This is a genomic window from Streptomyces sp. CB02261 (genome assembly GCF_001905665.1).
GTDB lineage: Bacteria > Actinomycetota > Actinomycetes > Streptomycetales > Streptomycetaceae > Streptomyces.
In genome coordinates this window covers 1-115343 of sequence record NZ_LIVX01000002.1, presented here as the reverse complement: position 1 = coordinate 115343, position 115343 = coordinate 1, and the positions used below count along the sequence as shown (strand labels likewise).

General features: G+C 72.0%; 100 protein-coding genes and 1 pseudogene (1 of these 101 running past the window's edge). 58 read left to right on the top strand and 43 right to left on the bottom strand.

Annotated features, from left to right (window positions below):
- From prmC to AMK29_RS05885, 15 genes are all read left to right on the top strand, one after another.
- On the top strand, window positions 1–563 hold the 3' portion of the coding sequence (gene prmC, locus AMK29_RS05955; protein ID WP_198942187.1) for a peptide chain release factor N(5)-glutamine methyltransferase. It extends 319 nt beyond the left edge of the window; the window shows 563 of its 882 coding nt (coding positions 320–882); its start codon lies beyond the left edge, outside the window; the stop codon is at window positions 561–563.
- 40 nt (window positions 564–603) lie between these two features.
- Window positions 604–1251, top strand: coding sequence for an L-threonylcarbamoyladenylate synthase (locus AMK29_RS05950; RefSeq protein WP_073808598.1), 648 nt, complete (start codon window positions 604–606; stop codon window positions 1249–1251).
- Window positions 1248–1895: an arsenate reductase/protein-tyrosine-phosphatase family protein gene (locus AMK29_RS05945; RefSeq protein WP_073808595.1), complete on the top strand. Its 648-nt coding sequence runs from the start codon at window positions 1248–1250 to the stop codon at window positions 1893–1895. Before AMK29_RS05950 ends, AMK29_RS05945 begins: the two co-directional genes overlap by 4 nt.
- A gap of 328 nt (window positions 1896–2223) precedes the next feature.
- The gene (gene glyA, locus AMK29_RS05940; protein WP_073808592.1) at window positions 2224–3471 is read left to right on the top strand and encodes a serine hydroxymethyltransferase; all 1248 of its coding nucleotides are present in this window, start codon (window positions 2224–2226) and stop codon (window positions 3469–3471) included.
- 118 nt (window positions 3472–3589) lie between these two features.
- Window positions 3590–4903, top strand: a complete 1314-nt coding sequence (locus tag AMK29_RS05935; RefSeq protein ID WP_073808590.1) for an MraY family glycosyltransferase — start codon at window positions 3590–3592, stop codon at window positions 4901–4903.
- 262 nt (window positions 4904–5165) lie between these two features.
- Window positions 5166–5579 (top strand): hypothetical protein, encoded by a 414-nt coding sequence (locus tag AMK29_RS05930; RefSeq protein WP_073808587.1) that lies wholly within the window; start codon window positions 5166–5168, stop codon window positions 5577–5579.
- Window positions 5580–5801: 222 nt separating this feature from the next.
- Window positions 5802–6611: a F0F1 ATP synthase subunit A gene (atpB, locus tag AMK29_RS05925; protein WP_073808583.1), complete on the top strand. Its 810-nt coding sequence runs from the start codon at window positions 5802–5804 to the stop codon at window positions 6609–6611.
- 90 nt (window positions 6612–6701) lie between these two features.
- Window positions 6702–6935: an ATP synthase F0 subunit C gene (gene atpE, locus AMK29_RS05920; protein WP_010474382.1), complete on the top strand. Its 234-nt coding sequence runs from the start codon at window positions 6702–6704 to the stop codon at window positions 6933–6935.
- A gap of 41 nt (window positions 6936–6976) precedes the next feature.
- The gene (locus tag AMK29_RS05915; protein WP_073808580.1) at window positions 6977–7522 is read left to right on the top strand and encodes a F0F1 ATP synthase subunit B; all 546 of its coding nucleotides are present in this window, start codon (window positions 6977–6979) and stop codon (window positions 7520–7522) included.
- Window positions 7519–8334, top strand: a complete 816-nt coding sequence (locus tag AMK29_RS05910) for a F0F1 ATP synthase subunit delta (RefSeq protein WP_073808577.1) — start codon at window positions 7519–7521, stop codon at window positions 8332–8334. The genes AMK29_RS05915 and AMK29_RS05910 overlap by 4 nt, the downstream gene beginning before the upstream one ends.
- 146 nt (window positions 8335–8480) lie before the next feature.
- Window positions 8481–10079: a F0F1 ATP synthase subunit alpha gene (gene atpA / locus AMK29_RS05905; RefSeq protein WP_073808574.1), complete on the top strand. Its 1599-nt coding sequence runs from the start codon at window positions 8481–8483 to the stop codon at window positions 10077–10079.
- A 20-nt stretch (window positions 10080–10099) separates the two neighbouring features.
- Entirely contained in the window at window positions 10100–11017 is a 918-nt protein-coding gene (locus AMK29_RS05900; protein WP_073808572.1) for a F0F1 ATP synthase subunit gamma, read from the top strand.
- Window positions 11017–12459: a F0F1 ATP synthase subunit beta gene (gene atpD / locus AMK29_RS05895; RefSeq protein ID WP_073808569.1), complete on the top strand. Its 1443-nt coding sequence runs from the start codon at window positions 11017–11019 to the stop codon at window positions 12457–12459. The genes AMK29_RS05900 and atpD overlap by 1 nt, the downstream gene beginning before the upstream one ends.
- Window positions 12460–12570: 111 nt before the next feature.
- Window positions 12571–12945, top strand: coding sequence for a F0F1 ATP synthase subunit epsilon (locus AMK29_RS05890; protein WP_073808567.1), 375 nt, complete (start codon window positions 12571–12573; stop codon window positions 12943–12945).
- A gap of 143 nt (window positions 12946–13088) precedes the next feature.
- Window positions 13089–13535 carry a DUF2550 domain-containing protein gene (locus AMK29_RS05885; protein ID WP_073810624.1) on the top strand — a complete coding sequence of 149 codons (447 nt, stop codon included), beginning with the start codon at window positions 13089–13091 and terminating at the stop codon, window positions 13533–13535.
- 61 nt (window positions 13536–13596) lie between these two features.
- Here AMK29_RS05885 and AMK29_RS05880 read toward each other — a convergent pair whose 3' ends face one another.
- From AMK29_RS05880 to AMK29_RS05870, 3 genes are all read right to left on the bottom strand, one after another.
- Window positions 13597–15444: a glycoside hydrolase family 18 chitinase gene (locus tag AMK29_RS05880; RefSeq protein ID WP_073808564.1), complete on the bottom strand. Its 1848-nt coding sequence runs from the start codon at window positions 15442–15444 to the stop codon at window positions 13597–13599.
- A 125-nt stretch (window positions 15445–15569) separates the two neighbouring features.
- A complete protein-coding gene (locus tag AMK29_RS05875; RefSeq protein WP_073808562.1) occupies window positions 15570–16214 on the bottom strand; it encodes a response regulator in 645 nt (214 codons plus the stop codon).
- Entirely contained in the window at window positions 16211–17437 is a 1227-nt protein-coding gene (locus AMK29_RS05870; protein ID WP_073810622.1) for a sensor histidine kinase, read from the bottom strand. The genes AMK29_RS05875 and AMK29_RS05870 overlap by 4 nt, the downstream gene beginning before the upstream one ends.
- 152 nt (window positions 17438–17589) lie before the next feature.
- On the opposite strand from AMK29_RS05870, the gene AMK29_RS05865 reads away from it, so the two are divergent.
- Window positions 17590–18234 carry a hypothetical protein gene (locus AMK29_RS05865; protein ID WP_073808559.1) on the top strand — a complete coding sequence of 215 codons (645 nt, stop codon included), beginning with the start codon at window positions 17590–17592 and terminating at the stop codon, window positions 18232–18234.
- On the opposite strand, the gene AMK29_RS05860 is transcribed toward AMK29_RS05865, so the two are convergent.
- From AMK29_RS05860 to AMK29_RS05850, 3 genes are read right to left on the bottom strand one after another with little or no spacing between them, the layout of a single operon-like run.
- Window positions 18154–18726 (bottom strand): cob(I)yrinic acid a,c-diamide adenosyltransferase, encoded by a 573-nt coding sequence (locus tag AMK29_RS05860; protein ID WP_073808556.1) that lies wholly within the window; start codon window positions 18724–18726, stop codon window positions 18154–18156. The genes AMK29_RS05865 and AMK29_RS05860 overlap by 81 nt on opposite strands.
- Before the next feature lie 13 nt (window positions 18727–18739).
- Window positions 18740–19489 (bottom strand): ABC transporter permease, encoded by a 750-nt coding sequence (locus AMK29_RS05855; protein WP_073808553.1) that lies wholly within the window; start codon window positions 19487–19489, stop codon window positions 18740–18742.
- 18 nt (window positions 19490–19507) lie between these two features.
- Window positions 19508–20281 carry an ABC transporter ATP-binding protein gene (locus AMK29_RS05850; RefSeq protein ID WP_073808550.1) on the bottom strand — a complete coding sequence of 258 codons (774 nt, stop codon included), beginning with the start codon at window positions 20279–20281 and terminating at the stop codon, window positions 19508–19510.
- Between the two features lie 105 nt (window positions 20282–20386).
- On the opposite strand from AMK29_RS05850, the gene AMK29_RS05845 reads away from it, so the two are divergent.
- The 4 genes from AMK29_RS05845 to AMK29_RS05830 all read left to right on the top strand — a co-directional run bounded on the left by AMK29_RS05845 (window position 20387) and on the right by AMK29_RS05830 (window position 25432).
- Window positions 20387–21025 (top strand): TetR/AcrR family transcriptional regulator, encoded by a 639-nt coding sequence (locus tag AMK29_RS05845; protein ID WP_073808547.1) that lies wholly within the window; start codon window positions 20387–20389, stop codon window positions 21023–21025.
- A gap of 206 nt (window positions 21026–21231) precedes the next feature.
- Window positions 21232–22080 carry a 3-hydroxyacyl-CoA dehydrogenase family protein gene (locus AMK29_RS05840; RefSeq protein WP_073808544.1) on the top strand — a complete coding sequence of 283 codons (849 nt, stop codon included), beginning with the start codon at window positions 21232–21234 and terminating at the stop codon, window positions 22078–22080.
- Between the two features lie 126 nt (window positions 22081–22206).
- Complete coding sequence (locus AMK29_RS05835; RefSeq protein WP_073808541.1) at window positions 22207–22530, top strand: STAS domain-containing protein; 324 nt, start codon at window positions 22207–22209, stop codon at window positions 22528–22530.
- 172 nt (window positions 22531–22702) lie between these two features.
- Entirely contained in the window at window positions 22703–25432 is a 2730-nt protein-coding gene (locus tag AMK29_RS05830) for an ATP-binding protein (RefSeq protein WP_073808539.1), read from the top strand.
- 79 nt (window positions 25433–25511) lie between these two features.
- Here AMK29_RS05830 and nucS read toward each other — a convergent pair whose 3' ends face one another.
- Window positions 25512–26183 (bottom strand): endonuclease NucS, encoded by a 672-nt coding sequence (nucS, locus tag AMK29_RS05825; protein ID WP_073808536.1) that lies wholly within the window; start codon window positions 26181–26183, stop codon window positions 25512–25514.
- A gap of 247 nt (window positions 26184–26430) precedes the next feature.
- On the opposite strand from nucS, the gene AMK29_RS05820 reads away from it, so the two are divergent.
- On the top strand, window positions 26431–26823 hold the full coding sequence (locus AMK29_RS05820; RefSeq protein WP_073808533.1) for an SCO5389 family protein: 393 nt from the start codon (window positions 26431–26433) through the stop codon (window positions 26821–26823).
- 110 nt (window positions 26824–26933) lie between these two features.
- Here the strand turns inward: AMK29_RS05820 and AMK29_RS05815 are convergent, their stop codons facing one another.
- Window positions 26934–27968: an LLM class flavin-dependent oxidoreductase gene (locus tag AMK29_RS05815; protein WP_073808530.1), complete on the bottom strand. Its 1035-nt coding sequence runs from the start codon at window positions 27966–27968 to the stop codon at window positions 26934–26936.
- Between the two features lie 199 nt (window positions 27969–28167).
- On the opposite strand from AMK29_RS05815, the gene AMK29_RS05810 reads away from it, so the two are divergent.
- Window positions 28168–28494, top strand: a complete 327-nt coding sequence (locus tag AMK29_RS05810) for an ATP/GTP-binding protein (protein ID WP_073808528.1) — start codon at window positions 28168–28170, stop codon at window positions 28492–28494.
- A gap of 12 nt (window positions 28495–28506) precedes the next feature.
- Here the strand turns inward: AMK29_RS05810 and AMK29_RS05805 are convergent, their stop codons facing one another.
- The 7 genes from AMK29_RS05805 to mce form a co-directional block, all read right to left on the bottom strand.
- Window positions 28507–29343 (bottom strand): ABC transporter permease, encoded by an 837-nt coding sequence (locus tag AMK29_RS05805; RefSeq protein ID WP_073808525.1) that lies wholly within the window; start codon window positions 29341–29343, stop codon window positions 28507–28509.
- Window positions 29340–30494 carry an ABC transporter ATP-binding protein gene (locus tag AMK29_RS05800; protein ID WP_073808522.1) on the bottom strand — a complete coding sequence of 385 codons (1155 nt, stop codon included), beginning with the start codon at window positions 30492–30494 and terminating at the stop codon, window positions 29340–29342. The genes AMK29_RS05805 and AMK29_RS05800 overlap by 4 nt, the downstream gene beginning before the upstream one ends.
- Window positions 30495–30708: 214 nt before the next feature.
- Window positions 30709–31488: an ABC transporter permease gene (locus AMK29_RS05795; protein ID WP_073808519.1), complete on the bottom strand. Its 780-nt coding sequence runs from the start codon at window positions 31486–31488 to the stop codon at window positions 30709–30711.
- A 3-nt stretch (window positions 31489–31491) separates the two neighbouring features.
- Complete coding sequence (locus tag AMK29_RS05790; protein WP_073808516.1) at window positions 31492–32460, bottom strand: ABC transporter ATP-binding protein; 969 nt, start codon at window positions 32458–32460, stop codon at window positions 31492–31494.
- 88 nt (window positions 32461–32548) lie between these two features.
- Window positions 32549–33484, bottom strand: a complete 936-nt coding sequence (locus AMK29_RS05785; protein WP_073808513.1) for a cellulose-binding protein — start codon at window positions 33482–33484, stop codon at window positions 32549–32551.
- Window positions 33485–33598: 114 nt separating this feature from the next.
- Window positions 33599–38044, bottom strand: a complete 4446-nt coding sequence (gene scy, locus AMK29_RS05780; protein ID WP_073808510.1) for a polarized growth protein Scy — start codon at window positions 38042–38044, stop codon at window positions 33599–33601.
- 184 nt (window positions 38045–38228) lie between these two features.
- Window positions 38229–38681 (bottom strand): methylmalonyl-CoA epimerase, encoded by a 453-nt coding sequence (mce, locus tag AMK29_RS05775; protein ID WP_073808507.1) that lies wholly within the window; start codon window positions 38679–38681, stop codon window positions 38229–38231.
- A gap of 137 nt (window positions 38682–38818) precedes the next feature.
- On the opposite strand from mce, the gene AMK29_RS05770 reads away from it, so the two are divergent.
- Together AMK29_RS05770 and meaB are read left to right on the top strand one after the other, a co-directional pair.
- Window positions 38819–40027, top strand: a complete 1209-nt coding sequence (locus AMK29_RS05770; protein ID WP_073808504.1) for an acetyl-CoA C-acetyltransferase — start codon at window positions 38819–38821, stop codon at window positions 40025–40027.
- A gap of 29 nt (window positions 40028–40056) precedes the next feature.
- Complete coding sequence (gene meaB, locus AMK29_RS05765) at window positions 40057–41013, top strand: methylmalonyl Co-A mutase-associated GTPase MeaB (RefSeq protein ID WP_073808502.1); 957 nt, start codon at window positions 40057–40059, stop codon at window positions 41011–41013.
- A gap of 63 nt (window positions 41014–41076) precedes the next feature.
- Here meaB and AMK29_RS05760 read toward each other — a convergent pair whose 3' ends face one another.
- The 4 genes from AMK29_RS05760 to AMK29_RS05745 form a co-directional block, all read right to left on the bottom strand.
- On the bottom strand, window positions 41077–41553 hold the full coding sequence (locus AMK29_RS05760; RefSeq protein ID WP_073808499.1) for a MarR family winged helix-turn-helix transcriptional regulator: 477 nt from the start codon (window positions 41551–41553) through the stop codon (window positions 41077–41079).
- An 83-nt stretch (window positions 41554–41636) separates the two neighbouring features.
- Window positions 41637–42422: an AIM24 family protein gene (locus tag AMK29_RS05755; protein WP_073808496.1), complete on the bottom strand. Its 786-nt coding sequence runs from the start codon at window positions 42420–42422 to the stop codon at window positions 41637–41639.
- Complete coding sequence (locus AMK29_RS05750) at window positions 42419–43069, bottom strand: AIM24 family protein (RefSeq protein ID WP_030553572.1); 651 nt, start codon at window positions 43067–43069, stop codon at window positions 42419–42421. The genes AMK29_RS05755 and AMK29_RS05750 overlap by 4 nt, the downstream gene beginning before the upstream one ends.
- The gene (locus tag AMK29_RS05745; protein ID WP_073808493.1) at window positions 43069–43707 is read right to left on the bottom strand and encodes an AIM24 family protein; all 639 of its coding nucleotides are present in this window, start codon (window positions 43705–43707) and stop codon (window positions 43069–43071) included. The genes AMK29_RS05750 and AMK29_RS05745 overlap by 1 nt, the downstream gene beginning before the upstream one ends.
- A 107-nt stretch (window positions 43708–43814) precedes the next feature.
- On the opposite strand from AMK29_RS05745, the gene AMK29_RS05740 reads away from it, so the two are divergent.
- From AMK29_RS05740 to AMK29_RS05720, 5 genes and pseudogenes are all read left to right on the top strand, one after another.
- Window positions 43815–44168, top strand: a complete 354-nt coding sequence (locus AMK29_RS05740) for a DUF3817 domain-containing protein (protein WP_073808487.1) — start codon at window positions 43815–43817, stop codon at window positions 44166–44168.
- On the top strand, window positions 44165–44458 hold the full coding sequence (locus AMK29_RS05735) for an MTH1187 family thiamine-binding protein (RefSeq protein WP_073808485.1): 294 nt from the start codon (window positions 44165–44167) through the stop codon (window positions 44456–44458). The genes AMK29_RS05740 and AMK29_RS05735 overlap by 4 nt, the downstream gene beginning before the upstream one ends.
- An 89-nt stretch (window positions 44459–44547) precedes the next feature.
- Window positions 44548–44629, top strand: a pseudogene (locus AMK29_RS37875) (TetR/AcrR family transcriptional regulator); the annotation flags it as partial.
- Between the two features lie 185 nt (window positions 44630–44814).
- Window positions 44815–46629 carry a glycosyltransferase family 2 protein gene (locus AMK29_RS05725; RefSeq protein ID WP_073808479.1) on the top strand — a complete coding sequence of 605 codons (1815 nt, stop codon included), beginning with the start codon at window positions 44815–44817 and terminating at the stop codon, window positions 46627–46629.
- Between the two features lie 3 nt (window positions 46630–46632).
- A complete protein-coding gene (locus tag AMK29_RS05720; RefSeq protein ID WP_073808476.1) occupies window positions 46633–48594 on the top strand; it encodes a kelch motif-containing protein in 1962 nt (653 codons plus the stop codon).
- 33 nt (window positions 48595–48627) lie between these two features.
- Here AMK29_RS05720 and AMK29_RS05715 read toward each other — a convergent pair whose 3' ends face one another.
- Window positions 48628–49641, bottom strand: coding sequence for a glycoside hydrolase family 6 protein (locus tag AMK29_RS05715; RefSeq protein ID WP_073808473.1), 1014 nt, complete (start codon window positions 49639–49641; stop codon window positions 48628–48630).
- Window positions 49642–49798: 157 nt separating this feature from the next.
- Here AMK29_RS05715 and AMK29_RS05710 point away from each other — a divergent pair, with 157 nt between their 5' ends.
- From AMK29_RS05710 to AMK29_RS05700, 3 genes are all read left to right on the top strand, one after another.
- The gene (locus AMK29_RS05710; protein WP_073808470.1) at window positions 49799–50308 is read left to right on the top strand and encodes a MarR family winged helix-turn-helix transcriptional regulator; all 510 of its coding nucleotides are present in this window, start codon (window positions 49799–49801) and stop codon (window positions 50306–50308) included.
- Between the two features lie 43 nt (window positions 50309–50351).
- The gene (locus AMK29_RS05705; RefSeq protein ID WP_073808467.1) at window positions 50352–50684 is read left to right on the top strand and encodes a DUF3817 domain-containing protein; all 333 of its coding nucleotides are present in this window, start codon (window positions 50352–50354) and stop codon (window positions 50682–50684) included.
- 71 nt (window positions 50685–50755) lie between these two features.
- The gene (locus AMK29_RS05700; RefSeq protein ID WP_073808465.1) at window positions 50756–52456 is read left to right on the top strand and encodes an acyl-CoA mutase large subunit family protein; all 1701 of its coding nucleotides are present in this window, start codon (window positions 50756–50758) and stop codon (window positions 52454–52456) included.
- Between the two features lie 72 nt (window positions 52457–52528).
- Here the strand turns inward: AMK29_RS05700 and AMK29_RS05695 are convergent, their stop codons facing one another.
- Complete coding sequence (locus tag AMK29_RS05695; RefSeq protein ID WP_073808462.1) at window positions 52529–53152, bottom strand: TetR/AcrR family transcriptional regulator; 624 nt, start codon at window positions 53150–53152, stop codon at window positions 52529–52531.
- A 297-nt stretch (window positions 53153–53449) separates the two neighbouring features.
- On the opposite strand from AMK29_RS05695, the gene AMK29_RS05690 reads away from it, so the two are divergent.
- From AMK29_RS05690 to AMK29_RS05670, 4 genes are all read left to right on the top strand, one after another.
- Window positions 53450–54421: a tetratricopeptide repeat protein gene (locus tag AMK29_RS05690; RefSeq protein WP_198942185.1), complete on the top strand. Its 972-nt coding sequence runs from the start codon at window positions 53450–53452 to the stop codon at window positions 54419–54421.
- 602 nt (window positions 54422–55023) lie between these two features.
- Window positions 55024–55692 carry a DUF6230 family protein gene (locus tag AMK29_RS05680; protein ID WP_073808459.1) on the top strand — a complete coding sequence of 223 codons (669 nt, stop codon included), beginning with the start codon at window positions 55024–55026 and terminating at the stop codon, window positions 55690–55692.
- 105 nt (window positions 55693–55797) lie between these two features.
- The gene (locus AMK29_RS05675; RefSeq protein WP_073808457.1) at window positions 55798–56346 is read left to right on the top strand and encodes a DUF6114 domain-containing protein; all 549 of its coding nucleotides are present in this window, start codon (window positions 55798–55800) and stop codon (window positions 56344–56346) included.
- On the top strand, window positions 56336–57652 hold the full coding sequence (locus AMK29_RS05670) for a hypothetical protein (protein WP_073808454.1): 1317 nt from the start codon (window positions 56336–56338) through the stop codon (window positions 57650–57652). The genes AMK29_RS05675 and AMK29_RS05670 overlap by 11 nt, the downstream gene beginning before the upstream one ends.
- Before the next feature lie 100 nt (window positions 57653–57752).
- On the opposite strand, the gene pyk is transcribed toward AMK29_RS05670, so the two are convergent.
- The 3 genes from pyk to pta all read right to left on the bottom strand — a co-directional run bounded on the left by pyk (window position 57753) and on the right by pta (window position 62621).
- On the bottom strand, window positions 57753–59183 hold the full coding sequence (pyk, locus tag AMK29_RS05665) for a pyruvate kinase (protein ID WP_073808451.1): 1431 nt from the start codon (window positions 59181–59183) through the stop codon (window positions 57753–57755).
- Between the two features lie 82 nt (window positions 59184–59265).
- Entirely contained in the window at window positions 59266–60531 is a 1266-nt protein-coding gene (locus AMK29_RS05660) for an acetate kinase (RefSeq protein WP_073808448.1), read from the bottom strand.
- Complete coding sequence (pta, locus tag AMK29_RS05655; protein ID WP_073808445.1) at window positions 60528–62621, bottom strand: phosphate acetyltransferase; 2094 nt, start codon at window positions 62619–62621, stop codon at window positions 60528–60530. Before pta ends, AMK29_RS05660 begins: the two co-directional genes overlap by 4 nt.
- 294 nt (window positions 62622–62915) lie before the next feature.
- On the opposite strand from pta, the gene AMK29_RS05650 reads away from it, so the two are divergent.
- Together AMK29_RS05650 and AMK29_RS05645 are read left to right on the top strand one after the other, a co-directional pair.
- Window positions 62916–63941 (top strand): ATP-dependent 6-phosphofructokinase, encoded by a 1026-nt coding sequence (locus AMK29_RS05650; RefSeq protein ID WP_073808442.1) that lies wholly within the window; start codon window positions 62916–62918, stop codon window positions 63939–63941.
- Window positions 63942–64334: 393 nt separating this feature from the next.
- A complete protein-coding gene (locus AMK29_RS05645; RefSeq protein ID WP_073808439.1) occupies window positions 64335–65630 on the top strand; it encodes a helix-turn-helix domain-containing protein in 1296 nt (431 codons plus the stop codon).
- Window positions 65631–65700: 70 nt separating this feature from the next.
- Here AMK29_RS05645 and AMK29_RS05640 read toward each other — a convergent pair whose 3' ends face one another.
- The 4 genes from AMK29_RS05640 to AMK29_RS05625 form a co-directional block, all read right to left on the bottom strand.
- Complete coding sequence (locus AMK29_RS05640) at window positions 65701–66450, bottom strand: tyrosine-protein phosphatase (RefSeq protein WP_073808437.1); 750 nt, start codon at window positions 66448–66450, stop codon at window positions 65701–65703.
- Window positions 66451–66475: 25 nt separating this feature from the next.
- Window positions 66476–67084, bottom strand: a complete 609-nt coding sequence (locus AMK29_RS05635) for an XRE family transcriptional regulator (protein WP_241845223.1) — start codon at window positions 67082–67084, stop codon at window positions 66476–66478.
- A 178-nt stretch (window positions 67085–67262) separates the two neighbouring features.
- Window positions 67263–67958 (bottom strand): response regulator, encoded by a 696-nt coding sequence (locus tag AMK29_RS05630; RefSeq protein WP_073808434.1) that lies wholly within the window; start codon window positions 67956–67958, stop codon window positions 67263–67265.
- The gene (locus tag AMK29_RS05625; protein ID WP_079196767.1) at window positions 67955–69694 is read right to left on the bottom strand and encodes a sensor histidine kinase; all 1740 of its coding nucleotides are present in this window, start codon (window positions 69692–69694) and stop codon (window positions 67955–67957) included. The genes AMK29_RS05630 and AMK29_RS05625 overlap by 4 nt, the downstream gene beginning before the upstream one ends.
- A 265-nt stretch (window positions 69695–69959) precedes the next feature.
- Between AMK29_RS05625 and AMK29_RS05620 the strand changes: the two genes are divergently transcribed.
- Window positions 69960–71315, top strand: coding sequence for a cation:dicarboxylate symporter family transporter (locus AMK29_RS05620; protein ID WP_107422554.1), 1356 nt, complete (start codon window positions 69960–69962; stop codon window positions 71313–71315).
- A 303-nt stretch (window positions 71316–71618) separates the two neighbouring features.
- On the opposite strand, the gene AMK29_RS05615 is transcribed toward AMK29_RS05620, so the two are convergent.
- Window positions 71619–72527 (bottom strand): aldo/keto reductase, encoded by a 909-nt coding sequence (locus tag AMK29_RS05615; protein ID WP_274535629.1) that lies wholly within the window; start codon window positions 72525–72527, stop codon window positions 71619–71621.
- Window positions 72524–73420 (bottom strand): NAD-dependent epimerase/dehydratase family protein, encoded by an 897-nt coding sequence (locus tag AMK29_RS05610; protein WP_073808432.1) that lies wholly within the window; start codon window positions 73418–73420, stop codon window positions 72524–72526. The genes AMK29_RS05615 and AMK29_RS05610 overlap by 4 nt, the downstream gene beginning before the upstream one ends.
- A 67-nt stretch (window positions 73421–73487) precedes the next feature.
- Between AMK29_RS05610 and AMK29_RS05605 the strand changes: the two genes are divergently transcribed.
- The 4 genes from AMK29_RS05605 to AMK29_RS05590 all read left to right on the top strand — a co-directional run bounded on the left by AMK29_RS05605 (window position 73488) and on the right by AMK29_RS05590 (window position 77202).
- On the top strand, window positions 73488–74009 hold the full coding sequence (locus tag AMK29_RS05605) for an Lrp/AsnC family transcriptional regulator (protein ID WP_073808429.1): 522 nt from the start codon (window positions 73488–73490) through the stop codon (window positions 74007–74009).
- A 42-nt stretch (window positions 74010–74051) separates the two neighbouring features.
- Entirely contained in the window at window positions 74052–74462 is a 411-nt protein-coding gene (locus AMK29_RS05600; RefSeq protein WP_073808426.1) for a MerR family transcriptional regulator, read from the top strand.
- 5 nt (window positions 74463–74467) lie between these two features.
- The gene (locus AMK29_RS05595) at window positions 74468–74806 is read left to right on the top strand and encodes a thioredoxin family protein (protein WP_073810612.1); all 339 of its coding nucleotides are present in this window, start codon (window positions 74468–74470) and stop codon (window positions 74804–74806) included.
- Between the two features lie 146 nt (window positions 74807–74952).
- Window positions 74953–77202: a HelD family protein gene (locus tag AMK29_RS05590; RefSeq protein WP_073808423.1), complete on the top strand. Its 2250-nt coding sequence runs from the start codon at window positions 74953–74955 to the stop codon at window positions 77200–77202.
- Window positions 77203–77298: 96 nt separating this feature from the next.
- Here the strand turns inward: AMK29_RS05590 and glgB are convergent, their stop codons facing one another.
- The 5 genes from glgB to AMK29_RS05565 all read right to left on the bottom strand — a co-directional run bounded on the left by glgB (window position 77299) and on the right by AMK29_RS05565 (window position 86264).
- Window positions 77299–79602 (bottom strand): 1,4-alpha-glucan branching enzyme, encoded by a 2304-nt coding sequence (gene glgB, locus AMK29_RS05585; RefSeq protein ID WP_443334059.1) that lies wholly within the window; start codon window positions 79600–79602, stop codon window positions 77299–77301.
- Window positions 79603–79761: 159 nt separating this feature from the next.
- Window positions 79762–81111, bottom strand: coding sequence for a maltokinase N-terminal cap-like domain-containing protein (locus AMK29_RS05580; protein WP_073808418.1), 1350 nt, complete (start codon window positions 81109–81111; stop codon window positions 79762–79764).
- A gap of 235 nt (window positions 81112–81346) precedes the next feature.
- Entirely contained in the window at window positions 81347–83041 is a 1695-nt protein-coding gene (treS, locus tag AMK29_RS05575; RefSeq protein ID WP_073808415.1) for a maltose alpha-D-glucosyltransferase, read from the bottom strand.
- Complete coding sequence (locus AMK29_RS05570) at window positions 83038–85023, bottom strand: alpha-1,4-glucan--maltose-1-phosphate maltosyltransferase (protein WP_241845175.1); 1986 nt, start codon at window positions 85021–85023, stop codon at window positions 83038–83040. The genes treS and AMK29_RS05570 overlap by 4 nt, the downstream gene beginning before the upstream one ends.
- A 299-nt stretch (window positions 85024–85322) precedes the next feature.
- Window positions 85323–86264 carry an SDR family oxidoreductase gene (locus tag AMK29_RS05565; protein ID WP_079196766.1) on the bottom strand — a complete coding sequence of 314 codons (942 nt, stop codon included), beginning with the start codon at window positions 86262–86264 and terminating at the stop codon, window positions 85323–85325.
- A 117-nt stretch (window positions 86265–86381) separates the two neighbouring features.
- Here AMK29_RS05565 and AMK29_RS05560 point away from each other — a divergent pair, with 117 nt between their 5' ends.
- The 4 genes from AMK29_RS05560 to glgP all read left to right on the top strand — a co-directional run bounded on the left by AMK29_RS05560 (window position 86382) and on the right by glgP (window position 92674).
- On the top strand, window positions 86382–87368 hold the full coding sequence (locus AMK29_RS05560) for an AraC family transcriptional regulator (protein WP_073808406.1): 987 nt from the start codon (window positions 86382–86384) through the stop codon (window positions 87366–87368).
- Between the two features lie 220 nt (window positions 87369–87588).
- Entirely contained in the window at window positions 87589–88695 is a 1107-nt protein-coding gene (locus tag AMK29_RS05555; protein ID WP_073808405.1) for a monodechloroaminopyrrolnitrin synthase PrnB family protein, read from the top strand.
- Between the two features lie 22 nt (window positions 88696–88717).
- On the top strand, window positions 88718–89965 hold the full coding sequence (locus AMK29_RS05550; protein ID WP_073808404.1) for an FAD-dependent monooxygenase: 1248 nt from the start codon (window positions 88718–88720) through the stop codon (window positions 89963–89965).
- Between the two features lie 144 nt (window positions 89966–90109).
- Entirely contained in the window at window positions 90110–92674 is a 2565-nt protein-coding gene (glgP, locus tag AMK29_RS05545) for an alpha-glucan family phosphorylase (RefSeq protein WP_073808403.1), read from the top strand.
- Window positions 92675–92737: 63 nt separating this feature from the next.
- Here the strand turns inward: glgP and AMK29_RS05540 are convergent, their stop codons facing one another.
- From AMK29_RS05540 to AMK29_RS05520, 5 genes are all read right to left on the bottom strand, one after another.
- Window positions 92738–94300: a sensor histidine kinase gene (locus AMK29_RS05540; protein ID WP_073808401.1), complete on the bottom strand. Its 1563-nt coding sequence runs from the start codon at window positions 94298–94300 to the stop codon at window positions 92738–92740.
- Window positions 94293–94949 carry a response regulator gene (locus tag AMK29_RS05535; RefSeq protein WP_073808398.1) on the bottom strand — a complete coding sequence of 219 codons (657 nt, stop codon included), beginning with the start codon at window positions 94947–94949 and terminating at the stop codon, window positions 94293–94295. The genes AMK29_RS05540 and AMK29_RS05535 overlap by 8 nt, the downstream gene beginning before the upstream one ends.
- Before the next feature lie 89 nt (window positions 94950–95038).
- On the bottom strand, window positions 95039–97069 hold the full coding sequence (locus AMK29_RS05530) for a M4 family metallopeptidase (RefSeq protein WP_073808396.1): 2031 nt from the start codon (window positions 97067–97069) through the stop codon (window positions 95039–95041).
- A 611-nt stretch (window positions 97070–97680) separates the two neighbouring features.
- Window positions 97681–99525 carry an ABC transporter ATP-binding protein gene (locus tag AMK29_RS05525; protein WP_073808393.1) on the bottom strand — a complete coding sequence of 615 codons (1845 nt, stop codon included), beginning with the start codon at window positions 99523–99525 and terminating at the stop codon, window positions 97681–97683.
- Window positions 99522–101327, bottom strand: coding sequence for an ABC transporter ATP-binding protein (locus tag AMK29_RS05520; protein ID WP_073808390.1), 1806 nt, complete (start codon window positions 101325–101327; stop codon window positions 99522–99524). The genes AMK29_RS05525 and AMK29_RS05520 overlap by 4 nt, the downstream gene beginning before the upstream one ends.
- A gap of 155 nt (window positions 101328–101482) precedes the next feature.
- Here AMK29_RS05520 and AMK29_RS05515 point away from each other — a divergent pair, with 155 nt between their 5' ends.
- The 4 genes from AMK29_RS05515 to AMK29_RS05500 are packed head-to-tail and all read left to right on the top strand — an operon-like array spanning window position 101483 to window position 105104.
- The gene (locus AMK29_RS05515) at window positions 101483–102385 is read left to right on the top strand and encodes an ABC transporter ATP-binding protein (RefSeq protein WP_073808387.1); all 903 of its coding nucleotides are present in this window, start codon (window positions 101483–101485) and stop codon (window positions 102383–102385) included.
- Window positions 102382–103125, top strand: a complete 744-nt coding sequence (locus AMK29_RS05510; RefSeq protein ID WP_073808383.1) for an ABC transporter permease — start codon at window positions 102382–102384, stop codon at window positions 103123–103125. The genes AMK29_RS05515 and AMK29_RS05510 overlap by 4 nt, the downstream gene beginning before the upstream one ends.
- Before the next feature lie 37 nt (window positions 103126–103162).
- Window positions 103163–104464, top strand: a complete 1302-nt coding sequence (locus AMK29_RS05505; RefSeq protein ID WP_443334058.1) for a sensor histidine kinase — start codon at window positions 103163–103165, stop codon at window positions 104462–104464.
- A complete protein-coding gene (locus tag AMK29_RS05500; RefSeq protein ID WP_073808377.1) occupies window positions 104457–105104 on the top strand; it encodes a response regulator in 648 nt (215 codons plus the stop codon). Before AMK29_RS05505 ends, AMK29_RS05500 begins: the two co-directional genes overlap by 8 nt.
- Window positions 105105–105119: 15 nt before the next feature.
- On the opposite strand, the gene glgX is transcribed toward AMK29_RS05500, so the two are convergent.
- Window positions 105120–107321 carry a glycogen debranching protein GlgX gene (gene glgX, locus AMK29_RS05495; RefSeq protein ID WP_198942184.1) on the bottom strand — a complete coding sequence of 734 codons (2202 nt, stop codon included), beginning with the start codon at window positions 107319–107321 and terminating at the stop codon, window positions 105120–105122.
- A 162-nt stretch (window positions 107322–107483) separates the two neighbouring features.
- Between glgX and AMK29_RS05490 the strand changes: the two genes are divergently transcribed.
- The 7 genes from AMK29_RS05490 (at window position 107484) to AMK29_RS05460 (ending at window position 114246) form a co-directional block, all read left to right on the top strand.
- Complete coding sequence (locus tag AMK29_RS05490; protein WP_073808371.1) at window positions 107484–108701, top strand: L,D-transpeptidase; 1218 nt, start codon at window positions 107484–107486, stop codon at window positions 108699–108701.
- 185 nt (window positions 108702–108886) lie between these two features.
- Window positions 108887–110152 (top strand): L,D-transpeptidase, encoded by a 1266-nt coding sequence (locus AMK29_RS05485; protein ID WP_079196765.1) that lies wholly within the window; start codon window positions 108887–108889, stop codon window positions 110150–110152.
- 81 nt (window positions 110153–110233) lie between these two features.
- On the top strand, window positions 110234–111001 hold the full coding sequence (locus tag AMK29_RS05480; RefSeq protein ID WP_073808365.1) for an enoyl-CoA hydratase/isomerase family protein: 768 nt from the start codon (window positions 110234–110236) through the stop codon (window positions 110999–111001).
- A gap of 72 nt (window positions 111002–111073) precedes the next feature.
- Window positions 111074–111577, top strand: coding sequence for an ATP-binding protein (locus tag AMK29_RS05475; protein ID WP_073808362.1), 504 nt, complete (start codon window positions 111074–111076; stop codon window positions 111575–111577).
- A gap of 427 nt (window positions 111578–112004) precedes the next feature.
- Window positions 112005–112772, top strand: coding sequence for a polysaccharide deacetylase family protein (locus AMK29_RS05470; protein ID WP_073808360.1), 768 nt, complete (start codon window positions 112005–112007; stop codon window positions 112770–112772).
- A complete protein-coding gene (locus AMK29_RS05465) occupies window positions 112769–113944 on the top strand; it encodes a YncE family protein (protein WP_073808357.1) in 1176 nt (391 codons plus the stop codon). Before AMK29_RS05470 ends, AMK29_RS05465 begins: the two co-directional genes overlap by 4 nt.
- A gap of 86 nt (window positions 113945–114030) precedes the next feature.
- Entirely contained in the window at window positions 114031–114246 is a 216-nt protein-coding gene (locus AMK29_RS05460; protein WP_073808354.1) for an EF-hand domain-containing protein, read from the top strand.
- Window positions 114247–114389: 143 nt separating this feature from the next.
- Here AMK29_RS05460 and AMK29_RS05455 read toward each other — a convergent pair whose 3' ends face one another.
- On the bottom strand, window positions 114390–114701 hold the full coding sequence (locus tag AMK29_RS05455) for an SCO5918 family protein (RefSeq protein WP_073808352.1): 312 nt from the start codon (window positions 114699–114701) through the stop codon (window positions 114390–114392).
- A 50-nt stretch (window positions 114702–114751) separates the two neighbouring features.
- The gene (locus tag AMK29_RS05450) at window positions 114752–115159 is read right to left on the bottom strand and encodes a CBS domain-containing protein (protein ID WP_073808349.1); all 408 of its coding nucleotides are present in this window, start codon (window positions 115157–115159) and stop codon (window positions 114752–114754) included.
- Between the last annotated feature and the right edge of the window lie 184 nt (window positions 115160–115343).

Sequence of the window (115343 nt, the reverse complement as noted above, 5' to 3'; positions counted from 1 at the left end):
AGTCGGTCGTCGGCTGGGCGATAGACGCCGTGCGCGCGATGGACGTCGTCGAGCCGCTCATCGTCGACCTCTGCACCGGCTCCGGCGCCATCGCGCTCGCCATGGCGCAGGAGGTGCCCCGCTCGCGCGTCCACGCCGTGGAGCTCTCCGACGACGCCCTCGTCTGGACCCGGAAGAACGCCGAGGGCTCGCGCGTCAGCGTCCACCAGGGCAACGCGCTGACCGCGCTCCCCGAGCTGGACGGCCAGGTCGACCTGGTCATCTCCAACCCGCCGTACATCCCGCTCACCGAGTGGGAGTACGTGGCGCCCGAGGCCCGCGACCACGACCCGGAGATGGCCCTCTTCTCCGGCGAGGACGGCCTCGACACCATCCGCGGCATCGAGCGCACCGCCCACCGGCTCCTCCGGCCCGGTGGCCTGGTCGTCATCGAGCACGCGGACACCCAGGGCGGGCAGGTGCCGTGGATCTTCAACGAAGAGGCCGGCTGGGTCGACGCGGCCGACCACCCCGACCTGAACAACCGGCCGCGCTTCGCGACCGCCCGCAAGGCAACGCCATGACTGGCATGACGAACCACGTGTACGAGGAGGCCGGGAACTGATGGCACGGCGATACGACTGCAACGAGGCGACCGACCGAGTGACCGGTCTGCGCGAAGCCGCGTCCGCCGTCCGTCGGGGCGAGCTGGTCGTGCTGCCCACCGACACCGTGTACGGGATCGGGGCGGACGCCTTCAGCGGCGAGGCCGTGGCCGACCTGCTCGCCGCCAAGGGCCGTGGCCGCAACATGCCCACGCCCGTGCTCATCGGCTCCCCGAACACCCTCCACGGCCTGGTCACGGACTTCTCCGAGCAGGCCTGGGAGCTCGTCGACGCGTTCTGGCCCGGCGCCCTCACCCTCGTCGCCCGGCACCAGCCGTCCCTCCAGTGGGACCTGGGCGACACCCGGGGCACCGTCGCCATCCGCATGCCGCTGCACCCGGTCGCGATCGAGCTGCTCACCGAGGTCGGCCCGATGGCCGTCTCCTCGGCCAACCTCACGGGCCACCCGTCCCCCGAGGACTGCGACGCGGCCCAGCAGATGCTCGGCGACTCCGTCTCCGTCTACCTCGACGGCGGGCCGACCCCCGGCATCGTCCCCTCGTCCATCGTCGACGTCACCGGCGAGATCCCGGTGCTGCTGCGCCAGGGCGCGCTGTCGCCCGAGGAGCTCCGGAAGGTCGTACCCGACCTCGAGGTGGCCAGTTGACCGCCCTTGAGGGGCGTGGCATAGCGGGGTTCGACGACAGCAACACCTTCCGCATCCTCCACGTCAGCACCGGCAACGTCTGCCGCTCGCCGATCACCGAGCGGCTGACCCGCCATGCCCTGAGCGACCGCCTGGGCGACCCTCTCGGCGGCGGCCTGATCGTGGAGAGCGCGGGCACCTGGGGCCACGAGGGCGCCCCGATGGAGGCCAACGCGGAACTGGTCCTCGCCGACTTCGGCGCGGACTACAGCGGCTTCGTGGGGCGCGAGCTCCTCGACGAGCACGTCATCCGTGCGGACCTGGTCCTGACGGCGACCCGTGACCACCGGGCGCAGGTCATCTCGATGGGCCACTCGGCGGGCCTGCGCACCTTCACCCTGAAGGAGTTCACCCGCCTGGTCCGCGCGATCGACCCGGCCACGCTCCCGGACCCCCGCGACGAGGGCATGGTCGAACGCGCCCGCGCCCTGGTCCGCGCGGCGGCCGCCCTCCGCGGCTGGCTGCTGGCCCCCTCGGTGGACGCGGACGAGGTCAACGACCCGTACGGCGCCCCCATCACCTTCTTCCGCTCGATCGGCGACGAGATCAACCAGGCGCTGGACCCGGTGGTCACGGCGCTCACGGGGGTACGGGCGCGGGACTGACGTCCCGGTCACGTCCGGGGAGTCCGGCCCCCGGGCGCGGCACTGACGTCCCCGGCCACGTCCGGCGGACGGAGTCCGACGCAGCGTCGCGATGCCCGGGAGGCCCCTGGGGGCCGAGCGGTGCGAGGGGCGCATCGGGGGTGGGGCTCAACCAGGCGCTGGACCCGGTGGTCACGGCGCTGACGGGGGTACGGGCGCGGGACTGACGGCTCGGCCACGTCCGGCGAGTCCGGCCCGCGGGTGCGGCACTGACGTCCCCGGCCACGTCCGGCGAGGCGGCCTGCGGCTTCGGCGGGCGGGGTGGGGGGTGTGTGCCTACATTGGTGACATGTCGGTCACCGCTCCACCCGCCGAGGAACTCGACGTCCTGCGCCGGCAGGACCCGGAGGTCGCCGACGTGCTGCTCGGCGAGGTGCGACGGCAGGCCGACAGCCTGCAGTTGATCGCCGCGGAGAACTTCACCTCGCCCGCCGTCCTCGCCGCCCTCGGCTCCCCGCTCGCCAACAAGTACGCCGAGGGCTACCCCGGCGCCCGTCACCACGGAGGCTGCGCGTACGCCGACGCCGCCGAGCGGATCGCCGTGGAGCGGGCCACCGCGCTCTTCGGCGCCGACCACGCGAACGTCCAGGCCCACTCGGGCTCCTCGGCCGTCCTGGCGGCGTACGCGGCCCTTCTCAGGCCCGGTGACACGGTGCTCGCCATGGGCCTGAACCACGGCGGCCACCTCACGCACGGGTCGCCCGCGAACTTCTCCGGCCGCTGGTTCGACTTCGTCCCGTACGGCGTGGACGCCGAGACCGGTCTCGTCGACCACGAGCAGGTCGCCGCGCTCGCCCGCCACCACCGCCCCAAGGCGATCGTCTGCGGTTCGATCTCCTACCCGCGCCACCTCGACTACGCGATCTTCCGCGAGATCGCCGACGAGGTCGGCGCGTATCTCATCGCCGACGCCGCCCACCCCATCGGTCTGGTCGCCGGGGGAGCGGCCCCCAGCCCCGTGCCGTACGCCGACGTGGTCTGCGCGACCACCCACAAGGTGCTGCGGGGTCCGCGCGGCGGGATGATCCTCTGCGGCGACGACCTGGCGGGGCGGGTCGACCGGGCGGTGTTCCCGTTCACCCAGGGCGGCGCCCAGATGCACACGATCGCGGCCAAGGCGGTGGCCTTCGGTGAGGCGTCCACCCCGGCGTTCACCGCGTACGCCCATCAGGTGGTCGAGAACGCCAGGGTCCTGGCGGCCGCGCTCGCCGCCGAGGGTTTCGCGCCGACCACCGGCGGCACCGACACCCACCTGATCACCGCCGACCCCGCGCCCCTCGGCATCGACGGCCGCACCGCGCGCGCCCGGCTCGCCGCCGCCGGCATCGTGCTCGACACCTGCGCCCTGCCCCACGGGGATGCCCGCGGCATCCGGCTCGGCACGGCGGCCGTCACCACGCAGGGGATGGGCCCCCAGGAGATGGCCCGGATCGCCTCGCTGTTCACCGCCGCGCTGCGGGACGACGCCGGGGAGACCGCCCGGGTGCGGGCGGAGGTACGGGCGCTGACCGGGCGATTTCCCCCGTATGGACGCTGAGGAAAGATCGCGGAAAGCCCGAACGCAACCGTTCGGACCCCCCGCGTGTCTCCAAGCACATGGACGGCACGGCTAGGGTGTGGGGCTGAGATGGCCAGCGATTCCTGTGGGGCAGCCCGTGCGTGATTACCTGCTGACGCTCTGTGTCACGGCCGCGGTGACCTATCTGCTCACCGGTCCGGTGCGGAAGTTCGCCATCGCGACCGGGGCGATGCCGGAGATCCGCGCCCGCGACGTACACCGAGAACCGACTCCGCGGCTCGGTGGCATCGCCATGTTCTTCGGGCTGTGCGCGGGGCTCCTCGTCGCCGACCACCTGCAGAACCTGAACAGCGTCTTCGAGCTCTCCAACGAGCCGCGCGCCCTGCTCTCGGGTGCCGCCCTGATCTGGCTGATCGGTGTCCTGGACGACAAGTTCGAGCTGGACGCGCTGATCAAGCTCGGCGCGCAGATGATCTCGGCGGGCGTGATGGTCGCGCAGGGTCTGACGATCCTGTGGCTGCCGATCCCGGGTGTGGGCGTGGTCTCGCTGACCCCCTGGCAGGGCACGCTCCTGACCGTCGCCCTGGTCGTCCTCACCATCAACGCGGTCAACTTCGTCGACGGTCTCGACGGCCTCGCCGCCGGCATGGTCTGCATCGCCGCCGCCGCCTTCTTCCTGTACGCGTACCGCCTCTGGTACGGCTACACGATCGAGGCCGCCGCCCCCGCGACGCTCTTCACCGTCATCCTCATGGGCATGTGCCTGGGCTTCCTGCCGCACAACATGCACCCGGCGCGGATCTTCATGGGCGACTCCGGCTCGATGCTGATCGGCCTGATCCTGGCGGCCTCCGCCATCTCGATCACCGGCCAGGTCGACCCGGACGCGCTGAAGATCTTCGAGGGTTCGACCCGTGAGGCCACGCACGCCGCCCTGCCGGTCTTCATCCCGCTGCTGCTGCCGCTGACCATCATCGCGATCCCGATGGCGGACCTGGTCCTCGCGATCGTGCGCCGTACGTGGAAGGGCCAGTCGCCGTTCGCGGCCGACCGCGGGCACCTGCACCACCGGCTCCTGGAGATCGGCCACTCGCACAGCCGCGCGGTGCTGATCATGTACTTCTGGTCGGCGCTGATCGCCTTCGGCACGCTGGCGTACTCGGTCCACTCGGCGTCGATGTGGATCGTCCTCTGTGTCGTCGGGCTGAGCGCGATCGGTCTGGTCCTGCTCCTGCTGCCGCGCTTCACGCCGCGGGCCCCCCGCTGGGCGCAGTCCGTGGTGCCGCCCCGCTACCGCCGCCGCAAGCCGGCGCCCGTGGTGGAGCCGCTCCCGGAGGCGGTCGCGGTCGGGGAGGAGCGCGTTCCGGTGCCGGCGGGGCTCCACGGCGCCACGGCCATCGGCAACCGCGCGCGCTTCACCGACCGGCGTAAGGCCGGAACGCCAAGTTGACGAATGCCGCAACGGCGGCCATTACCAGACAGAGTGCTCGCCTGTCGCGCACACACGCGCGGTGTAACTCTCATGTGTGACAGTTGGCACACCTTCTGGGTAAAGACCTATTCAAATAGTTTGTGATACGGTTCACGAGACCCGGCGCCAGAGCCGAAAGACCGTAGTGCGACGGTCCGTTGGCCCCGAGACCCACCTCGGACCGGGCTTACGCTCGTCCCTGACGACACCATCGCCCCCTTCAGCAAGCGGAGACACCGCCATGCCGTCCAACGACGCACGCATCCTGTTGCCCACCGCCATCCCCACTGTTGCCGTCGGCGTCATCGCCACGGTCGTCAGCGGGGTGGTCGCGGGTGGCAAGGGTGCGATCGGCGCGGTCGTCGGCACCCTGGTCGTCGTCCTCTTCATGGGTATCGGGCTGGTGGTTCTGCAGCGGACGGCGAAGAAGCTCCCGCAGCTGTTCCAGGCCATGGGGCTCATGCTCTACACGGCCCAGCTGCTGCTGCTCTTCATCTTCCTGGCCTTGCTCAAGGACACGACGCTGTTCGACTTCAAGGCCTTCGCGTTCACGCTTCTCGCGACGACCGTGGTGTGGGTCGCCGCACAGGCCAGGGCCTACATGAAGGCCAAGATCATGTACGTCGAGCCCGAGAAGTCGGGGTCGAAGTCGTGAAGGGTAGGGCCGGGATAAAGCCGCTTTCGGCTTCCTGCTATCGTCCGGTGCCAACTGCGGCACTGCGGGCGCGGGCATCCGAGACGCCTGTCCCAGCGCGAGGCTCGATGCCAAACCGCCGCCCTCTTATCCGTAAGACCAGTCCAGTGCCGACCCGCGGCTGCGTGCCGCGCCGACACATCGAGGTTGCCGTACCTATGCGCCACGCTGAAGGAGCCCGCGGTGAGTGCTGACCAGACGCTTGCCTTCGACCCGGATTGCCACATCTTCACCGGATGCGGCTTCCCGGCGCCGGGCCTGCACACGTTCATGTACGAGCCGATCGCCACGTGGGGAAGCTTCGAGTTCACGAAGCCCATGCTGCTCGCGATCCTGGGCTCGCTCGTGGTCGTCGGGTTCTTCTGGGCCGCCTTCAACAAGCCCAAGCTGATCCCCGGCAAGATGCAGATGGTCGGCGAGGCCGGTTACGACTTCGTGCGCCGCGGCATCGTCTACGAGATCATCGGCAAGAAGGACGGCGAGAAGTACGTCCCGCTGATGGTGTCGCTGTTCTTCTTCGTATGGATCATGAACCTCTGGTCCATCATCCCGCTCGCCCAGTTCCCGGTCACCTCGCTGATCGCCTTCCCGGCGGCCCTCGCGCTGATCGTCTACGTGCTGTGGATCTCGCTGACCTTCAAGAAGCACGGCTTCGTCGGCGGCTGGAAGAACATCGTCGGCTACGACAAGTCGCTCGGCCCGATCCTTCCCCTGGTCGTCGTCCTGGAGTTCTTCTCCAACCTGCTCATCCGGCCCTTCACGCACGCGGTCCGACTGTTCGCGAACATGTTCGCCGGTCACCTGCTCATCGTGATGTTCTCGCTGGCCACCTGGTACCTCATGAACGGCCTCGGCTTCGTCTACGCCGGCGCCTCGTTCGTCATGGTCCTCATCATGACGGCCTTCGAGCTCTTCATCCAGGCCGTCCAGGCGTACGTCTTCGTGCTCCTGGCCTGCAGCTACGTCCAGGGCGCGCTCTCCGAGCACCACTGAGTCCTGCCCGGCAGCAGCACCACTCACCCAACCCACAGTCGTCCGGTGGCCAACCCCCACCGGGTCCTTGAAAGAGAAGGAAGAACCGGCATGTCCGCTCTCGAGACTCTCGCCGCCGTCAACGGAAACGTCGCCTCGATCGGCTACGGCCTCGCGGCCATCGGCCCCGGCGTCGGCGTCGGCATCATCTTCGGTAACGGCACCCAGGCCCTCGCCCGTCAGCCCGAGGCTGCCGGCCTGATCCGTACCAACCAGATCATGGGTTTCGCCTTCTGTGAGGCGCTCGCCCTCATCGGCATCGTCATGGGCTTCGTCTACAAGTAAGCCGGACCGACTGCCCGATTCTTTTTACGGAAGGCACTGATGTGAACGCTCTGCTTCTTGCGGCAGCGGAGGAGCCCCAGCCTCCTCTGATCCCGCATCTCGACGAGCTCGTCATCGGCCTGATCGCCTTCGTCATCGTCTTCGGCTTCCTCGCCAAGAAGCTCCTCCCGAACATCAACAAGGTTCTGGAGCAGCGTCGCGAGGCCATCGAGGGTGGCATCGAGAAGGCCGAGTCGGCCCAGATCGAGGCTCAGAGTGTGCTGGAGCAGTACAAGGCCCAGCTCGCCGAGGCCCGCCACGAGGCCGCGCGTCTTCGCCAGGAGGCGACGGAGCAGGGCACCGCGATCATCCAGGAGATGAAGGCGGAGGGCCAGCGCCAGCGCGAGGAGATCATCGCGGCCGGCCACACGCAGATCGAGGCCGACCGCAAGGCCGCCTCTGCGTCGCTGCGTCAGGACGTGGGCAAGCTCGCCACCGACCTGGCCGGCAAGCTGGTCGGCGAGTCCCTCGAGGACACCGCCCGCCAGAGCCGCACGATCGACCGCTTCCTCGACGAGCTCGAGGAGAAGGCCGAGGCTGTCCGATGAACGGAGCGAGCCGCGAGGCACTGTCCGCCGCCCGTGAGTCCCTCGACGCGCTGACCGACAACACCACGGTCGACGCGACGAAGCTCGCGGACGAGCTGGCCGCCGTCACCGTGCTGCTCGACCGCGAGGTGTCGCTGCGCCGGGTCCTGACCGACCCCGCGCAGTCGGGTGAGGCCAAGGCCGAGCTCGCGCAGCGACTCCTGAGCGGTCAGGTGGGCGGCGTGACCGTCGACCTGGTGTCCGGCATGGTGCGTTCCCGCTGGTCGCGCTCGCGTGACCTGGTCGACGCGGCCGAGGAACTGGCGAACACCGCCGACCTCACCGCGGCGCAGAAGGCGGGCGCCCTCGACGGCGTCGAGGACGAGCTGTTCCGGTTCGGCCGGATCGTGTCCTCCAGCCCCGAGCTCCGCTCGGCGCTGACGGACAAGGCCGCCACGGCCACCGCCAAGGGCGAGCTGCTCCGCAGCCTGCTCGGCGGCAAGGCCCACGCGACCACCGAGCGCCTGGTCGTCCGTCTGGTGACCCAGCCCCGGGGACGTAGCCTGGAAGCGGGACTCGAGTCCCTGTCCAAGCTCGCCGCGGCGCGCCGGAACCGGATGGTCGCCGTCGTCACCTCGGCGGTGCCGCTGTCGGACCAGCAGAAGCAGCGCCTCGGTGCCGTCCTGGCCAAGCTGTACGGCCGCGAGATGCACCTGAACCTGGACGTGGACCCGGCGGTCCTCGGCGGGATCACCGTGCAGGTCGGCGACGAGGTCATCAACGGGTCCATCGCGGAGCGCCTCGACGAGGCGACCCGTCGACTGGCCGGCTGACGCAGCCGCACAGCACAAGGCATCACAGCAACACAGCATCACCAGCGGCCCGGTTGGGCCGTGCAGAGATTGCAGAAGATTCCTGGGGGTCGGCCCCCAGACCCCTTAAGAAACTTCGGGCCCAACAAGGAGAGCAGGGAACCCAGATGGCGGAGCTCACGATCCGGCCGGAGGAGATCCGGGACGCACTGGAGAACTTCGTCCAGTCGTACCAGCCGGACGCGGCCTCGCGCGAGGAGGTCGGCACGGTCAGCCTGGCCGGTGACGGTATCGCGAAGGTCGAGGGTCTTCCCTCGGCCATGGCGAACGAGCTGCTGAAGTTCGAGGACGGGACCCTCGGTCTCGCCCTGAACCTCGAAGAGCGCGAGATCGGTGCGATCGTCCTCGGCGAGTTCAGCGGCATCGAGGAGGGACAGTCGGTGCAGCGCACCGGCGAGGTCCTCTCCGTCGGTGTCGGTGAGGGATACCTGGGTCGCGTCGTCGACCCGCTCGGCAACCCGATCGACGGTCTCGGCGAGATCGCGACCGAGGGCCGCCGCGCCCTCGAGCTGCAGGCCCCGGGCGTCATGGCCCGTAAGTCGGTGCACGAGCCGATGGAGACCGGTTACAAGGCCGTCGACGCCATGACCCCCGTGGGTCGTGGACAGCGCCAGCTGATCATCGGCGACCGTCAGACCGGCAAGACCGCGCTGTGCGTCGACACGATCATCAACCAGCGCGACAACTGGCGCTCGGGCGACGTGAACAAGCAGGTCCGCTGCATCTACGTCGCCATCGGCCAGAAGGGCTCGACCATCGCGTCCGTTCGCGGCGCCCTGGAAGAGGCCGGCGCGCTCGAGTACACGACGATCGTCGCCGCCCCGGCGTCCGACCCGGCCGGCTTCAAGTACCTGGCGCCGTACACCGGTTCCGCCATCGGTCAGCACTGGATGTACCAGGGCAAGCACGTCCTGATCGTCTTCGACGACCTGTCGAAGCAGGCCGACGCCTACCGCGCCGTGTCCCTGCTGCTGCGCCGCCCGCCGGGCCGTGAGGCCTACCCGGGTGACGTCTTCTACCTGCACTCGCGTCTCCTCGAGCGCTGCGCGAAGCTCTCGGACGAGCTCGGTGCCGGTTCGATGACGGGTCTGCCGATCGTCGAGACCAAGGCGAACGACGTGTCGGCGTTCATCCCGACCAACGTCATCTCCATCACCGACGGCCAGTGCTTCCTGGAGTCCGACCTGTTCAACGCCGGCCAGCGTCCGGCTCTGAACGTCGGTATCTCGGTCTCGCGTGTCGGTGGCTCCGCCCAGCACAAGGCGATGAAGCAGATCTCCGGTCGCCTCCGTGTGGACCTCGCCCAGTTCCGTGAGCTGGAGGCCTTCGCCGCCTTCGGTTCGGACCTGGACGCGGCCTCCAAGGCGCAGCTGGAGCGTGGACAGCGCATGGTCGAGCTGCTCAAGCAGGCTCAGTACCAGCCGATGCCCACCGAGAACCAGGTCGTCTCCGTCTGGGCCGGCACCACCGGCAAGATGGACGACGTCCCGGTCGCCGACATCCGCCGCTTCGAGGCCGAGCTCCTGGCGTACCTCCGCCAGAACCACTCGGGCCTCATGACCTCCATCCGTGAGGGCGGCAAGATGTCGGACGACACGCTGCAGTCCGTCGCCGACGCGATCGCGGAGTTCAAGAAGCAGTTCGAGACCTCTGACGGCAAGCTGCTGGGCGAGGACGCTCCTGCCGCCGTCAACGTCTCGAAGTGACGACGGAAGGGACCTGACTCATGGGAGCGCAGCTCCGGGTCTACAAGCGTCGCATCAAATCCGTCACCGCGACGAAGAAGATCACCAAGGCGATGGAGATGATCGCCGCCTCGCGTGTCGTCAAGGCGCAGCGCAAGGTGCAGGCGTCGACTCCGTACGCGACCGAGCTGACGCGCGCGGTCACGGCGGTGGCCACGGGTGCGAACGACAAGCACCCGCTGACCACCGAGGCGGAGAACCCCGTCCGCGCCGCGGTCCTGCTCCTCTCGAGCGACCGCGGTCTGGCCGGCGCGTTCAACTCCAACGCCATCAAGGCGGCGGAAAAGCTGACGGCGAAGCTGGAAGGCGAGGGCCGTGAGGTCGCCGTCTACGTCGTCGGCCGTCGTGGTATCGCGCACTACAACTTCCGTGAGCGGAAGCTGGCCGGTACGTGGACCGGGTTCACGGACCAGCCGTCGTACGGCGACGCCAAGACGATCGCGGCTCCGCTGATCGAGGCGATCGAGAAGGACACGGCGGAGGGTGGTGTGGACGAGCTCCACATCGTCTACACCGAGTTCGTCTCGATGATGACGCAGACGGCGGTCGAGGCCCGGCTGCTGCCCCTCAGCCTCGACGAGGTGGCGAAGGAGGCCGGCGGAACGGACACGCTCCGCCCGCTGTACGACTTCGAGCCGTCGGCGGAGGACGTCCTCGACGCCCTGCTGCCCCGGTACGTCGAGAGCCGGATCTACAACGCGCTGCTCCAGTCGGCTGCCTCCAAGCACGCTGCCACGCGCCGCGCGATGAAGTCGGCGACCGACAACGCGGGAGACTTGATCAACAACCTCTCCCGACTTGCCAACGCGGCCCGCCAGGCCGAAATCACCCAGGAAATCAGCGAGATCGTCGGTGGCACCGCAGCCCTGGCCGACGCGACCGCGGGGAGTGACAAGTAATGACGACCACTGTTGAGACGGCCGCCGCCACGGGCCGCGTCGCCCGGGTCATCGGCCCGGTCGTCGACGTGGAGTTCCCCGTCGACGCGATGCCGGAGATCTACAACGCGCTGAACGTCCAGGTTCCGGACCCGGCCGAGGAGGGCGCGACCAAGACGCTGACCCTCGAGGTCGCCCAGCACCTCGGTGACGGCGTGGTCCGCACCATCTCCATGCAGCCCACCGACGGTCTGGTCCGCCAGGCCCCGGTGACGAACACGGGCACGGGCATCACCGTCCCCGTCGGCGACGTCACCAAGGGCCGCGTGTTCAACACGCTGGGTCAGGTGCTGAACGCGGACGAGTCCACCGTGGCCGACGCGCCGCGCTGGACGATCCACCGCAAGGCCCCGGCCTTCGACCAGCTCGAGTCCAAGACCGAGATGTTCGAGACCGGCCTGAAGGTCGTCGACCTTCTCACCCCGTACGTCAAGGGTGGAAAGATCGGTCTGTTCGGTGGTGCCGGTGTCGGCAAGACCGTTCTGATCCAGGAAATGATCGTCCGTGTGGCCAAGCTGCACGACGGTGTCTCCGTCTTCGCGGGCGTCGGCGAGCGCACCCGTGAGGGCAACGACCTCATGGTCGAGATGGAGGAGGCCGGCGTTCTCGACAAGACCGCGCTGGTCTTCGGCCAGATGGACGAGCCCCCGGGCACCCGTCTGCGCGTGGCCCTCGCCGGTCTGACCATGGCGGAGTACTTCCGCGATGTGCAGAAGCAGGACGTGCTGTTCTTCATCGACAACATCTTCCGCTTCACCCAGGCCGGTTCCGAGGTGTCGACCCTGCTCGGCCGTATGCCCTCCGCGGTGGGTTACCAGCCGAACCTGGCCGACGAGATGGGTCTCCTCCAGGAGCGCATCACCTCGACCCGTGGTCACTCGATCACCTCGATGCAGGCGATCTACGTCCCCGCGGACGACCTGACCGACCCGGCTCCGGCCACCACCTTCGCCCACCTCGACGCGACGACGGTTCTGTCCCGTCCGATCTCCGAGAAGGGCATCTACCCGGCCGTGGACCCGCTGGACTCCACGTCCCGGATCCTGGACCCGCGCTACATCGCGCAGGACCACTACGACGCCGCCACGCGCGTCAAGGGAATCCTGCAGAAGTACAAGGACCTCCAGGACATCATCGCGATTCTCGGTATCGACGAGCTGAGCGAGGAGGACAAGCTCGTTGTCCACCGCGCCCGCCGTGTCGAGCGATTCCTGTCCCAGAACACCCACGCGGCGAAGCAGTTCACCGGTGTGGACGGTTCGGACGTTCCGCTCGACGAGTCGATCGCCGCGTTCAACGCGATCTGCGACGGTGAGTACGACCACTTCCCCGAGCAGGCGTTCTTCATGTGCGGTGGCATCGAGGACCTCAAGAACAACGCCAAGGAACTCGGCGTCTCCTGAGCCTCGTGCCCCCCGGGAGGGGCGGGACCTGTCCCGCCCCTCCCACCACGCCCACTAGAATTGACCCCAACACCCGGCACGACCGCCGGGTGGTGACCCGAGGAGCCACCCTTGGCTGCTGAGCTGCACGTCGAGCTGGTCGCCGCGGACCGGAGTGTCTGGTCCGGCGAGGCCACCCTGGTCATCGCGCGTACCACCTCCGGCGACATCGGCGTCATGCCCGGCCACCAGCCGCTGCTCGGTGTGCTGGAGTCGGGCCCGGTGACCATCCGTACGAGCGATGGCGGCACTGTCGTCGCCGCCGTCCACGGTGGATTCATCTCGTTCGCCGACGACAAGCTGTCTCTGCTCGCGGAGATCTGCGAGCTGGCGGACGAGATCGACGCCCAGCGCGCCGAGCGCGCGCTGGAGCGTGCGAAGTCGGATTCCGACGCCGCCGCCGAGCGGCGCGCCGATGTCCGGCTGCGCGCGGTAGCGGTCCGCTGACGGTCCGCGCCGAGTAGTGCCCTCAGCCGCGGCACGTTCCGGAATTTTCCGGAGCGTGCCGCGGCTGAGGCGATGCAGATGCAGGTCGTATTCGGTTGTGCCGGCGGTGCCGGTCACGGGACGCAGCGAGGAGGTCGGTGAAGATGTTCCTCGCTCTGCTCGTGTGCGGCCTGGTCGTCGCACTGGTGGTGATCGGGCTCTTCGTCTTCGGCTTGCGCCGCAGACTGATCCAGCGGGCCGGCGGCACCTTCGACTGTTCCCTGCACTGGAACGTCCCGGACGACCCGGACCCGAGCGGCAAGGGCTGGGTGTACGGCGTCGCCCGCTACAGCGGTGACGAGATCGCCTGGTTCCGTGTCTTCTCGTACGCGCCCCGCCCGCGCCGGGTCCTGGAGCGCGCGTCGATCGTGGCCCTGGAGCGCCGGATGCCGGAGGGCGAGGAGGAGCTCGCGCTGCTCTCCGACGCGGTGATCCAGCCCTGTATGTACGAGGGCGTGCGCCTGGAGCTCGCGATGAGCGAGGACGCGCGGACCGGTTTCATGGCCTGGCTGGAGGCGGCGCCTCCCGGGCAGAGGGTGAACGTCGCGTAGAAGTGGAGAAGCGGGGGACGGCGTGCTGCGCCGTCCCCCGCTTCCCGTTTTCCGGTAGGGGCTAGTTCAGGCCGGTGTTGATGGCGCCGACGAGCTCGCCGTTGCCGGTGTCACCGCTGAACTCCCAGAAGAAAGCGCCGCCCAGGCCCTGGTTCTTCGCCCAGCTCATCTTGGACGTGACCGTGGCCGGGGTGTCGTAGCTCCACCAGTTGGTGCCGCAGTGGGCGTACGCCGTGCCCGCGACGGTGCCGGTGGCCGGGCAGGAGGCCTTGAGGACCTTGTAGTCCTCGATGCCCTGCTCGTAGGTGCCGGCCGCCGGGCCGGTCGCCGTGCCGCCGGGGGCGGACTGGGTGACGCCGGTCCAGCCGCGTCCGTAGAAGCCGATGCCGAGCAGCAGCTTGTTGGCGGGGACGCCCTGCGCCTTGAACTTGGCGATCGCCTCGGCGGAGTTGAAGCCGGCCTGCGGGATGCCGGCGTACGAGGTGAGCGGGGAGTGCGGGGCCGTCGGGCCCTTCGCCGCCCAGGCGCCGAAGAAGTCGTACGTCATGACGTTGAACCAGTTCATGTACGGCGCGGCGCCCGCGTAGTCGGTGGCGTCGATCTTGCCGCCGGCGGAGGCGTCGGCCGTGACGGCCGCGGTGACCAGGTTGTTGGCGCCGAACTTGGCGCGCATGGCCTGCATCATGTTCTTGAAGGCGGCCGGGCCGCTGGTGTCGCAGGAGAGACCGCAGGCGTTGGGGTACTCCCAGTCCAGGTCGATGCCGTCGAAGACGTCGGCCCAGCGCGGGTCCTCGACCAGGTCGTAGCAGGACTGGGCGAAGGCGGTCGGGTTCTGCACGGCCTGGCCGAAGCCGCCGGACCAGGTCCAGCCGCCGAAGGACCAGAGGACCTTGATGTTGGGGTAGGCCTTCTTCAGCTTGCGCAGCTGGTTGAAGTTGCCGCGCAGCGGCTGGTCCCAGGTGTCGGCGACGCCGTCGACGGACTGGTCGGCGGTGTAGGCCTTGTCGTAGTCGGCGTAGGCGTCACCGATGGTGCACTTGCCGCCCGTGACGTTGCCGAAGGCGTAGTTGATGTGGGTGATCTTGGACGCGGAGCCCGAGGTCACGATGTTCTTCACGTGGTAGTTGCGGCCGTAGACGCCCCAGTTGGTGAAGTAGCCCATCTTCACGGCGTTGGGGTTCGGCTGGCCGCCACCGCCGCCGGTGGTGCGGACGGAGGTCGCGCCGGAGGCCGGGCCGGTCTGGTCGATGGTGTCGCGGGCGACGACCGTGTAGCTGTAGTCGGTGCCGGCGGTCAGGCCCGTGTTGGTGTACGTGAGGCCGGTGACGGTGGCGACGGTGGTGCCGTCGCGCTTGACGTCGTAGTTCTTGATGCCCTTGTCGTCGGTGGCCGCGGTCCAGGTGAGCTTCACCGAGGTGTCGGTGATGTTGGAGGCGGCGGGGGTACCGGGGGCCGAGGGGGCGTTGTCTCCGGGCTGGCTGGTGCCGTCGCAGGGGGCGCCGTTGATCTTACAGCCGGTGGGTGCTCCGGAGCCGGTGCCGTTGTAGCCGAAGGAGACGGAGGCGCCGGGAGCGAGGGTCCCGTTCCAGCCGACGTTCTTGGCGGTCCAGTGGGTGCCGGAGCTGGTGACGGACGCGTCCCAGGCGGAGGTGACGGAGGTGCCGGTGGGGTAGTCCCACTCGACGGTCCAGGCGCTGATGGTGGTGGTGCCGGTGTTCTTGATGGTCCAGTTGGCACCGAATCCGGTGCCCCAGTCCTGGGTCTTGGTGTACGTGGCCGTGGCCGAGGTGGCGGCTTCGGCGGGGGTGGCGAGGCCGACCATGGCGGCCAGGGGCAGGATCAGGGCGGTCAGACCGGCGGCGGCCCGGTGTCTGAACCCTGTTCTGCGCGTCGGTGCTTGAGTGCTCAACGGTGCTCCTCAAGTTGCGGACGGACATGGGGTGGGGGTGGTCCGTGAAGATGCGCGCGCCCCGCGAGCGTAGGAAGGTCTGGACCAATCGTCAAGAGGTCCAGACCAACGTCGGCGCCGTGTCCTCAGACACCCAACTCCCGCGCCAGCACCGCCGCTTGCACCCTGCTCCGCAGCTCCAGCTTCCCCAGCACCTTGCTGACGTGCGTCTTTACCGTCGCCTCCGCCATGTCGAGCCCTACCGCGATCTCCGCGTTCGACAACCCCCGGCCGAGCGCCGACAGCACCTCACGCTCCCGGGGTGTCAGCGCGGCCAGCACCGCGGGATCCGACGTCGGCGCGGGCCGGCTCGGCGCCGCGAACTCCGCGATCAGCCGCCGGGTCACCGCCGGGGCGATCAGCCCCTCCCCGCGCGCCACCGTCCGTACCGCCTCGATCAGCTCCCCGGCGTCCGCGTTCTTCAGCAGGAACCCGGCCGCGCCCGCCCGCAGCGCCCCGAAGACGTACTCGTCCAGATCGAACGTGGTCAGGACGAGCACGTCCGCGAGCCCCTCCTCGACCACGATCCCCGTCGCCGTCACCCCGTCCATCCGGGGCATCTGCACATCCATCAGGACCAGGTCCGGCCTCAGCTCGCGCGCCAGCTCCACCGCCCGCTCACCGTCCGCGGCCTCCCCGACCACCTCGATGTCCGGCGCGCTGCCCAGGATGAGGACGAGCCCCGCCCGTACCGCGCTCTGGTCCTCGGCGACCACCACCCGCACCGTCATGCCCGCTCCCCGTCGTTCCCGTCCATGGGCAGTTCCGCCCGTACCCGCCATCGCTTCCCACCCTCGCCGTCCGGCACCGGACCCGCCTCGAAGACCCCGTCGAGCAGGGCCACCCGCTCCCGCATCCCCACCAGGCCGGCCCCCGAACCCGGCGCTGTCGGCCCCGGGCGCTCCCCGAACGGACTCGACACCGCCACGGAGAGCGACTCCGGCCCGCGCGCGAGCGTGATCCGGACCTCGCCGGGGGCCGCGTGCTTGAGCGCGTTCGTCAGCGACTCCTGCACGATCCGGTAGGCGGCCAGCTCGACCGGCGCCGGCAGCCCGCCAGGCGTCTCCCGGGTGTCGTCCAGGGCGAAGGTCAGTCCGGCGGGGCCGCCGTTCGTCCCCGCCTGCGCGATCAGCGCGTCGAGGCCGGCCAGGGTGGGTGCGGCGGCGGGCTCGGTCTCGGCGCCGCTGTCCCGGAGCAGCCCGATGAGCCGTCGCATCTCCGTCAGGCCCGCCACGCTGTTCTCCCGGATCACGGTGAGCGCCTGCCGGGTGGTGGCCGGCTCGTCGAGCGAGAGCGCCGCCGTCGAGTGGATCGCGATCGCCGAGAGGTGGTTCGCCACCATGTCGTGCAGCTCGCGCGCCATCCGGGCCCGCTCCGCCACCACCGCCTGTGCCCGGTCCATCTCGGCGAGCAGCGCCGTCTGCTCCGCGCGCAGCCGGGCCGCCTCCGCGGCGTTCCGGTGATTGCGCACGATCGCGCCGGTCACGGCGGGCAGGAAGGAGATCATGCCGGTGAGCGCGCCCACGAGCAGCGCGACCGCGTTCTGCCACCACGCAAGGAAGACGCCCGTGGACGCGACGGTGATGAACCCCATGGTGTACGGGAGGCGCCGGGCCAGGGCGGGCGAGCCGTACACGACCGCCGCGTAGACCACGTCCGTGAACATCAGGACGGTGGCGAGATTGCCGTTGGTGAACTGGTCGCCGACGATCGCCAGGGTGGCCACGATCAGGGCGAAGCGGGGAGCGGTACGGCGCAGGGCCTCCATCGCGGACATCACGGTCAGCGGGATCAGCGTCGCCCAGCGCTGCCCGAAGACGTGGTCACCCGTCACGTACAGCCCGAACCACCACAGGAGCAGACCACCGGCCAGTCCGCAGGCGGCGATGAACAGGTCGTCGCGGTGCGGGCGGGGGAGGGTCGCGCGGGGGAGCGAGGGGCGGGGGAGTCTCACGTACTCATCCAACACGGCCGCCGGTGCTCCGACCTCCTCGTCCGGGCCGATCCACCCCTCCGTCGAAGGATGTAGGCGCACTTCGTCACCGACGACGACGAATGCCGCCGGAACCCACGGGACGCTGAAGGGGTACCGAAAGGGGAACCGTCGTGATCGTCACGCTGATCGTCATCTGCGAAATCGGTTTCTGGGTCCTGCTGGCCGCCGGACTCGCCGCCCGCTACCTCCTCAAAATGCCCCGGCTGGGCCTCGCGCTCCTGCTCTGCGAGCCCCTCCTGGAGGTCCTGCTCCTCGTCGTCACGGCGATCGACCTGAAGAACGGTGCCGAACCCAGCTGGAGGCACGGCATCGCCGCTCTCTACATCGGCTACACCGTCGGCCACGGCCACCGCACCGTGAAGTGGCTCGACGGCCACGCGGCGCACCGCTTCGGCGGCGCTCCGCCGCCTCCGAAGCCGCCGCAGTTCGGCATGGCGCGGGCCCGTCACGAGGGGGCGGTCTGGCTCGGCTCGGTGATCGCCGCGGCCGTCGCCTCGGGTCTGCTGCTCCTGGCGATCTGGTACGTCGGCGACGACGGGAACACCGACGGGCTGCGCAGCTGGATCTTCGTCGCCTGGCGTGCGGCGGGCATCCACGGCCTGATCGCGCTCAGCTACGCGATCTGGCCGAAGAAGGCCCCCCACGGCTTCTCACACGGTTTCTCGCACGGGACGTCAGCGGTCCCCGCCCGGGACCCAGAGGACGTCCCCGACCGCCTTGTTCGCAGTGCGCGCAAGGATGAAGAGCAGGTCTGACAGGCGGTTGAGGTACGTGGCGGTCAGGGCGTTCATCGTCTCGCCGTGCACCTCGAGCGCCGCCCAGGTGGAACGCTCCGCCCGCCTGACCACCGTGCACGCCTGGTGCAGCAGGGCCGCGCCGGGCGTGCCGCCCGGCAGGATGAAGGAGCGGAGCTTCTCCAGGTCCTCCAGGAAGCGGTCGCAGTCGGCCTCCAGCTTGTCGACGTACCCCTGCTCGACGCGGAGCGGCGGGTACTTCGGGTCCTCCACCACCGGGGTGCAGAGGTCGGCGCCCACGTCGAAGAGGTCGTTCTGCACCCGGACGAGGACCTTCACGACCTCCTCGTCGAGCTGCCCGAGGGCGATCGCCGTGCCGATGGCGGCGTTCGCCTCGTTGGCGTCGGCGTAGGCCGAGATCCGCAGATCCGTCTTGGCGGTCCGGCTCATGTCGCCGAGCGCCGTGGTGCCCTGGTCGCCGGTACGGGTGTAGATGCGCGTCAGATTGACCATGGGTCCAGCCTAGTTAGGCACCGGCGCTCCGGAACGTCCGTGTGCCCACCGTCACGGCGAGCGCCGCCACTCCGAGGGCGACGAGCACCCCGTACAGCAGGGTCGGTGTCGTGTAGTGGCCGACGTACGCCTCCCGGACCGCGTCCACCAGGTAGCGGAACGGGACGAGGTGCGAGAGCACGTCGAGCCAGCCCGGGGCGAGGGTCATCGGCAGCATCAGGCCCGAGAGGAGCATCGCCGGCATCGCGAGCGTGTTGATCGCGGGACCGAACTCCTGCGGGGTGCGCAGCTTCAGCGCCAGCGCGTACGAGAGCGAGGCGAGCGCCACCGACAGCAGGGCGACGAAGCCGAAGCCGATGAGGATTCCGGCGAGCGGCGCCCGCAGGCCCATCGGCAGGGCCACCAGGACGAGCAGGACCGCCTGGAAGACGAAGAGCGCGGCGTCCCGCAGGACCCGGCCGAGCAGCAGGGCGAGCCGGCTCACGGGGGTGACCCGCATCCGGTCGAACACGCCCCAGTTCTTCTCCATGATGATCGAGAACCCGGCGAACGAGGCTCCGAAGAGTCCGAGTTGGAGGAGCAGGCCGGGCACCAGGATCTGCCAGGAGTCGCCCTCCCGGCCCAGCGGGAGGCCGGTGAGCAGCGGCCCGAAGAAGAACAGGTAGAGCAGCGGCATCAGGGTGCCGAAGAAGATCTGGAACGGGGAGCGCAGGGTCTGGCGGGTGTAGCGCCCGAAGAGGAGCGCGGTGTCGCGGAGAAGCATCGGTCGTCCTGGAGGGGTCTAGACGGCTACGGGGGCGGTGTCGACGGGCGCGGGGCCGCGGCCGGTCACGGCGAGGAAGGCGTCCTGGAGGGTGGCCGCGCCGTGGGCGGCCTTGAGGGCGGCGGGGGTGTCCTCGGCCACGACGGTTCCCTCGTCCACGATCACGAGCCGGTCGGCGAGGGCGTCGGCCTCGTCCAGGTAGTGGGTGGTGAGGACCACGGTGGTGCCGTACTCGTCGCGCAGCCGCCGCACCAGGTCCCACAGGTCGGCGCGGCTGCCCGGGTCGAGTCCGGTCGTCGGCTCGTCGAGGAAGAGGACCTCGGGCCGGTGGGTGAGCCCCATCGCGAGGTCGAGCCGGCGGCGCTGGCCGCCGGAGAGCGCCGGGGTGGCGCGGTCGAGGAGTTCGGTGAGCCCGAGGTCGGCCGCGAGCTCCTCGGCGCGGGCCTCCGCGCGGGCCCGGTCCATGCCGTAGAGCCGCCCCTGGGTGACGAGCTCGGAGCGGACGGTCTCCTGCGGGTCGAGGCCGCCGGACTGGGCGACGTACCCGATGCGGCGGCGCACGGCGGCGGGGTCCCGTACGAGGTCGTGGCCGGCGACGGTGGCGGCGCCGGCGGTGGGTGGGAGGAGGGTGGTGAGCATCCGGAGCGTGGTGGTCTTTCCGGCGCCGTTGGGGCCGAGGAGGCCGAGGATCTCGCCGGGCCGGACGGTCAGGTCGATCCCGCGGACGGCCTCCACGGGGCCGCTCTTGGTCGAGAAGGTCCGGGCGAGCCCGGCCGTGCTGATGATGGGCATGGCGACTACAGAAACAGAGTCACTGAAATTTTGCAACGTCCCCAAAATTTCAGATCAACCAAAAATGGGAACTCACCGAAGTTTCAGGGAGCCTAGGATGAGGGCATGGCCGAGGGACTCAGGGAACGCAAGAAGCGCGAGACGAAGCAGCGGATCTCCGACATCGCGACCGGGCTCTTCCTGGAACGGGGCTTCGCCCAGGTGACCGTCGCGGACGTGGCCGAGGCGGCGGACGTCTCCGTCAACACCGTCTACAACTACTTCCCCGCCAAGGAGGACCTCTTCCTCGACCGGATGGACGGCGTCACCCAGCGCCTCGCCCGGATGATCCGCGGCCGCGACCGGGGAGAGTCCGCCGCCCAGGCCGTCCTGCGCGCCCTCCGCCAGGACATCGGAGCCGTGTCACCCGCGTACGGACTCATGGACGGCTTCGACGCCTTCATGAACGTCATCGAGCACGCCCCCACCCTCAAGGCCCGGCTCTTCCACGTCCAGCAGCAGGTCCAGGACGCCGTCGTCGCCACCCTCCGCGAGGAGACCGGCGCCCCCGCCGACGACCCGCTGCCACTGCTCGTCGGCGGACAGCTCACCTGGATCGAGAACACCGTCGTCGGCTACATCACCCGTGAGATGACCGCCGGGGGCAAGGCGACGGCCGTCTCCCGCGAGGCGCTCGTGCTCCTCGACGAGATCGAGGAGCTGCTGAGCGAGAAGGTGCTCACCTACGGAGTGCGCGGCGGCTGAGGGCACGCGCGGTACGCGGCGCGGAGAGCCGTGCCGGTCCGTGTCGTACGCGCGGCACACGCCAGGGGCGCCCGAACGGGGTGCTGTGAGTGTGACGTCCGTCAAACAAGGCGTGACGCGCATTACTTCGCGGTCACATCACGCTCCCCGACCGCTAATCTCCGCCGGAGAGCCAGTAGTGAACAGGCGTTAAGGGGTGGAACATCGTGGCCAGGAAGCTCGCCGTCATCGGGGCCGGACTCATGGGGTCCGGCATCGCGCAGGTCTCGGCACAGGCGGGCTGGGACGTCGTCCTGCGTGACGTCACCGACGCCGCCCTCACCCGCGGCACCGACGGCATCAAGGCGTCGTACGAGCGGTTCGTCGCCAAGGGCAAGCTGGACGCCGCCGACGCCGAGGCCGCGCTCGGCCGCATCACCGCCACCACCGAGCTCGAAGCCGTCGCCGACGCGGACGTCGTCGTCGAGGCCGTCTTCGAGAACCTCGACGTCAAGCACGAGATCTTCCGCTCGCTCGACAAGGTCGCCAAGGACGGCGCCGTCCTCGCCTCCAACACCTCCGCGATCCCGATCACCAAGATCGCCGCGGTGACCGAGCGCCCCGAGGCCGTCGTCGGCACCCACTTCTTCTCCCCGGTCCCGATGATGCAGCTCTGCGAGCTCGTCCGCGGCTACAAGACCAGCGACGAGACCCTGGCCACCGCCCGCGAGTTCGCCGAGTCCGTCGGCAAGACCTGCATCGTCGTCAACCGCGACGTCGCCGGCTTCGTCACCACCCGGCTCATCGCCGCCCTCGTCGTCGAGGCCGCCAAGCTCCAGGAGTCGGGCGTCGCCACCGCCGAGGACATCGACATCGCCTGCAAGCTCGGCTTCGGCCACGCCATGGGCCCCCTCGCCACGGCCGACCTCACCGGCATCGACATCCTGGTGAACGCCGCGAACAACATCTACACCGAGTCCCAGGACGAGAAGTTCGCGCCGCCGGAGCTGATGCGCCGGATGGTGGACGCGGGTGACATCGGCCGCAAGAGCGGGCAGGGCTACTACAAGTACTGAGCCGGGTCCGCCATCCCGCCCTCACCCCATGGGGTGAAATTCGGTACCGGTTCGCTGACAAGGCGCAACGCTTCTGCCCGTGCGGCAGTCAGTTGTTGCAAGACGGAGCACTCTCGGGGAGCGCATATGCACATCAGGGGCGACCACGTCGAGCTGGTCGTCGGGGGCCGCCTCGACGTACGCAGCGCGGCGGACGCCCGTACGGTCCTGCACTCGGCCGTCGACGACGGAGTCGGCGACCTGGTGCTCGACCTGACCGGCCTGGACTCCTGGGACGCGACCGGCCTGGGCGTCATCATGGGCGTCCACCGCCGGGCCGGCCGCTGCGGCCGGCGCCTCGTCCTGCGCGGGGTGCCGCCCCAGATGCAGCGCCTGCTCGTCGCCACCCGGCTGCACCGCATCCTCGCCATCGAGGGTGGCCTCGCCCTGGAGTCCCTGCCCCGGGTGTGAAGCAGCTGTGTGAACCAGGCGTCACGCTCAATCCTCACAAGACCGTGACGTCTTGGTCTCGGGGGCACCCCACCTGTTCCCGGCCGCCTGACCACGGTCTAGGGTTCGGTCGCCTGCACAATGACGGACCCACCCCGCGGGCACCGGACACCGCTTCTTGGGGGCTTGGACCATGGACCCGATCAACCGGGGGCCGGAGGAGTACGGACACGAGTCCGAGGGCGACGACGCCCGCCAGGGACGCGGCGCGCCCACACCCGCGCCCACGCGCGCCCGCGTCGTCCGGATCGTCTCCGGCGACCTGCTCGTCACGGTCAACCCCGTCGACGGCAGCGAGGTCGAACCCTGCCCGCCCGGACAGGAACCCGCCGCCCCCCGCCCCCGGACCCCCGAGGAACGCGCCGAGGCCGCCCGCGCCGCCGCCCCGTCCGTCCCGCCGGGACCCACCGCCCCCGAGCTGCCCCTCCTCGAACGCCAGGAGGAGCGCGAGCGTCTCGTCGGCATCCTCGGCCGCGGGCGCTCCGCCCGCGTGACCGGCCCCGCCGGCTCCGGCCGCACCGCCCTCCTCGACGCGGTCGCCGCCGACTGCGCCGAGCTCGCCCCCGACGGCGTCGTCCGGCTCTCCGGCCACCACCGCACCCCGGCCGAACTCCTCCACGAGCTGTTCTCCGCCGTCCGGTACGCCCCCGACCACCGGCCGGGCCGCGAGAGCCTCCTCGCCCGGACCCGCGAGATCGGCGCCGTCGTCGTCGTCGACGACCTGGAGTTCGGCGGCGCCGCCCTCGACGAACTCCTCGCTGCCGCCCCCGAGTGCGCCTTCCTCCTCGCCGCCGGCCCCGAGGTCCCCGCCCCCTCGCCCGACGCCCACGTCGAGGAACTCCACCTCGCCGGCCTCGGCCGCGGCGCCGCCCTGAAGCTCCTGGAGAGCGCCGTCGGCCGCACCCTCACCGACGACGAGGCCAACTGGGCCGGCGACCTGTGGTTCGAGTCCGAGGGGCTGCCGCTGCGCTTCGTCCAGGCCGGGGCCCTGCTCCGCCAGCGCGACCGGCTGCGCGTCACCCCGGCCGAGTTCGACGCCTTCGGCGCTCTCGAGGAGGCCTTCGGGCCGACCGACCCCGACGCGGCCGCGGCCGTCGCGGCCGCCGCGTTCGACGGCATCGACGACCCCGACGTCGAACTGCGCGACATACCTCTGCCCAGCCTCGGCGAGGGCGCCGCCCCCGCCGTCCTGCTCGCCTCCCGGCTCAGCCGCTCCGCCCAGACCACGCTCCGCTTCGCCGTCGCCCTCGGCGGCGAGGTCCCGCACCAGGCCCACCTGCCGGCCCTCGTCGGCGACACCCACGCGGACGCCGCCCTCGGCGAACTCATGGCCTGCGGCCTGCTCTCGCCGGTCGGCCCCCGCTACCGGCTGGCCGCCGGCGTCCTCACCCAGCTCCTCGCCCAGGGGTACGAGACCGAGGCCGCCGCCCGCGCCCACACCGTCGCCCAGCACTACGCCTGGTGGACCGCCCACCCCTCCGTCACCCCGGAGCGGGCCGCCGCCGAGTCCGACGCGCTCCTCGCCGCCCTGACGGTCCTGGTCGCGGGAAGCGGATCGGCGACCGGAACGGGATCCCCCGGAGCCGGAGCCGGAACGGCCACCGGAGCCGCCACCGCCGCCGGACCCGACGCCGACGTCACCGCCGAGCACCGTGCCACCGCCGTCCTGCTCGCCCGCGCGGCCGCGCCCGCCTTCGCCGCCGGACTGCACTGGGGCGCCTGGGAGCGGGCCCTGCGCGCCGGCCAGGAGGCCGCCCGGCTCACCGGCGAGGTCGCCGAGGAGGCCTACTTCCACCACGAGCTCGGCGTCCTCGCCCTCTGCTCCGGCAACCTGGAGCGGGCCCGCGCCGAGCTTGAGGCCTCCATCGCCCTGCGCGGTGTGCTCGCCGACAAGCGCGGCACGGTCGCCGGCCGCCGGGCACTCGCCCTCGTCTCCGACCTCTCCGGGGAGCGCGGCGCCCCGGCCCGCGCCGAGGAGCCCGTCTCCCCGCCCCGCGGCACCCCCGCCCTGCGCGGCCCGGCCGCCCTCCCCGTACGGCAGGCGCCGGACCCCGGGACGGCACCGCTGCCGGGCGGGCCCCTGCGGAAGGCCCCGCTGCCGGGCAGCGCGGGGCGCGCCCCCGCAGCCGCCCCGGCCGGGGCGTTCCCCGGCTTCGCCGACGAGGGCCCGACGCTCGTCACCCGCCCCGAACCCGTCGACGGCGGCAGCCGGCCCGGCCTGCGCAGCGGCATCCTCGCCGGCGCCCGGCGCAACCTCTCCGCCGTCGGCGCGGGCGCGCTCCTCATCGCCGTCCTCGGCACCGTCGTGACCCTCGGCGCCACCTCCGGCAACGGCGAGGACCCGGCCACCAACCACGTCACCTCCGACAGCACGGCCACCGAGGGCTCCACCGACGACGGCTCCACCGACGACGAGCCGCCGGCCGAGGGCGAGGCGGGCGAGCCGAGCGAGAGCGGCGACCCCACCTCCTCGGACTCCCCGAGCCCGTCCGGCTCCGACAGCGGCTCGACGTCGGACCCGTCGGACTCGGCCACCTCCCCCACCTCCGGCAGCCCGTCGCCCTCCGACAGCCCCTCGACCACCGCGCCCCCGACGGAGACGACGCCCCCGCCGAGCACTCCCACGACCACGGGCCGGCCGCGCCCGACGCTCACGAGTCCGGCGCCCTCGACGACGACGCCCAAGCCGCCGGCCTCGTCGTCGGGCACCCCGTCGCCCTCGACGAGCAGCCCGACGACCTCGGCCCCGACCCCGAGCGGCTCCTCGTCGACGACGGCGGAAAACCCGAGCAACTCCGCCTCCGCCACCCTCGGCGGCCCGCCCGCCGCCGACGCCTCCACCGGCACCGGTACGCCGGCCTGACCGGCGTACGGGAACGACGACGGCCCCGGGTGCGTCCACCGCACCCGGGGCCGTCCCCGTACCGCCGTCCTCGTCGCCGTCAGAACAGCCGCAGCTTGTCGTCCTCGATGCCCCGCATCGCGTTGTAGTCCAGGACCACGCAGCCGATCCCGCGGTCCGTCGCCAGCACCCGCGCCTGCGGCTTGATCTCCTGCGCCGCGAAGACACCCCTCACCGGCGCCAGGTGCGGATCGCGGTTGAGGAGCTCCAGATAGCGGGTCAGCTGCTCGACGCCGTCGATCTCGCCGCGCCGCTTGATCTCCACCGCGACCGTCGCGCCGTCCGAGTCGCGGCACAGGATGTCCACCGGGCCGATCGCGGTCGGGTACTCGCGGCGGATCAGGGTGTATCCCTCGCCGAGAATCTCGATGCGGTCGGCGAGGAGCTCCTGGAGGTGCGCCTCGACCCCGTCCTTGATGAGACCGGGGTCCACACCCAGTTCGTGCGAGGAGTCGTGGAGGATCTCCTCCATCGTGATGATCAGTTTCTCGCCCGCTTTGTTGATCACCGTCCAGACGCCTGCCTCATCGTCGGCGCCCTCCTTCAGGGTGCACGGCGGGGACATCCAGTTGAGCGGTTTGTACGCCCGGTCGTCCGCGTGGATGGAGACGCTGCCGTCTGCCTTGACCAGGATCAGACGGGGTGCGGAGGGCAGGTGGGCCGTGAGCCGGCCCGCGTAGTCCACGGAGCAACGGGCAATGACGAGACGCATGGTCGGCAACGCTACAAGACGGGCGCTCTTCCGCGCGATTCGGGCACCGGCGGCGCGCCCCGGGGCATGATCCTGAGCCGAACACCCGTCGGTTATCAGCCGGTTGTGCTCCCCATCTTCTGGTGCGGCCCGGACTGCGCGCTTACCGTGGAAGCTGGAGGTCGTCGTCCGTGCACGCTGCGTGGCGATACGACGCCCTTCGCCCTGCCCGCAAGACCCCGTCCGCGGGGTCGCGAGAGGAGAACCCATGTCGCTCGACGTCTCACCGGCACTGTTGGAACAGGCCGAGCGAGGCGAGGTCGACGAAGCCGACTTCGTCGACTGCGTCCGGACCTCCCTGCCCTTCGCATGGGAGATGATCAGTTCTCTGGTGGCTCAGCTGAAGGTGGACGGCGGAGAGTTCGCCGACAACCAGACGCCGCCGCCGAATGAGCAGGCTCGTGGTCAGCTGCTGCGCGCGCTCGCCAGCGACGCCATTCGTGGTGCGCTGCAGCGGCATTTCGGGGTGCGTCTCGCCTTCCAGAACTGCCACCGCGTGGCGGTCTTCCCGCTGGACCCGTCGGTGGACGAGCGGCTCGCCCGCTTCACGTCCGTACGGGGACAGCTGCTGAACCAGTCGCCGGAACTGCGCGACTGCTGAGACATGGTGCCGCCGCTCCGCTTCGCGGGAGACGGGGCCGACGCGTGCCGACGCGCGTCGACCACCGGAGAAAGGCCGGAGCGGCGGCACGGTCCCGGCCACGAGGGGACTCACACCAGGAGCGGCAGGACCTCGGCGCCGAGCCGCCGTACGTTCTCCTCGGTCGCCGCGAGATCGCCCGAGCCCTCGGCGAGCAGGGCGAAGCGCGTGATGCCCGTACGCTCCGCCGTCGCCGCGAGCCGGTCCGCCGCGTGCCGGGGCGTGCCCACGGGATGCAGCCCGCACAGCAGCTCCGTGTACGCGACGGGGTCCCGCATCGACCGCTGCCGGCCGTCGACCGTCACATGCGCGTCGAGGCCCTGCTTCAGCCACCCTGGCATCGCCTTCACCAGCGCCTCCGCCGCGTCCGCCCCCCGGTCCGCGAGCTGGGCGACGCCGGCCGAGACATGGCAGGCCCCGATCCGGGCGATCTCGTCCGGATCCCGCCCGGCCTCCCGTGCGAACCGCGCCCAGGCGCCGACCATCTCCGCCTTGTCCGCGTCGCCGCAGTGCATCCCCAGCAGCATCGGCAGACCCCGCTCGGCGGCGAGCCGCACGCTCCGCGGCGAGGTGCAGGCCACCACCACCTCGGGGGACGCGGCCCCGCCGATCAGCTCGTCGGGGCGGGGCACCACCGGAACCTCACGGAAGGCGAACCGCTCTCCCCGGGCGTCGACACGCGGCTCGGTGAGCCAGCGCAGCAGCAGGTCGAGCGCTTCCGGGAAGCCGTTCTCGTACGCGTCGAGTCCCGCGCCGAACACCTCCAGGTCCACCCAGGGACCGCCCCGGCCCACCCCGAGGGTGAACCTGCCGCCCGAGGTGAGGTGCAGCAGCGCCGCCTGCTCGCCCAGCGCGACCGGGTGGACGGTCGGCAGCACGCTCACCGCCGTGCCCACCCGCAGTCGCCGGGTCCGGCCCAGGATCAGGGCGGCCAGCGTCACGGCCGACGGGCAGACCCCGTACGGGACGAAATGGTGCTCGGCGAGCCAGACCGAGTCGAGGCCCGCCTCCTCGGCGACCTCCGCGGTCCGCACCGCCCGGTGCAGTGCCTCACCCTGTCCCTGGCCCGGGAACTGGGCGGCCAGAACGAACGTACCCACGCGCATCGCCTTCTGCCTCCTTGCGGCCGACGCGTATCACCTCTCGCACTGGCACCAACGTCTGACACGTGCCAAAGGCAACGGCCGTTCATGAAGTTCTTGCGATTTTCGGCTAAGCCGTCCCGGACGGGGCCGGGGGCACCGTGTCGCGGCCCGTAGGCTGGAGAGAACGGTCCGTGTTCCCAGACCCCCGTGAGGTGTGCCCGTGTCCCCGCGCCACAACCGCTCCCGAGGCGGCGAGAAGCCCACACAGCAGGGTGACCCCGGCGACCGGTACGGCGGCGTGCAGCGCACCGAGACCTGGCAGGGCGAGGAGTGGTACGTCCGCCTCGTCGCCGGCGCGAGCGCGCCCGGCAAGCGCTACCGCTGCCCCGGCTGCGACCAGGAGATCCCCGGCGGCGCCCCGCACGTGGTCGCCTGGCCGGAGTACGGGGGAGTGGACGACCGACGCCACTGGCACAAGGCCTGCTGGAGCGCGAAGGACCGCCGCACCAGCAGGGTGCAGCGGTCCCGTAACGCGCCGAAGTACTGAGCCCTCCCGGGTCTACACGTCCCGGTTGTTCAGCAGCGCGAACGCTCCGGCGAGGGCGACCCCCGCGATGCCCGTCATGATCAGCAGCGGCTGCCAGCCCGCGGGGCCGTCACCGCCGAAGGGCGCATCCGTGGCGTACAGCGCGATCATCTGCGAGGGGATGGCGTAGGTGAGCAGCCACTCCTGCACGGACCTCAGCGCCTGGGAGAACATGAACAGGGCCGCCACCAGCGGCATCAGGAGCAGACCGATCATCACCGTGATCGCGCCCGCCGAGTGCCGGATCACGGTCCCGAGCGCCAGCGACAGCAGCCCGAGCATCGCCAGGTAGCCGCCCGCGCCGACCGTCGCCCGCAGCCACTCGGTCGTCGTCGGCTCCGTCGCGTCCACGATCGCGACCTGCGCCGCCGCCACGATCGCGGCGACCACGGTGGTCACCGTGAAGACGAGCAGGAAGAAGACGATCGCCTTCGCCGTGAGCACCCGGGCCCGGCTGGGGCAGGCCGTCAGGGTCGTACGGACCATGCCCGTGCCGTACTCGGAGGCGATCGTCAGCACCCCGAGCGTGATCACGCAGATCGAGGCCGGCAGCATCCCGAAGAAGCCGAAGCCGAGCGCCGACTCGTCGCCCAGCGGGGCCTCGGAGGCCGCGGCGATCGCCGCCACCCCCAGGCCGATGCCCAGCATCAGCAGGACCATCACCCCGAGCGTCCACAGCGTCGAACGCACCGAGCGGATCTTCGTCCACTCGGAGGCGAGGGCGTCACCGAGGTGCGCCCGGCGGACCGGGATGGGGGAGACGTAGGAGTGCGGCGCCGGGGCGTGGTGGTGCGGGGCGGGGGCGGTCATCGGGCGTCCTTGGTGGTGTCGCTCGGCTGAGGGGTGCCCGGCTGCGAGGCCGGAGGGGCGAAGGGGCCCGGCACGGGAGCCTGGCCGGGGGCCGCCCCGGCGTACGGGTTCTGTCCGGGCGGCGGCGGGGCGTACCAGCCCTGCTGCGGCACGTCCTGGACCACCGGCTGCGGCGGCAGCCCGTACCCCGGGTGGCCGGGCTGCAGCGGCGGCTGGAGGTGCGCGAGCCGGTCGTCGGTGGAGCGGTAGTCCACGGCGCCCTGCGTCAGCCGCATGTACGCCTCCTCCAGGGAGGCCTGGTGCGGGGACAGCTCCCAGAGCCGTACGTCCGCCTCGTGCGCCAGGTCGCTGATCCTCGGCAGGGGCAGGCCCGTCACGCGCAGCGCGCCGTCCGGCTCGGACAGCACCTGGCCGCCGGCCTCCATCAGCGCCGCCGTCAGCTTCTCCCGCTGCCCCGGCTCGGTCTGCGGGGTCCGCACCCGCGCGAAGTCGGCCGAGTTCGCCGAGATGAAGTCCGTGACGCTCATGTCCGCGAGCAGCTGACCCCGGCCGATCACGATCAGGTGGTCCGCCGTCAGGGCCATCTCGCTCATGAGGTGGCTGGAGACGAAGACCGTCCGGCCCTCGGTGGCCAGCTTCTTCATCAGGTTGCGGACCCAGAGGATGCCCTCGGGGTCCAGGCCGTTGACCGGCTCGTCGAAGAGCAGCACCTGCGGGTCGCCCAGGAGCGCCGCCGCGATGCCGAGCCGCTGGCCCATGCCGAGCGAGAAACCCTTGGAGCGCCGCTTGGCCACGTCCTGGAGGCCGACCACGCCCAGGACCTCGTCGACGCGCTGGGCCGGGATGCCGGCGAGCTGCGCGAGCGAGAGGAGATGGCTGCGCGCGCTCCGCCCGCCGTGCACGGCTTTGGCGTCGAGCAGGGCGCCGACCTGCCGGGGCGCGTTCGGCAGCTGCCGGAAGGGGTGGCCGCCGATCGTGACGTGTCCCGCCGTGGGCCGGTCGAGCCCGAGGATCATGCGCATCGTGGTCGACTTGCCGGACCCGTTGGGTCCCAGGAAGCCGGTGACGACACCGGGCCTCACCTGGAAGGAAAGGTTGTACACGGCCGTCTTGGCGCCATAGCGCTTCGTCAGGCCGACTGCCTCGATCATGGTCCAGCCCCATCGACAGGTCGGTCGCGTCCATCTCGGGGCGTGGCGGCCGTCGGCCGGAGCCCCCCGTATGAGCTAGGAGCTTATCGAGCCATTGACGGTTCCGGCGAAAGCCGAGAAGGCCCACGGGCGGTCTCCGGGGGAACCTCAGGGTTCTCCCCCAGGGGACCGGGGGAGAACCTCCGGGTCACGGGGACCCGGAGGGACCGACGGCTCAGGCGTCCCGCTTCTTCAGCACCAGATAGCCGCCGAGCAGCGCGGCCACCACCCAGAGCGCCATGATGCCGAGCCCGCCCCACGGGCCGTACGGAGCCTCCTCCGTGTTCATGGCGTCCGGCACCACCTGCATGATCGTCGCGCCGGCCTGGTCCGGGAAGTAGCGGGCCACCTCCTTGGCCTTGGGCACCGCCGCCAGGATCTGCGAGACCAGGAAGAAGAACGGCATCAGGATGCCGAGGGACAGCATCGACGAGCGCAGCATCGCCGCCACACCCATCGAGAAGAGCGCGATCAGACCCATGTAGAGCCCGCCGCCGATCACCGCCCGCAGCACGTTGTCGTCGCCGATGGACGCCCGGTGCTCACCCAGCAGCGCCTGCCCCAGGAAGAAGGAGAGGAAGCTCGTCGCGATCCCCACGAGGAACGCGAGTACGCCCGCCACCGTGATCTTCGAGAAGAGGAAGGTCGCGCGCTGCGGCACCGCCGCCAGCGAGGTGCGGATCATGCCGGAGGAGTACTCGGTCCCCACCACGAGGACACCGAAGACCACCATCGCCAGCTGGCCCAGGATCATCCCGGAGAAGCTGATCAGGGTCGGGTCGAAGGTGGCGCGCTCGGCCTCGCTCAGCTGGTCGAAGGTGGAGCTCATCAGCGCGGACAGCGCCGCGCTCATCGCGACCGTGACGAGGAGGGCACTCGCCAGCGTCCAGACGGTCGACGACACCGTCCGGATCTTGGTCCACTCGGACTGCAGGACCGCGGATGCCGCTGCCATCGTTCAGGCTCCCTTGGAGGTCGTGCCCCACTGGGGGCCGGGCGCCGGAGCGCCACCGTGTACATCGGTGCCGTGCGCGTGGTACTCCACCGCACCGGCCGTCATCTGCATGAAGGCCTCTTCGAGCGAGGCGCGCTGGGAGCTCAGCTCGTGCAGGACGAGACCGCTCTCCGCCGCCAGCTCGCCCAGCTTCTCGGTCGTCGCCCCGTCCACCTCGAGGGTGCCGTTGCCCGCCTCGACCGCCACGAACCCATTGGCGTGCAGCACGTCCCGAAGCCGCTCCTGCTGCGGCGAACGCAGCCGGACATAACTCCGGGAATTCTGCTGGATGAAATCCGCCATCGACGTGTCGGCCAGCAGCTTTCCCTGCCCGATCACGATCAGATGATCAGCCGTCAGCGCCATTTCACTCATGAGATGGCTGGAAACGAAGATCGTCCGGCCCTCGGCCGCCAACGCCTTCATCAGATTGCGGATCCAGTGAATTCCCTCGGGATCCAGACCGTTGACGGGCTCGTCGAACATCAGGATCTCGGGGTCACCGAGCAGCGCGGACGCGATGCCGAGCCGCTGCCCCATGCCGAGGGAGAAACCCTTCGACTTCTTCTTCGCTACCGGCGTCAGACCCACCAGGTCCAGCACCTCGCCCACCCGGCGCTCCGGGATGCGGTTCGACTGCGCGAGACACAGCAGGTTGTTGTACGCCGAACGGCCCCCGTGCATCGCCTTGGCGTCGAGCAGCGCCCCGATGTACTTCAGCGGCTCCGCCAGGTCCCGGTAGTGCTTGCCGTCGATCCGGACCGTCCCGCTGGTCGGGTTGTCCAGGTCCAGCATCATCCGCATCGTCGTCGACTTGCCCGCCCCGTTCGGCCCGAGGAAGCCGGTGACCACGCCAGGACGCACCTGGAAGGACAGCTGGTCGACCGCGGTCTTCGCCCCGTAACGCTTGGTCAGGCCTTCAAGCTCGATCATGCGTACCAACCTACGGGCGCGCCAAACCCCCCGCCACCGGAATGACGGGGGGTCCGGGCAACGCTACGCAGTTGTTACCGGCTACACATCAGCGGGTCTGCTGGGCCGGGACGCCGGCCGCGCGCTCGTCGTCGATCGGGGAGCCGGCCGCCGCCACCGCGGCACCGGTCAGCGTCGCCAGCATCTCGCGGACGTTGGTCAGCTGCGCGTTGATCGAGTCCCGGCGGTTCGTCAGGGCCGCCAGCTCGCGCTCCGATTCGCTGCGGATCCGGTCGGCCTTCGCGTTCGCGTCGGCCACGATGTCCTCGGCCTGGCGCTGCGCGGTCTCGACCGTCTGACGGGCCCGGCGCTCGGCGTCCGTACGGAGCTTCTCGGCCTCCAGGCGGAGCTGCTCGGCGCGGTGCTCGATCTCCGCCAGGCGCTTCTCGGCCTTCGCCTGACGCGACGCCAGGTCCCGCTCCGACTGCTCGCGGCGCTTCGCCAGGTTCGTCTCGAAGTCCGCGGCGGCCTGGGCGGCCTTGGCGCGGGTCTCCTCGAAGAGGGCGTCCGCCTCCTCGCGCTTCGACTGCGCGTCCTTCTGCGCCTCGGCACGCAGCGAGTTGGCCTCGCCCTGCGCCTTCTCGACGATCCGGACGCCCTCGTCCTCGGCCTTCGACTTGCGCTCGGCCGCGAACGACTCCGCGTCGTTGCGCACCTGCTGGGCGGCCGACTCGGCCAGCTCACGGTGCTGCTCGGCGGCGCGACGGGCCTCCTCACGCAGGTCCTTCGCCTCCTCCTCGGCCAGCCGGAGGATCTTCTCGACCCGGGCGCCGAGCCCCGCGTACGACGGCTCGGCGTCGGTGACCTGCGCCTGGGCGTTCTGCGTCTCGAGGTGGAGCTCCTCGATCCGCTTCTCCAGGGAGGTGATGCGGGACAGGGCACTGTCACGGTCGGACACGAGCTTGGTAATGCGGTCGTCCACCTGACCGCGGTCGTAACCGCGCCGCACGAGCTCGAAGCCGAAGGGGGAGGATGTGTCGCTCATGGGTTTCCTGTCGAATGAGACCGGTGAGGTGTTAGAAGGAATCCTAGGGGCCGAAGCGGCGTGTCATCGAGCGTATGCCCGTTTGATCTGGAGAATGTCCAGCCTTTTGAGTGGCTAGCCGTCCTGGGACTTGCCACTCGAACGAGTGGACCCTGCTGACGCGCCCGCCGCCGCGGTGGACTTCGACCCCGCAGACGGAGTCTCGAAAGACTCCAACGCCTCCAGGACGTCCTGGACACGGGAGATCTCGGCATTGATGTCCTTGCGGCGACGCACCAGCGTCTCCAGTTCCCGCTGGCCCTCCTCGATCGTCTGCTCGGCCTCCGCCTGCGCCTCGGCCCTGATCCGCTCGGCCTCCGCCTTGATGCCCTCGGCCTCGGCGACGAGCGAGGCCTTCTTCTGCTCGGCCTCCTTCAGGAGCGCCTCCGCCTTGCGGACCGCGGCGATCCGGACCTTGCTCGCCTCCGAACTGGCCTCGGAGACCAGCTCCTTCGCCTTCTCCTCGGCCTCGGCGCGCTGCTCCGTCGCGGCCTTCACCAGGTTGTCGACGCGCTCGCCCGCCGTCTTCATCTGCTCGGCGCTCTCGCGGCGGGCCCGCTCGTGAAGCTCCTCGATCTCGCCCTCGATCCGGCTCCGCAGCTCCTCGGCCCGGTCCCTTATGGCCGTCGCGTCACCGCGCGCCCCGACGAGGAGCTCGTCCGCGTCCGTACGGGCCTTCTCCACCAGCGAGTTGCCCTCGACGGTCGCCTCGGCGACGATCCGCTCGGCCTCCTTGCGGGCCGCGCCGACCATCGTGTCCGCCTGCGTCTCGGCCTCGGTGGTGGCGCGCAGCGCCTCCTCCTGTGCCTTGGCGATGAGCTGGTCCGCCTGCTCGGCCGCGTCCGAACGCTTCCGGGCCCCGGCCTCCCGCGCCTCGTCGAGCGTGCGGTCCGCCTCCTCGCGGGCCTCCGACCGCATCTGCTCGGCCGCCGCCTCGGCGTCCGTCCGCAGCCGCTCCGACTCCGCCCGGATCCGCTCGGCGTCCCGCTGCGCGGAACCCACGGTCGACTCCGCCTCGGCGCGCGCGTCCGCCGTGACCGCGTCGGCGAGTTCGCCCGCCTCACGGGTGACCCGCTCGGCCTCCGCGTTCGCCTCACGGGTGACCCGCTCCGCCTCCGCGTTCGCCTCACGCGTGAGCCGTTCGGCCTCGCTCGTGGCCTCGGCGATGAGGGCGTCGGCCTGTTCGGCGGCGTCGCTGCGCCGCTTGTCGGCCGCCTTGCGGGCCTCGTCGAGGACCTGCTCGCCGTCCGCGAGGGCAGCCGCCCGCAGCGCCTGGGCGTGCGCCTCCCCGTCGATCTTGACCTGTTCGGCCTCGGCGCGCAGGCGCTGGGCGTCCTGCTCGGTGGTCTCCATGAGCTCGACCGCCTCGGCGGTGAGCCGCTCGGCCTCGCTCGTGGCCTCGGCGATGAGCGCGTCGGCCTGCTCGGCGGCGTCGCTGCGCCGCTTGTCGGCGGCCTTGCGGGCCTCGTCGAGGACCTGCTCGCCGTCCGCCAGGGCAGCCGCCCGCAGCGCCTCCGCGTGCGCCTCGCCCTCGGCCTTGACCTGTTCGGCCTCGGCGCGCAGGCGCTGGGCGTCCTGCTCGGTGGTCTCCATGAGCTCGACCGCCTCGGCGGTGAGTCGCTCGGCCTCGCTCGTGGCCTCCGCGAGCAGCGCGTCGGCCTGCTCGGCGGCGTCGCTGCGCCGCTTGTCGGCGGCCTTGCGGGCCTCGTCGAGGACCTGCTCCGCCTCGGCGGCGATCCGCTCCGCCTCCGCACGCGCCTCGCCGACCACGGCCTCGGCACGCTCGGCGGCCTCCGAACGGATCCGGTTCGCGTCCTCCCGGGCGTCCGCCCGGGTACGGGCCGCGTCCTGCTCGGCCGCGGCGAGCGAATCCGTCACCTCGGTCCGTACCCGCTGCGCGTACTCGGCGGTGTCCGCCCGCAGCTTCTCCGACTCCGCGATCGCGTCCGTGACCGTCCGCTCGGCCAGAGCCTTCGCGGCCTCGGTCTCCTCCTGGGCGCGGGCCCGGACCCGGCCGGCGTCCTCGGTCGCCCGCTCCCGCTCCTCGTGCGCGTCGGCGCGGACCCGGTCCGCCTCCTCCTGCGCCTCGGTGCGCGTCCGCTCCGCCGCGTGCTCGGCGGCGCTGCGGAGCCCGGCGATCTCCTCCTCGGCCTGCTCGCGCAGACCCGCCACCGAGTCCCGTACCTCCTGCGCGGCTCGCGAGGCCGCGGAGACCATCTCGGTCGCCCGCGCGTCCGCCTCCTCGACCAGGCGCTGCGCCTCGACCTGCGCGTCCTCGACCCGCTTGCGGGCGGCGGCGAGCAGCTCCTCCGACTGCTCCCGGGCGTGCTCGCGCTCCCGGCCCGCCTCGGAACGGGCCGACTCCAGCGTCTCCTCGGCCTCCCGGCGGCGCCGTACGGCCTCCTCCTGCGCGGCGGCGAGGGCCTCGGCGGCCTCGGCCGCGACCCGCTCGGCCGCCGCGGCGGCCTCGGCCCGCACCCGGTCGGCGCTCTCCTGGGCCTCCGAGCGCAGCCGCTCCGCCTCCTCGGCGGCCTCCGTGCGGAGCCGTACCGCGGCGCTCTCCGCCTCCGTACGCGTGGTGGAGGCGTCCGACGCGGCCTCGGCGCGCAGCCGCTCGGCCTCCTGCTCGGCCTGCTCCTGGAAGGTGCGGATGCGCTCGGCGGCCTCGGTGCGCAGCCGCTCGGTCTCCTCGGCGGCCTCGCGGCGGATCCGCTCGCTCTCGGCCCGCGCGTCGGTGAGCTCCTCCCCGGCGGCCGCCACCTTCGCCTCGGCGTCGGTGTGCAGCCGGGTCAGCTCCTCGGCGGCCTCCGCGCGGCGCGCCTCCGCGGCCCGCTCGGCGTCCGCGCGCAGCCCGGCGGCGGCCTTCTCGGCCGCCTCCCTGACCGCCTCGGCCTGCTCCTCGGCTTCGGCGCGCAGCCGCTCGGCCTCCGCGCGGGTGCGCTCCAGGGTCTCCTCGGCCTGCGCCCGGAGCGTCTGGGCGCGCTCCATGGCCTCCGACTTGACCCGCTCGCTCTCGGCGCCGGCCTTGGTGCGCAGCCCGTCGGCGTCCGTACGGGCCTTGGTCAGCAGCTCCTCGGCGGTCCGCGCCGCCTCCTCGATCTGCTGGACGGCCTCCCGCCGGGCCTCGCCGCGGATCCGCTCGCCCTCGTCGATGGCCTCGGAACGCAGCTGCTCGGCCTCGCCGCGCAGCCGCCGCGCCTCCTCCTGGAGCTCGACCGTCTTGGCGCGGTACTCCTTGGTGTCGTCCTTCGCCGAACCGAGCAGCTCGTCGGCCTGCTCCTCGGCCTGGGCGCGCAGCCGGTCGGCCTCGGTCTCGGCCTCGCGGCGGACCCGCTCGGCCTCCTCGGAGGCCTTGCGGGTGGTCTCCCGGGCGTCCTCGGACGCCTTGGTGAGGATCTCCTCGGCGTTGCGCGCGGCCTTGGCGAGGGCGGCGGCGGAGTCCTCGGCGGCGGCCGTACGGGCCTTCTCCGAGGCCTCCTCGACGAGCTTCTCCGCCTCGGCGGTCGCCTCGCGCAGCTTCTCCTCGGCCTCCGCCTTGAGGGCCTCGGCGTCCTTGGTGGCCTCGCCGACGAGCCGGGCGATCTCCGTCTTCGCGGTGCGGGTGCGCTGCTCGTTGACCGACTCCGCGGAGGCGAGCTGCCTGGCCGCGCTCTCCTTGGCCTCGGCGAGGGTCTTCTCGGCCTCGGCACGGGCCAGCCGGAGCTTCTCCTCGGCCTCCTGCATGCGCTGCTCGGCGGCGCGGGAGAGCTCGGTGGCCTGCCGGCGGGCCTGGTCGGTCTCGGCGGTGGTGGTCGAGCGGAGCTGCTCGGCGTGGCTGGTGGCCTCCTGCGCCTGGCTGGAGGCGGCGCTCAGGAGCCGCTCGGCGTCCTTGCGGGCGCGCAGCAGAATCGCTTCGGCCTCGGCACGGGCGGACTCGGCCTCCGCGCCGACCCGGCGGCTGGTCTCCTCGGCGAGCCGGGTGGCCTCGGCGCGGGCGGCGGCGAGCGACTGCTCGGCCTCCGCGCGGGACTCCTCCATCAGCCGGCGGGCCTGGGACTCCGTACGGGCGCGGAGCTGCTCGGCCCAGGCGACGTTCTCGTTGACGTGCGCCTCGACGGTCTGCCGGCGCTCGTTGAGCTCCTGGTCCAGCTGCTGGCGCCGCTGGACGGCCTCGTTGTGCAGCTCGGCCTGGAGCCTGGCCTGGTGCTCGGCGTGCTCCTGGAGGATGCGCTGCGTCTGCGCCCGGGCCTCGCGCAGCTCGCGCTCGGCGTCCTGGCGCAGCTGCTCGGCCTGCGCCTGCGCGTTCCGCAGCAGCTGCTCGGCCTGGTAGCCGATGTCGGCGCTGTCGTAAGCGGGCCGGGACGCGATGGTGCGGCGCGCCTCGTGGAGCTTGGCGCGCAAGACCTCGACCTGGTATCCGAGGTCCTCGGCGTGCTGGACGGCCTTCTCGCGCTCGGTCTTCAGCCGGTCCATCTCGGCTTCGAACCGGGCGAGATGGTCGTCTTCAGCTCGGTGGCTCTCCTGGCGTTCGTAGCCCCGCACTGCGCGGTCCATCCGTCCCCTGGTCGCAACACTCCTACGAGCACGCCCTCACGGCCGAGGACGGACCCCCGGGGGATCGTGACAGATCGGACGACCCCGACATCCCGACTTCGGTGCCGCACGGAGCGGCCCCGACCGGCCCCGGCCCGGAGTCGCCCACTCTACCGGGCCAGGAATCCGGAGGTCAGTGCTCCGCTGAGGAGTGGTCAGCGGACGGCTCGGCCGAGGTGACCAGTTCCGTGAGCACGCCGTGACAGTCCTTGGGGTGCAGGAAGGTGATCCGGGAGCCCATGGAGCCGATCCGCGGCTCGTCGTAGAGCACCCGCACGCCCTTGGAACGGATGGCCTCGGCGTCCCCGTCCACGTCCGCCGTGCCGAAGGCGATGTGGTGCACGCCCTCACCGTTCTTGGCGAGCCACTTGCCCACCGCCGAGTCCTCCCGGGTCGGCTCCAGGAGCTGGAGGTACGAGGCTCCGCCGTCCGAGGTGTCGTTGATCTTCAGCATGGCCTCGCGGACGCCCTGCTCCTCGTTGACCTCGGAGTGGAAGACCTCGAAACCGTACGTCGCACGGTAGAACTCGACAGTCTTGTCCAGGTCGAAACAGGCGATCCCGATGTGGTCGATTCGCGTCAGCATGCCTCCAGTGCAACGCCGGGAGAGTGGTTACGCAACGTGCGCGCCGTCACACCGGCTGCCCGGTGACCGGGCGCGGCGCCCCTCAGTACATTGGCGGTAAACCCTCGTTCACTCCTCATCCCTAGGGGCCGTGCCTCATGTCTGGAACGACCGGTACCACCTCAGTGATCGTCGCGGGCGCCCGCACGCCCATGGGTCGCCTGCTCGGCTCGCTCAAGTCCTTCTCGGGCGCCGAGCTCGGCGGCTTCGCCATCAAGGCCGCCCTCGACCGGGCCGGCATCGGCGGCGACCAGGTCCAGTACGTGATCATGGGCCAGGTGCTCCAGGCGGGCGCCGGTCAGATCCCCGCCCGTCAGGCCGCCGTCAAGGCCGGCATCCCGATGAGCGTCCCCGCCCTCACCATCAACAAGGTGTGTCTCTCCGGCCTCGACGCCATCGCCCTCGCCGACCAGCTCATCCGCGCGGGCGAGTTCGACGTGGTCGTCGCCGGCGGCCAGGAGTCGATGACCAACGCCCCGCACCTGCTGCCGAAGTCCCGCGAGGGCTTCAAGTACGGCGCCATCGAGATGATCGACTCCATGGCGTACGACGGCCTCACCGACTCCTCCGAGGGCATCGCCATGGGCGAGTCCACCGAGAAGCACAACACCCGCCTGGGCATCAAGCGCCCCGAGCAGGACGAGATCGCCGCGCTCTCGCACCAGCGCGCCGCCGCCGCCCAGAAGAACGGCATCTTCGAGGCCGAGATCACCCCGATCGAGATCCCGCAGCGCAAGGGCGACCCGGTCGTCTTCGCCAAGGACGAGGGCATCCGCGCCGAGACCACCGCCGAGTCCCTCGGCAAGCTCCGCCCGGCCTTCGCCAAGGACGGCACCATCACCGCCGGCACCTCCTCGCAGATCTCCGACGGCGCCGCCGCCGTCGTCGTGATGAGCAAGGCCAAGGCCCAGGAGCTGGGTCTGGAGTGGATCGCCGAGATCGGCGCCCACGGCAACGTGGCCGGCCCCGACAACTCGCTCCAGTCGCAGCCGTCCAACGCGATCCGCCACGCCCTGAAGAAGGAGGGCCTGGGCGTCGAGGACCTCGACCTCATCGAGATCAACGAGGCCTTCGCCGCGGTCGCCGTGCAGTCAATGAAGGACCTCGGCGTCACCCCCGAGAAGGTGAACGTCAACGGCGGCGCCATCGCGCTGGGTCACCCGATCGGCATGTCCGGCGCCCGTGTGGTGCTGCACCTCGCCCTGGAGCTCAAGCGGCGCGGCGGCGGCATCGGCGCGGCGGCCCTGTGCGGCGGTGGCGGCCAGGGCGACGCGCTGATCGTGCGCGTCCCCGGCAACGGCAAGTAAGCACCCGGCTCAGGCAAGGAGCAGCGCAGATGGTGGACGTCCCCGAACTCGTCGCCCGGGCACGGGAGGGCCGGCCGCGGGCCGTGGCCCGGCTCATCTCCCTCGTCGAGGGGGCGTCCCCCCAGCTGCGCGAGGTGATGGCGGCCCTCGCGCCGCTCACCGGCAACGCGTACGTGGTGGGACTGACCGGCTCGCCCGGCGTCGGCAAGTCCACGTCGACCTCCGCGCTCGTCTCCGCCTACCGGCGGGCCGGCAAGCGGGTCGGCGTCCTGGCCGTCGACCCGTCCTCGCCGTTCAGCGGGGGAGCGCTCCTCGGCGACCGGGTCCGGATGTCGGAGCACGCCTCCGACCCGGGCGTCTACATCCGCTCCATGGCGACCCGCGGCCATCTGGGCGGGCTCGCCTGGTCCGCCCCGCAGGCCATCCGCGTCCTGGACGCGGCCGGCTGCGAGGTGATCCTCGTGGAGACCGTCGGCGTCGGGCAGTCCGAGGTCGAGATCGCCTCCCAGGCCGACACCTCGGTGGTGCTCCTCGCCCCGGGCATGGGCGACGGGATCCAGGCCGCGAAGGCGGGCATCCTGGAGATCGGCGACGTGTACGTGGTCAACAAGGCCGACCGGGACGGCGCGGACGCCACCGCCCGTGAGCTCAACCACATGCTGGGCCTCGGCGAGGCGCGGGGCCCGGGCGACTGGCGGCCGCCGATCGTCAAGACGGTCGCGGCCCGCGGGGAGGGCGTCGACGAGGTCGTGGAGGCCCTGGAGAAGCACCGCGCCTGGATGGAGGAGCACGGGGTCCTCGCGGAGCGCCGCCGCTCCCGGGCGGCGCGCGAGGTCGAGACCATCGCGGTCACGGCCCTGCGCGAGAAGATCGGCGACCTGCACGGGGACCGGCGCCTGGACGCGCTGGCGGAACGGATCGTGGCGGGCGGCCTCGACCCGTACGCGGCCTCCGACGAGCTGGTCGCGAGCCTCACCGGCAACTGACCGCGGCCACGCGAGAGGGCCTCCCCGGTGCGCCCGGGGAGGCCCTCTCACGTACGACTGCGGCTACGGCTTGCCGCGCCGTCCGCGCAGCTGCTCGGCGACCGGCTTGAGGGACTGGTGGAGGTCGCCGAGGGCCTCGCCGCCGATCTGGTCGATGAAGTGCCTGCGCACCGACTCGACGTGGTGCGGGGCGACCTTGCGCATGGTCTCCATGCCGCAGTCGGTGAGGACGGCGTACAGCCCGCGCCGGTCGGACTCGCAGTTCTCGCGGCGGACGAGCCCGGCGTTCTCCATCCGGGTGATCTGGTGCGAGAGCCGGCTCTTGGACTGGAGGGTGGCCGCGGCGAGATCGCTCATGCGCAGCCGCCGCTCCGCCGACTCCGAGAGGTTCACCAGGATCTCGTAGTCGTTCATCGTCAGACCGAAGGGCTGGAGATCCTTCTCCAGCTGGTACGTCAGCATCCTCTGGACGTCAAGGAAGGTGCGCCAGGCGCACTGCTCGCCATCGGTGAGCCACGGGGTGGCGGTCTCGGTCTCCATGTATGGATTCTACCTAAGAAGTTGAATGCTTGACGAAATCTGGGAGCGCGCGTTCGAGGGCGTCACACTCCGCAGACTACCGCTCACAGCCCGAAACGACGCTGGAGGTCCCCCAGCTGGCCGGGAAGGCGCGGGGCCGAGCCCTGGGCCGCTTGGCCGGAACCATGTCCTCCGTGGCCGCCCGGGACGCCCGCCTGTGCCGGCGGTCCGCCGATCGCGCGTTCCGCCATCAGCAGCTCCGTCGACTGGAGCAGCACCGTGCCCGCGCCCACGAACTCGAACTGGTGCTCCTCGCCCGAGGTGCCGCCGATGCCCGTCAGGGCCCGGACGCCGCCCATCACGCCCGTCATGTAGCCGTGGTCGTAGTGGTGGCACGGGGACGGGCAGTCCGCCCAGCCCACCAGCGCCTGCGGGTCCACCCGCATCGGCGGCTCCATGAAGACCACGGGGCCGTTCGACGCGGCCACGAACTTGCCCGTGCCGATCAGCGTCACGAAGCCCGGCACGATCGACTGCTTCAGGGCCAGCGTCGGCTGGTAGGCCAGCAGATTGCCCGAACGGATCGTCAGGTTGCCCTCGTCCAGGTCGAACGAGTTCACGTCGAAGGCCCGGTCCGCGAGCAGCATCTTCCCGCTGCCCTCCGCGACCACCCAGTCGCTCGCGTGCAGCGGCGAGTGGAAGGACGTCCGGACCAGCCGGTCGAGCCGCCCGTGCCCGATGCCGTTGAACTCGATCCGCCCGTAGTAGGCGATCATCTTGCCCTTCTGCAGGAACCACTGGGAGCCCTTGAGCTCCACGCAGAAGGTGTACGGGTTCACGTTGTCGTCCGACGGAAGCGTCGCCGGGTCGTGGATCACCGGGGTGCTCACAGCTTCTCCTCCGAGGCCTGGACGTACACCGCGCCGCTGCCGCTCAGCTCCAGCTGGAACGCCTCGCCCGAGCCGCGCCCCACCATGTCGCGCCAGCCGAGCGCGGTCGACAGCTTGTTCCGCACGTCGCCGTGATGGGCCACGTACGCCTGCGGGTCCACGTGCACCGGGCGGCCCGGCGTGATCGGCAGCTCGATGACCCCGCCGTGCGCCATGACGGCCACCGCGCCGTGCCCCTTCAGGGTGGTGGTGAAGAGGCCCTGGCCGGTGACCTGGCCGCGGACCATGCCCATGACCCCGCCCTGCGAGCCCATGAACATCGTGCCCTGCTCCAGGGTGCCGTCGAAGGCCAGCAGCCGGTCGGCCTCCACGTACAGGGTGTCGCCCGTCAGGCCGATCACCTGGATGTGGTGGCCGCCGTGCCCGAACATCACCGTGCCGTTGCCCTCGACGGTCATCAGCGGAGTCGCCTCGCCGGCCACCCGGCGGCCGATCATCGACATCAGGCCGCCCTGACCGCCCGCCATGTTCGGCGTGAAAGTGACGTCCCCGCGGTACGCGAGCATCGCGCCGCGCTGGCTGAACATCCGCTGCCCCGGGATGACGGTCGCCTCGACCATCTTCGAGTTGATCTCACGGAACGGCATCAGACGTCACCCCCGACGGTGTTCCGCTCACTCGGCTGGACGTACACGAGGCCGTCGCCCTCGAAGCGGATCTGGAAGGCCTCGCCGCCGCCCTCGCCCATGAAGGTGCGGAAGGTCACACCCGACTGGAAGTGCTGCTGGAGGTTCCCCTGGTGCGCGATGTACGCCCCGGGGTCGACCTGGAGCGGGTACTGCGGGGTCACCCGCAGCACGACCGCCGGGCCGTCGGACATGATCGCCGCCTGGCCCGTGCCCTCGACCGTGGTCGTGAACATGCCGTTGCCGGTGGCGCCGCCGCGCAGGCCGGTGAAGGTCGTGCCGGTGCGCAGCCCCGCGTCGGTGCAGAGCAGGTTGCTCGCCTCGACCCAGAGCTTGTCGCCGTGCAGGGACACGAGGTTGATCTCGGAGGCCCGGTCGGCGAACCAGCAGGTCCCCTGGCCGCGTACCTCCATCACCTCCATCTGCTCGCCGGTGAGCCGGCGGGTCACCATGCCGCGCAGGCCCTCACCGCCGCCACTCATCTTCTTGAACGCCATCTGGCCGTCATAGGCGACCATCGAGCCGTTCTTCGCCTTGACGGCGTCGCCGGTCATCGAGACGGCGAGCACCTTGCTGCCTTGGAGTCGGAACGTTGCCACGCGACGAAGGTACTGGGGACCCGGATAAAGAGACAGCAAAGTCGGCGTGCACAATGGACGGGCCCTTGTGCATCCGTTCACAAGATCGAACGAAGGTGACCCCCTCCGTGGACATCAAGACCGCTTCCTCGCTCCACCGGCTCCGGCTCGTCTCCGCGCCGGAGGCCGTCTCGTTCCTGCTCCTGCTGGTCTGCTCGGTACTCAAGCGGACGACGGACTTCAACGCGGTTCCGGTGATGGGCGCGGTCCACGGCGTGCTGTTCGTCCTCTACGTCCTGTTCTGGCTGGACGCCTGGAACCGCACCAGGTGGAGCCTCGGCACCGCCGCCCTGTACTTCGTCCTCTCGGTGCTGCCGTTCGGCGGCTTCTACGCCGAGCGGAAGCTGAAGCGCGAGGCCGAGGACGCGGTCATCGCCTCCCGCGCCCGCGCGGCGAGCGCCGAGGGTGCGGTGAAGGCGTGATCGTCGCGTTCTCGGTGACCCCGCTGGGCGTGGGGGAGGAGGTCGGCGAGTACGTCGCCGACGCCGTCCGGGTCGTCCGCGAGTCCGGCCTGCCGAACCGTACCGACGCCATGTTCACCTCCGTGGAAGGTGAGTGGGACGAGGTGATGGACGTGGTGAAGCGCGCCGTCGCCGCCGTGGAGGCCCGTGCGCCGCGCGTCTCGGTGGTCATGAAGGCCGACATCCGCCCCGGTGTGACGGACGGTCTGACCTCGAAGGTCGAGACGGTGGAGCGCCACCTCGGCGCCTGACCCCGCCCCCTGACGCCGCATCGTCGGCGAAGCCCCCGGTCCTGGTCACAGGCCGGGGGCTTCTTCGTGCCCGATGGTTGAGCGACGGAAACCAGGCGCCGGTCTTCTACCACCTCGGCTCCGTGGACGAACTGCTCGCCGCCGCCTGCCGGCGCGGCGCCGAGCAGCAGCTCGGGGCGCTGACGGCGGCCGTCGAGGAGCTGAACCCGGTGGCCCGGAAGGCCGTCACGTACGCGCTTCGGCGGCAGGGCAGGCGTACCCGGTAGAAACCCTCACTCGGACGACTCCGGTCGACACGCCGAACGATGTCCCTTTTCGTGGGGGTATCGACATGTTCGACGACAGCTGGAGGCACCGTGCGGCCGGAAGGCTACGACTACGCCACCTACAGCAGACTCGCCGGCCCGCTCACCGAACCGGACCCGGTGGCCTACACCGTGCGGTACCGGAGCCTCCTCTCCAAGGAGCCGCACCGCATACGGGCGGTCCTCCTCATGAGCCTCGCGCCGCTCCTCTCGGCGCTGCTCCTCGCGTACCTCGTCTGGCCCAGCCACTGGACCGTCCGCGAGGGAGGCGACCCCTGGCTCGTCCGCCTCGACACCGTGATGCTCGGGTCGATCGGGCTCATCTGCTTCTTCATGCTGGTGAACGTCACGTCGATCGCCCACGCCACCATGGTCGCCCGCGACCCCATACCCGTGTACGCCGAGCCGGGCACCCACGTCGCCTTCCTCACCACGTACGTCCCGGGCAAGGAACCGCTCTCCATGGTCCGCGCCACCCTCGAAGGCGCCACCAGGCTGCGGCACGAGGGAACGCTCGACGTCTGGCTCCTCGACGAGGGCGACTCGGACGAGGCCAAGGCGCTCTGCGCCGAACTGGGCGTACGTCACTTCACCCGCGCCGGCGTCCCCGAGTGGAACCGGACGAAGGGCGCGCACAAGGCGAGGACCAAGCACGGCAACTACAACGCCTGGCTCGCCATGCACGGTGACGACTACGACTTCTTCGCCTCCGTCGACACCGACCACGTCCCGCTCCCCGACTTCCTGGAGCGGATGCTCGGCTACCTCCGCGACCCCGACGTCGCCTTCGTCGTCGGACCGCAGGTCTACGGCAACTACACCGGCCTCGTCACCAAGGCAGCCGAGTCGCAGCAGTTCCTCTTCCACGCCCTCATCCAGCGCGCCGGCAACCGCTACCACGCGCCCATGTTCGTCGGCACGAACAACGTCGTCCGGATCTCCGCCCTCAAGCGGATCGGCGGCCTGTGCGACTCCGTCACCGAGGACATGGCCACCGGCTTCGAGCTGCACCGCAGGAGGAACCCGCAGACCGGCCGCTACTGGCGCTCCGTCTACACCCCCGACGTCCTGGCGGTCGGTGAGGGCCCCGCCTCCTGGACCGACTTCTTCACCCAGCAGCTGCGCTGGTCCCGGGGCACGTACGAGACGATCGTCACGCAGTACTGGAAGGCGCCCTTCCGCATGCCTCCGGGCCGCCTCCTCAACTACACCCTGATGCTCGTCTACTACCCGATGACGGCCGTCAACTGGCTCCTGGGCATCCTCAGCTGCGCCCTCTACCTGTGGTTCGGCGCCTCCGGCACCCAGGTCTCCACCTCGGTGTGGCTGATGATCTACAGCGACGCCGTCGCCCTCCAGATCGGCCTCTACCTCTGGAACCGGCGGCACAACGTCTCCCCCCACGAGCCCGAGGGCTCCGGCGGTCTCGCCGGCATGGCGATGTCCGCGCTCTCCGCCCCCATCTACCTCGCCTCCCTCGGCTCGGCGGTGCTCCGCACCAGCGGCCGCTTCGTCGTCACCCCCAAGGGCGGCGCCGCCAGCCCCGACCGCGTCCTCACCTTCCGGATCCACCTCGCCTGGGCCGTGGTCCTCGTCGCCTCGCTCGCCGCCTCCGTGCACCAGGGACACACCCACGCGGCGATGCGCACCTGGGCGGTCCTCGCCCTCCTCATCGCCCTCGCCCCTGTCTCCGTCTGGGCCTTCACCACCGTCAGGGAGCGGCGCGCCCTGCGCGTCCGTGAGCACGCCCTCGCCCGGGTCCGCGCCCGTGGTCTCGCCGACGCCCGGGAAGGAGTCGAACTCCGCGCCGCCGCCCTGCCGTCCACCCCCAGCGCGCCGGCCCCCACGACGACCGGAGGGAACTGAGCCATGGCCTACCGGCCGTCCCAGAAGTTCAGGAAGACGCTCCTCGGCAGCGGCGCGGTCCTCGTCCTCGCGGCGCTCAACGCCCCCGCCGCCGTCTCCTTCGCCGAGGCGAAGTACCACGCGTACAAGATCGCCCAGCCCGGCTACAAGCGGGCCTTCGGCTCCTGGGCACCGGTGGACGTCCCCGCCCCGTACAGCGTCAACGCCATCCACGCGGCCCTGCTGCACACCGGCAAGGTGCTGCTGATCGCGGGCTCGGGCAACAGCCAGAAGAACTTCGACGCCGGCACCTTCCAGACCGTCCTGTGGGACCCGGTGAAGAACACCTTCAAGAACATCCCCACCCCCGAGGACTTCTTCTGCGCCGGCCACACCCAGCTCCCCGACGGGCGGCTGCTCGTCGCCGGCGGCACCGCCCGGTACGAGGTCCTCAACGGCGAGGTCAAGAAGGCCGGCGGCGGCATGCGGGTCAAGAACGAGAGCCCCGACAAGGCGGTCACCCTGAAGAAGGGCACCGTCTTCCGCTCGCCGTCGGGGGTCGAGTACGTCTCCAAGGTCGACGTGACCGTCCCCAGGGCCAAGCGCGAGTTCGAGATCTCGTACTTCAAGAGCGGCCAGATGAAGCCGTGGCGGACGAAGGTCACCGCCGCCGAGGCCAGGGTCTTCGTCGAGGCGCGGAAGGAGGGACCGGAGGCCCTCACCACCGAGGCCGCGCAGTACGAGATCGTCGGCCTCAAGGGCGAGGAGGCCGACAACGTCTACGGCCTCGCGCAGAAGCTCACCACCGAGAAGCAGGACTTCCAGGGCATCAGGAGCGCCTACGAGTTCGACCCGAAGGCCGAGAAGTACATCCCGGTCGCCCCCATGAAGGACGCCCGCTGGTACCCGACCCTCGTCACCCTGGCGGACGGCAAGGTCCTCGCCGTCTCCGGTCTCAACGACGTCGGCGACGTCGTCCCCGGTGACAACGAGATCTACGACCCGGCCACCAGGACGTGGTCCAAGGGGCCCTTCCGCTACTTCCCCACCTACCCCTCCCTCTTCCTCGTGCAGGGCGGCAAGCTCCTCTACAGCGGCTCCAACGCCGGCTACGGCCCGGCGGAGAAGGGCCGCGAACCGGGCCTGTGGGACCTGAGGAAGAACTCCTTCACCAAGCTCGGCGGTCTCACCGACCCCGACCAGCTGGAGACGTCCGCCTCCCTGATGCTGCCCCCGGTCCAGCACCAGAAGGTGATGGTCCTCGGCGGCGGCGGGGTGGGCGAGTCGTCGAAGTCGACCGCCCGCACCGCCATCGTCGACCTCTCCGCGGAGAACCCCGTCTTCACCGACGGGCCCGCGCTCCCGCAGGGCACCCGCTACCTCAGCAGCGTCCTGCTGCCCGACGACACGGTCTTCACCACCGGCGGCTCCGAGGACTACCGCGGCCGCAGCGGCAGCGACATCCTCAAGGCGCAGTTCTACGACCCGAGGACCAACGCCTTCGTCGAGGCGGCCGAACCCACGGTGGGGCGCAACTACCACTCCGAGGCGCTGCTGCTCCCCGACGGCCGGGTCGCCACCTTCGGCTCCGACCCGCTCTTCGACGACAAGGACAACACCAGGCTCGGCACCTTCGAACAGCGCATCGAGGTCTTCACCCCGCCCTACCTCCACCGGGCGGGCGCCGACCGGCCCGTCCTCGGCGAGGGCTCGGCGGAACTCGACCAGAACGGGCGGGCCACCTTCAAGACCAAGGACGCCGGCCGGATCGCCAAGGCCCGGCTGATGCGGCCCAGCGCCGTCACCCACACCACCGACGTGGAGCAGCGTTCCGTCGCGCTCGGCCTGACGAAGAGCACGGACGGGATGACGGTCACCGTCGACGTCCCGCAGGACCGCACCCTCGTCCCGCCCGGCTGGTACATGCTCTTCGTCACCGACACGAACGGCATCCCGTCCGAGGCCCACTGGATCCGGGTGGAGTGACGCGCCGGCTCGGGGAGGGGGCTGGGGGGGCGTCTAGGACGTCGCCCTGCGCGCCAGGCCCAGGGCGTACTCCGGCCACCAGGTCCCCGCCTCCGGGCCGCCCCTGCACGTGCCGTCCGAGTCGCCGGGGCGCTTGATCCACAGATACGCGTCGACCAGCTCGTCCCCGGTCCTGTCCGTCGGCGGAACACCGAGGGACCGGCCCGGCGGATTGCACCAGGCCTCCTCCCGGTCACCCGGCAGCGGACCGGCGCCGTTGCGGCTGGTGTCCACGGTGAAGTGGGTGCCGCCCAGCAGCCCGGACAGCTGGGTGCCGAAGGCCCGCACGGTCTCGTTCCGCTGGAAGTTCGAGACGTTGAGCGCGAAGCCGTCGGCCCGGGCGACACCCGCCCGGCGCAGCGGCTCCACCAGCTTGCCCGGGTCGTCGATCCAGGCCGGGTTGCCCGCGTCCAGATAGACCCGGGTGCGCGGCTGCCGCTTGAGCCGCTCGATCGCGCCGGCGAGCAGCCCGTACCGCTCGTCGTGGTACTGGGCCGGGGTGCAGCCGTCCACGACGTGCGGCACCGCGTCGGGCTCCAGGACGACGATCGCGGAGGCCTCCCCGATCGCGGCGGCGAAGGAGTCGATCCAGTTCCGGTAGGCCTGAGCGTCGTGCGAGCCGCCGGCCGAGTACATCCCGCAGTCGCGGTGGGGGATGTTGTACGCGACGAAGACGGCCGTACGGTTGGCGGCTGCCGCGCCCCGGACCGCCCGCGTGATGTCCGGTACGGGATCCTCGCCGGCCGGCCATTCCGCGACCGGCCGGTCCGCGATCCGCTTCAGGACCCGGGCGTCCTCGGTCCTGCCCTGCGCCTCGTACCGGCGGACCTGACGGGCCGCGTCGCTCTCCGGGTCGACCCAGAACGGGGAGCCGCTCGCGGGGGCCGCGGACCCGCGCGTGGACGGCGGACCGACGGGGCCCGTCCGGGGCTCGTCCTGGCCGCAACCCGCAAGGAGCAGCGCGGAGACGAGGGTCAGGGCGACGGCGGTGACGGTGCGGCGGGACATCCGGCCCCCAGGCTCGGGTACGGAACAGGATTTTCCACAGGAATCCGGGCTATCGTGACATGACGGTCAGCGGCTTCCGGTCCGCGACACCGGGCCGCGGGCGACCGAAAGGCGAGACGGGGCTGACCGGCATATGACCAGTCGGTAAGGTCGTCGCGTGCCGAAGCCGCTCAGTCTCCCCTTCGACCCCATCGCCCGAGCCGACGAGCTCTGGCAGAAGCGCTGGGGCCCGGTCCCCTCCATGGCCGCGATCACCTCGATCATGCGCGCCCACCAGATCCTGCTGGCGGAGGTCGACGCCGTCGTCAAGCCGTACGGGCTGACGTTCGCGCGGTACGAGGCCCTGGTGCTGCTCACCTTCTCGAAGGCGGGCGAGCTGCCGATGTCGAAGATCGGCGAGCGGCTCATGGTCCACCCCACCTCGGTGACGAACACGGTGGACCGCCTCGTGAGGTCGGGTCTCGTCGCCAAGCGCCCCAACCCGAACGACGGCCGCGGCACCCTCGCGACCATCACGGAGAAGGGCCGCGAGGTCGTCGAGGCCGCGACCCGGGACCTGATGGAGATGGACTTCGGGCTGGGGGCGTACGACGCCGAAGAGTGCGGTGAGATCTTCGCGATGCTGCGCCCGCTCCGCGTGAGCGCGCGGGATTTCGACGAGAGCTGACCCGCGCGAAGATCGCCCGGAACGTGCCGTTACGCTCGACGGCATGAAATCCAGTGTGCTGACCCGTTACCGCGTCATGGCGTACGTGACCGCCGTCATGCTGCTCGTGCTGTGCACCTGCATGGTCTTCAAGTACGGGTTCGACATGGGCGAGGACGTGACCTTCGCGGTCTCCCAGGCCCACGGTGTCCTCTACATCATCTACCTCGTCTTCGCCTTCGACCTGGGCTCCAAGGCGAAGTGGCCGTTCGGGAAGCTCCTGTGGGTCCTGGTGAGCGGCACGATCCCGCTCGCCGCGTTCTTCGTCGAGCGCAAGATCGTCGCGGAGACCCTTCCGCTGGTCAGCGGCGCGCGGCCGGCTCCGGCCCAGGCGTAACCCCCACCCCCGCACACATGTGCGGGGGTTTGCCATCGACATTTACTAGGACGTCCTAGTAAATTTGAAGCATGGACGCTGACGCCATCGAGGAAGGCCGCCGTCGCTGGCAGGCCCGTTACGACAAGGCCCGCAAGCGGGACGCCGACTTCACCACGCTCTCCGGCGACGCCGTCGAGCCCGTCTACGGGCCCCGCCCCGGCGACACCTACGAGGGGTTCGAGCGCATCGGCTGGCCCGGCGAGTACCCCTTCACCCGGGGACTCCACGCCACCGGCTACCGGGGCCGGACCTGGACCATCCGCCAGTTCGCGGGCTTCGGCAACGCCGAGCAGACCAACGAGCGGTACAAGATGATCCTGGCCGCCGGCGGCGGCGGCCTCTCCGTCGCCTTCGACATGCCCACCCTCATGGGCCGCGACTCCGACGACCCCCGCTCCCTGGGCGAGGTCGGCCACTGCGGTGTCGCCATCGACTCCGCCGCCGACATGGAGGTCCTCTTCCAGGGCATCCCGCTCGGCGACGTCACCACCTCGATGACGATCTCCGGCCCCGCCGTCCCCGTCTTCTGCATGTACCTGGTCGCCGCCGAGCGCCAGGGCGTCGACCCGGCCGTGCTCAACGGCACCCTGCAGACCGACATCTTCAAGGAGTACATCGCCCAGAAGGAGTGGCTCTTCGAGCCCGAGCCGCACCTGCGTCTCATCGGCGACCTGATGGAGCACTGCGCGCAGGGCATCCCCGCGTACAAGCCGCTCTCCGTCTCCGGCTACCACATCCGCGAGGCCGGGGCGACGGCCGCGCAGGAACTCGCGTACACCCTCGCGGACGGCTTCGGCTACGTCGAGCTGGGCCTCAGTCGCGGCCTCGACGTCGACGTCTTCGCCCCCGGCCTCTCCTTCTTCTTCGACGCGCACCTCGACTTCTTCGAGGAGATCGCCAAGTTCCGCGCCGCCCGCCGCATCTGGGCCCGCTGGATGAAGGAGGTGTACGGCGCCACGACCGACAAGGCGCAGTGGCTCCGCTTCCACACCCAGACCGCCGGCGTCTCCCTCACCGCCCAGCAGCCGTACAACAACGTCGTGCGCACCGCGGTCGAGGCCCTCTCCGCCGTCCTCGGCGGCACGAACAGCCTCCACACCAACGCCCTCGACGAGACCCTCGCGCTCCCCAGCGAGCAGGCCGCCGAGATCGCCCTGCGCACCCAGCAGGTCCTGATGGAGGAGACCGGCGTCGCCAACGTCGCCGACCCGCTGGGCGGCTCCTGGTACGTCGAGCAGCTCACCGACCGCATCGAGGCCGACGCCGAGAAGATCTTCGACCAGATCAAGGAGCGCGGCCGCCGCGCCCACCCGGACGGGCAGCACCCGATCGGACCGATCACCTCCGGCATCCTGCGCGGCATCGAGGACGGCTGGTTCACCGGCGAGATCGCGGAGTCCGCCTTCCAGTACCAGCGCTCCCTGGAGAAGGGGGACAAGCGGGTCGTCGGCGTCAACGTCCACCACGGCTCCGTCACCGGCGACCTGGAGATCCTGCGGGTCAGCCACGAGGTCGAGCGGGACCAGGTCCGGATCCTCGGCGAGCGCAGGGCCCGCCGCGACGACGCCAAGGTCCGCGCCGCGCTCGACGCGATGCTCGCGGCCGCGAAGGACGGCTCGAACATGATCGCCCCGATGCTCGACGCCGTACGCGCCGAGGCCACGCTCGGCGAGATCTGCGACGCCCTCAGGGACGAGTGGGGCGTCTACACGGAGCCGCCGGGCTTCTGACCCACACCCCGGACAGCTCAGGGGCGGTACGGGACTCCCGTACCGCCCCTCATGCGTACTCCGCGGCCCGGGTCAGCCGGCCACCGCGCCCAGACCGCCCACCAGGAGTGCGGACAGGCGCGCCACCCACGGCTCGTCCACCGGCTCCGCGCTCACCAGCGCCCGGTGCACGACCGCCCCCGCGATCACGTCGAAGATCAGGTCGTCGGTGGCGTCCACCACGACCGGGTCGCGGTCCGCCGGAAGCTCACCGCGCCGCTGCGCCCGCATTCGGCCCTCCAGCACCAGCCGCTTCTGCCGGTCGACGATCGAGGCGCGTATCCGCTCGCGCAGCGGCTCGTCGCGGGTCGACTCCGCCACCACCGCCATCAGGGCCGTCTTCGTCTCGGGGCGTTCGAGGAGGGTGGCGAACTGCAGCACGACATGCTCGATGTCGGCCTGGAGGGAACCCAGGTCCGGCAGTTCGAGTTCGTCGAAGAGGACGGCGACGGCGTCCACCACCAGCTCGTTCTTGTTGGCCCAGCGGCGGTAGAGGGTCGTCTTCGCAACCCCGGCGCGTCCCGCGACGTCCCCCATCGTGAGCTTGGACCAGCCCAGCTCGACCAGGGCCGCGCGGGTCGCCTCCAGGATGGCCGTGTCGGCCTCGGGGGAGCGGGGACGCCCTGGACGGCTGCGGCGGTCGGTGCGGCTACACATGAACGTCGACCATACCCGCCGGTAGGTACGGCGCCAGAGGCCCGGCGTGTGAGGCAGTTCACCGAACGGATCCCGCCCGCGGTCTCCCCCCGGATCACCCCGGAGAGTTACGCTACGACCTGTAGCGAAAGGCATTGAGCGGCCTGAGCGACAACCATGCGCCGGGTGGGGACCCGGCGCGAACCGAAGACGAAGGACCGTGTCGCCCCACGTCTCGCACACCGGCGGGAGACGTGCGGACGGCACGGTTCAGCCATGGCTTACCGGTTACGCGCGCGGAAGGGGGAGGATGTACGCATGCAGCCCCGAAACATGTCCATGAGCGGCGTCGTCGATCTCGCCGCGGTGAAGGCGGCCGGAGAGGCCAAGGCGAAGGCGGAGCAGGTGCGCGCCGAAGCCGCCCGACAGGGTGGCTCCGCGGCGGTGGCGCCGTCCGCCCTGGTGATCGACGTCGACGAGGCGGGCTTCGAGCGCGATGTGCTCCAGCGCTCCGCCGAGGTCCCGGTCGTCCTCGACTTCTGGGCCGAGTGGTGCGAGCCCTGCAAGCAGCTCGGCCCGCTCCTGGAGCGGCTCGCCGTCGAGTACAACGGCCGCTTCCTGCTCGCGAAGATCGATGTCGACGCCAACCAGATGCTGATGCAGCAGTTCGGTATCCAGGGAATTCCGGCCGTTTTCGCGGTGGTCGCCGGTCAGGCGCTGCCGCTCTTCCAGGGCGCGGTGCCCGAGGCCCAGATCCGCGAGACGCTCGACCAGCTGATCCAGATCGGCGAGGAGCGCTTCGGCCTCACCGGCATCGTCGTCGACGCGGACGCCTCCGAGGGTGCCGCGGCCGACCGGCAGCCGCTGGCCGGCCCGTACGACGCCCTCCTCGAAGCGGCCCTGTCCGCACTCGACGCCGGTGACCTGGCCGGTGCGGTCCAGGCGTACAAGAACGTGCTCGCCGACGACCCGGCCCACCCGGAGGCCAAGCTCGGTCTGGCCCAGGCCGAACTGCTCGCCCGCGTGCAGGACCTGGACCCCGCCGCCGTCCGCAGGAACGCCGCGGAGAACCCGGCCGACGTGACCTCGCAGATCGCCGCCGCCGACCTCGATCTGGTGGGCGGTCATGTGCAGGACGCCTTCGGCCGCCTCGTGGAGACCGTGCGCCGCACGGCGGGCGAGGACCGGGACGCGGCGCGGCTGCGGCTCCTGGAGCTGTTCGAGGTGATCGGTGCCGACGACCCGAGGGTCACGGCGGCGCGCCAGGCGCTCGCCCGGGTGCTGTTCTGAGGCGTTTTCAGCCCTGCCCGGGGCGCCGGATCGCCTGACGATTTGGCAACACAGTGACAAAAGGCGGCCGCGCTTTACCAAATCTTGGTAATCGCGGCCGCTGTTACTTGCAGTAAATCGAACCTGGTCTTCTGTCCGCATTCATGCGGCGATCTCCGGACATTCCGGCGCAGTCGAACGTACCCTCTGTGCCCGTTCGGCCCCGTCCCGCCATGGCCCGGTTATCCACCCGTTACTAGCCAGTAACGAACCCCCTTGTGTCACGGCGCGGAATGGACCACGATCGGCGACGCTCGGTCCGAACCGCACCACCCCGGCAACCAACCGGGATCGCGGCGAGGGTCCCCACCGGGCGGACCGGTGTTCCGGCACCGGTCGTGGACAGGGGGGTTCCCGCTCTCACCGAGTGGGGCCTGTCCAATCAGGCCGCGTTCAAAGGCGCGGCCCATGGTTGTCGCTCGGGGGTGATCGCCGGTGATTCGGACGCGCATCGCGCCGCCTGATGCCTCGGCGCTCTCCTTCCCGAGGACGTAGCTCTTCTCCCATCCCAGGACGGGCCCAGGGCCCTTCCGGAGATGTACGTCCGAGAAGGAGGAATTCTCATGAAGTCCCAGGTGCGTGGCGGAACCAGATGGAAGCGGTTCGCCGTCGTCATGGTCCCGAGTGTGGCCGCGACGGCCGCGATCGGCGTCGGACTGGCCCAGGGCGCGCTCGCCGCGTCCTTCAGCATCTCCGGCCAGGAGTTCAAGGTTAAGGCGAAGAGCCTCGTCGGCGAGGACTTCGTCCAGTACGGCAGCGTCAACGGCGGTAAGGACCTCGAAGGCAACGCCTTCGCGGCTCCCGTCGCCGTCTCGGGCTTCTCGAAGGCCTGGATCACCAACATGTGCCAGTCGGTCGTGACGCCGAAGGTGCCGTTCGTCGGCGACGTCACGCTCCGGCTCACCGCCGGTACCGGCAAGGACAAGGTCTACGCCGAGGACATCTACCTCGATGTCTCCGACCTCAAGACCAACGCCGAGTTCAGGAACATCGACATCGGCGTCGCGGCCGGCGCGCTCAACACGGGCCCCGACGGCAAGCCGATCCCCGGCAAGCCGGGCATCCAGCCCAACACCAAGGCGAACCCGTACGGCTTCGGCCAGCGCGCCGAGAACGCCGTGCTGAACGACGTCGAGCAGAAGGCGTGGGCGACCACCGCCGCGACCTTCAAGCTCCCGAACCTGAGCCTGTCCCTTCACCGGGGCACGTCCCAGGAGTGCTTCAAGGACTGACCGGGTCCGGAGGGCGTGGGCCGTCCCGTACGGCCCCGCCCGCTCCGGTCGTCAGCACCACTTCTCCACCTTTCACAGCAACACCGCTTCCAGGGAGCTGTTTCCATGAGCGCCGAGACCCCCGCCTCCCGCGAAGTCCCCAAGGAGAACCGGTTCAAGGCCTGGCGGCAGACCCGGCCCTTCTGGGCGGGACTGTTCACCATCATCGGAGGCGTACCGATCGCCTACCTCCCGTACGGGGATTTTCGGCTCGGCAATGCCACGCTCGCCATGCAGACGACCGCCGGAGCCGGTGCGCTGATCATCGGCGTCCTGCTCATCACGCTCGGTCTCACGATGTGGTTCCAGCCCATCGTCCGCGTGTTCGCGGGCGTCGCGTCGATCATCCTGGCGCTCGTCTCCATCCCGGTGTCGAACTTCGGCGGTCTGGTCATCGGGTTCCTGTTCTCCCTCATCGGCGGTGCCATGTCCGCCTCGTGGGCCCCCGCGCCCCCGGTCGAGGAGACCGCCGACGCCGAGCACGACGGTGAGCCGGAGGGCTCCGACGAGACCGAGACCCTCGTGGCGACCGGTGTCCCGGAGCAGCGCGAGGGCGAACAGCACATGACCGCGACGACGATCGACGCCAAGGGCGGGAGGAACAGTGCGGGGTGACGAGACTCAGCCGGCGCTCGCGAAAGGTGGCCCGCGGCACGCGGCCCCGCGCAAGTCGCTGCTGAACAGGATCCAGGGCCCCGCGGGCAAGGCGATGGCGCTGGCCGCCATGCCGACCGCGGTGTTCGTGGGCATGGGCCTCACGCCCAAGATCGCCCTCGCCGACGACAAGGACCTCCCCTTCGCGCCCGGCCCCTGCGTGACCCGCTCGGACGAGCCGACGCCGGAGGCCACGGAGACGGCGAAGCCGACGGAGAGCGCGAAGCCCACCCCCTCGGCGACCGCGACGGCCACCCCGACCGCGACGGCCACCCCGACCTCGACCGCCACCCCGACCTCGACCGCCACCCCGAGCGCCACCGCGACACCGACGCCGACCGCGACGGAGACCGGGCAGGCGACGACCCAGCAGACGCAGGAGCGGGCGAAGGCCACCGCCGCGCCGACCGCGACGCCGACGGCCACGCCCACCCCCACGAAGTCGGTCGACCCGCTGGACCCGCTGGGCCTGGGCGACGCGCTCAAGGACCTGTTCGACGGCCCGGACCCGAAGCCGACGGCCACGCCCACGACGGCGGCCCCGACGACGCAGGCCCCGGCCCGGCCGGCGACGGCCGACGACCCGCCGGTCGCGACCACCGGGCCGAAGCCGACGGCCACCGCTCCGAAGGCGACCGCCGACCCGGCCGCCGAGAAGACGAAGGCCGCGATCGAGAAGGCCGCCGAGAAGGCGGGCGTCGAGGTCAAGGAGCTGCCGGAGAGCGCCAAGGGCCTCGACGCGAAGAAGGACGAGGACATACCCGACGGGGCCAAGCCCCGCTTCCCGTGCCCCGAACGCGACGCCGAGGCGCTCGCCGCGGCCGACCTGGAGCCCGGCATCCCGCTGCTCCCGGACGAGCCGTGGCGCCTGGAGAGCACCAAGCTCACGCTGAGCGGCCTGAAGTACCACGGCATCGTCGAGGTGAAGACCTACAGCGGCAAGATCAAGAAGGTCCTGAAGTTCACCGCGACCTCGATCGGCATCAGGGACCTGCACCAGCTGACGGTCCACTCCGAGGGCCGCACGGGCCACGTCCGCTCCGACAAGGGCACGACGTCGACCATCACCGAGGGCACGGTGACCATGTACACCGAGGAGCTGAAGGGCAACCTCATCGGGATCATCCCGATCACCTTCAGCCCGGAGGCCCCGCCCCCGCTGGACCTGCCCGAGGTCTTCTTCACCAACGTGAAGCTCAAGCAGGCCGGCCAGTTCGGCGGCACCCTCAGGGTCTCGGGCCTCCGCAACACGATCGAGCGCAGCTGACCCCCGTACCCTTCCGGGAGCCGCACGCGACGAAGCCCCCGTCCGCACCGGACGGGGGCTTCGTCATGCGTCGGGCGCCTGTGCGTGCGCCCCTCGCGTGTCAGACGCGCTCGCCGCCGCCGAGGTGGTGGACGCGGACCATGTTCGTGGTGCCGGGGACGCCGGGGGGCGAGCCGGCCGTGATGATCATGGTGTCGCCCTCGCCGTAGCGCTGGAGCTTCAGGAGTTCGGCGTCCACGATGTCGACCATCGCGTCCGTGGTCTCGACGAACGGGACGAGGTAGGACTCGACGCCCCAGCTCAGCGTGAGCTGGTTGCGGGTGTTCTCGTCGGTCGTGAAGGCGAGGATCGGCTGCTGCGTCCGGTAGCGGGACAGGCGGCGGGCCGTGTCGCCGGACTGGGTGAAGGCGACCAGCGCCTTGCCGCCGAGGAAGTCGGCGATCTCGCAGGCCGCGCGGGCGACGGAGCCGCCCTGGGTGCGCGGCTTCTTGCCCGGGACCAGGGGCTGGAGGCCCTTGGAGAGCAGCTCCTCCTCGGCCGCGGCGACGATCTTCGACATCGTCTTCACGGTCTCGATCGGGTAGGCGCCGACCGAGGACTCGGCGGACAGCATGACCGCGTCCGCGCCGTCCAGGATCGCGTTGGCGACGTCACTCGCCTCGGCGCGGGTCGGACGCGAGTTGGTGATCATCGACTCCATCATCTGGGTGGCGACGATGACGGGCTTGGCGTTGCGGCGACACATCTCGACGAGACGCTTCTGCACCATCGGGACCCGCTCGAGCGGGTACTCGACGGCGAGGTCGCCACGGGCCACCATGACCGCGTCGAAGGCCGCGACGACGGCCTCCATGTTCTCGACGGCCTGCGGCTTCTCGACCTTGGCGATGACGGGGACCCGGCGGCCCTCCTCGTCCATCACCTTGTGGACGTCCTTGACGTCGTCCGCGTCGCGCACGAAGGAGAGGGCGACCATGTCGCAGCCCATCCGCAGGGCGAAGCGGAGGTCGTCGACGTCCTTCTCCGACAGGGCGGGGACGTTCACCGCCGCGCCGGGCAGGTTGATGCCCTTGTGGTCGGAGATGACACCGCCCTCGACGACGATGGTCTTGACCCGGGGGCCCTCGACCTCGACGACCCGCAGCTCGACGTTGCCGTCGTTGATGAGGACCTGGTCGCCCTTGGAGACGTCGCCGGGCAGACCCTTGTAGGTGGTGCCGCAGATCGACTTGTCGCCGGGGACGTCCTCGGTGGTGATGGTGAACTCGTCACCGCGCACCAGCTCGACGGGGCCCTCGGCGAAGGTCTCGAGGCGGATCTTGGGACCCTGGAGGTCGGCGAGGACGCCGACGGCGCGCCCGGTGTCCGCCGAGACCTGCCGGACGCGGTCGTACCGCTCCTGGTGCTCGGCCTGGGATCCGTGGCTGAAGTTGAATCGGGCCACGTTCATGCCGGCCTCGATGAGAGCCTTCAGCTGCTCATACGAGTCGACGGCGGGGCCCAGCGTGCAGACGATTTTGGAACGGCGCATGAGGCGGATCCTATCGGTTTGTTTCACTGCGGAATATTCCGTCTGGCGGAAAGTACAAATGGGCGCGGGGCCGCTCAGGCGTTCACTCGTTCGAGCTCGCCGCGCTCTGAACGAGCGCGTAACTCTGGCGTGCGATCTCCAGCTCCTCGTCCGTCGGTACCACGGCCACCGCCACCCGCGCGTACTCCGGCGAGATCAGCCGTGCCTCGTCGGATCGTACGGAGTTGAGGCCCGTGTCCACGGCGAGACCCAGCTCCTCCAGACCCGCGATCGCAGCCTCCCGCACCGGGGCCGCGTTCTCGCCGACCCCCGCCGTGAACGCCACCGCGTCCACCCGGCCGAGCACCGCGTAGTACGCGCCGATGTACTTCTTCAGCCGGTGGACGTAGATGTCGAAGGCGAGCGCCGCCCGCGGGTCGCCCTCGTCGATCCGGCGCCGGATCTCCCGCATGTCGTTGTCGCCGCAGAGCCCGACCAGACCGGACCTCTTGTTCAGCAGGACGTCGATCTCGTCCTCCGACATCCCCGCCACCCGCTTCAGGTGGAAGGTGACCGCCGGGTCGATGTCGCCCGAACGGGTGCCCATGACCAGGCCCTCCAGGGGCGTCAGGCCCATCGAGGTGTCCACGCATCGGCCGCCGCGCACCGCCGAGGCGGAGGCGCCGTTCCCCAGGTGCAGCACGATCACGTTCACCTCCTCCGGCTCCCGGCCGAGCAGCCGCGCCGTCTCGCGCGAGACGTACGCGTGCGAGGTGCCGTGGAAGCCGTACCGCCGGATCCGGTACGCGTCGGCGGTCTCCACGTCGATCGCGTACCGCGCCGCCGACTCCGGCATCGTGGTGTGGAACGCCGTGTCGAAGACCGCGACCTGCGGCAGGTCGGGCCGGAGCGCCGTCGCCGTCCTGATGCCCGTGAGGTTCGCCGGGTTGTGCAGCGGCGCCACCGGCACGAGCCGCTCGATCTCCGCGAGCACCTCGTCGTCGATCACCGTCGGCTCGGTGAACCGCAGCCCGCCGTGCACCACCCGGTGGCCGATCGCCGCCAGCTCGGGGGAGTCCAGGCCGAGTCCGTCCGCCGCCAGCTCCGCGGCGACCGCCTTCAGGGCGGCCGCGTGGTCGGGGATCGGTCCGCTCGTCTCGCGCCGCACGCCCCCACCGCCCTGGAGCGGGGTGTGCACGAGCCGCGAGGTCTCCTCGCCGATGCGCTCCACGAGACCCTGCGCGAGACGGCTGTCGTCGCGCATGTCGAGCAGCTGGTACTTCACCGACGACGAACCGGAGTTCAACACCAGGACCCGCGAGGGAGCGGACGCCGGAGAGACGGCGGGAACGGGGGTGGGGGCGGTCATGCGGGGAACTCCTGACCCTCGGCGGGGACCTGGGACTGGATCGCCGTGATGGCGACCGTGTTGACGATGTCGCTGACGAGCGCGCCGCGCGAGAGGTCGTTCACCGGCTTGCGCAGACCCTGCAGCACCGGGCCGACGGCCACGGCGCCGGCCGAACGCTGCACCGCCTTGTAGGTGTTGTTGCCGGTGTTGAGGTCCGGGAAGATCAGCACCGTCGCCTGCCCCGCCACCTCCGACTCCGGCAGCTTCGTCGCCGCCACGGAGGGCTCCACGGCCGCGTCGTACTGGATCGGACCCTCGATCCGCAGCTCCGGGTGCGCGTCCCGGACCAGCTTCGTCGCCTCCCGCACCTTGTCGACGTCCGCGCCGGAGCCCGAGGTGCCGGTGGAGTACGACAGCATCGCGATCCGCGGCTCGACGCCGAAGCGGGCGGCGGTGGCCGCCGACTGGACCGCGATGTCCGCGAGCTGCTCCGCGTCGGGGTCCGGGTTGACCGCGCAGTCGCCGTACACGAGGACCTTGTCGGCGAGGCACATGAAGAAGACCGAGGAGACGATCGAGGCGTCCGGCTTCGTCTTGATGATCTCGAAGGCGGGACGGATCGTCGCGGCCGTCGAGTGCACGGAACCCGACACCATGCCGTCGGCCAGACCCTCCTGCACCATCAGGGTGCCGAAGTAGTTGACGTCCGAGACGACGTCGTACGCGAGCTCCACGGACACGCCCTTGTGGGCACGGAGCGCCGCGTACTTCTCCGCGAACGAGTCCCGCAGCTCCGAGGTCTGCGGGTCGATCAGCTGGGTGCCGGCCAGGTCCACGCTCAGGTCGGCGGCCTTCTTGCGGATGGTCTCGACGTCACCGAGCAGCGTCAGGTCGCAGACGTCACGGCGCAGCAGGACGTCGGCGGCGCGCAGCACCCGCTCCTCGGTGCCCTCCGGGAGCACCACCCGGCGCCGGTCGGCGCGCGCCTGCTCGATGAGCTCGTGCTCGAACATCATCGGGGTCACCCGGCCGCTGCGGGCGACCGAGACCCGCTTGAGGAGGTCGGCCGTGTCCACGTGCCGCTCGAACAGGCCGAGGGCCGTCTCCGCCTTGCGGGGGGTGGCGGCGTTCAGCTTGCCTTCGAGGGCGAAGAGTTCGGCGGCGGTCGGGAAGCTGTTGCCCGGCACGGAGAGGACGGGGGTGCCCGGCGCGAGGCGGGCCGCCAGGGTCAGGACCTCCTCGCCGGGCCGCTCGTCGAGGGTGAGCAGCACACCGGCGATCGGCGGCGTGCCGGCCGAGTGCGCGGCGAGCGCGCCGACGACCAGGTCGGCCCGGTCGCCGGGGGTGACGACCAGACAGCCGGGGGTCAGCGCGTGGAGGAAGTTCGGCAGCATCGCGCCGCCGAAGACGAAGTCGAGGGCGTCCCGCGCGAGGCCCGCGTCGTCACCGAGGACGACGGAGGCGCCGAGCGCGTGGCAGATCTGGGAGACGGTGGGCGCGGCCAGCGCCGGCTCGTCCGGCAGGACGTAACAGGGCACGGGCACCCGGGCGGTGAGCCGCTCGGCGATGGCCTCGCGGTCCTCGCTCGCCACCCGGTTGACGATCATGGCGAGGACGTCGCAGCCGAGTCCGTCGTACGCCCGGAAGGCGTTGCGGGCCTCGGCCCGTACGGACTCCGCCGGCTGGCCCTTGCCGCCGACGACCGGGATGACGGAGGCGCCGAACTCGTTGGCGAGCCGGGCGTTGAGCGAGAGCTCGTCGGGGAGCTGGGTGGCGGCGAAGTCGGTGCCGAGGACGAGGACGACCTCGTACTCACGGGCGACGGCGTGGAAGCGGTCGACGAGCCGCGAGACCAGCTCGTCGGTGCCCCGCTCGGCCTGGAGCGCGGCGGCCTCGTGGTAGTCCATGCCGTAGACCGTCGAGGCGTCCTGCGAGAGCCGGTAGCGGGCGCGCAGCAGGTCGAAGAGCCGGTCGGGACCGTCGTGCACCAGCGGCCGGAACACCCCCACGCGGTCCACCTGGCGGGTGAGGAGCTCCATGACTCCCAGCTCGACGACCTGGCGGCCGTCTCCGCGGTCGATCCCGGTCACGTACACGCTGCGCGTCACGCCGTGGTCTCCTGTCCAGTCCTGCGGAACTCGGGGCCCTGCCGCCGGCGGGTCCCCTGCCTGTCAATCCACTGCCCTCAGAAAGCCCCGATAGGGCGGCATCACCCCCTTGACAATACCCCCGCCAATGGTTACGTCGCCCGCCGGACGAAGGGCCCGGAACCCCGGGACGAAAGGCCTCCACGGGGCCCGGCGACGGGACGCGCGGAACGGCGGCGAGCACCCCCCTCATGCCCGGCGTGTGAGAATTGCGGTGGCTCATACGGACCGCGACCGAGCAGGAGACACAGCACGATGCGCATCGGAGTTCTCACCGCAGGCGGCGACTGCCCCGGCCTGAACGCAGTGATCCGGTCGGTCGTGCACCGGGCGCTCACCGGCCACGGCGACGAAGTCATCGGCTTCGAGGACGGGTTCAAGGGCCTCCTCGACGGCCACTACCGCCCCCTCGACCTCAACGCCGTCAGCGGCATCCTGGCCCGCGGCGGCACCATCCTCGGCTCGGCCCGCCTGGAGCGGAACCGGCTGGCGGAGGCCGCCGCGTCCGCCCCCGACCTGGCCCGCGAGTACGGCATCGACGTCCTCATCCCGATCGGCGGCGAAGGCACCCTCACCGCCGCCCGGATGCTCTCCGACGCCGGCATGCCCGTCGTCGGCGTCCCGAAGACGATCGACAACGACATCTCCTCCACGGACCGCACCTTCGGCTTCGACACCGCCGTCGGCGTCGCCACCGAGGCCATGGACCGGCTCAAGACCACCGCCGAGTCCCACCAGCGCGTGATGGTCGTCGAGGTGATGGGCCGCCACGCCGGCTGGATCGCCCTGGAGTCCGGCATGGCCGGCGGCGCGCACGGCATCTGCCTCCCCGAGCGGCCCTTCCAGGTCGACGACCTCGTCAAGATGGTCGAGGAGCGCTTCGCCCGCGGCAAGAAGTTCGCCGTCATCTGCGTCGCCGAGGGCGCCCACCCGGCCGAGGGCTCGATGGAGTACCAGAAGGGCGAGATCGACCAGTTCGGTCACGAGCGCTTCCAGGGCATCGGCAACCAGCTCGCCGTCGAGCTGGAGCGGCGCCTCGGCAAGGAGGCCCGCCCGGTCATCCTCGGCCACGTCCAGCGCGGCGGCACGCCGACCGCGTACGACCGGGTGCTCGCCACCCGCTTCGGCTGGCACGCGGTGGAGGCCGCGCACCGCGGAGACTTCGGGCGGATGACGGCGCTGCGCGGCACAAGCGTCGAGATGGTGCCGCTGGCCGAGGCCGTGACCCGGCTGAAGACGGTCCCGGCGGACCGCATCCGCGAGGCCGAGTCGGTCTTCTGACCCGCCCGCGACGGACCGCGTCGCCGGGCACCCCGCCCCGTGGGCCCGCGCCCGCCGGGACCCCCGTCCCCGCCGGGCGCACGTCCCCTGCCGGGGCCCCCGTCCCCGCTGGGACCCCGTCCCCGCAGGGGCCCCCGTCCCCGCTGGGACCCCGTCCCCGCCGGGACCCCCGTCCGGACCTCCGTCCCCGCCGGGCGCACGCTCCCGTCAGGACTCTGGCGCGACCGAGTGGCCCCGACCGTCCCCCCGTGGACGGTCGGGGCCACTCGGCCGTGCCCGGCATCACCCCCGGAAATGCCGGGTTCCACTCTTGAGCCGCGGCGCGAGATCAACAAGGCTTGGGGCCTGTCCCGGACATGTCCCATCCCTGTCCGGCGGAAGGGAGCGGCGCGCATGACACCGGGGGAGCACGCCCCAGAACCGCGGGGGGCGGGGACCCCCGCCGAGTTCCTCGCGCGTCTCCAGGCACTCAAGGACTGGTCCGGCCTGACCTACCGCGAGCTCACGGCACGCGCCGAGGAACACGGGGACGTCCTGCCCCGGTCCACCGTGGCCAACATGCTGGCCCGCCCCACCCTGCCCCGCGAGGAGCTGCTGCTCAGCTTCGTCCGCGCCTGCGGGGTCGCGCCGGCGGCGCTGGAGGACTGGCGGACGGTACGGAGGGACCTCGCTCGCCGGGGTCCGCACGCCCCGGCGATCGCCCCGGCGGCCCCGTCCGCGAGCCCGCAGGGCAGCCTCCCGGACGGGGCCGGGGGGCCGCTGGAGGATCCGGCCCCGTCGCGCCACATCCCGTCCGTGGATCCTGGGCCGTCGCGCCACATCCCGGATCCTGGGCCGTCGCGCCACACCACGGACGCGTCCGTGGATCCGGTGCCTTCGCGCCACACCCCGGAGGCGTCCGGGGATCCGGTGGAGGACTCCGCCCCGCGGCCCCGCCCTCGGGACCCGTCCGGGGATCCCCCGGAGGATGGGGCCCCGCCGCGCCATCTCCCGGGCCCGTCCGCCGGTCCGTCCGAGGATCCCGTCCCGCCGCCCTCCTGGCCGGGAGACCCCGGGCCCCCGGGCGGGCGGCCCGGGATGTCGTCGCGGATACGGCGGGCCCTCGTCGCGGCGGTGGCGGTCGCCGGGCTCGTCCTGGCCGGGGTCAGCGTCGTCGCCGTCCTCCGCGACGGCGGTACCGGGCCCGCCGGTCAGCCGCCCCGTACCCCCGCCGCACCGACCACACCCAGCGCCCCCGGTGCCGGGGACGTACGGATCCGGGTGGCCGGCACGGAGTTCTGCCTCGGGGAGCGGCGGGGCGTCCGCAGCGGCCAGGTCCACCAGCTGCCGTGCGCCGAGGCGGGCTTCCCGCGCTACTCCCTCGCGGCGGTGGCCGCCGGCCGGTGGAGGATCGTCTCGCACCACCCCGACTTCGGACCCGGCTGCTCCGGCATACCCTCCGGCGGCCGCGTACCGGACGCCGCGTACGAGGACTCCGAGTGCGGGGACCCGAGCCGGGTCGAGGTCTTCGCCCTGGAGCCGTACGGCTCTCCCGTGCGTGGCCACCGGATCGTCCCGGTGGGCTCCGCGACGCCCGGCAGCTGCGTCACCGTCGTCGGCGACCGCACGGCCGCCTGGGCACGGCTCGCCCAGGCGCCCTGCGCTCCGGACGCCACGGGCCAGCTGTTCACCTTCGAGCGCGCCCCCTAGGGGCGTCCCGCCGATAGGGGCCCGGGTCGCGGCGCGATCGACAAGACACCCCTGGGGGGCGTCCCACGGATCAGGTCGGGGTCGCGGTCTCCACCAGCCGGGCCCTGAGCGCCGTCACGGCGGCCGGGTCCAGGCCGACGTGGCCGGTGACGTACGCGTCCACCGACCCGTACCGCGCGCGCAGGTCCGCGAGGAACAGCCGGATGACGTCGGCGGGCGCCCGGCCGTAGCCGGGCCAGCGCAGTTCGCGGCCCGGGTGCGACGCCCGCCAGTCGGCGATCAGCCGCTCGGTGGCGAGTTCGGTGAGCGCGAAGTCCGCGTGGATCTCCTCGTCGGGGACGCCGACGAGCGCGAGCACGAGGGCCGCGAGCAGTCCCGTACGGTCCTTCCCCGACGCGCAGTGGAAGACGAGCGGTCCGTCGGCGGCGGCGATGAGTTCCAGGGCCGTACGGAGTTCCACCGCGCCGTCCTCGGCGACCTCGGCGAACCGGTCGGCGAGGTAGCGCCACGGGTCGAGGTCCGGGTCGATCTCCGCCTGGTCGTACGGGCGGTGCTCGATGGAGAGGTTGTGCCAGGCGACGCCCTCGGTCTCCGGCAGGCGGCCCTTGGCGGCGATCTCCCACGGGTAGCGCAGGTCGATCACCGTCGCCACGCGCAGCGCGCGGAAGCGGTCCAGATCGGCGGGGCCGGCGTCCGCCAGCTTGGCGAGGGAGTCGGAGCGGTAGAGGGTCTCCCACCGCACGGTCCCGCCGTCGGCGGTCCGATAGCCGCCCAGGTCACGGAAGTTGTGGAGTCGTTCGAACGGAATGTGTCGTCTCACGGGCGCCAATCTACGGCCCGGCGCCTCACTGTCCCACGGCCGCCCAGAAGTGGCCGGTGATCCCGTCCAGATACGCGCGCCCCTCGTCGCCGGTCGCGCCCGAGGCGCCCCAGCTGCTCGTCGCCACCATCCGGGCGTGGTACTCCGTGTGCAGCCGCTGCAGCGCGAACTCCACGGACCGCTTCGGCAGCGGCAGCATCTTCACCGCCGGCTTCACGTACGCCTGCCAGCGGGTCGTGGCGGCGTCGCGCAGCAGCTCGGCGAGGGCTTCGTCGCCGCCGGTCGCGGTGATCAGGGCGCGCGGGCCGAGCCCGAGGACCTCCGCGAGGGCGGCCGTCTGGCGTTCGGTCCCGCGCCAGCGGCCCCCGTCCTCCATCCGCTGGTACGCGTGGGCGGCGACGCCCACGAGCCGGGCCAGCTCCTCGACGGAGAGGCCGCGCGCCATCCGGTGTTCGCGCAGGGTCGTGGCGGCGGCGATCAGCTCGGAGGGGGAGCACCACAGGACGCCGGCGAGGGCGGTGAGCTCCTGGTCGTCGGGGGCGGCCCGGCCGCGTTCCCAGGCGACGACGGTGTCGGGGTCGACGAAGAGGCCGTACTGCGCGCGCAGGCCGTACGCGACATGGCCGGGGGCCATGCCGAGGGCCTCGCGCAGTCGGCGGGCCGCGAGGGCGTTGAAGGGTGGGGAGGGTTGGTGCACCCGGCACACGGTAGGTGCGGAGGGTGACGGCTGGCTACGGTTCGTTCGCCCAACGTGCGACGTCGTAGGAACGTGGGAACCAGCCGGTAACCCAGTGCGATGATCAAGGGAACGGTCAGTGACCGCGGGCCGGGCCGTCGAGCCAGCGGTACTGGAGCTCCGGCCGCCCGATCTGTCCGTACTGCGGGGCGCGTACGGCCCTGCCCTCGGTCACCAGGTGTTCGAGGTAGCGGCGGGCGGTGATCCGGGAGATCCCGACCGCCGTGCCCGCCTCGGCGGCGGTGAGCCCGGCCGGGGTGGACCGGAGGGTACGGGTGACCGCCTCCAGGGTGGGTGCGCTCAGGCCCTTCGGGAGGGTGGCGGGGTGCGGCGCCCGGAGCGTGGCCAGGGCCCGGTCCACCTCGTCCTGCCCCGAGGCCTCGCCGGCGGACGCCCGGAACTCGGCGTACCGGGCGAGGCGGTCCCGGAGGGTCGCGAAGGCGAAGGGCTTCAGGACGTACTGGACGACCCCCAGCGACACGCCCTCGCGGACGATCGCGAGGTCGCGGGCGGAGGTCACGGCGATCACGTCGGCGGAGTGCCCCGCGGCACGCAGCGCGCGCAGCAGCTGGAGGCCGTGGCCGTCGGGCAGGTACAGGTCGAGCAGGATCAGGTCGACCGGCGTCCGGTCGAGGACCCGCACGGCGGCGGCCCGGGAGTGGGCGACCCCGACGACGGTGAAGCCCTCGACCCGCGCCGCGTACAGGGCGTGGGCGTCGGCGGCGACGGGATCGTCCTCGACGACGAGCACCCGCAACGGCGTCGCGTTCACCCGGCCACCCCCGCCCCGGCCACGGCCCCGGAGGCCCCACCGCCCGGGGCCGTGGCCTCGTCTCCGGCGTCCGCGTCCACCGCGCCGGCGTTCGGCCCGGTGTCCGGGGTCGCGTCCGCGCCCGTACCCGCCCCCGGCTCCTGTGATCGTGTCGGCAGGGGGAGACGGACCGTGAACTGTGCGCCGCCCGCCTCCGCGTCCGTGACGGTGAGGGTGCCCGAGGCGCGGGTGACCGCCTGGCCGACCAGGGCCAGGCCGATGCCGCGGCCGGGGCCGCGGGTGGACCAGCCGCGGCCCAGGACCGCGTCCCGGTCGGCCGGGCGGACCCCGGGGCCGCTGTCGTCGACGCGGAGCAGCAGCTCGCCGTCGCCCGCGCGGGCCGCGACCGTGACGGTCACGCGCGCCTGCGGGCTGCCGCCGGCCGCCTCCACCGCGTTGTCGATGAGGTTGCCCAGGATCGTCACCAGGTCCCGGGCCGGCAGCGCGGCCGGCACGAGGCCGTCGTCGATGCGGCTGTCCTCGGTGAGGACCAGTTCCACGCCCCGCTCGTTGGCCTGCGCCGCCTTGCCGAGCAGCAGCGCCGCGAGGACCGGCTCACCGACCGCGTCCACGACCCGGTCGGTGAGCGCCTGGGCGAGCTCCAGTTCCGCCGTCGCGAACTCCACCGCCTCGGCCACCCGCCCCAGTTCGACGAGCGACACGACCGTGTGCAGGCGGTTCGCCGCCTCGTGGGCCTGCGAGCGGAGCGCCTCCGTGAAGCCCCGCTCGGAGTCCAACTCGCCCGAGAGCGACTGGAGTTCCGTACGGTCCCGCAGCGTGACGACCGTGCCGCGCCGCTCCCCGCCCACCACCGGACGGGTGTTGACCACGAGGACCCGGTCCGCCGTCAGATGCGTCTCGTCCACGCGCGGCTCCGAGGACAGCAGCGCGCCCGTCAGCGGCGCGGGCAGCCCGAGCTCGGCCGCCGGCCGGCCGACGACCCCCTCGTCGAGGCCCAGCAGCTCCCGCGCCCCGTCGTTGATGAGGGCGATCCTCCGCTGCCCGTCCAGCATCACGAGCCCCTCGCGGACCGCGTGCAGCGCGGCCTCGTGGTAGTCGTGCATCCGGCTCAGCTCGGTCGCGTTCATGCCGTGCGTGTGGCGGCGGAGGCGCGCGTTGACCACGTACGTCCCGGCCCCGCCGAGCGCGAGCGCCGCGCCCGCCATGCCGAGCAGCGCGGTGACCTGCTCCCGTACCTGCTCGCTGATCTTGTCGATCGTGATGCCCGCGCTGACCAGGGCGACGACCCTGCCGTCGTCGAAGACGGGCGCGACCGTCCGTACGGAGGGGCCGAGCACCCCCAGGTGGGTCTCGGAGTACGTGCGGCCCGCCGCGGCCTCCTCGATGTGACCGAGGTACGTCCGGCCGATCTGCACGGGCTCGGGGTGGGTCCAGCGGGTCCCGTCGGGGGCCATGATCACCACGAACGCGACGCCCGCGTGGCGGCGCAGGGACTCGGCGTACGGCTGGAGCACCGCCGTCGGGTCGGCGGAGCGGGCCGCCGCGACCACGGACGGGGAGCCGGCGACGGCCGCGGCGGTCGCGGTGGCCTGGCGCCGCGCGGTCTCCTCGGCCTGCGCCCGGTCCGTCACGTACGCGAAGACCGCGCACCCCGCCACGACGACGGCCACGAGCACGACCTGCATCGCGAAGAGCTGGCCGGCCAGGCTGCGGGGGTGGGGGAGGGGGAGACGCATGCGGGTAAGTGTGCACGGCGGAGTGTGCGCGGGCGCGTCGCGTTCCCGAATCGTTCCTTTCCGGCGCAAGGCCCCGCCGGGCCGTCACCGGGCGCCCGGCGGGCTTGCGGCCGGCGCCCGCCGGACGCGCGCCACGGCCCCGCCGGCCCCCGTCGTCATTTCGGTCGTGAACGAAACGTACGTAACCGTGACCCGGGTCACAGGCTGATGGATAGTCGCGGAGGTCCACCGGGACGTGGACATCCACCAGCACGAGGAGGACCCCGTGGCCGCACGTCGGGACCGCACCCACTATCTGTATCTGGCCGTCATCGGCGCCGTACTGCTCGGCATCGCGGTCGGCTTCCTGGCGCCCGGCGTCGCCGTCGAGCTCAAGCCGCTGGGCACCGGCTTCGTCAACCTGATCAAGATGATGATCTCGCCGATCATCTTCTGCACGATCGTGCTCGGCGTCGGCTCGGTCCGGAAGGCCGCGAAGGTCGGTGCCGTCGGCGGTCTGGCCCTCGGCTACTTCCTCGTCATGTCGACCGTGGCGCTCGCGATCGGCCTGGTCGTCGGCAACCTCCTGGAGCCCGGCTCCGGCCTCCACCTCACCAAGGAGCTGGCCGAGGCGGGCGCCAAGCAGGCCGAGGGCGCGAGCGAGTCCACGCCGGACTTCCTGCTCGGGATCATCCCGACGACCCTGGTCTCCGCCTTCACCGAGGGCGAGGTCCTCCAGACCCTCCTCGTCGCGCTGCTCGCCGGCTTCGCACTCCAGGCGATGGGCGCCGCCGGTGAGCCGGTGCTGCGCGGGATCGGCCACATCCAGCGGCTCGTCTTCCGCATCCTCGCGATGATCATGTGGGTCGCCCCGATCGGCGCGTTCGGCGCGATCGCGGCCGTCGTCGGCGCGACCGGAGTCGACGCCCTCAAGTCCCTCGCCGTCATCATGATCGGCTTCTACCTGACCTGCGCGATCTTCGTCTTCGTCGTGCTCGGCGCGATCCTGCGGCTGGTCGCCGGCATCAACATCTGGACTCTCCTCCGGTACCTGGGCCGCGAGTTCCTGCTGATCCTCTCGACGTCGTCCTCGGAGTCCGCGCTCCCCCGGCTGATCGCGAAGATGGAGCACCTGGGTGTCAGCAAGCCGGTCGTCGGCATCACCGTGCCGACCGGCTACTCCTTCAACCTCGACGGCACCGCGATCTACCTGACGATGGCCTCGCTGTTCGTCGCCGAGGCGATGGGCGACCCGCTCTCGGTCGGCGAGCAGATCTCGCTCCTCGTCTTCATGATCATCGCCTCGAAGGGGGCCGCCGGTGTCACCGGCGCCGGTCTCGCGACCCTCGCGGGCGGCCTCCAGTCGCACCGGCCCGAGCTGGTCGACGGGGTGGGTCTGATCGTCGGCATCGACCGTTTCATGAGCGAGGCCCGCGCCCTCACCAACTTCGCGGGCAACGCCGTCGCGACGGTGCTGGTCGGCACCTGGACGAAGGAGATCGACAAGGCGCGGGTCGCCGAGGTTCTCGCCGGCCGGGTCCCGTTCGACGAGAAGACCCTCGTCGACGACCACGCCCCGTCGTCCCCCGTCCCGGACCAGCGGGCCGAGGACGGCGAGGAGAAGGCCCGCGCGGGCGTCTGAGGAAGCTCGGACCCCGCACCACGAACCCCGAGTCCCGGGCCTTGAGCCGGATCCGGGCCTCGGGAGAAGGGCGGCCCCCCAGCGGGGCCGCCCTTCTCGCACGTACGGCCACGCCAGGCCACGCCTTCCGGCAGCCGGATGGCACCCCGCCGATCCGCCTCCCGGCAGCCGGATGGCAGCCCTAGCCGCACCGCCTCCCGGCAGCCCTAGCCGCACCGCCTCCCCACCGGATGGCACCACCAGCCGACCCGGCCGGGTCGCAACCCCGCCGATCCGCCCACCACCCTCACCCGGCGTCCACCCTCACGCGGCATCCAGCCCCGTCCCCGCCGCCCCCGCAAGCTCCACCAACTCCCGCTCCGTCAGCACGAGGTCGGCCGCCGCCGCCGAGTCGCGGGCGGACTCCGGGCGGCTCGCGCCCGGGATCGGCAGGACCGTCTCCGCGCGGGCGAGCAGCCAGGCGAGGGCCACCCGCTGGGGGCTGACCCCCCGGGCCCGCGCCACCCTGTGGAAGGCGCCGAGGCCGGGGTCCTCATCCTGGGCCGACCTCCCGTCCAGGGAGCTGCGCGAGATCCCGCCCAGCGGGCTCCACGGCAGGAAGGCGAGGCCCAGTTCGGCGCAGAGCCGCAGCTCGGGCTCGCTGTCCCGTACCGCGGGCGAGTAGCGGTTCTGTACGGAGACCAGCCGGTCGCCCAGGATCTCGCGGGCCAACAGGATCTGCGCGGTGTCCACGTTCGAGACCCCGGCGAGCCGGACCGTCCCCGCGTCCAGCAACTCCCGGATGGCGCCCAGCGATTCCGCGTAGGGGACGGCCGGGTCCGGCTTGTGCAGCTGGTACAGGCCGATCGGCCCGCCGCCGAGCCGGCGCGCCGAGGCCTCCGCGGCGCGCCGCAGGTGCTCGGGCCGGCCGTCGACCGTCCAGCCGCCGTCGTCCGTGCGGCCCCGGCCGCCCTTGGTCGCGACCAGGACGTCGTCGGTGCGGCCCCCGTACGCGGCCAGGGCCCTGCCGAGGAGCAGCTCGCCCTCGCCGGGTTCGCCGCCCGGCGGGTGGTAGGAGTCGGCGGTGTCGAGCAGGGTGACGCCCGCGTCGAGCGCCGCGTGCACGGTGGCGAGGGCCCGCGTCTCGTCCGGCCGGCCCTCGATCGAGAGCGGCATCGCGCCCAGGCCGACCGCCCCGACCCGTACGTCCCCCAGCCTCCGGTACCGCGTCACGGCGTGGTCTCCGGCGTCTCGGAGACGGCCCGCGAGAGCCACGTGGAGGAATGGGAGAAGGCGTAACCGAGTTCGGTGGCACGGGAATTGTCCATCGCGTACGCCCGGGAGAAGGAGAACGGCGAGACCTCGCCGTCCGCCACCTCCCGGAAGACGGCCCGGCCGCCCACCTGCCTCTCGATCTCCGCGCAGAGGTCGGCGGTGTGGAGCGGCCCGTGGGAATGCGCGTTCACCGGACCGGTGAACTCCGCCTCGACCGCCCACGCGAGGAACGCGGCTATCTCCTCCACGTACACATAGGTCGCCGGATGGTTCACCACCGGCACGGCGATCGGCTCGCCCGCCCGGATCCGCCGCACGTAGTGGGCGAGCCGGCCGGTGAAGTCGTCGTCGCCCCCGAGCACGTGGGCCACCCGCACCGAGGTCCACGCGAAGGGCGGCGCCGCCGCGAAGACGGCCTCCGCCTGCCGCTTCCCCTCCCCGTAGTGGGCGTCGCGGAACTCCGGGTCCTCCCAGGCGAGGCCCGTGTCGACGGTGACCGCGCGCAGGTCGAGGGCGTCCTCGGCGACGGGTACGGCCCGGTCCTCGTCGCCGTACACCTCGACCGTCGACGTCATCACGTACCGTCCGGTGCGCGGGCCGAAGACGCGCCGGGCGATCTCGGCCTGGCGCGGGGTGTAGCAGACCTGGTCCACCACGACGTCGAAGGAACGGCCGGCGAGAACCGTCTCCAGGGCGGCTTCGTCGTCCCGGTCGGCGACGAGGTGCTCGAATCCGGCGGGGGTGTCCGAAGAGCCCCGGTTGAGGATCGTGATCCGATGGCCGGATTCCCGAAGAATGGCGATCAGCCGCTTTCCGAAATAGCGGTTCCCGCCGATGACAAGTACGTCCATCAATTCCAACTCCCTTGTGTCACCGGTCAAGTGTTACGTTGATCCGTCGCCGCCTGAAGGGGAGAACATGGGAGTCCCGGCCGCCGTACCGAAGGAACCACGGCCTTCGCGTCCCGCCACCGTCGAAACCTCGGCGGCCGCCTTCGACGCCGTCGACCGGCGGATCCTGGACCTCCTGCAGAGCGACGGCCGGATCAAGCTCAGCGAGCTGGGCCGCCGCGTCCGGCTCAGCCCGGCGGCCGTCACCGAGCGGGTCCGCCGCCTGGAGGCGAGCGGCGCGGTGACCGGCTACGGCGCCCATGTCTCCCCGGCCCGGCTCGGCTACGGCATCCAGGCCTTCATCCGGGTGAACCCGCACGGCGGCTACACCCTGAAGCACCCCAGGACCCTGGAGCTCATCGCGCGACCCGAGGTCGTGGAGGTCCACCACGTGGTGGGGGAGGACTGTTGGATCCTCAAGGTCGCCGTCACCGACACCGTCCACCTCGAAGAGATCCTGGAACAGACCACGGCCCTCGGCCGGACCACGACCTCGATCGTCCTGTCGTCCCCGGTGACCCGGAAGCCCCTGCTGCCGCCGGCACCCTGACCCCTTGCCCTGACGTCGGCGTCAAGGCCTACGGTCGGGGACATGCGCATCGGAGAGCTGGCCGAGCGGGCCGGGACCACCACGCGGACTCTGCGGTACTACGAGTCCCGGGGTCTCCTGACCGCCCGGCGCACGGAGCAGGGGCACCGCACGTACGACGAGGGCGACCTGCGGCTCCTCCAGCAGATCAGGACCCTGCAGGACTTCGGGTTCGAGCTGGAGGAGACGCGGCCGTTCGTCGACTGCCTCCGCGCCGGGCACCCGGCGGGGGACTCCTGTCCCGCGTCGATCGCCGTCTACCGGCGGAAGGTGGCCGAGCTGGACGGGCTGATCGCCCAGCTCCAGGCGGTACGCGCCGAGGTCGGGGCCCAGCTGCTGCGGGCCGAGGCGGAACTCCCGCACGGCCCGGAGCCCCGGTGCGCACTCGACGGACGGACGGAGACGGAGGGGTGACGGAGATGACGACGTACACGGCAGGCGTCGGCGAGGTGACGGACGCGGACTTCGCGGCGGAGGTGCTGGGATCGGAGCTGCCGGTCCTGGTGCAGTTCACCGCGGAGTGGTGCGGACCGTGCCGGCAGCTGAAGCCGGTGCTGGCGGCCATCGCGGCGGAGGAGGCGGGGCGGCTGCGGATCGTCGAGATCGACGTGGACCGCAACCCGGAGACCACCCTGCGGTACGGGGTGCTCGCGACCCCGACGACGCTGGTGTTCCGGGCGGGGGAGCCGGTGAGGTCCCTCGTCGGCGCCCGCCCGAAGCGCCGCCTCCTGGCGGAGCTGGAGGACGTCCTCGCCTGACGTATGTCCCGCGTGGCATACGGAAATACCCCGACTAGAATTGACAGTCGGGGTATTTCATCGCGTATATTGATGGATTCCGTGTCTGGAAAAAGCACAGGCACAGAGAAGTTCAATAAACGCACTGTATCGCGCCGGGAGTCGAATTGTCAACCGAGGAATTTCGGAACGAGCAGCAATTCATCACCGATCTCTACACACGACTCGACGACCTGAGGGACCAGGCCGAGGCCGCCGTCGCGCGCGCCCTGCGCACCCCCGGGGTCGGCAGCAACCAGGGCCGGCTCGAACGGGACGTCCTGGTCGCCGAGCAGTCGGGGCTGCTCGCCGCGTTCGACGCCGGGGAGAGCGGGCTCTGTTTCGGGCGCCTCGTCTTCCAGGACGGGCGCGACCACCACATCGGCCGGCTCGGCATCCGCGAGGACGACCCGAACCGCACCCCCCTCGTCGTCGACTGGCGCGCCGAGGTCGCCCGCCCGTTCTACCTCGCCACCGGGTACGAGCCGATGGGCCTCTCCCGCCGCCGTCACATCAGCACCCGCGGCCGCACCGTGACCGCCCTCCACGACGAGGTGCTCGACCTCGCCGACACCACCCGCACCGGCCACGAGAGCCGCGACGCCGACGAGGTGCTGCTCGCCGCGCTCGACGCCGCCCGCACCGGGCGGATGCACGACATCGTGCAGACCATCCAGGCCGAGCAGGACGCCATCATCCGCTCCCCGCACCGCGGGGTCCTCGTCGTCGAGGGTGGCCCCGGCACCGGCAAGACGGCCGTCGCCCTGCACCGCGCCGCGTACCTCCTCTACGCGCACCGCGAGCAACTGGCCAAACGGGCCGTCCTCATCGTCGGTCCCAACCCGGCCTTCCTCGGCTACATCGGCAACGTCCTGCCCTCCCTCGGCGAGACCGGCGTCCTCCTCGCCACCCCCGCAGAACTCTTCCCCGGCGTCCGCGCCACCGGCACCGACACCCCCCGCGCCGCCGCCGTCAAGGGCTCCGCCGCCATGGCGGAGGCGCTCGCCGCGGCCGTACGGGACCGCCAGCAGGTCCCCGAGCGCGGCGAACCGCTGATCGTCCCGCACGAGGACGGCGACCTGGTCATCGACTGGGACATGGCCCTGGAGGCCCGCCACAAGGCCCGCGAGACCGCCCTCCCGCACAACCTGGCCCGCCCCTACTTCGTCTTCCGGATCCTGGACGCGCTCGCGGAGCAGCTCGCCGACCGGATCGGCGCCGACCCCTACGGCGGCCCCAACTTCCTCGGCCCCGACGACATCGCGCTGCTCGCCAAGGGCATCGCCGCCAACCCCGACGTCCACGCGGCGATCGACACCCTCTGGCCCGCGCTGAGCCCGCAGGACTTCCTCACCGGCTACCTGACCGAGCCCACCCACCTGCCCGACGCGGACGCCGCCGCGATCCGGCGCGAGCACGGCCCCTGGACCCCGGCCGACGTGCCGCTGCTCGACGAGGCCGCCGAACTCCTCGGCGAGGACGACTCGGCCGCCCGCGCCGCCGAGGAGGCAGAGCGGCAGAAGCAGATCCAGTACGCGCAGGGCGTCCTCGACGTCTCCTACGCCTCGCGCACCTACGAGTTCGAGGACAAGGAGGAACAGGACAAGGACGCCTCCGAGGTCCTCTCGGCGCACGACATCATCGACGCCGAACGCTTCGCCGAGCGCCACGAGGAGGCCGACCACCGTACCGCCGCCGAACGCGCCGCCGCCGACCGCACGTGGGCCTTCGGCCACATCATCGTCGACGAGGCCCAGGAACTCTCCGCGATGGCCTGGCGGCTCCTCATGCGCCGCAGCCCGAACCGCTCGATGACCCTGGTCGGCGACCCCGCCCAGACCGGCGACCCGGCGGGCGTCGGCGCCTGGGAGCGGATCCTCGCCCCGTACGTGGACGACCGCTGGGAACTGGTGCGACTTGGCGTCAACTACCGTACGCCCGCCGAGATCATGGCGGTCGCGGCCGAGGTGCGGCGGGCCGACGACCCCGGCTTCGAGCCGCCGAGCTCCGTGCGCTCCACCGGCGTGGAGCCCTGGGACAGGACGGTCGACGACCCGGTGAAGGAGGCCGCCGACGCCGTGGCGGCCGAGCTGCGCGCCGAGGGCAGGATCGCCGTGATCGCCCCGCCGGAGCTGCACCCCGGCCTGGTCGCGGCCCTCCCGGACGCCGCGTACGGCCCGGCGCCCGACCTCACCCGGCCGGTGGTCCTGCTCGACCCCCGGCAGGCGAAGGGCCTGGAGTTCGACACGGTCCTCGTCGTCGACCCGGAGGCCATCGTGGCCGGGGCCGCGCACGGCACCAACGACCTGTACGTGGCGCTGACCCGGGCGACCCAGCGGCTCGGGATCATCCGCACGGAGGCGCGCCCACGCCCGTGATCCCGGACGCCCCCGGCCCGGTACGGAGCGGGCGGGGGCGTCAGGGGCCGGACGGCGTGGGCGGGCCGCCCCGGCCTCACCCGGGCGGCCGTCCCGTCACGCCGGCCGCAGCCAGACCGTCGCCAGCGGCGGGAGCGTCATGCGGATGCTCGCCGTACGGCCGTGGTGCGGCACCGACTCCGTCTTCACCGGGTCGCGCCCCACCACGTCCCCGCCGCCGTACCGCGCCTCGTCCGTGTTCAGGACCTCCGTCCAGGCGACCACCGCCTCCGGCACCCCGAGCCGGTAGTCGTGCCGCACCACCGGGGAGAAGTTCGAGACGGCGAGCAGCGGCGAGCCGATCGCGTCGAAGCGCAGGAAGGCGAAGACGTTGTCCTCGGCGGCGTCCCCGACCACCCACTGGAAGCCCTCGGGGGCGGTGTCCCGCTCCCAGAGCGAGGGCGTCGCCGTGTACACCGTGTTCAGGTCGCGGACGAGGTCCCGCACCCCCCGGTGGTCCGGCTCCGCCCCGTACGCCGGGTCGAGCAGCCACCAGTCGGGCCCGTGGTCCGCCGACCACTCCGCGCCCTGGGCGAACTCCTGCCCCATGTACAGCAGTTGCTTGCCGGGGTGGGCCCACATGAAGCCGAGGTAGGCGCGGTGGTTGGCGCGCTGCTGCCACCAGTCGCCCGGCATCTTCGACACCAGGGCCCGCTTGCCGTGGACCACCTCGTCGTGCGAGATCGGCAGGATGTAGTTCTCGCTGTACGCGTACACCATCGAGAAGGTCATCTCGTGGTGGTGGTACTTGCGGTGCACCGGCTCCTTCTGCATGTACTCCAGGGAGTCGTGCATCCAGCCCATGTTCCACTTCATGCCGAAGCCGAGGCCGCCGAAGCCGCCCGGACCCACCTGGTCCGTCGCCCGCGTCACCCCGTCCCAGGCCGTGGACTCCTCGGCGAACGTGACGATCCCCGGGCAGCGCCGGTACACGGTCGCGTTCATCTCCTGGAGGAAGGCCACCGCGTCCGGGTTCTCCCGGCCCCCGTACTCGTTCGGCAGCCACTCGCCGTGCTCCCGCGAGTAGTCCAGGTAGAGCATGGAGGCCACCGCGTCGACCCGCAGGCCGTCGATGTGGAACTCCTGGCACCAGTACACGGCGTTCGCCACCAGGAAGTTCCGCACCTCCTTGCGGCCGTAGTCGAACTCCAGGGTCCCCCAGTCGGGGTGATGCGACCGGCGCGGGTCCTCGTGCTCGTACAGCGGACGCCCGTCGAACTCCGCGAGCGCCCAGTCGTCCTTCGGGAAGTGCGCCGGGACCCAGTCCATCAGGACCCCGATCCCCGCCCGGTGCAGCGAATCGACCAGGAACCTGAAGTCGTCCGGGGTGCCCATGCGGGCCGTCGGCGCGTAGAACCCGGTCACCTGGTAGCCCCAGGAGCCGCCGAAGGGATGCTCGGTGACCGGCATCAGCTCCACATGCGTGAAACCGAGGTCGCGGACGTACGCGGGCAGCTGCTCCGCCAGCTGGCGGTACGTCAGCCCCGGACGCCAGGAGGGCAGGTGCACCTCGTACACCGACAGCGGCGACTCGTGGTGCGGGCGGGCCCCACGCCGCTCCATCCACTCCTCGTCGCCCCACGTGTGGTGCGAGGCGGTGACGATCGACGCGGTGTTCGGCGGGCACTCGGTCCGGCGGGCCATCGGGTCCGCGCGGAGGGTGTGCGTCCCGTCCGGGCGGGTGATGTCGTACTTGTAGACCGCGCCCTCCCCGATCCCCGGCACGAACAGCTCCCACACGCCCGTCGAACCCAGCGAGCGCATCGGAAGCCCGGTGCCGTCCCAGTGCGTGAAGTCACCGGTGACCCGCACGCCCCGCGCGTTCGGCGCCCAGACCGCGAAACGGGTGCCGGCCACCCCCTCGTGGGTCATGGGGTGCGAGCCGAGCGCCGTCCACAGCTCCTCGTGGCGGCCCTCGCCGATCAGGTGCAGGTCCAGCTCGCCGAGGGACGGCAGGAAGCGGTACGGGTCGTGCACGGCGAGCTCGTCGCCGTCGTAGCGGACCCGCAGCTCGTACGCGGGTACCTTGCGGAGCAGCGGCAGGAGCCCCGAGAAGAGGCCGTCGCCGTCGTCGTGCAGCGGCACGCGCTTGCCCTTGGCGAGGACGGTGACCTCCTTCGCCCACGGGCGCAGCACCCGCACCACCACCCCGCCGCGCACCGGATGCGCGCCGAGCACGCCGTGCGGGTCGTGGTGCTCCCCGGCGAGCAGCCGGGCCCGGTCACCCGGATCGAGCGGTGGCGCCTTCCGGGGCGCGGGGGACGTGGTCCTGGGGGTGGTGGTCGTGCTGCGGGCCGTCTTGCCTGCGGGGCGGGCGGTCACCGGGGTGCCTCCTAGGGGGTACGGGGTACGGATGCGCAACGGCGGGGTACGGGGGCGGGACACTCGGCCGAACGGGGGCGGGTGGGGTCCACGCAGGCGGGGGCGCCGTGCGGCGCCCCCGGACTGCTCCGAACGGGTCATCCCGCCCCACCCGCCGCAGGGCGGAGGGGGACGGGTCCCGTGGCGGGGCGGGGGTGGTCACGGGGTCGTCGACAGGCGTTCGATGGCGGACATCGGGACCGGGAGCCAGTCCGGACGGTGCCGGGCCTCGTACACGACCTCGTACACCGCCTTGTCCGTCTCGTAGGCCCGGAGCAGCGCCGGATCCGCCCGCGGATCCGCCCCCGCCACCTCCGCGTACCCCGTGCAGTACGCCTCGCGGCACCGCGCCGCCCACTCCGCGTTCCACGGCCGGTGGGTGCGGGCCGCGTAGTCGAAGGAGCGGAGCATCCCCGCCACGTCGCGGACCGTGGGCTGGGGGCTGCGCCGCTCGTCCAGCGGCTTCGCCGGCTCGCCCTCGAAGTCGATGACGGCCCAGCCGCCGTCGGCCCCCCGCAGGGTCTGCCCGAGGTGCAGGTCGCCGTGGATGCGCTGCACCACGTCACCGCCGACCGCGCCGCTCGCCGCCGCGAAGACGGCCCGCAGGCCCGGCACGTGCGGCAGCAGCGCGGGCACGGCCTGCGCCGCCGCGTGGAGCCGCCGGTCCATCGCGGCCGCCACCTGCTCGGTCTCGGCCCGGTCGAGGCGCCGGGTCGGCAGGGCCTTGGCGAGGGAGAGGTGGACCTCGGCCGTGGCCCGGCCCAGGTCCCGCGCCTCGCCGGTGAACTCCCGCCCTTCGGCGAGGGCGTCGAGCGCGAGCCGCCAGCCGTCCCGTGAGTCCCGCAGATAGGGCTGGAGGACGCCGAGGGTCGCGGCCCCCGACTCGAACCAGGCGACCGGGGCGGGGACCCGGGCGCAGCCGGCCCCGGCGAGCGCGAGCGGCAGTTCGAGGTCGGGGTTGGCGCCGGGACTGACCCGGCGGAAGATCTTCAGGATGTACGAATCACCGTAGACAAGCGACGAGTTGGACTGCTCGGTGTCGAGCACGCGGGGTGCGAGCGCGGCCGGCAGCTCGGTCGTGGCATGGAAGCGCAGGGGGCCGGTCCGGCCCGGGGTGCGCAGCCGCTCGTAGAGGAGGCCGGCGAGCCGCGGGTCGCGCAGCCCTTCGTACACGGCACGTCCGGCGAGCGGTCCCTGCCGGATCCGCCCGAGCAGGGCGGGCGCGAGGCGGGGCGGGAGCTGGTTCCTCACGCCCAGGAGCAGTTGGTAGCAGTCGGTGGGTGTGCCGGGCGGGCGGCTCGGCTGTTCGACCCGTACGAGCAGATGGAGGAGGCCGGGGCCCGTGCCGTCCAGAGGCAGCAGCTCGGTGGCCGCTTCCAGCGTGAATCCGGTGACCCGGCGGCCCTTGCCCGCGAACCAGCGCTGTCTGGGCAGCCAGTCGTGGAGCAGGGGGGCGAGGGACGGAAGGAGGGCGTCCGGGGCCCGGGTGGTGGATGCGGTCTCCGGCATGGCATCGCGTCCTTTCCCCGGGGCGCACAGTTGGCTGTTGTATGCGTTCAAATGCGCAGAGTGTCCCGGATGGCGGCTAGGGCTGTCCGGATGTGCGGGACGTGTCGGAAGGGGAAGATCCGTATGGGCCCGGCAAGAAGGCCCGGATGGACCTGAATCGTGTGTGGGTCACAGTGCCCAGGGTGGGACGGGGGAAACCGCCCCACGCCGGACGGAAAACCGAACTGACCGTCGGTCAGCCCTTCTTGAGACGGAACCAGTAGAAGCCGTGTCCCGCAAGGGTCAGGAGGTACGGCAGCTGGCCGATGGCCGGGAACTGCACGCCGCCGATCAGCTCGACCGGGTGGCTGCCGGCGAAGCGCCGCAGGTCCAGTTCGGTCGGCTGCGCGAACCGCGAGAAGTTGTTCACGCAGAGGACGAGGTCGTCGCCGTCCTCCCGGAGAAAGGCCAGCACCGCCGGGTTGGACGCCGGGAGTTCGGTGTACGTGCCCGTCCCGAACGCCCGGTTCTGCTTACGGATCTCGATCATCCGCTTCGTCCAGTGCAGCAGTGAGGACGGCGAGGCCATCCCCGCCTCGACGTTGGTCACCTGGTAGCCGTGGACCGGGTCCATGATGGCCGGAAGGTAGAGGCGTCCCGGGTCGCAGGAGGAGAAGCCCGCGTTCCGGTCGGGCGTCCACTGCATCGGGGTGCGGACCCCGTCCCGGTCACCGAGCCAGATGTTGTCGCCCATGCCGATCTCGTCGCCGTAGTACAGCACCGGCGAACCGGGCAGCGAGAAGAGCAGCGCGGTGAACAGCTCCATCTGGTTGCGGTCGTTGTCGAGGAGCGGGGCGAGCCGGCGCCGGATGCCGATGTTGGCCCGCATCCGTGGGTCCTTGGCGTACTCGGCGTACATGTAGTCGCGTTCCTCGTCCGTGACCATCTCGAGCGTGAGCTCGTCGTGGTTGCGGAGGAAGATGCCCCACTGGCAGCCGGAGGGGATCGCCGGGGTCTTCGCCAGGATCTCCGAGACCGGGTACCGCGACTCCCGCCGCACCGCCATGAAGATGCGCGGCATGACCGGGAAGTGGAACGCCATGTGGCACTCGTCGCCGCCCGAGGAGAAGTCCCCGAAGTAGTCGACCACGTCCTCGGGCCACTGGTTGGCCTCGGCGAGCAGCACGGTGTCCGGGTAGTGGTCGTCGATCTCCTTGCGGACCCGCTTGAGGAAGGCGTGGGTCGCGGGGAGGTTCTCGCAGTTGGTGCCCTCCTGCTGGTACAGGTACGGCACCGCGTCGAGCCGGAAGCCGTCGATCCCCAGGTCCAGCCAGAACTTCAGCGCGGAGAGGATCTCCTCCTGCACGGCCGGGTTCTCGTAGTTGAGGTCGGGCTGGTGCGAGAAGAACCGGTGCCAGAAGTACTGCTTGCGGACCGGGTCGAAGGTCCAGTTGGAGGACTCGGTGTCGACGAAGATGATCCGGGCGTCGGCGTACTGCTTGTCGTCGTCGGCCCAGACGTAGTAGTCGCCGTACGGGCCGTCCGGGTCGCGCCGGGACTCCTGGAACCACGGGTGCTGGTCGCTCGTGTGGTTCATGACGAAGTCGATGACCACGCGCATCCCGCGCTGGTGGGCCGAGTCGACGAACTCGACGAAGTCCGCCAGGTCGCCGAACTCGGGGAGCACCGACGTGTAGTCGGCGACGTCGTAGCCGCCGTCCCGCAGAGGGGACTTGAAGAACGGCGGCAGCCAGAGGCAGTCCACGCCCAGCCACTGGAGGTAGTCCAGCTTGGCCGTGATGCCCTGCAGGTCTCCGACGCCGTCCCCGTTGCTGTCCTGGAAGGACCGGACGAGAACCTCGTAGAAGACGGCCCGCTTGAACCAGTCGGGATCACGGTCCTTGGCTGGGGTGTCCTCGAAGGTGTCGGGGACGGGCTCGTTGACAGTCATGATGTGGGTGACCCTCCGGTCTGCGGGGACGGTCGCAGGACGAGGACGTGCGCGGGCGTGACACCCGGCTCTAGACGCACGTAACTGGCCCTGCCCCAGTGATAGGTGTCGCCGGTGAGCTCGTCGCGCACCGGCACGGTCTCGTGCCAGTCGAGGCCGAGTTCCGGCATGTTCAACGAGACCGTCGCCTCCTGGGTGTGGTGCGGGTCGAGGTTGACGACCACCAGAACGGTGTTCGAACCGGAGCGCTTGCTGTACGCGATCACCTGCGGGTTGTCCGTGTCGTGGAAGCGCAGGTTCCGCAGTCGGCGCAGGGCCGGGTGACGGCGCCTGATCCGGTTGAGCGCGGTGATCAGCGGCGCGATGGTCGCCCCGGAGCGCTCCGCCGACTCCCAGTCACGCGGCCGCAGTTGGTACTTCTCCGAGTCGAGGTACTCCTCGCTGCCGTCCCGCAGCGGAGTGTTCTCGCACAGCTCGTACCCGGCGTACACGCCCCAGGTCGGCGAGAGCGTCGCCGCGAGCACCGCCCGCACCTCGAACGCCGGACGCCCGCCCTTCTGGAGGTAGGCGTGCAGGATGTCGGGCGTGTTCACGAAGAAGTTCGGCCGCATCTGCGCCGCCGTCTCGCCGGACAGCTCCGTCAGGTACTCCGTGAGCTCCTCCTTGGTGTTCCGCCAGGTGAAGTACGTGTACGACTGCTGGAAACCGATCGCGCCGAGCGTCCGCATCATCGCCGGCCGCGTGAAGGCCTCCGCCAGGAAGATCACGTCCGGATCGGCCCGGTTGATCTCGCCGATCACCCGCTCCCAGAACACCACCGGCTTGGTGTGCGGGTTGTCGACGCGGAAGATCCGGATCCCGTGGTCCATCCAGTGCCGCAGCACCCGCACGGTCTCCGCGACGATCCCGTCCATGTCCTTGTCGAACGCGATCGGGTAGATGTCCTGGTACTTCTTCGGCGGGTTCTCCGCGTACGCGATCGAACCGTCCGGACGGTGGTGGAACCACTCCGGGTGCTTCTCCACCCACGGGTGGTCCGGGGAGCACTGGAGCGCGAAGTCCAGGGCGATCTCCAGCCGCAGCTCCCGGGCCCGCGCGACGAAGGCGTCGAAGTCCTCGAAGGTGCCCAGGTCCGGGTGGAGCGCGTCGTGCCCGCCCTCCGGGGAGCCGATCGCCCACGGCACGCCCACGTCGCTCGGCGAGGCCGACAGCGAGTTGTTGGGGCCCTTGCGGTGGGTCTCGCCGATCGGGTGCACCGGCGGCAGGTACACCACGTCGAAGCCCATCGCCGCGATCGCCGGAAGCCGCTCGGCGGCGGTGCGGAAGGTGCCCGGCACGGTACGGCCCTTCACCTTCCGCACGCCCTCCGAGCGCGGGAAGAACTCGTACCAGGAGCCGAACAGGGCGCGCTCGCGCTCGACCTGGAGCGGCAACGCGGGCGACGAGGAAAGGAGTTCGCGCAGCGGGTGGCGGTCCAGGGCCTCGACGACGCGGGGCGTGAGGGCCGCCGCGAGCCGGGCTGCGGCCGGCCGGGACGTGTCGCGCAGCGCGTCGGCGGCGGCGAGCACGGACTCCCGGCCGCCGCCCTTCTTCGGGACGCCCTTGGCGGCCCGTTCGTGCAGCTCGGCGCCCTCGGCGAGGACCAGTTCGGAGTCGATCCCGGCCGGGATCTTGATCCTCGCGGTGTGGCGCCAGGTGGCCACCGGGTCGCTCCACGCCTCGACGGTGTACGTCCAGAGGCCCTCGGCGTCCGGGGTGACCTCGGCGCCCCACCGGTCGGTGCCCGGCGCCAGCTCGCGCATCGGGGTCCAGGGGCCGGGGCGCCCCGAGGGGCGGCGCAGCACGACATTGGCGGCGACCGCGTCGTGGCCCTCGCGGAAGACGGTCGCCGTCACCTCGAAGGTCTCTCCGGCCACCGCCTTCGCGGGGCGCCGACCGCAGTCGACCAGCGGGCGGACGTCCAGTACGGGAATGCGTCCCATGAGCGGATTCACAGCATCACCTGACGGGTTACGGGGGTGCGGGTGGTGGTGCGCTCTTTCTAGCTCCGACGACGGCCGGCGGGTTGCGGGCATGGCCGCTCCTGTCCGCGTTCACTCGGATGGCGGGTCCAGACGGATGAAGAGGGGTCATGAGGAGACGGGTTCACGGCCGTACCGCAGGAGCCTTCCCCCGGTCCCCGGTTGGGCAATCCAGACGCTTTGTTAACTACTAGGGCGTAGCCGTACGGGCAAGGAGCAGAACGGCCCCACCCCCGGGGGGTGAGGCCGGAATCCGACGGTCACGAAGGGGGTGTCGCGTCCGGTTCGTCCGCGTCCTTCGCCCACACCTGCCACGGCTGGCGGGCCACCCACTCCTCCACCGGGGCCGGTTCGAGGCCCAGCACCTCCGTCGACACCCCGTCGTCGTCCGCCATCAGGAGTGGATCGGCGCCGCTCGCCATGTAGTGGTAGATCCCCGCCACCCCCGCCGCCGTCTCCGGGCCGAGGAGCCGGACGAGCCCGCGCTCGAAAGCGGCCGGATCCAGCTCCTCGTACCGCACCGCCCTGCCCAGCCCCCGGCCGAAGGCGGCCGCCAGACCCCCGCCCGTCAGCGAGCGGTCGCCGCCGATGTCGAAGGTCCGCCCCTCCAGGCCCTCCCGGGTCAGCGCCGCGAGCGCCGCCTCCGCCAGGCCCCGGTGCGACAGCCACGCCGTCCGCGCCGACTCCGGCAGCGGATAGGCCAGCACACCCTCCTCGACCAGGGCCGGCCCGTTCCACGGCGAGAACAGGTTGTCCAGGTACACCGGCGGCCGGATCACCACCAGCGGCACCCCGCTCTCCCGCAGCACCCGCTCCGCGAGCCGCCGCGTCTCGAACGCGGGCACCTCCGTCGGACCCAGCGGTAAGCGGGTGTTGGCGTTGAAGACCAGGCGCACCGTCCCCGCCGCGACGGCCGCCTCCGCCACGTTCCGCGCGTACGCCTCCACCCGCTCGGCCCCGTACACCAGCGGCATCGTGACGAACCCGTGCGTCGTCCCCTCGAAGAGCCGCCGCACGTCCTCCGGCCGCCCCAGATCGCCGGAGACGCAGAAGGCCCCCGGCAGCGGCGGGCGGTCGTCCGCGGCCCGCCGGGTCAGGGTCCGCACCCGGTGGCGCCGCTCCGCGAGGAGGCGGGCCACCGCACCGCCCTGGAACCCCGTCCCGCCCACGACCGCCACCCGCATCGGAATCTCACTGGACATGTCTGTCTGAGCCCCTTCGATAGACTTCGGCCGCTGCCGTACCGGCGTCCTCCAGGCTCGCCGGGGCGGTTCGGGCCGTTCAATTAACAAACCGGGGCGGAAGTTGAAGGATCGTCCATGGACACCGTGGGAACCGACCGTCACGCACAGCACGACGCCCGGCACGACGAACAGGAAGACCTGCTGAGCGAACTGCTCAAACCCCTCCGGCTCACCAAGGTCTTCGACAGCCGCTGGCACGTCCGCGCACCCTGGGCCATCGAGGGCGACGCCGAACACGGCTGCGCCGTCCTCCACTACGTCGTCGAGGGCGACTGCTGGATCACCGCAGACGACGAGACACCCCTCGAAGTGCACACCGGAGACCTCGTCGTCTTCCCCACCGGCGCCGCACACCGCCTCTCCGACCGGCCCGAACGCCAGGGCGTCCCGCTCCACGCCGTCCTGCCCGAGCGGCAGCCCGGCACCACCGGCGAGATCGTCATCGACGGCAGCGGACCCGAGAGCCGGCTCCTCTGCGCCGGACTCCACTACGACGCCGGCGCCGCCACCGGCCTCTACACCTCCCTGCCCTGGGCGCTCGTCCTCGACGGCGCCCAGGTCGACCGCGAACCGCTGCTCCGCGACACCCTCCGGCTGCTCGCCGCCCCCGACCGGCCCGTCGGCCCCTGCGACCGGCTCGTCACCCTGCGGGCCTTCGAGATGGCCCTCGTCCTCGCGCTCCGCCCGCTGCTCCGCCAACTCGCCGTGAAACCCGCCTCCCTGCCCCTGCTCCGGCACCCCGGGATCAGCAGGGCGGTCGTCATGATGGCCACCCGGTTCGCCGAACCGTGGACGATCGACTGCCTCGCCCGCGAGGTCGGCATGTCCCGGTCCGCGTTCACCGCCGCCTTCCGCGAGCTGGTCGGCGAGTCACCGGCCCGCTACCTCGCCGCCCGCCGGATGCAGGAGGCCGTCCGGCTGCTCACCGAGACCTCCCTCCCGCAGTCGGCGGTGCCCGCGCGCGTCGGCTACCAGAGCGCCGTCGGCTTCCACCTCGCCTTCCGGAAGTGGTTCGGGGTGACCCCCGGGGAGTACCGCGCGGGCGGCGTCCGAGCGGCCTGAGCGGCTTCCAGGTCGACCGACCTGACATCTTCGGGGCCGCCTGGACGGTTCTTAAGGACCCCTGGACGGAAGCTCATTGTCCGCACCGGGTGCGCCGGACAGGCTCGGGACGGGCAGAGCCGTGACACCCGGGGAAGGGCCCCGTCGCCACCCTGGGGTCTCTCTCCGCACGATGCCCGAGCCCCCAGGCGAACGAGCCCCGAAAGAGAGGAGCGCCGTCGTGTTCGGCGATGTGCTTCACACGACCGAGGACATACGCGCCGCCGACCCCCTCGGCGCCGACGCGCTGCTCGCCGCGGTGCCCGCGATGAACGCCGAGGGCGACGCGGCCGCGCTGACCGTCGCCCTGCGCGCCCTGGTGCCCGACCCGGACCGGGCGGCCGAGTGGAGCGTCGGCGGGGCGCTCGCGGCGACGCGGGACCTCGGCATCCTCCTCGGCTCGCTGAAGCGGCACGGCGTGCAGCCGCTCGCAGCCGTACCGGAGGCGTATCCCGTCCTCGAACTCCTCGGCCGCCGCACCGACATGGTGCCCCGGGACACCGTCCACCACTACACCATCTGGAACCCCGTGGGCCCCCGCCGCCGCTCCTACACCGGCGACCCGCGGGAGGCCCTGCTCCAGGACGCCGTCCGGACGCTCCACCCCGGCCTGGTCGCGGCGCTCGACGACTGCGGGCGGATCGCCCGCCTCGAACCGTACGACCCGGGCTTCCCCGCGGCCCTCGACCGCGTCGCCCGCCGCATCCGGGCGATGGCCGACGCGATCGACCTCACTGTGGCCCGGGTGTCTCCGGAGTACGTCGCCGTGACCCTGCGCCCGTACTTCGACGAGGTCGAGGTCGGGGGCCGCGCCTACCTCGGCCCGGACGCCGCGCGGCTGCCGCTCTGGCCGGTCGACCTGACGGTCTGGCAGTGCGACCGCCCCCACCCCGCCCACGACGCCTCCCTCGACGAGGCGGTGCCGTACGCCCCGCCGGCCTGGCGCGCGTTCCACGCCCGGCACCGGGGCGGGGTGTCCGCGGTCAGCAAGCTGTCGGCGGCGGTGAGCTGGGAGGGCGCGGACCGGCTGCCGCCCTCGCTCACCGCGTCGGCGGAGGCGCTGGGCCGGGTGCTGCGCCTCCTGAAGACCCTCCGCGCCCGCCCCCTCGGCACCGCCCCCACGGCGTACGGCGACGAGGCGCGCCGCCACGAGGAGGGCGGCGGCGGGGCCCCGGTCGCGCTGCTGCGCTCCGTCCTGGACCTGACCAGGGAGAACGAGACCATGGTGCGCCGCGCGACCCCGCGGCGCCGTCCCGCCGGGGCCCCCGTCGGGCCGTCGGCCGCGTAGCGGCCCCGAAGGAGCGATCGAGATGTCCCTTCCCACCCACGGCCCGTACCGGCAGGGCTTCACGTCCGGCTACGGGGCGAGCCCGCACGTGGTGATCGCCGGCGGCGGCGTCGCTGGCCTCACCGCCGCCCTCGCCCTGCACGCCGCCGGCTTCGAACGGGTGACGGTCGTCGAGGCGGCACCCGCGATCCGTCCCGCCGGCGCTGGGCTCGACCTGATGCCGGACGCCGTCCGCGAACTGGACGCCCTCGGTCTGCTCGACGCCCTGGAGGCGGGCGCCCTGCGCACCCGTGAGCTGCGCCGCTACCACCGCTCCGGCGGCCTCGTCTCCAGGGAGCCGCGCGGGCTCGCCGCCGGCTACCGCTGGCCACAGCTCTCGGTCCACCGCGGGCACCTCCAGCAGGTCCTCGCGGGGGCGGTCCGGGCCAGGCTCGGCCCCGCCGCGCTGATCACCGGGGTCCGGGTGAGCGGCGTGGAACCGCTGCCGGACGGGCGGCCGCGGCTGCGCCTGGAACACCGGGACGGCGCCGTCCGGGGCCGGGCCTCGCTCGAACCGGACGTCCTCGTGGGCGCCGACGGCATCCGCTCGACGGTGCGGGCGTCGCTGCACCCGGGCGAGGGCGGGCCCCGGTGGAACGGGACGATGGTGTGGCGAGGGGTGTCACGGATGCCGGCGCGAGCCGTCGGCGCGTTCACGCTCCTCGCCGGCGACGACCGGCAGCAGGCCCTCGTGTACCCGATGAGCCGGCCCAGCGGCCAGACCAGGGAAGTCCTGGTGAACTGGGCCCTCGCGAAGCACGTGGAACCCATGTGCGACTCACCGGAGGAGCGGCTCCTGGCGGACTGGGGCCGGCCCGTGCCCGTGGAGACGCTCCTCCCGCACTACGCGGGCTGGGAGTTCGACGGCGTCAGCGTCCCCGTCGTCCTGCGCGCCGCCGACACCGCCCACGCGTACCCGATGCTCGACCGCCCGCCGCTGGACCACTGGACCCACGGCCGGACCACCCTCGTCGGCGACGCCGCCCACGCCCCGCACCCCTTCGGCGCCGACGGGGCGACCCGGTCGATCGTCGACGCGCGCGCCCTCGCCCACGCCCTCGCCCGGCACCCCGACCCCGCGGAGGGCCTCGCCGCGTACGAGCGGGAGCGCGGGCCCGCCGCCACCGCGCTCCGGCGCACGGACCGCGACCTCGGCCCCGAGGCCGTCGTCGACCCGGCGATCGTGAACCAGGGCTCCCCCTACGAGGTGCCGATCCCGGCCATCGGCTGACGGCCGCCACGCCGCCGGAGCGCCACGCCGCCCCCCGTGCGCCGTGGCCTCGTGGAGCCCCGTGACCTAACGTCGGAGCGGAACGACGGACGCACAGCGTGGTGCGTCCACTCCGCTCCGTACTCGCCTGCGAAGGTGGAACACGTGAAGGCAATCCGTCGATTCACCGTGCGTCCCGTCCTCCCCGACACCCTTCGACCCCTCGCCGACCTCGCGCACAACCTGCGCTGGTCCTGGCACGAGCCCACCCGCGCCCTCTTCGCCTCCCTCGAACGCCCCGGCCCCGCGGCGGCCTCCGGCACCGACCCCGTGCGGATCCTCGGCGCCCTCGAAGCCTCCCGGCTCACCGCGCTCGCCGCCGACCAGGACTTCCTGGCCCGGCTGCGGGCCGCCGCCGAGGACCTCGACACCTATCTGCACGCCCCCCGCTGGTACCAGCAGCAGTCCGGCGACCTCCCGGCCGCCGTCGCCTACTTCTCGCCCGAGTTCGGCGTCACCGCCGCCCTGCCCCAGTACTCCGGCGGCCTCGGCATCCTCGCCGGCGACCACCTCAAGTCCGCCAGCGACCTCGGCGTCCCCCTGATCGGCGTCGGCCTGCTCTACCGGCACGGATACTTCCGGCAGTCCCTCGGCCGCGACGGCTGGCAGCAGGAGCAGTACCCCGTCCTCGACCCCGGCGAGCTGCCGGTCACCCTGCTCCGCGAGGCCGACGGCACCCCCGCCCGGATCACCCTCGCCCTGCCCGGCGGACGCAGCCTCCACGCCCAGCTGTGGATCGCCCGCGTCGGCCGCGTCCCGCTCCTCATGCTCGACTCCGACGTCGAGGACAACGCCCCCGGGGAACGGAGCGTCACCGACCGGCTCTACGGCGGAGGCAGCGAGCACCGGCTGCTCCAGGAGATGCTGCTCGGCATCGGCGGCGTCCGCGCCGTCCGTACGTACACCCGGCTCACCGGCACCCCCGACCCCGAGGTCTTCCACACCAACGAGGGCCACGCCGGCTTCCTCGGCCTCGAACGCATCCGCGAACTCCAGGGCGAGGGACTCGACTTCACCGCAGCCCTGGAGACCGTCAGGGCCGGCACCGTCTTCACCACCCACACCCCCGTCCCGGCCGGCATCGACCGCTTCGACCGCGGCCTGGTCGCACGCCACCTCGGCGAGGACGGCGAACTCCCCGGCGTCGACACCGCCCGCATCCTCGCCCTCGGCGACGAGACCCCTCTCGGCGGCGAACCCGGCGTCTTCAACATGGCCGCCATGGGCCTGCGCCTCGCCCAGCGCGCCAACGGCGTGTCCACCCTCCACGGCGCCGTCAGCCGGGCCATGTTCGCCGGGCTCTGGCCGGGCTTCGACGCCGACGAGGTGCCCATCACCTCCATCACCAACGGCGTCCACGCCCCCACCTGGGTCGCCCCCGAGGTCGGCAGGCTCGCCCCCGACGCCCCCGACCGGGAGCTGTGGGAGCTGCGCCGCACCCTGCGCGAACGGCTCGTCACCGACGTCCGGGAGAGGCTGCGGGCCTCCTGGCGCCAGCGCGGGGCCGCCGACGCGGAACTCGGCTGGACCGACTCCGTCCTCGACCCTGACGTCCTCACCATCGGCTTCGCCCGCCGGGTGCCCTCGTACAAGCGGCTCACCCTGATGCTGCGGGACAAGGACCGGCTGCGGGCGCTGCTCCTGCACCCCGAGCGGCCCGTGCAGCTCGTCGTCGCCGGCAAGGCCCACCCCGCCGACGACGGTGGGAAGCGGCTCGTGCGGGAACTCGTCCGGTTCGCCGACGACCCCCGGGTCCGGCACCGGATCGTCTTCCTGCCCGACTACGGCATGGCGATGGCCCGCGGCCTCTACCCCGGCTGCGACGTCTGGCTGAACAACCCGCTCCGCCCCCTGGAGGCCTGCGGCACCAGCGGCATGAAGGCCGCCCTCAACGGCTGCCTCAACCTCTCCGTCCTCGACGGCTGGTGGGACGAGTGGTTCGAGCCCGACTTCGGCTGGGCCATCCCCACCGCCGACGGCGCGGCCGCCGCCGACGAGGACCGCCGCGACGACCTGGAGGCCGCCGCCCTCTACGAGCTGATCGAACGCCGGGTCGCCCCCCGCTTCTACGACCGGGGCTCCGACGGGGTGCCCACCGACTGGACGGCGATGGTCCGCCGCACCCTCACCGACCTCGGCCCGAAGGTGCTCGCCGACCGGATGGTCCGCGAGTACGTCGAGCGGCTGTACGGGCCCGCCGCCACCGCCCGCCGGGCGCTCACCCCGGCCCGCGCCCGGGACCTCGCCGACTGGAAGGCCCGGGTCCGGGAGGCCTGGCCGACGGTGACCGTCGACCACGTCGAGGTCGGTGACGGCCTGGTGGACGACCTCGCGGACGCGGAGCTCGGCGCGACCCCGGTGGTCCGGGTCCGGGTGGCGCTCGGCGCGCTCGGCCCCGACGACGTCGAGGTGCAGGCCGTCACCGGCCGGGTCGACGCCGACGACACCCTCACCGACCCCCGGACCGTCCCGCTGAAGCCGGCGGGCGGCCCCGACCTGGAGGGCGGGCTGACCTACGCGGGCACCCTGGAACTCGACCGCACCGGCTCCTTCGGCTGCACGGTCCGCGTCCGCCCCACCCACCCGCTGCTCGCCCACCCCTCCGAACTGGGCCTGGTGGCCGTGCCGGAGGAGACGACGGGGGAGGGGGCGGGGGTGCTGCTGAGGTAGGGGCGGCGGAGGCCGTCACGGCACCGGCGGCGGGGGCGGTCACGGCACCTGCGGCGGGGGCGGTCACGGCACCTCGGCCTTGTCGGCGAGGTGCCCCGCGACGAAGCACAGCCGGTACACCGGGAGCGCGGCGAGCATCGTCGCCCGGTAGTACCGGCACTCGTCCATGCCGGGCGGCTCGGCCGGTACGCCGTGCGGCGGGCCGTCCAGCGGGTGGTCGGGCCAGTCCTCTGCGTCCTCGTCGAGCCGGGTGAGCGTCTGCCCGACCTGGAGCCGGGCGTAGTCCGCGGGCTCCAGGTACGACCTGGCCTGGGTCCACAGGGCGACCCCTGCCATCAGCAGGCCGAGGGCGGCGAGGAGCGCGAGCGGGATCCAGATCGCCCGCGCCAGGCCCTTGCGCACCTCACGGCGGGCCCGGTCCAGCTCCCGGGCCGACGTGGGCGCGGCGGGCAGCGGCGCGGGAGGCCGCCGGGGCAGGACGGCCGTCAGGGCGAACCCGCCGTCGGCGGTGGCCCGGTGGCCGAGGGTGCCGCCCGCGAGCCGCACCCGCTCGCCGAGCCCCACCAGACCGGTGCCGCCGGAGCCGGAGGCGGACGCGGGGGTCCGGTCCGGTGCCGACGGGGCCTGCGCACCGGCCCCGGCGCTCCCCGCCGCGGTGGTGCCGGGGCCGCTGACCACCCTGACCCGGACGTGCGTCGTGTCCTGGGTGACGGTCACCGCGACCGCCGCGCCCGGCGCGTGCTTGGCCGCGTTGGTGAGACCCTCCTGCACGACCCGGTGCAGCGCCAGCCCCGACATCCCCGGCAGCGTGGGCACGGGGTCCGGGGCGAGCGTGACCGCGAGGCCCGACGCGCGGGCGCGGGCCGCGAGCTCCTCGACCGTCTCACCGGGCGGGCTCGTGGGAGCGGCGGCCCCGTCCTCGCGCAGCACGCCGATGATGTCCCGCAGCCGCGCCGTCGCGTCCGCCGCCGCACGGCGCAGTTCGCCCGCCGCCCGCTGCTGCTCGGGTCCCAGGTCGGGGGAGACCTCCAGGGCACCCGCGCGGATCGCGATCAGGGCCAGGTCGTGGCCGAGGGAGTCGTGCATGTCGCCCGCGATCCGGGATCGCTCCCGCAGCCGCTCCCGGTCCGCGACGGCCGCCTGTTCGCGCTCCATCCGGTCGGCCAGCTCCCACCCGCTGCGCACGAGCCGGTCGTACTGGCGTACGTAACGGCCGATCAGCCAGGGCGCGACGACCGCGAGCGCGAGCGCGAGCAGCAGCGTGAACCACTGCCCGAGGGAGGTGCGGGTCACCGAGGTGAGCAGGAGGCCCGTCGCCGCGACCGCGCCGAACAGCCAGAGCGCCGCCCGGGTGTGCTCCTGGCGCCGTCCCGCGAGATACCCGAACGCGACCAGGGCCAGGCTGTACGAGGGGGTGAACAGCTCCAGGGTGGCGGGCAGGCTCAGCGCGACCGTGGCACCGAGCGCGACGAGGGGCCATCGCCGGCTGACCGCGACACAGCCGCCGAGGACCACCACGCCGACGGCGACCTGGAGCCAGCTGCCGCCGTCGTGTGGGTCCGACCTGAGCAGGACGGGCACGCAGAGCAGCAGCCAGAGGCCCAGGTCGAAGAGCCGCTCACGCACCGGGGACCAGGCCCGCCTCGTACGCCAGGACCGCGAGCTGGACCCGGTTGCGCAGACCCAGCCGGCCGAGGACGGCGCTCACGTGCGCCTTGACGGTGCCCTCGACGACGTACATGCGGTCCGCGATCTCCTGGTTGGAAAGCCCGGCGCCGAGGAGCGCGACGACCTCCCGCTCGCGGCCGGTGAGCGGTTCGAGGCGGGCCCGCGCCTCCGCGGCGCGGGTGAACCGCTCGCCGCCGAGGGTGTCGATGACCCGGCGGGCGACGGTCGGGGAGAGCGCGGCGCCGCCTCCGGCGACGGCCCTGACACCGGCGATGAGCTCACGCGGGTCACCGGACTTGAGCAGGAAGCCGCTGACACCGCTGCCGAGGGCACGGGCGATGTACGTGTCCTCGGAGAAGGTCGTGAGCATGACGACGGCCGCGTCCGGAACGGTGCCGCGCAGTTCTTCGGCCGCGCCGAGTCCGTCGAGCCGGGGCATCCGGATGTCCAGGAGGACGACGTCCGGCCGGTGCTCGCGGGCGAGCTCGACGGCCTCGTGGCCGTCGCCGGCCTCGGCGACCACCTCGATCCCGGGGTCGGTGGTCAGGATGGCCCGCACCCCGGCCCTGATCATCGTCTCGTCGTCGGCCAGCAGCACCCTGATCATGCGGTCCAGGGTATGCAGCCGCCGTACACACGTGCGGGCGCCCGGAGGGAAACGTTCCCTCCGGGCGCCCGCCCCCGCTTTCCTCCCGGTTACGGGAAGGTCAGCTTGAAGGCGTTGATGTAACCGGTGTCGACCGAGGCCTTGTCCTGGACGCGGAGCTTCCAGGCGCCGTTGGCGACCTCCGAGGAGGCGTTCACGGTGAAGGTCTGGACGATGTTGTCGGCGCTGCCGCCGGAGCGGTTGCTCAGGCTGTAGACCGAGCCGTCGGGGGCGACGAGGTCGACGACGAGGTCACCGCGGTAGGTGTGGACGATGTCCACGTCCACCTTGAGCGTGGAGGGCGCGTTGCCCGCGACGCCGGTGACGTTGACCGTCGAGGTCACCGCGGCGCCGTTGTCCGGGATGGACACGTCGGCGGTGTTCTCGAAGACCTTGCCCGTGGGCGGCTCGGTGCCGCCGGGGCGGGTACCGACGTTGACGCCGGCCCAGGCGTGCTGGACGGCGAGGACCTCGGGGCTGCCGGCGCCGTACAGCTCGGTGGCCACCGCGACGGTGCCCGTGCGGGCGCCGGCGTAGTTGGTGGACGAGTTGAACTTGGTGGTGAGCGCCTTGAACCAGATCAGCGAGGCCTTGTCCCGGCCGATGCCGGTGACGGGCAGGCCGTCGGAGGTCGGCGAGTCGTAGTTCACGCCGTTGACGGTCTTGGTACCGCTGCCCTCGGAGAGCAGGTAGTACCAGTGGTTGGCCGGGCCCGAGGAGTAGTGGACGTCGACGCTGCCGATACCGGAGTACCAGTAGTCCTTCGACGAGCCGTCCTTGCTCGGCTTGTCCATGTAGCGCAGCGGGGTGCCGTTGCCGCGGATGTCGATCTTCTCGCCGACGAGGTAGTCGCCCTGGTCCTGGGCGTTGTTGGCGTAGAACTCGACGGCCGCCGCGAAGATGTCCGAGGTGGCCTCGTTGAGGCCGCCGGACTCGCCGCTGTAGACCAGACCGGCGGTGACGGAGGTCAGGCCGTGCGTCATCTCGTGCGCGGCCACGTCGATGGAGGTGAGCGGCTTGGTGTTGTTCGCGCCGTCGCCGTACGTCATGCAGAAGCAGGAGTCCTGCCAGAAGGCGTTGACGTACGCGTTGCCGTAGTGGACCCGGGAGTACGCGCCGACGCCGTCGCCGCGGATGCCGGAGCGGCCGTGCACGTTCTTGTAGTAGTCCCAGGTGAGGGCGGCGCCGTAGTGCGCGTCGGCGCCCGCGGTCTCCAGGTTCTGCGGGGTGCCGTTGCCCCAGACGTCGTCGGAGCCGGAGAAGAGCGTCCCGGTGCCCGACGTACCCCGGTTGAGGTTGTACGTCTTGTGGTTGCCGCGGGTGGTGTCGGTCAGCGTGTACGACGGCGCGGTGCCGAGGGTGACCGTGCCGCTGTACTGCGTGTTGCCGGTGCCGTTGTGCACGGCCTGCCACTCGTACAGCTTCGCGCCGGTCTTCGCGTCCGTCACGACGTGCAGCTCGTTCGGGGTGCCGTCGTGCTGGAGGCCGCCGACGACGGTCTCGTACGCGAGGACGGGGGAGCCCGAGGCCAGCCAGACGACCTTGCGCGGGGCGCGCTCGGCGGCGGCCTTCTTCGAGCCCTCTGCCTGGGCGAGGCCGAGGGCCTGCTTCTCGGCGGCCGCCGGGGCGACGGAGGCGGCGAGGTCGACGTTCTTCAGCTCGGCGCGGGAGGACTTCGTGACGCTCGTGGTGGCGCCGGCCTTGGTCTCGGCGACGATCAGGTCGCCGCCCAGGACGGGCAGTCCGGCGTAGGTGCGCTCGTAGCGCGTGTGGGTCGTGCCGTCGCGGTCCTGCACGACGTCACGGACGACCAGCTTCTCCTGGGCGCCGAGGCCGAGGGACTTGGCCGTGGCGGCCTTGTCGGCGTCGGCCGCCTTGATGAGCGCGGTGCGCTCGGCGGGGGTGAGGTCGGCCGGGAGCTTGCCGGGGTTCGCCGAGGTGCCCTGCTGGGCCTTGGGGGCGATGCTCCAGGGTTCGTCGGCCGCGGTGGCGGAACCGGTCTGGACGCTCACGGCGAGCATGGCGGCGGCGGCGATCAGAGCGCCGGTCGCGGTGGCGCGGCGGCTGGGCGTGGATCTCACGCAGACTCCTTCTTGCGAGGGGGGTACCGGCGGACTGGGTGGGCCCGTCCGGGCGGAGCAAGCAGAGCTGTGGAGCACGAGAGCTGTGGAGCACGTTCGAGTGACGCGAACTCGTTCGGGTGAAGCGGCGAACGGTGATGCGAAGAGCCGGGGAGAGAGTGACAGGAATGACGGGGACCTGTCAGGAGTGCGGCGGGAAGTTGGCCGGAATTCGTCCGCTGCCCGGAAGTCCGTGTTCGTTAACCGGACGTTTCATTGATCATGGACGCGATGCCGTCCGGCGTTCGCCCCAGCCCGTCATCGCGGCGCGGGCCCCGGTCCGGGGTGGTCTCGCGGTCCTCGGTCGGCGCGGGGTCCGCGGGGGGTCGGATGGTGGTGCCGGTCGGGTTTCGCCGTGGCTCGATCTCGTGCCTGTGTTCGGCGTCTTGTGGGGCGTGGGTGGGGGGACACCCGTGGGTGGGAGTGGGGGACGACGTTCCGGGGGCCGTGTTCGGGACCGCATGATTTTTGGCGCCCTTCGGGTTCCTGATGGGTGAACCTTCTGTCGCGCCACACATCACGCTTCACGTCCCGAACACGACCCCCTCCACGTCCCCCACTCCTGTCCGTTCTCAGCCCACCAGGCTCTCCCGCCACGCCTTGTGCAGGTTCGCGTAGCGGCCCTCGCCCGTGACCAGGTCCGACGGTGTGCCGTCCTCGACGATCCGGCCCGACTCCATCACCAGGACCCGGTCCGCCACCTCCACCGTGGAGAGGCGGTGGGCGATCACCACCGCCGTACGGCCCGCCAGGACCGTGTCCATCGCCTGTTGCACCGCCCGTTCACCCGGGACGTCCAGCGAACTGGTCGCCTCGTCGAGGATCAGGACCGCCGGGTCCGCCAGGAGCGCGCGGGCGAAGGCGACCAGTTGGCGCTGGCCCGCCGAGATCCGGCCACCGCGCTTGCGCACGTCCGTGTCGTAGCCGTCCGGGAGGGCCGTGATGAACTCGTGCGCCCCGATCGCCCTGGCCGCGTCCTCGATCTCCTCGCGGGTCGCGTCCGGGCGGCCGATCGCGATGTTCTCCGCGATCGTCCCCGAGAAGAGGAACGCCTCCTGCGTCACCATCACGATGCCGCGGCGGAGTTCCGGGGTGGCCAGGTCGCGGAGGTCCACCCCGTCGAGCCGTACCGACCCGTCCGTGGGGTCGTAGAAGCGGGCCAGCAGCTTCGCCAGGGTCGACTTGCCCGCGCCCGTCGCCCCCACCACCGCCACCGTCTGGCCGGGCGGGATCGTCAGGTCGAAGGCCGGCAGCACCTCGCCGCCCGTCCGGTAGGCGAAGCGGACCCCGTCGAAGACCACCTCGCGGCCCGGCGCGCCCGTGCGGCTGGGGAGCGTCTTCGGGGTCGTCGTCTCCGGGACGCCCGGTTCCTGGGCCAGCAGACCCGCGATCTTGGTGAGGGACGCCGCCGCCGACTCGTACGAGTTGAGGAACATGCCCAGGCGGTCGATCGGGTCGTACAGCCGGCGCATGTACAGGACCGCCGCCGCCAGCACGCCCAGCTCCAGGGAGCCCGACGCCACCCGGTAGGCGCCCCACAGGCACATGCCCGCCACGGCCGTGTTCGCCACCAGGCGTGAGCCGACCACGTAGCGGGCCATCTCCAGGAGGGCGTCGCCGTTGCTGCGCTCGTGGCGGTGGTTGAGCGCCGCGAACTCGGCGTCGTTGAGCCGCTCCCGGCGGAACGCCCGGACCGGGCGGATGCCGTTCATCGTCTCCGCGAACTTCACGATCACGCCCGCGATCGCTGTGGAGCGCTCGGCGTAGACCGCCCCCGCGCGCCTCCGGTAGAGGCGGATGAGGAGGTGGAGCGGGAGGAAGGACGCGACCGCCACCGCTCCGATGCCCAGGTCCAGCCAGAGGAGGATCAGGGAGATCGACACGAAGGAGAGGACCACGCCGATCAGTTCCTGGAGGCCCTCGGAGAGCAGTTCGCGCAGCGACTCCACGTCCGTCGTCGAGCGGGAGATCAGCCGGCCCGAGGTGTAGCGCTCGTGGAAGTCGACGCTGAGGACCTGGGCATGGCGGAAGATCCGGCCGCGCAGGTCCAGGAGGACGTCCTGGTTGACGCGGGCCGCACCGCGGACGAAGGCGTACTGCAGGACGCCCGAGAGGGTCGCGCAGACGAGGTAGCCGAGCGCCACCGCGACGACCGGGCCGTGGTCACCGGCGCGGAAGGCGGGGACGCCGCGGTCGATGGCGTACGCCACGAGCAGCGGGCCCGCCTGGACCGCCCCCTCCTTGACGAGGAGGACGAGCGCGGCGACCGCGACCCGGGCCCGGTGCGTGGCGAGGAGGGAGCGGAGCAGCGCGCCCGTCGCCCCCGGCGGCGTCGGCAGGTCGTCGCGGTCGAAGGGGTCCCCGGCCGGGGCCTTCGGGGCCTCCTGCTCGGGCGCTGTGAGTGTGGTGTCCGTCATCGGTCCCCGTCCTTGCCTTCGCCGGACATCAGCCAGGCGTACTCCTCGCTGGTCCGCAGCAGTTCCTGGTGCGTGCCCACGGCCGCGATCCGGCCCCGGGACAGCAGCGCCACCCGGTCGGCCAGCATCACCGTCGACGGGCGGTGCGCCACGACCAGGGCCGTCGTCTCCCGCAGCACCTCCCGCAGGGCCGCCTCGACCCGCGCCTCCGTGTGCACGTCCAGCGCCGACAGCGGGTCGTCCAGGACCAGGAAGCGGGGGCGGCCGACGACCGCCCGTGCCAGGGCGAGCCGCTGCCGCTGACCGCCGGACAGGCTCAGTCCCTGCTCGCCGACCTGGGTCGCGGCGCCCTCCGGCAGCCGGTCCACGAAGCCGTCCGCCTGCGCCACGCCGAGCGCGCGCCGCAGTTCCGGCTCCCCGGCCCCGTCGTCGGCGCCCATCAGGACGTTCTCGCCGACGCTCGCCGAGAACAGCGTCGGCTCCTCGAACGCCATCGACACCAGGGCCCGCAGCCGCTCCCGTTCCATCAGGGCGATGTCCTGGCCGTCGAGCAGGATGCGGCCGCCGGACGCCTCGTGCAGCCTCGGTACGAGCGCGGTGAGCGTGGTCTTGCCGGAACCGGTGCCGCCGACCAGGGCCAGGGTCTCACCGGGGCGGATGTGCAGGTCGATGCCGTCCAGGACGGGCGGGGAGCCCTCCGGGGCGTCCGGGTAGCGGAACGTCACGCCCTCGAAGCGCACCCCGCCGGGGCCGTCCGCCGTCGTGTCCCGCCCTGAGGGGGTGTCCGGCTCCTCGTCGGCGTCCATCACCTCGAAGTACCGTTCCGTCGCGGTCGCCGCCTCCTGGCTCATCGCGATCAGGAAGCCGATGGACTCGACGGGCCAGCGCAGTGCCAGGGCCGTCGACAGGAACGCGACGAGCGTGCCCGCCGACAGGTCCCCGTCCGCGACCTGCACCGTGCCGAGGACGAGCGCCGCCCCGATGGCCAGTTCCGGTACGACGGTGATGACCGCCCAGATCATCGCGAGCAGCCGGGCCTTGGCCAGTTCGGTGCCGCGGAGCCGGCCGGCGAGCTCGCGGAAGGCCCTCGCCTGGCTGCGGTGCCGGCCGAAGCCCTTGACGATCCGGATGCCGAGGACGCTCTCCTCGACGACCGTCGTCAGATCGCCCACCTGGTCCTGGGCGCGGCGCGCCACCACCCCGTACCGGCTCTCGAAGGCCGAGCAGACGAGCACCAGGGGAAGGACCGGGGTCAGCAGGACCAGGCCGAGGGGCCAGTCCTGGGCGAGCAGCAGGACATAACCCGCGAGGATCGTCACGCCGTTGACCAGCAGGAACGTCAGCGGGAAGGCCAGGAACATCCGGACCAGCATCAGATCGGTCGTACCGCGCGAGAGCAGCTGCCCCGACGCCCACCGGTCGTGGAAGGCGATCGGCAGCCGCTGGAGCCTGGCGTACAGGTCGGCCCGCATCCGTGCCTCGACCCCGGACAGCGGCCGCGCCACCAGCCACCGCCGGTACCCGAAGAGCACGGCCTCGGCGATCCCGAGCAGCAGCAGGTACAGGGCTCCCAGCCACACCCCGCCCGGGTCCCGGTCCGCCACGGGACCGTCCACCATCCACTTCAGGACGAGGGGGATGACGAGCGACAGACAGGACGCGACGATCGCGACGAACGCGGCGGTGAACAACCGCCCGCGCACGGGCCGCACATACGGCCAGAGACGGAGGAGCACCCGCACCGCGGAGCGGTCGGGGGCGTCGGGGACCGGGGGCGCTGGGGCGACAGGTTTCTCGGGCATCAGGCCCGACCCTACGGTTCACCCCTGACACACCTCATCCGGTTTTCCGGCCGTCCGGCTCCCGGAGTCGTACCGGCCGTCAACCGATCGGTTGACGGCCGGTACGAGCGGGATGGCCGATACCGGCCGCCGCGGCCGGCCGACAGGGTGGGGCCATGACAGCGATCGAGGTGCGGGGACTGCACAAGGCGTACGGCGGCCGGAAGGTCGTCGACGGGATCTCCTTCGACGTCGGCGAGGGGGAGATCTTCGGGATCCTCGGCCCCAACGGCGCCGGCAAGACCACCACCGTGGAGTGCGTCGCGGGACTCCGGACGCCCGACGAGGGGCGGGTACGCGTCTGCGGACACGACCCCGTCGCGCGGCACGCCGAGGTCGCCCGGCTCCTCGGGGTCCAGCTCCAGGAGAGCGAGCTCCAGGCCAGACTGACCGTCGGCGAGGCCCTCGACCTGTACGCCTCCTTCTACGAGCGGCCCGCGGACCGGCGGGAACTCGCCGAGCGGCTCGGACTCCTGCCGCACCTGAGGACCCGGTTCGCCAGGCTGTCCGGCGGCCAGAAGCAGCGGCTCCTCATCGCGCTCGCCCTGATCGGCGGCCCCCGGGTCGTCGTCCTCGACGAGCTGACCACCGGACTCGACCCGCGGGCCCGCCGCGAGGTCTGGTCGCTCGTCGAGGACATCCGGGCCGGCGGTGTCACCGTGCTCCTCGTCACCCACTTCATGGAGGAGGCCCAGCGCCTCTGCGACCGGATCGCCGTCATCGACGGGGGCCGGCTCGCCGCGCTCGACACCCCCGGCGGGCTGATCGGGCGGGCGTCCGCCGCGAAGGAGATCTCCTTCGCCGCCGACACCCCGCTCGAACCGGCCGAACTCCGGGCGCTGCCGGGAGCGGTGGGGGTGGAGACGCGGGACGGCCGGACCGTCGTCCACGGCACCGACGAGACCGTCGACGCCTTCGTCCCGCTCCTCGCCCGCCGGGGCGTCACCGCGCGCCAGCTGCGTGTCACCGACGCCACCCTCGACGACGCCTTCCTCGACCTGACGGGAACCGACCGATGACCACAGCCACCACCATGGTCCTGAGGACCGAGGCCCGCCTCTTCCTGCGCGAACCGGGCTCCCTGTTCTGGGTGATGGTCTCGCCGACCGTCCTGCTCGTGATCCTCGGCCTGATCCCGTCCTTCCGGGAGGCGTCGGAGGACCTCGGCGGACGCCGGGTCATCGACCTCTACGTGCCCGTCTCCGTCCTCTTCGCCCTGATCATGGCCGGACTCCAGGCCATGCCGCCGGTCCTCGCCGGTTACCGCGAGCGGGGCATCCTGCGCCGGATGTCCACCACCCCCGTACGCCCCGGGACGCTGCTGACCGCGCAGGTGGCGCTGCACGCCGTCGCCGCGCTCGTCTCCTCGCTGCTGGTGGTCACCGTCGGCCGGCTCGCCTTCGGGGTCGCCCTGCCGGGGAACCTCCCGGGCTACGCCCTGGCCCTGCTCCTCGCCGTGGCGGCCGGGCTCGCCCTCGGCGCCGCCGTGTGCGCGGTCTCCCGCTCACAGAAGATCGCCACCGCCGTCGGCTCCGCCGTCTTCTTCCCCACGATGTTCACCGCGGGAGTGTGGGTCCCGGTCCAGGCCATGCCGGATACCCTGCAGCGGATCGTCCAGCTCACCCCGTTCGGCGCCGCGTCGCAGGCCCTCGACGCGGCCGCGTCGGGCGGCTGGCCCGGCTGGGCCGCGCTCGGTACGACGGTCCTCTGGACGGCCGTGCTCACCGCGGCGTCGGTGCGCTGGTTCCGCTGGGAGTGAGGCGACGGGGACGGGCCGAGAGGGGGGTGGGCTGATGATGGCGGTCACCGTCGAGGAACGCTGGAGCCGGTTCTTCCGGTGGGGGCCCTACGGGCTGCTGGCCGTCGGCACCGTGATCGCGGCCGCGGCCGACGTGTCCGGCGGGCTGATGGACGGCACGGAGAGGGTCGCTGCCTGCGTCCTGGTGCCCGTCGCGCTCGCCCTCCAGGTGTGGTGGGACCGCCGCTGCCGCCGGGCCGCGGCCGGGGCGGCGGCCGAGGACGGACGCGCCGTACCCACCGCCGCGTCCGCGCCGGGCGGGCCCGGGTCGGCCGCCGTCGCCTACTACGCCCTCCGTACCGCCCTCGGCTTCGCGCTCACCTGGTTCAACCCCTTCTTCGCGATCTACGCCTGCATCGGCTACTTCGACGCCGAGCACCTCCTGCCCCGGCGGCTCAGCCGCATCGGACTCCTCGTCACCGCCGTCACCATGGCGGGCTCCCAGTCCGGTGGCCTGCCGCCCGCGGGGCCCGTCAACTGGCTCGCCCTCGCCGGTCTGTTCGCCCTCAACGCCGGCCTTTCCTTCGTCTTCTCCCACCTCGGCGCCAAGGAGGCCGAGCGGGCCGCCGAGCGCGCCGCCACGATCACCGAGCTCGCCCGCGCCAACGCCCGCCTCGAACAGGCACTCGCCGAGAACGCGACCCTCCAGGCCCAACTCCTCCTCCAGGCACGGGAGGCCGGGGTCGCCGACGAGCGCCGCCGGCTCGCCGCCGAGATCCACGACACCCTCGCGCAGGGCCTCACCGGGATCATCACCCAGCTCCAGGCCGCGACCGCGGGACCCGACCCGGAGGCGGGCCGCGTCCATCTGCTGCGGGCCGCCGACCTCGCCCGGCACAGCCTGGGCGAGGCCCGCCGCTCGGTGCGGAACCTCAGCCCGGTCGCCCTGGAGCACGACAGCCTCCCCGAGGCCCTCCGCAAGACCGTCGGCACCTGGGCCGAACGCACCGGCGTCGACACCCGGTTCACCGTCACCGGCACCGAGCAGCCCCTCCACGACGAGGTCGCCGCCACCCTGCTGCGGATCGCCCAGGAGGCCCTCGCCAACGCCGAACGCCACGCCGGCGCCTCCCGGGCCGGCGTCACCCTCTCCTACATGGGCGACGAGATCACCCTGGACGTACGGGACGACGGCCGTGGCTTCGACCCCGTCGCCCCCGGCGCGAGCCCCGGCGGGGGCTTCGGCCTCGTCGGCATGCGCGCCCGGGCCGAACGGCTCGCCGGGACCGTGACCGTGGAGGCCGCACCGGGCGAGGGGACGGCCGTCTCCGCTCGCGTACCGTGGGCGGGCCATGACTGACATCACCCTGCTGATCGTCGACGACCACCCCGTCGTACGGGACGGTCTGCGCGGCATGTTCGCCGCCCCCGGCTCCGGCTTCCGCGTCCTCGGCGAGGCCTCCGGCGGCGTCGAGGCCGTCGCGCTCGTCCTCCGCCTCGACCCCGACGTCGTCCTCATGGACCTGCGCATGCCGGAGGGCGGCGGCGTCGACGCCATCGCCGAACTCACCCGCCTCGGCGCCCGCTCCCGGATCCTGGTCCTCACCACGTACGACACGGACACCGACACCCTGCCGGCGATCGAGGCCGGCGCCACCGGCTACCTCCTCAAGGACGCGCCCCGCGACGAGCTGTTCGCCGCCGTCCGGGCCGCGGCCGGGGGCCGTACCGTCCTCTCCCCGGCCGTCGCCTCCCGTCTCGTCACCGCCGTCCGCGCCCCCGCCGCCCCGCCCGCCGACACGACCCTGTCGGCGCGCGAGACCGAGATCCTCGTCCTCGTCGCCCGGGGCACCGCCAACCGGGCGATCGCCGCCGAGCTGTTCATCAGCGAGGCCACCGTCAAGACCCATCTGACCCACATCTACGGGAAGCTGGGCGTCAAGGACCGGGCGGCGGCGGTCGCCGTCGGCTACGACCGGGGCATCCTGGGCCGGGCCTGACCCCTCACCCCCGCCTCACCCGTCGACCCGGAGCAGCACCACCGACCGGGCCCCCATCGTGAGCGTCCCGCCGCCCCGGTGGATCGTCCCCGGCGGCCCCGACTGGTCCTCCCGGGAGGTGTCGACGACCAGTTCGTACGACTCCGCCCACGGCGGCCCCGGGAGGCGCAGGTCGAGCGGGTGCGGGCCCGCGTGGAGGACGGCGAGGAAGCTGTCGTCGGCGATCTGCTCACCGCGCTCGTCACGGCCCGGGATGTCCCGGCCCGACAGGTAGAGGCCCAGGGTGGCCGTGGGCGCGTACCAGTCGGGTTCCGTCATCTCGGTGCCGTCCGCGGTGAACCAGGCCAGGTCCCGCAGCCCGTCCGCGCCCTGCGGCCGGCCCGAGAAGAACGCCCGGCGCCGCAGCACCGGATGGCGGTTGCGCAGGGTGAGCAGCCGGCGGGTCAGGGCCAGGAGATGGGCGCGGCCCGCGTCCTCGGGCAGCGTCCAGTCGACCCAGCCCGTCTCGTTGTCCTGGCAGTACGCGTTGTTGTTGCCGCCCTGGGTGCGGCCCATCTCGTCGCCGGCGACGAGCATCGGGACGCCGGTGGAGAGGAGGAGGGTGGTGAGGAGGTTGCGCTGCTGGCGCAGCCGGAGGGCGTTGATCCCGGGGTCGTCGGTCTCGCCCTCCGTCCCGCAGTTCCAGGACCGGTTGTCGTGGGTGCCGTCCCGGTTGCCCTCGCCGTTGGCCTCGTTGTGCTTGCGCTCGTACGTGACGAGGTCCCGCAGGGTGAAGCCGTCGTGGGCGGTGACGAAGTTGACGGAGGCGTAGGGCCTGCGCCCGCCCCAGGCGTACAGGTCGCTGGAGCCGGAGAGCCGGTACCCGAGGTCCCGTACGTCGGGCAGGGCGCCGCGCCAGAAGTCCCGTACGGCGTCCCGGTAGCGGTCGTTCCACTCGGTCCACAGCGGCGGGAAGGCGCCGACCTGGTAGCCGCCGTTGCCCACGTCCCAGGGTTCGGCGATGAGTTTCACCCGGCGGAGCACCGGGTCCTGGGCGATCACCGCGAGGAACGGGGACAGCATGTCGACGTCGTGGAAGGAGCGGGCGAGGGCCGCCGCCAGGTCGAAGCGGAAGCCGTCGACGCCCATCTCGGTCACCCAGTACCGCAGGGAGTCGGTGATGAGCCGGAGCACCTGCGGCTGTACGACGTGCAGGGTGTTGCCGCAGCCCGTGTAGTCGGCGTACCGGCGGGCGTCGGACTGGAGGCGGTAGTAGCCGCGGTTGTCGATGCCCTTCAGGGACAGGGTGGGGCCGAGCTCGCCGGCCTCCGCCGTGTGGTTGTAGACGACGTCGAGGATGACCTCGATCCCGGCCGCGTGCAGGGCCCGCACCATCCGCTTGAACTCGCCGACCTGCTGCCCGGTCGTCCCCGACGACGAGTAGCCGGCGTGCGGGGCGAAGTAGCCGATGGAGTTGTAGCCCCAGTGGTTGCGCAGCCCGCGCCGCAGGAGGTGGTCCTCGTGGGCGAACTGGTGCACGGGGAGCAGCTCCACCGCGGTCACCCCGAGTCCGACGAGGTGCTCGATCGCGGCGGGATGGGCCAGACCGGCGTACGTGCCCCGCAGCCGTTCCGGGATGCCGGGGTGCAGCCGGGTGAAGCCCTTGACGTGCAGCTCGTAGATGACGGAGTCCTGCCAGGGCGTCTTGGGTCTGCGGTCGTCGGCCCAGTCGTCGTCGTCCTGGACGACGACCCCCTTCGGGACGTGCGGGGCGGAGTCCCGCTCGTCGCGCACGGTGTCGGCGATGTGCTGCTGCGGCCAGTCCCGCACGTGCCCGTAGACCTCGGGCGGCAGCGTGAAGTCGCCGTCGACGGCCCGCGCGTACGGGTCGAGGAGCAGCTTCGCGGGGTTCCACCGGGCGCCCGTCCACGGGTCCCAGCGGCCGTGCACCCGGTAGCCGTACCGCTGCCCGGCCCCGATCCCCGGCACGAAACCGTGCCAGATCTCATGGGTCAGCTCCGTGAGCGGAAGCCGCCGCTCCGTCCCGTCGGGGCCGAAGAGGCACAGCTCCACGGCCTCCGCCCCGCCCGCCCACAGGGCGAAGTTCGTGCCCGCCACCCCGTCGGGGCCGACCCGGCAGCGTGCGCCCAGGGGCGTCGGCGCACCCGGCCACACCGGGGGTCCGGCCCGCTCCGGGGCATGCTCCGGTACCGCCTCCTGCTCGGCTGCGCTCGCCACCGTCCCGGCCTCCCGCGGCTCGTCGGGCCCGCGCCCGGGCAGCGACGGCGTCCCGGCCGCCGCTCCCGCGCGTGTCCTTCTCCTGTTCTGCCCGCGTCACCCCGCTCCCAACATGACCCGCACGCACGTTTCCCCTGGAGGGTGGCCGTCGTTGGGCCGCACGTGAGACATGTATGGAAGCGGGCGAGGTACGCCCTCGCGGTGGCGGGACTGGTCGCGGGCCTGGTGGGCTGCACGGAGAGCGGCGGCGGACGGGGCATCGACATCTCCCTGCCGGGCAAGGCGCGGGCTCCCGGTGACGTCATCCGAATCAGCCCGGAGGACGGCAGCCGGGGGGTGAAGGCCGACGGACCGGTCGAGGTGAAGGTGGACAGCGGGCGCCTCGAACGGGTGACCGTCGTCCAGGTGGAGGACGCCCAGCGGACCGAGGTCGCGGGGGAGATCTCCGCGGACGGGCTGCGCTGGCGGCCCCGGCCGGACGCCCGGCTCGCGCTGGCCGCGAAGTACAGCGTGGACGCGGTCGCGCTCGACGCGCACGGGCGGCGCTCCGCGCGGCACACGACGTTCACGACGGTGGTGCCGGAGAGCCGTTTCATCGGGTACTTCAAACCGGAGAATCGTTCCACGGTCGGCACCGGCATGATCGTTTCCTTCAGCTTCAACCGGCCGATCGAGAACCGCGCCGCGGTCGAGCGGGCGATCCGCGTCACCTCGGTGCCGCCGGTGGAGGTCGTCGGCCACTGGTTCGGCAAGGAGCGGCTCGACTTCCGCCCCGCCGCGTACTGGCGGCCGGGCACCCGCGTCACCGTCCGGCTCGGCCTGCGGGACGTCGAGGGGGCGCCCGGGGTGTACGGCATCCAGCGCAAGACGGTCGGCTTCACGGTCGGGCGCTCCCAGGTCTCCGTGGTGGACGCCGCCGCCCACACGATGGAGGTCAGGAGGGACGGTGCGGTCCTGGCGACCGTGCCGATCACCGCGGGGGCGCCGAAGACCACCACGTACAACGGGAAGATGGTCGTGACCGAGCTGTACGACGTGACGAGGATGGACGGGCGCACGGTCGGCTTCGGCGGGGAGTACGACATCAAGGACGTGCCGCACGCGATGCGGCTCACCGAGTCCGGGACGTTCCTGCACGGGAACTACTGGGCCTCGCCGGACACGTTCGGCACCGCCAACGTCAGCCACGGCTGTGTGGGGCTGCGGGACGAGAAGGGGGGCAGCGCCGAGTCGCCCGCGGGCTGGTTCTTCGACCGGACGCTCATCGGCGACGTGGTCGACGTGGTCAACTCCCGTGACCGGAAGGTCGCTCCCGACAACGGTCTCGGAGGCTGGAACATGGAGTGGGACCGGTGGAAGGCCGGGTCCGCTCTGCGGTGAACCCCCGTCGCCCTCGCACCGCCCGGCACTTCCGTCGTCTTACCAGGTCGATCGGGACGGAACGGTGACATTCACGAGGATCTTTCGTGTCCTGCGGTGTGATTATCTAGCGCCGTGTGCGCGATTGCATGCGCACGGGGGTGGGGCCGTGGCAGTGCCAGGCCGTGCGAGGGGAGACGACCACAGTGAACGGGCAGCCGATATCGGGGACATCGGTAGGGGCCATGGGGCGGCGCGGCCGACGGCGCGGGGGCGTCCGGCTGCAGGCCCTGGCGGCGGGGGCGATGCTCCTGGTGCTCACCGCCTGCGGCGGCGGCGAGTCCGCCGGCGGCGGTACGGGGGGACAGGGGCCGGCGGCCCAGGGGGGCGGCTCGCAGGGGAACGCGGCCTCGCAGGCGGTCGTGACGATCCTTCCGAAGGACGGCGCCGAGTCGGTCGCCACCAGCGGGGCCCTCAAGGTCACCGCCGCGCAGGGCAAGCTGACCACGGTCACGGTCGCCGACTCCAAGGGCACGGAGGTCGAGGGCAGGATCGCGGCGGACGGCGCCAGCTGGTCGCCCACCGCGCACCTGGCCGCGGGCACGCAGTACAAGGTGCACGCGATCGCGAAGGACGCCGAGGGCCGTGAGTCGGCGAAGGACACCACCTTCACCACCCTGGTCCCGAAGAACACCTTCATCGGCCACTACACACCGGAGCACGGTTCGACCGTCGGCGTGGGCATGCCGGTGTCCATCAACTTCACCCGGGGCATCACCGACCCCGAGGCCGTCGAGAAGGCCATCAAGGTGACGGCCGTGCCGGCCGTGCGGATCGAGGGCCACTGGTTCGGCAACGACCGCCTCGACTTCCGCCCGGAGAACTACTGGGCCGCGGGCACCAAGGTGACCGTCGAGCTCAACCTGGACGGCGTCGAGGGCCGCCCCGGCGTCTACGGCAAGCAGAAGAAGACGGTGTCCTTCACCATCGGCCGCCGTCAGGTCTCCACCGTCGACGCCAGCGCCAAGACGATGAAGATCGAGCGCGACGGCAAGATCATCAAGACCCTCCCGATCACCGCGGGCGCCCCGTCGACGACCACGTACAACGGTCAGATGGTCATCAGCGAGAAGTACAAGGTGACCCGCATGAACGGGGCCACGGTCGGCTTCGGTGGAGAGTACGACATCAAGGACGTGCCGCACGCGATGCGCCTGTCCACCTCGGGCACCTTCGTGCACGGCAACTACTGGGCCTCGGCGGGCACCTTCGGCTCCGCCAACGTCAGCCACGGCTGCGTCGGCCTCCAGGACGCGCGGGGCGCGGGCGACAGCTCCATGCCGGCGGCCTGGTTCTACGACAGCTCGATCATCGGTGACGTGGTCGTCGTGAAGAACTCGAAGGACAAGCAGATCAAGCCGGACAACGGCCTCAACGGCTGGAACATGGACTGGTCGGAGTGGATCGCCTAGCCGCAAGCGGCTGACGAGGGGCCCGGTGCTGTGAGCAACAGCACCGGGCCCCTTCCCGTTAACGGCCACTAACCTGCCTCCATGACTGTGAACCTCGAAGTCGCCGACGGCGTCGGCACGATCCGCCTCGACCGCCCCCCGATGAACGCCCTGGACGTCGCCACCCAGGACCGGCTCCGCGAGCTGGCCCAGGAGGCGACCGACCGCGACGACGTGCGGGCCGTGGTCCTCTACGGCGGCGAGAAGGTGTTCGCGGCCGGCGCGGACATCAAGGAGATGCAGGTCATGGACCATGTGGCCATGGTCAAGCGCTCCCGTGCGCTCCAGGACTCCTTCACCGCCGTCGCCCGCATCCCCAAGCCCGTCGTCGCCGCGATCACCGGGTACGCCCTCGGGGGCGGCTGCGAGCTGGCGCTCTGCGCCGACTACCGGATCGCCGCCGACAACGCGAAGCTGGGCCAGCCGGAGATCCTCCTCGGTCTGATCCCGGGCGCGGGCGGCACGCAGCGCCTGTCCCGGCTCGTCGGCCCCTCCAAGGCCAAGGACCTCATCTTCACCGGCCGGATGGTCAAGGCCGACGAGGCCCTGACGCTGGGTCTGGTCGACCGGGTCGTCCCGGCCGCCGAGGTGTACGAGCAGGCGCACGCCTGGGCCGCCAGGCTCGCGCAGGGCCCCGCGGTCGCCCTGCGGGCCGCGAAGGAGGCGATCGACCAGGGTCTGGAGGCCGACATCGACACCGGTCTCGCCATCGAGCGCACCTGGTTCGCGGGTCTGTTCGCGACCGCCGACCGCGAGAACGGGATGCGCAGCTTCGTGGAGGAGGGCCCCGGGAAGGCGAAGTTCGCCTGACGGGTCGTTCCCGGGGGTCGATTCCGTCGGAACGGCCCCCGCGGACGCCTTCGTGCGGCCATGATGGGGGGCATGGCGGGCCTGGAGGGTAGGGAACAGCCGTGGCAGCGCGCAAGCGCCGCCGCAGCGCGGTGGTCACCGGGCGCGGACGACGAACAGGCCATCTGCGCAATGGAGTTGTACGGCAATCCGGCGGACGAGGACGTCCGGCTGCCGTCCCTCCCCGAGTCCGCGTGGGTGGCCCGCAGGCTCACCGAGCACGTCGTGCTGCGGCAGTGGGGCCTCGGCCCGCAGATCGCCGAGCACGCGGTCCTGCTCGTCTCGGAACTCGTCGGGAACGCGGTCCGGCACACCGGGGCCCGGGTCTTCGCGCTGCGGTTACAGCGGCGGCGCGGCTGGATCCGCGTCGAGGTGAGGGATCCCTCGCGCGGGCTGCCGTGTCTGATGCCGGTGCACGAGCTCGACACGAGCGGCCGGGGGCTCTTCCTCGTCGACAAGCTCTCGGACCGCTGGGGCGTGGACCTGGCGCCGCGCGGCAAGACGACCTGGTTCGAGATGCGGGTCTCCGACCGCTGAGCCGCCGCTCCTCTGCCGCCCGTTTCTCTCCCCCCGTTTCCTCTCCCGCTCCGGACGCACGGAAGCCCCCGTGCGCCGTGGTGGGGTGCGTGGGGGCTTCCGTGTGATGCGCCGTGGACGGGGGGGGGTGTATCCACGGCCGCTCTGTCGACCTGGCCCGGGTCAATGGGGGTCGTGTCTCCGACTATGGCAGAGAGGTGGCCTTGCCGCCAAAAGTCCCTAGCGGGGCAATGCAGGGCAAACCATGACAGTTGCATGATGAATCGTTGGTGACGTGCAGCACTCGCCTTGCAAACAGTGAATGACTATGCGGTTCATCGCTTGTTTCCCGGGATCGTCCGCATGGTGGACGCCCGTCCGGCGCCTGTAAACGTCCTGAATTGGCCCAATCGTAATAAATCGGGCAGCGCCGCCTTTAAATGGTCGCGTGAAGTCGACCGACCGTCGCGGCGCCCTCCGAGCGGGCACGGCCGCCGCCCTCGCGGGAGCCCTCGCCACCGCCTGCGGCACGGCCCCCCGCCCCGCCGCTCCCGCAGCACGGCGCCCCGCCCCCGCGCCCCACGCGGCCCCCGTCCCGCGGCGCCTCCCCGGACAGCCCGCCGAGATCGCCCACGGCCCCCGCGACCGGCCCCGGGTCGCCCTCACCTTCCACGGCGCCGGCGACCCCGCCCTCGCCCGGACCCTCCTCACCCAGGCCGAGAAGGCCGGCGCCCGCGTCACCGTCCTCGCCGTCGGCAGCTGGCTCGACGCCCACCCCGACATGGCCCGGCGCATCCTCGACGGCGGCCACGACCTCGGCAACCACACCCAGCACCACACCGACGTCAACGCCCTGACCGAAGCCGGGGCCCACGCCGAGATCGAGGCCTGCGCCACCCGGCTGCGCCGGCTCACCGGCTCCATCGGCACCTGGTTCCGGCCCTCCCGCACCCGGCACGCCACCCCCGCGGTCCTGCGCGCCGCCCACCGCGCCGGATACCCGCACGTCCTCTCGTACGACGTCGACTCCCTCGACTTCAGCACGCCCGACGCGGCGGCCGTCGTCCACAACGTCACCGGCGCGGCCCGCGCCGGCTCCGTCGTCAGCCTGCACTTCGGCTACCCGGTCACCGCCGTCGCCCTGCCCCTCCTCCTCGCCGACCTCGACCGCCGCGGGCTGCGCGCGGTCACCACCACGGAGCTGCTGACCCGATGACACACCGCACGAAGCGCACCAGAACCCTGCTCGCCGCCGCCCTCGTCGCCGCCCTCGCGGGCTGCGGCACGGGCGACCCGGGGGACGGGGGCGCCCCCGCGAAGAAGGCCGCCCCCGTCAAGAAGGCCGCCGCCGCGCCCCCCGGCCTCCCCGGCATGCCGCCGCTGCTCGACCCGAACGACGTCTACGCCGCCGACCGGCCGAACAAGCTGTCCCCGGTGGTCAAGGACTTCCCCTCCCGGATCTACGTCCCCAACACCAACTCCAACACCGTCTCCGTCATCGACCCGGCCACCTACCAGGTCGTCGAGACCATCCCCGTCGGCATCCAGCCCCAGCACGTCGTGCCCTCCTGGGACCTGAAGACGCTCTGGGTCAACAACAACCGGGGGCACACGCTCACCCCCATCGACCCCGCCACCGGCGTCGCCGGCAAACCCGTCGAGGTCCACGACCCGTACAACCTGTACTTCACGCCCAACGGCAAGTACGCCGTCGTCATGGCCTCCCTCGACCGCGAACTCGTCTTCCGCGACCCCCACACCATGGAGCGGAAGAAGACCGTCCCCGTCAGCTGCTATGGCGTCAACCACGCCGACTTCAGCGCCGACGGCCGGTACTTCGTCGTCTCCTGCGAGTTCTCCGGCGAGCTGCTCAAGGTCGACACCGAGAAGATGGAGGTGATCGGCCAGCAGCGGCTGCCCTTCGAGGGCGCCATGCCCCAGGACGTGAAGATCTCCCCCGACGGCAAGACGTTCTACATCGCCGACATGATGGCGCACGGCATGTGGGTCCTCGACGGAGAGAAGTTCACCACTCCCACCCTGCTGCCCACCGGCAAGGGCGCCCACGGCCTCTACGTCAGCCGGGACTCGCGCGAGATGTACGTCCCCAACCGCGGCGAGGGCTCCGTCTCCGTCTTCGACTTCGCCAAGAACAAGCTCACCAAGAAGTGGTGGCTGCCGGACGGCGGTTCCCCCGACATGGGAGGCGTCTCCGCCGACGGCAAGGTCCTGTGGCTCTCCGGCCGCTACGACGCCGAGGTCTACGCGATCGACACCACGAGCGGCAAGCAGCTGGCCCGCATCCCCGTCGGCGGCGGCCCCCACGGCCTCGCCGTCTACCCCCAGCCGGGCCGCTACTCCCTCGGGCACACGGGCGTCTTCCGGTAGCCCGCCCCCGAGACCCCGCGCGGCCGGTCCGGCCGGGCCAGCTAATCTGACCCCCGTCAGATAGGCACCGAGAAGGGGCGGAAGCAGTGGCGGACATCGAGTCGGCACGTACGGCATTCAACCGGTACGACGTGGACGGGGACGGCTTCATCACGGCCGCCGAGTACAAGAGCGTCATGGCGCAGCTGGGCGACTTCAACGTCACCGAGACGGTCGCCGAGGTGCTCATCAAGCAGCGCGACGCCAACGGCGACGGCCGGCTGTCCTGGGACGAGTTCTGGGCCCACCTCAGCAAGGCCTGATCAGCCGGACCGGACGGGCGGAGCAACCCCGGGTTGCCGCCCGTCCAGGCCCGGTACCGACGGTCCGGTGACACTTCCCGGACCGTGCGGGCCCGCCCGGCGTCAGCCCGCCGGGCCCGTCTCCCGGCCCCCGCTCCCGGCGGTCAGACCGCCGGCGGAGTGCCGAGCATCGCGGAGGCGTGCTGGAGCGGGTTCAGGGTGCGGGCCGGCGCGGCGGTCTGGGCCAGGCCGCGGCAGGTGAAGCCCAGCTTGGCCATGGCCCGGAGGACCTCACCGGGGCTGAAGTCGCGGCGGTCCTGACGGGTGATGACCTGGCCGACCTGCATGACGGGGTACGTACGGCGGCCGATGATCACGGAGTCGCCGACGACCTCCTCGGGCTTGACGCCCTGCATGGTCTGCAGGACACCGCTCTTGGTGAGGTCGAACGGGAAGCGGGCGATGACACAGCGCATGGATGCCTCACAGGGAGAGGTGGGAGGGGTTTCTGCCGCCGTGAGGCGGTTCAGTGCGCGAGGACGAGGACGCCCAGGGCACTGCCCTGCTCGTCGACGACGGGCAGCGCGTGGAGCCGGCGGAAGCGCATGAGGTGCTGGGCCTCGGTCATCGCCGTCGCCGGCGAGGCGAACGGGCCGCGGTCGCCGAGGACGTCGCGGAGCCGGAGCCGGTCCGTGTAGGCGGAGCCGTCCCGGACGGCGGTCAGCCGGGCCGAGGTGACGAGACCGGTGAACAGCCCGTCGTTGTCGCAGACGAGGAGATGGCCCGTGCGGGCCCCGGCCATGACGGACAGGGCCACCTCGACGGTCATGTCGTCGCAGACCCGCGGTCCCGCCGTGTCCATGGCGTCGGCCACCGTCCTCTGCGCGGGGGCGGCGGTGTGCGCCGTGCGGTGCTGCGTCCGGACCGGCGTCAAATGGATCCTCCTGCGGAGATGGGTCGGCTTCCTCTGATCACGGGTGGTTCAGGCCGCCGTGTCGACGGCGGAGCGCCGTGCGCCGGCACGCCTTGCCGCAGCGGCGGGGCCACGCCGGCCGCGGGTGGTCGTGCCGCGCTTGCGCGGCTCGGGTGCCGGTGCGGTGATCGTCACGGGGATGGCG

What these genes read in the sequence shown, in the direction of transcription:
- AMK29_RS05950 (WP_073808598.1), top strand. Translation starts at nt 604, where the DNA reads ATGGCACGGCGATACGACTGCAACGAGGCGACCGACCGAGTGACCGGT.
- glyA (WP_073808592.1), top strand. Translation starts at nt 2,224, where the DNA reads ATGTCGGTCACCGCTCCACCCGCCGAGGAACTCGACGTCCTGCGCCGG.
- AMK29_RS05930 (WP_073808587.1), top strand. Translation starts at nt 5,166, where the DNA reads ATGCCGTCCAACGACGCACGCATCCTGTTGCCCACCGCCATCCCCACT.
- atpE (WP_010474382.1), top strand. Translation starts at nt 6,702, where the DNA reads ATGTCCGCTCTCGAGACTCTCGCCGCCGTCAACGGAAACGTCGCCTCG.
- AMK29_RS05910 (WP_073808577.1), top strand. Translation starts at nt 7,519, where the DNA reads ATGAACGGAGCGAGCCGCGAGGCACTGTCCGCCGCCCGTGAGTCCCTC.
- atpA (WP_073808574.1), top strand. Translation starts at nt 8,481, where the DNA reads ATGGCGGAGCTCACGATCCGGCCGGAGGAGATCCGGGACGCACTGGAG.
- AMK29_RS05900 (WP_073808572.1), top strand. Translation starts at nt 10,100, where the DNA reads ATGGGAGCGCAGCTCCGGGTCTACAAGCGTCGCATCAAATCCGTCACC.
- atpD (WP_073808569.1), top strand. Translation starts at nt 11,017, where the DNA reads ATGACGACCACTGTTGAGACGGCCGCCGCCACGGGCCGCGTCGCCCGG.
- AMK29_RS05885 (WP_073810624.1), top strand. Translation starts at nt 13,089, where the DNA reads ATGTTCCTCGCTCTGCTCGTGTGCGGCCTGGTCGTCGCACTGGTGGTG.
- AMK29_RS05875 (WP_073808562.1), bottom strand. Translation starts at nt 16,214, where the DNA reads ATGACGGTGCGGGTGGTGGTCGCCGAGGACCAGAGCGCGGTACGGGCG.
- AMK29_RS05860 (WP_073808556.1), bottom strand. Translation starts at nt 18,726, where the DNA reads ATGGTCAATCTGACGCGCATCTACACCCGTACCGGCGACCAGGGCACC.
- AMK29_RS05855 (WP_073808553.1), bottom strand. Translation starts at nt 19,489, where the DNA reads ATGCTTCTCCGCGACACCGCGCTCCTCTTCGGGCGCTACACCCGCCAG.
- AMK29_RS05850 (WP_073808550.1), bottom strand. Translation starts at nt 20,281, where the DNA reads ATGCCCATCATCAGCACGGCCGGGCTCGCCCGGACCTTCTCGACCAAG.
- AMK29_RS05845 (WP_073808547.1), top strand. Translation starts at nt 20,387, where the DNA reads ATGGCCGAGGGACTCAGGGAACGCAAGAAGCGCGAGACGAAGCAGCGG.
- AMK29_RS05835 (WP_073808541.1), top strand. Translation starts at nt 22,207, where the DNA reads ATGCACATCAGGGGCGACCACGTCGAGCTGGTCGTCGGGGGCCGCCTC.
- AMK29_RS05830 (WP_073808539.1), top strand. Translation starts at nt 22,703, where the DNA reads ATGGACCCGATCAACCGGGGGCCGGAGGAGTACGGACACGAGTCCGAG.
- nucS (WP_073808536.1), bottom strand. Translation starts at nt 26,183, where the DNA reads ATGCGTCTCGTCATTGCCCGTTGCTCCGTGGACTACGCGGGCCGGCTC.
- AMK29_RS05820 (WP_073808533.1), top strand. Translation starts at nt 26,431, where the DNA reads ATGTCGCTCGACGTCTCACCGGCACTGTTGGAACAGGCCGAGCGAGGC.
- AMK29_RS05815 (WP_073808530.1), bottom strand. Translation starts at nt 27,968, where the DNA reads ATGCGCGTGGGTACGTTCGTTCTGGCCGCCCAGTTCCCGGGCCAGGGA.
- AMK29_RS05805 (WP_073808525.1), bottom strand. Translation starts at nt 29,343, where the DNA reads ATGACCGCCCCCGCCCCGCACCACCACGCCCCGGCGCCGCACTCCTAC.
- AMK29_RS05800 (WP_073808522.1), bottom strand. Translation starts at nt 30,494, where the DNA reads ATGATCGAGGCAGTCGGCCTGACGAAGCGCTATGGCGCCAAGACGGCC.
- AMK29_RS05795 (WP_073808519.1), bottom strand. Translation starts at nt 31,488, where the DNA reads ATGGCAGCGGCATCCGCGGTCCTGCAGTCCGAGTGGACCAAGATCCGG.
- AMK29_RS05790 (WP_073808516.1), bottom strand. Translation starts at nt 32,460, where the DNA reads ATGATCGAGCTTGAAGGCCTGACCAAGCGTTACGGGGCGAAGACCGCG.
- AMK29_RS05785 (WP_073808513.1), bottom strand. Translation starts at nt 33,484, where the DNA reads ATGAGCGACACATCCTCCCCCTTCGGCTTCGAGCTCGTGCGGCGCGGT.
- mce (WP_073808507.1), bottom strand. Translation starts at nt 38,681, where the DNA reads ATGCTGACGCGAATCGACCACATCGGGATCGCCTGTTTCGACCTGGAC.
- AMK29_RS05770 (WP_073808504.1), top strand. Translation starts at nt 38,819, where the DNA reads ATGTCTGGAACGACCGGTACCACCTCAGTGATCGTCGCGGGCGCCCGC.
- meaB (WP_073808502.1), top strand. Translation starts at nt 40,057, where the DNA reads ATGGTGGACGTCCCCGAACTCGTCGCCCGGGCACGGGAGGGCCGGCCG.
- AMK29_RS05760 (WP_073808499.1), bottom strand. Translation starts at nt 41,553, where the DNA reads ATGGAGACCGAGACCGCCACCCCGTGGCTCACCGATGGCGAGCAGTGC.
- AMK29_RS05750 (WP_030553572.1), bottom strand. Translation starts at nt 43,069, where the DNA reads ATGCCGTTCCGTGAGATCAACTCGAAGATGGTCGAGGCGACCGTCATC.
- AMK29_RS05720 (WP_073808476.1), top strand. Translation starts at nt 46,633, where the DNA reads ATGGCCTACCGGCCGTCCCAGAAGTTCAGGAAGACGCTCCTCGGCAGC.
- AMK29_RS05715 (WP_073808473.1), bottom strand. Translation starts at nt 49,641, where the DNA reads ATGTCCCGCCGCACCGTCACCGCCGTCGCCCTGACCCTCGTCTCCGCG.
- AMK29_RS05705 (WP_073808467.1), top strand. Translation starts at nt 50,352, where the DNA reads ATGAAATCCAGTGTGCTGACCCGTTACCGCGTCATGGCGTACGTGACC.
- AMK29_RS05700 (WP_073808465.1), top strand. Translation starts at nt 50,756, where the DNA reads ATGGACGCTGACGCCATCGAGGAAGGCCGCCGTCGCTGGCAGGCCCGT.
- AMK29_RS05695 (WP_073808462.1), bottom strand. Translation starts at nt 53,152, where the DNA reads ATGTGTAGCCGCACCGACCGCCGCAGCCGTCCAGGGCGTCCCCGCTCC.
- AMK29_RS05690 (WP_198942185.1), top strand. Translation starts at nt 53,450, where the DNA reads ATGCAGCCCCGAAACATGTCCATGAGCGGCGTCGTCGATCTCGCCGCG.
- AMK29_RS05680 (WP_073808459.1), top strand. Translation starts at nt 55,024, where the DNA reads ATGAAGTCCCAGGTGCGTGGCGGAACCAGATGGAAGCGGTTCGCCGTC.
- AMK29_RS05675 (WP_073808457.1), top strand. Translation starts at nt 55,798, where the DNA reads ATGAGCGCCGAGACCCCCGCCTCCCGCGAAGTCCCCAAGGAGAACCGG.
- pyk (WP_073808451.1), bottom strand. Translation starts at nt 59,183, where the DNA reads ATGCGCCGTTCCAAAATCGTCTGCACGCTGGGCCCCGCCGTCGACTCG.
- AMK29_RS05660 (WP_073808448.1), bottom strand. Translation starts at nt 60,531, where the DNA reads ATGACCGCCCCCACCCCCGTTCCCGCCGTCTCTCCGGCGTCCGCTCCC.
- AMK29_RS05650 (WP_073808442.1), top strand. Translation starts at nt 62,916, where the DNA reads ATGCGCATCGGAGTTCTCACCGCAGGCGGCGACTGCCCCGGCCTGAAC.
- AMK29_RS05645 (WP_073808439.1), top strand. Translation starts at nt 64,335, where the DNA reads ATGACACCGGGGGAGCACGCCCCAGAACCGCGGGGGGCGGGGACCCCC.
- AMK29_RS05635 (WP_241845223.1), bottom strand. Translation starts at nt 67,084, where the DNA reads ATGGCCCCCGGCCATGTCGCGTACGGCCTGCGCGCGCAGTACGGCCTC.
- AMK29_RS05625 (WP_079196767.1), bottom strand. Translation starts at nt 69,694, where the DNA reads ATGCGTCTCCCCCTCCCCCACCCCCGCAGCCTGGCCGGCCAGCTCTTC.
- AMK29_RS05610 (WP_073808432.1), bottom strand. Translation starts at nt 73,420, where the DNA reads ATGGACGTACTTGTCATCGGCGGGAACCGCTATTTCGGAAAGCGGCTG.
- AMK29_RS05605 (WP_073808429.1), top strand. Translation starts at nt 73,488, where the DNA reads ATGGGAGTCCCGGCCGCCGTACCGAAGGAACCACGGCCTTCGCGTCCC.
- AMK29_RS05600 (WP_073808426.1), top strand. Translation starts at nt 74,052, where the DNA reads ATGCGCATCGGAGAGCTGGCCGAGCGGGCCGGGACCACCACGCGGACT.
- AMK29_RS05595 (WP_073810612.1), top strand. Translation starts at nt 74,468, where the DNA reads ATGACGACGTACACGGCAGGCGTCGGCGAGGTGACGGACGCGGACTTC.
- AMK29_RS05580 (WP_073808418.1), bottom strand. Translation starts at nt 81,111, where the DNA reads ATGCCGGAGACCGCATCCACCACCCGGGCCCCGGACGCCCTCCTTCCG.
- treS (WP_073808415.1), bottom strand. Translation starts at nt 83,041, where the DNA reads ATGACTGTCAACGAGCCCGTCCCCGACACCTTCGAGGACACCCCAGCC.
- AMK29_RS05570 (WP_241845175.1), bottom strand. Translation starts at nt 85,023, where the DNA reads ATGGGACGCATTCCCGTACTGGACGTCCGCCCGCTGGTCGACTGCGGT.
- AMK29_RS05565 (WP_079196766.1), bottom strand. Translation starts at nt 86,264, where the DNA reads ATGTCCAGTGAGATTCCGATGCGGGTGGCGGTCGTGGGCGGGACGGGG.
- AMK29_RS05560 (WP_073808406.1), top strand. Translation starts at nt 86,382, where the DNA reads ATGGACACCGTGGGAACCGACCGTCACGCACAGCACGACGCCCGGCAC.
- AMK29_RS05550 (WP_073808404.1), top strand. Translation starts at nt 88,718, where the DNA reads ATGTCCCTTCCCACCCACGGCCCGTACCGGCAGGGCTTCACGTCCGGC.
- AMK29_RS05535 (WP_073808398.1), bottom strand. Translation starts at nt 94,949, where the DNA reads ATGATCAGGGTGCTGCTGGCCGACGACGAGACGATGATCAGGGCCGGG.
- AMK29_RS05525 (WP_073808393.1), bottom strand. Translation starts at nt 99,525, where the DNA reads ATGACGGACACCACACTCACAGCGCCCGAGCAGGAGGCCCCGAAGGCC.
- AMK29_RS05520 (WP_073808390.1), bottom strand. Translation starts at nt 101,327, where the DNA reads ATGCCCGAGAAACCTGTCGCCCCAGCGCCCCCGGTCCCCGACGCCCCC.
- AMK29_RS05515 (WP_073808387.1), top strand. Translation starts at nt 101,483, where the DNA reads ATGACAGCGATCGAGGTGCGGGGACTGCACAAGGCGTACGGCGGCCGG.
- AMK29_RS05510 (WP_073808383.1), top strand. Translation starts at nt 102,382, where the DNA reads ATGACCACAGCCACCACCATGGTCCTGAGGACCGAGGCCCGCCTCTTC.
- AMK29_RS05505 (WP_443334058.1), top strand. Translation starts at nt 103,163, where the DNA reads ATGGCGGTCACCGTCGAGGAACGCTGGAGCCGGTTCTTCCGGTGGGGG.
- AMK29_RS05500 (WP_073808377.1), top strand. Translation starts at nt 104,457, where the DNA reads ATGACTGACATCACCCTGCTGATCGTCGACGACCACCCCGTCGTACGG.
- AMK29_RS05480 (WP_073808365.1), top strand. Translation starts at nt 110,234, where the DNA reads ATGACTGTGAACCTCGAAGTCGCCGACGGCGTCGGCACGATCCGCCTC.
- AMK29_RS05475 (WP_073808362.1), top strand. Translation starts at nt 111,074, where the DNA reads ATGGCGGGCCTGGAGGGTAGGGAACAGCCGTGGCAGCGCGCAAGCGCC.
- AMK29_RS05465 (WP_073808357.1), top strand. Translation starts at nt 112,769, where the DNA reads ATGACACACCGCACGAAGCGCACCAGAACCCTGCTCGCCGCCGCCCTC.
- AMK29_RS05455 (WP_073808352.1), bottom strand. Translation starts at nt 114,701, where the DNA reads ATGCGCTGTGTCATCGCCCGCTTCCCGTTCGACCTCACCAAGAGCGGT.